This window comes from Halomonas sp. SSL-5, from assembly GCF_030708455.1.
Lineage (GTDB): Bacteria > Pseudomonadota > Gammaproteobacteria > Pseudomonadales > Halomonadaceae > Halomonas.
On sequence record NZ_JAUYWF010000006.1, the window covers coordinates 55189 to 170531 of the forward strand.

At 65.2% G+C, this 115343-nt stretch carries 100 protein-coding genes (2 of these 100 only partly in view); 62 read left to right on the top strand and 38 right to left on the bottom strand.

The genetic code is table 11. The features are described 5' to 3' along the window. The 11 genes from nirJ to RAN53_RS08470 all read left to right on the top strand — a co-directional run. Positions 1–420, top strand: the 3' end of a protein-coding gene (gene nirJ, locus RAN53_RS08420) for a heme d1 biosynthesis radical SAM protein NirJ (protein ID WP_305796369.1). 798 nt of this gene lie to the left of the window's left edge; only the last 420 of its 1218 coding nucleotides appear in the window; the start codon falls outside the window, past its left edge; it ends in the stop codon at positions 418–420. 20 nt (positions 421–440) lie between these two features. Then, positions 441–1277, top strand: coding sequence for a uroporphyrinogen-III C-methyltransferase (cobA, locus tag RAN53_RS08425; protein ID WP_305796370.1), 837 nt, complete (start codon positions 441–443; stop codon positions 1275–1277). 20 nt (positions 1278–1297) lie between these two features. Further along, entirely contained in the window at positions 1298–2860 is a 1563-nt protein-coding gene (locus tag RAN53_RS08430) for a nitrite reductase (protein ID WP_305796371.1), read from the top strand. Positions 2861–2956: 96 nt separating this feature from the next. Then, entirely contained in the window at positions 2957–4168 is a 1212-nt protein-coding gene (locus RAN53_RS08435) for an NnrS family protein (protein ID WP_305796372.1), read from the top strand. 21 nt (positions 4169–4189) lie between these two features. Beyond that, on the top strand, positions 4190–4576 hold the full coding sequence (locus RAN53_RS08440) for a SirB2 family protein (RefSeq protein ID WP_305796373.1): 387 nt from the start codon (positions 4190–4192) through the stop codon (positions 4574–4576). Positions 4577–4635: 59 nt separating this feature from the next. Beyond that, positions 4636–4956 (top strand): carboxymuconolactone decarboxylase family protein, encoded by a 321-nt coding sequence (locus tag RAN53_RS08445; protein WP_305796374.1) that lies wholly within the window; start codon positions 4636–4638, stop codon positions 4954–4956. A gap of 146 nt (positions 4957–5102) precedes the next feature. Next, positions 5103–5555, top strand: coding sequence for a c-type cytochrome (locus RAN53_RS08450; RefSeq protein ID WP_232911847.1), 453 nt, complete (start codon positions 5103–5105; stop codon positions 5553–5555). 67 nt (positions 5556–5622) lie between these two features. After that, complete coding sequence (locus RAN53_RS08455; RefSeq protein ID WP_305796375.1) at positions 5623–6978, top strand: cbb3-type cytochrome c oxidase subunit I; 1356 nt, start codon at positions 5623–5625, stop codon at positions 6976–6978. A gap of 55 nt (positions 6979–7033) precedes the next feature. Next, on the top strand, positions 7034–7846 hold the full coding sequence (locus tag RAN53_RS08460; RefSeq protein ID WP_305796376.1) for a CbbQ/NirQ/NorQ/GpvN family protein: 813 nt from the start codon (positions 7034–7036) through the stop codon (positions 7844–7846). A gap of 88 nt (positions 7847–7934) precedes the next feature. Then, a complete protein-coding gene (locus tag RAN53_RS08465; RefSeq protein ID WP_305796377.1) occupies positions 7935–9881 on the top strand; it encodes a nitric oxide reductase activation protein NorD in 1947 nt (648 codons plus the stop codon). Between the two features lie 49 nt (positions 9882–9930). Then, entirely contained in the window at positions 9931–10149 is a 219-nt protein-coding gene (locus RAN53_RS08470) for a hypothetical protein (RefSeq protein ID WP_305796378.1), read from the top strand. A gap of 96 nt (positions 10150–10245) precedes the next feature. On the opposite strand, the gene RAN53_RS08475 is transcribed toward RAN53_RS08470, so the two are convergent. The 7 genes from RAN53_RS08475 to RAN53_RS08505 form a co-directional block, all read right to left on the bottom strand. Then, a complete protein-coding gene (locus RAN53_RS08475; RefSeq protein WP_305796379.1) occupies positions 10246–10536 on the bottom strand; it encodes a hypothetical protein in 291 nt (96 codons plus the stop codon). A 51-nt stretch (positions 10537–10587) separates the two neighbouring features. Continuing rightward, a complete protein-coding gene (locus RAN53_RS08480; RefSeq protein ID WP_305796380.1) occupies positions 10588–11157 on the bottom strand; it encodes a cytochrome c oxidase subunit 3 family protein in 570 nt (189 codons plus the stop codon). Then, positions 11154–11615: a DUF4870 family protein gene (locus RAN53_RS08485; RefSeq protein WP_305796381.1), complete on the bottom strand. Its 462-nt coding sequence runs from the start codon at positions 11613–11615 to the stop codon at positions 11154–11156. The genes RAN53_RS08480 and RAN53_RS08485 overlap by 4 nt, the downstream gene beginning before the upstream one ends. Positions 11616–11717: 102 nt before the next feature. Next, the gene (locus RAN53_RS08490) at positions 11718–13031 is read right to left on the bottom strand and encodes an MFS transporter (protein ID WP_305796382.1); all 1314 of its coding nucleotides are present in this window, start codon (positions 13029–13031) and stop codon (positions 11718–11720) included. A gap of 45 nt (positions 13032–13076) precedes the next feature. Next, positions 13077–14669 (bottom strand): MFS transporter, encoded by a 1593-nt coding sequence (locus RAN53_RS08495; RefSeq protein ID WP_305796383.1) that lies wholly within the window; start codon positions 14667–14669, stop codon positions 13077–13079. A gap of 291 nt (positions 14670–14960) precedes the next feature. Then, positions 14961–15626: a two-component system response regulator NarL gene (narL, locus tag RAN53_RS08500; RefSeq protein ID WP_305796384.1), complete on the bottom strand. Its 666-nt coding sequence runs from the start codon at positions 15624–15626 to the stop codon at positions 14961–14963. Next, positions 15623–17551 (bottom strand): histidine kinase, encoded by a 1929-nt coding sequence (locus RAN53_RS08505; protein ID WP_305796385.1) that lies wholly within the window; start codon positions 17549–17551, stop codon positions 15623–15625. The genes narL and RAN53_RS08505 overlap by 4 nt, the downstream gene beginning before the upstream one ends. A gap of 157 nt (positions 17552–17708) precedes the next feature. On the opposite strand from RAN53_RS08505, the gene RAN53_RS08510 reads away from it, so the two are divergent. The 12 genes from RAN53_RS08510 to RAN53_RS08565 all read left to right on the top strand — a co-directional run bounded on the left by RAN53_RS08510 (position 17709) and on the right by RAN53_RS08565 (position 33604). Beyond that, positions 17709–18986: an MFS transporter gene (locus RAN53_RS08510; RefSeq protein WP_305796386.1), complete on the top strand. Its 1278-nt coding sequence runs from the start codon at positions 17709–17711 to the stop codon at positions 18984–18986. A 208-nt stretch (positions 18987–19194) separates the two neighbouring features. Continuing rightward, a complete protein-coding gene (locus tag RAN53_RS08515; protein WP_305796387.1) occupies positions 19195–22977 on the top strand; it encodes a nitrate reductase subunit alpha in 3783 nt (1260 codons plus the stop codon). Then, positions 22974–24548 (top strand): nitrate reductase subunit beta, encoded by a 1575-nt coding sequence (narH, locus tag RAN53_RS08520; protein ID WP_305796388.1) that lies wholly within the window; start codon positions 22974–22976, stop codon positions 24546–24548. The genes RAN53_RS08515 and narH overlap by 4 nt, the downstream gene beginning before the upstream one ends. Then, positions 24541–25326: a nitrate reductase molybdenum cofactor assembly chaperone gene (gene narJ / locus RAN53_RS08525; RefSeq protein WP_414842970.1), complete on the top strand. Its 786-nt coding sequence runs from the start codon at positions 24541–24543 to the stop codon at positions 25324–25326. The genes narH and narJ overlap by 8 nt, the downstream gene beginning before the upstream one ends. A gap of 12 nt (positions 25327–25338) precedes the next feature. Next, positions 25339–26022, top strand: a complete 684-nt coding sequence (gene narI, locus RAN53_RS08530) for a respiratory nitrate reductase subunit gamma (RefSeq protein WP_305796390.1) — start codon at positions 25339–25341, stop codon at positions 26020–26022. 4 nt (positions 26023–26026) lie between these two features. Continuing rightward, entirely contained in the window at positions 26027–26848 is an 822-nt protein-coding gene (locus RAN53_RS08535) for a peptidylprolyl isomerase (RefSeq protein ID WP_305796391.1), read from the top strand. A 114-nt stretch (positions 26849–26962) separates the two neighbouring features. Then, positions 26963–27556 (top strand): molybdenum cofactor biosynthesis protein B, encoded by a 594-nt coding sequence (gene moaB / locus RAN53_RS08540; RefSeq protein ID WP_305796392.1) that lies wholly within the window; start codon positions 26963–26965, stop codon positions 27554–27556. Beyond that, positions 27553–28803 (top strand): gephyrin-like molybdotransferase Glp, encoded by a 1251-nt coding sequence (gene glp, locus RAN53_RS08545; protein WP_305796393.1) that lies wholly within the window; start codon positions 27553–27555, stop codon positions 28801–28803. The genes moaB and glp overlap by 4 nt, the downstream gene beginning before the upstream one ends. Then, entirely contained in the window at positions 28769–29506 is a 738-nt protein-coding gene (locus tag RAN53_RS08550; protein WP_305796394.1) for a Crp/Fnr family transcriptional regulator, read from the top strand. Before glp ends, RAN53_RS08550 begins: the two co-directional genes overlap by 35 nt. Positions 29507–29798: 292 nt before the next feature. Then, entirely contained in the window at positions 29799–31007 is a 1209-nt protein-coding gene (locus RAN53_RS08555; protein WP_305796395.1) for a M24 family metallopeptidase, read from the top strand. A gap of 66 nt (positions 31008–31073) precedes the next feature. After that, positions 31074–31832: a creatininase gene (locus RAN53_RS08560; protein ID WP_305796396.1), complete on the top strand. Its 759-nt coding sequence runs from the start codon at positions 31074–31076 to the stop codon at positions 31830–31832. Between the two features lie 83 nt (positions 31833–31915). Further along, positions 31916–33604, top strand: a complete 1689-nt coding sequence (locus RAN53_RS08565; RefSeq protein WP_305796397.1) for a BCCT family transporter — start codon at positions 31916–31918, stop codon at positions 33602–33604. Positions 33605–33732: 128 nt separating this feature from the next. Here RAN53_RS08565 and RAN53_RS08570 read toward each other — a convergent pair whose 3' ends face one another. Further along, the gene (locus tag RAN53_RS08570; RefSeq protein WP_305796398.1) at positions 33733–34596 is read right to left on the bottom strand and encodes a LysR family transcriptional regulator; all 864 of its coding nucleotides are present in this window, start codon (positions 34594–34596) and stop codon (positions 33733–33735) included. A gap of 268 nt (positions 34597–34864) precedes the next feature. On the opposite strand from RAN53_RS08570, the gene RAN53_RS08575 reads away from it, so the two are divergent. Further along, the gene (locus RAN53_RS08575; protein WP_305796399.1) at positions 34865–36316 is read left to right on the top strand and encodes a sodium:solute symporter family protein; all 1452 of its coding nucleotides are present in this window, start codon (positions 34865–34867) and stop codon (positions 36314–36316) included. Between the two features lie 570 nt (positions 36317–36886). On the opposite strand, the gene RAN53_RS08580 is transcribed toward RAN53_RS08575, so the two are convergent. After that, positions 36887–37795, bottom strand: a complete 909-nt coding sequence (locus tag RAN53_RS08580) for a LysR family transcriptional regulator (RefSeq protein ID WP_305796400.1) — start codon at positions 37793–37795, stop codon at positions 36887–36889. Between the two features lie 229 nt (positions 37796–38024). Here RAN53_RS08580 and RAN53_RS08585 point away from each other — a divergent pair, with 229 nt between their 5' ends. From RAN53_RS08585 to RAN53_RS08650, 14 genes are all read left to right on the top strand, one after another. Next, positions 38025–40133, top strand: a complete 2109-nt coding sequence (locus RAN53_RS08585) for a hydantoinase/oxoprolinase family protein (RefSeq protein WP_305796401.1) — start codon at positions 38025–38027, stop codon at positions 40131–40133. Positions 40134–40137: 4 nt separating this feature from the next. Next, complete coding sequence (locus RAN53_RS08590; RefSeq protein WP_305796402.1) at positions 40138–41898, top strand: hydantoinase B/oxoprolinase family protein; 1761 nt, start codon at positions 40138–40140, stop codon at positions 41896–41898. 86 nt (positions 41899–41984) lie between these two features. Beyond that, positions 41985–43502, top strand: coding sequence for an NCS1 family transporter (locus tag RAN53_RS08595; RefSeq protein WP_305796403.1), 1518 nt, complete (start codon positions 41985–41987; stop codon positions 43500–43502). Between the two features lie 164 nt (positions 43503–43666). Further along, entirely contained in the window at positions 43667–44368 is a 702-nt protein-coding gene (locus RAN53_RS08600) for an isochorismatase family protein (RefSeq protein WP_305796404.1), read from the top strand. 145 nt (positions 44369–44513) lie between these two features. After that, positions 44514–45557 (top strand): GlxA family transcriptional regulator, encoded by a 1044-nt coding sequence (locus RAN53_RS08605; RefSeq protein ID WP_305796405.1) that lies wholly within the window; start codon positions 44514–44516, stop codon positions 45555–45557. Between the two features lie 295 nt (positions 45558–45852). Then, on the top strand, positions 45853–47154 hold the full coding sequence (glyA, locus tag RAN53_RS08610) for a serine hydroxymethyltransferase (RefSeq protein ID WP_305796406.1): 1302 nt from the start codon (positions 45853–45855) through the stop codon (positions 47152–47154). 50 nt (positions 47155–47204) lie between these two features. Continuing rightward, positions 47205–48455 carry a sarcosine oxidase subunit beta family protein gene (locus RAN53_RS08615; protein ID WP_305796407.1) on the top strand — a complete coding sequence of 417 codons (1251 nt, stop codon included), beginning with the start codon at positions 47205–47207 and terminating at the stop codon, positions 48453–48455. 11 nt (positions 48456–48466) lie between these two features. Next, positions 48467–48841 (top strand): sarcosine oxidase subunit delta, encoded by a 375-nt coding sequence (locus tag RAN53_RS08620; RefSeq protein WP_161431654.1) that lies wholly within the window; start codon positions 48467–48469, stop codon positions 48839–48841. After that, positions 48838–51876, top strand: a complete 3039-nt coding sequence (locus RAN53_RS08625) for a sarcosine oxidase subunit alpha family protein (protein WP_305796408.1) — start codon at positions 48838–48840, stop codon at positions 51874–51876. The genes RAN53_RS08620 and RAN53_RS08625 overlap by 4 nt, the downstream gene beginning before the upstream one ends. Continuing rightward, positions 51869–52519: a sarcosine oxidase subunit gamma gene (locus tag RAN53_RS08630; protein WP_305796409.1), complete on the top strand. Its 651-nt coding sequence runs from the start codon at positions 51869–51871 to the stop codon at positions 52517–52519. Before RAN53_RS08625 ends, RAN53_RS08630 begins: the two co-directional genes overlap by 8 nt. 62 nt (positions 52520–52581) lie before the next feature. After that, positions 52582–53448, top strand: coding sequence for a formyltetrahydrofolate deformylase (gene purU, locus RAN53_RS08635; RefSeq protein WP_305796410.1), 867 nt, complete (start codon positions 52582–52584; stop codon positions 53446–53448). Positions 53449–53557: 109 nt separating this feature from the next. Further along, positions 53558–54937, top strand: coding sequence for an L-serine ammonia-lyase (locus RAN53_RS08640; RefSeq protein WP_305796411.1), 1380 nt, complete (start codon positions 53558–53560; stop codon positions 54935–54937). Positions 54938–55114: 177 nt separating this feature from the next. Next, positions 55115–56095 (top strand): GlxA family transcriptional regulator, encoded by a 981-nt coding sequence (locus RAN53_RS08645; protein ID WP_305796412.1) that lies wholly within the window; start codon positions 55115–55117, stop codon positions 56093–56095. A 210-nt stretch (positions 56096–56305) separates the two neighbouring features. Next, positions 56306–57238, top strand: coding sequence for an ABC transporter substrate-binding protein (locus RAN53_RS08650; protein ID WP_414842971.1), 933 nt, complete (start codon positions 56306–56308; stop codon positions 57236–57238). A gap of 11 nt (positions 57239–57249) precedes the next feature. On the opposite strand, the gene RAN53_RS08655 is transcribed toward RAN53_RS08650, so the two are convergent. The 5 genes from RAN53_RS08655 to RAN53_RS08675 form a co-directional block, all read right to left on the bottom strand. Next, on the bottom strand, positions 57250–58110 hold the full coding sequence (locus RAN53_RS08655) for an alpha/beta hydrolase (RefSeq protein WP_305796413.1): 861 nt from the start codon (positions 58108–58110) through the stop codon (positions 57250–57252). Continuing rightward, the gene (locus tag RAN53_RS08660) at positions 58107–59552 is read right to left on the bottom strand and encodes a BCCT family transporter (RefSeq protein ID WP_305796414.1); all 1446 of its coding nucleotides are present in this window, start codon (positions 59550–59552) and stop codon (positions 58107–58109) included. The genes RAN53_RS08655 and RAN53_RS08660 overlap by 4 nt, the downstream gene beginning before the upstream one ends. Positions 59553–59692: 140 nt before the next feature. Then, positions 59693–60154, bottom strand: a complete 462-nt coding sequence (locus tag RAN53_RS08665; RefSeq protein WP_305796415.1) for a thioesterase family protein — start codon at positions 60152–60154, stop codon at positions 59693–59695. Beyond that, the gene (locus RAN53_RS08670; protein ID WP_305796416.1) at positions 60154–61110 is read right to left on the bottom strand and encodes an L-carnitine dehydrogenase; all 957 of its coding nucleotides are present in this window, start codon (positions 61108–61110) and stop codon (positions 60154–60156) included. The genes RAN53_RS08665 and RAN53_RS08670 overlap by 1 nt, the downstream gene beginning before the upstream one ends. Further along, positions 61107–62039, bottom strand: coding sequence for a 3-keto-5-aminohexanoate cleavage protein (locus RAN53_RS08675; RefSeq protein ID WP_305796417.1), 933 nt, complete (start codon positions 62037–62039; stop codon positions 61107–61109). The genes RAN53_RS08670 and RAN53_RS08675 overlap by 4 nt, the downstream gene beginning before the upstream one ends. A gap of 215 nt (positions 62040–62254) precedes the next feature. Between RAN53_RS08675 and RAN53_RS08680 the strand changes: the two genes are divergently transcribed. The 3 genes from RAN53_RS08680 to RAN53_RS08690 all read left to right on the top strand — a co-directional run bounded on the left by RAN53_RS08680 (position 62255) and on the right by RAN53_RS08690 (position 65559). Next, positions 62255–63016: a TSUP family transporter gene (locus RAN53_RS08680; RefSeq protein WP_305796418.1), complete on the top strand. Its 762-nt coding sequence runs from the start codon at positions 62255–62257 to the stop codon at positions 63014–63016. A 117-nt stretch (positions 63017–63133) separates the two neighbouring features. After that, the gene (locus RAN53_RS08685; protein ID WP_305796419.1) at positions 63134–64570 is read left to right on the top strand and encodes a D-alanyl-D-alanine carboxypeptidase; all 1437 of its coding nucleotides are present in this window, start codon (positions 63134–63136) and stop codon (positions 64568–64570) included. A gap of 113 nt (positions 64571–64683) precedes the next feature. After that, positions 64684–65559 (top strand): DMT family transporter, encoded by an 876-nt coding sequence (locus RAN53_RS08690; protein WP_305796420.1) that lies wholly within the window; start codon positions 64684–64686, stop codon positions 65557–65559. Positions 65560–65592: 33 nt separating this feature from the next. Here RAN53_RS08690 and thiE read toward each other — a convergent pair whose 3' ends face one another. The 3 genes from thiE to RAN53_RS08705 form a co-directional block, all read right to left on the bottom strand. Beyond that, positions 65593–66210, bottom strand: coding sequence for a thiamine phosphate synthase (gene thiE / locus RAN53_RS08695; RefSeq protein ID WP_305796421.1), 618 nt, complete (start codon positions 66208–66210; stop codon positions 65593–65595). Next, positions 66200–67021 carry a hydroxyethylthiazole kinase gene (gene thiM / locus RAN53_RS08700; RefSeq protein ID WP_305796422.1) on the bottom strand — a complete coding sequence of 274 codons (822 nt, stop codon included), beginning with the start codon at positions 67019–67021 and terminating at the stop codon, positions 66200–66202. The genes thiE and thiM overlap by 11 nt, the downstream gene beginning before the upstream one ends. A 129-nt stretch (positions 67022–67150) precedes the next feature. Beyond that, the gene (locus RAN53_RS08705) at positions 67151–67411 is read right to left on the bottom strand and encodes a hypothetical protein (RefSeq protein WP_305796423.1); all 261 of its coding nucleotides are present in this window, start codon (positions 67409–67411) and stop codon (positions 67151–67153) included. 205 nt (positions 67412–67616) lie between these two features. On the opposite strand from RAN53_RS08705, the gene RAN53_RS08710 reads away from it, so the two are divergent. Together RAN53_RS08710 and RAN53_RS08715 are read left to right on the top strand one after the other, a co-directional pair. Continuing rightward, entirely contained in the window at positions 67617–69458 is a 1842-nt protein-coding gene (locus tag RAN53_RS08710; RefSeq protein WP_305796424.1) for a DUF3413 domain-containing protein, read from the top strand. Between the two features lie 119 nt (positions 69459–69577). Further along, positions 69578–70096, top strand: a complete 519-nt coding sequence (locus RAN53_RS08715; protein ID WP_305796425.1) for a cytochrome b — start codon at positions 69578–69580, stop codon at positions 70094–70096. An 8-nt stretch (positions 70097–70104) separates the two neighbouring features. Here RAN53_RS08715 and RAN53_RS08720 read toward each other — a convergent pair whose 3' ends face one another. The 10 genes from RAN53_RS08720 to RAN53_RS08765 form a co-directional block, all read right to left on the bottom strand. Beyond that, positions 70105–71796 (bottom strand): phosphoethanolamine transferase, encoded by a 1692-nt coding sequence (locus RAN53_RS08720; RefSeq protein ID WP_305796426.1) that lies wholly within the window; start codon positions 71794–71796, stop codon positions 70105–70107. An 83-nt stretch (positions 71797–71879) separates the two neighbouring features. Further along, entirely contained in the window at positions 71880–73265 is a 1386-nt protein-coding gene (locus RAN53_RS08725; RefSeq protein WP_305796427.1) for an ATP-binding protein, read from the bottom strand. Continuing rightward, a complete protein-coding gene (locus RAN53_RS08730) occupies positions 73262–73942 on the bottom strand; it encodes a response regulator transcription factor (RefSeq protein ID WP_305796428.1) in 681 nt (226 codons plus the stop codon). The genes RAN53_RS08725 and RAN53_RS08730 overlap by 4 nt, the downstream gene beginning before the upstream one ends. Before the next feature lie 6 nt (positions 73943–73948). Beyond that, positions 73949–74635 (bottom strand): hypothetical protein, encoded by a 687-nt coding sequence (locus tag RAN53_RS08735; protein ID WP_305796429.1) that lies wholly within the window; start codon positions 74633–74635, stop codon positions 73949–73951. Continuing rightward, positions 74632–75480, bottom strand: coding sequence for an SDR family oxidoreductase (locus RAN53_RS08740; protein WP_305796430.1), 849 nt, complete (start codon positions 75478–75480; stop codon positions 74632–74634). Before RAN53_RS08740 ends, RAN53_RS08735 begins: the two co-directional genes overlap by 4 nt. Further along, positions 75467–76159: a TenA family transcriptional regulator gene (locus RAN53_RS08745; RefSeq protein ID WP_305796431.1), complete on the bottom strand. Its 693-nt coding sequence runs from the start codon at positions 76157–76159 to the stop codon at positions 75467–75469. Before RAN53_RS08745 ends, RAN53_RS08740 begins: the two co-directional genes overlap by 14 nt. Then, the gene (locus tag RAN53_RS08750) at positions 76156–77613 is read right to left on the bottom strand and encodes an AMP-binding protein (protein ID WP_305796432.1); all 1458 of its coding nucleotides are present in this window, start codon (positions 77611–77613) and stop codon (positions 76156–76158) included. The genes RAN53_RS08745 and RAN53_RS08750 overlap by 4 nt, the downstream gene beginning before the upstream one ends. Beyond that, positions 77597–78259, bottom strand: a complete 663-nt coding sequence (locus tag RAN53_RS08755; protein WP_305796433.1) for a thermostable hemolysin — start codon at positions 78257–78259, stop codon at positions 77597–77599. Before RAN53_RS08755 ends, RAN53_RS08750 begins: the two co-directional genes overlap by 17 nt. A gap of 95 nt (positions 78260–78354) precedes the next feature. Beyond that, positions 78355–78879, bottom strand: coding sequence for a C40 family peptidase (locus tag RAN53_RS08760; RefSeq protein WP_305796434.1), 525 nt, complete (start codon positions 78877–78879; stop codon positions 78355–78357). 51 nt (positions 78880–78930) lie between these two features. Continuing rightward, positions 78931–79275 (bottom strand): hypothetical protein, encoded by a 345-nt coding sequence (locus RAN53_RS08765; protein WP_305796435.1) that lies wholly within the window; start codon positions 79273–79275, stop codon positions 78931–78933. Between the two features lie 219 nt (positions 79276–79494). Here RAN53_RS08765 and gloA point away from each other — a divergent pair, with 219 nt between their 5' ends. Further along, a complete protein-coding gene (gloA, locus tag RAN53_RS08770) occupies positions 79495–80028 on the top strand; it encodes a lactoylglutathione lyase (RefSeq protein WP_305796436.1) in 534 nt (177 codons plus the stop codon). Positions 80029–80140: 112 nt separating this feature from the next. Beyond that, positions 80141–81109, top strand: a complete 969-nt coding sequence (locus tag RAN53_RS08775; protein ID WP_305796437.1) for an ABC transporter substrate-binding protein — start codon at positions 80141–80143, stop codon at positions 81107–81109. Between the two features lie 81 nt (positions 81110–81190). Here RAN53_RS08775 and RAN53_RS08780 read toward each other — a convergent pair whose 3' ends face one another. The 4 genes from RAN53_RS08780 to RAN53_RS08795 all read right to left on the bottom strand — a co-directional run bounded on the left by RAN53_RS08780 (position 81191) and on the right by RAN53_RS08795 (position 86496). Beyond that, positions 81191–81928 carry a DODA-type extradiol aromatic ring-opening family dioxygenase gene (locus RAN53_RS08780; RefSeq protein ID WP_305796438.1) on the bottom strand — a complete coding sequence of 246 codons (738 nt, stop codon included), beginning with the start codon at positions 81926–81928 and terminating at the stop codon, positions 81191–81193. A 178-nt stretch (positions 81929–82106) separates the two neighbouring features. After that, a complete protein-coding gene (locus RAN53_RS08785) occupies positions 82107–83324 on the bottom strand; it encodes a lipocalin-like domain-containing protein (RefSeq protein ID WP_305796439.1) in 1218 nt (405 codons plus the stop codon). Beyond that, complete coding sequence (locus RAN53_RS08790) at positions 83324–85819, bottom strand: ABC transporter permease (RefSeq protein ID WP_305796440.1); 2496 nt, start codon at positions 85817–85819, stop codon at positions 83324–83326. Before RAN53_RS08790 ends, RAN53_RS08785 begins: the two co-directional genes overlap by 1 nt. Then, the gene (locus tag RAN53_RS08795) at positions 85816–86496 is read right to left on the bottom strand and encodes an ABC transporter ATP-binding protein (protein WP_305796441.1); all 681 of its coding nucleotides are present in this window, start codon (positions 86494–86496) and stop codon (positions 85816–85818) included. The genes RAN53_RS08790 and RAN53_RS08795 overlap by 4 nt, the downstream gene beginning before the upstream one ends. 418 nt (positions 86497–86914) lie before the next feature. On the opposite strand from RAN53_RS08795, the gene RAN53_RS08805 reads away from it, so the two are divergent. The 12 genes from RAN53_RS08805 (at position 86915) to RAN53_RS08860 (ending at position 103781) form a co-directional block, all read left to right on the top strand. Beyond that, positions 86915–87958, top strand: a complete 1044-nt coding sequence (locus RAN53_RS08805) for a substrate-binding domain-containing protein (protein WP_305796442.1) — start codon at positions 86915–86917, stop codon at positions 87956–87958. A 195-nt stretch (positions 87959–88153) separates the two neighbouring features. After that, on the top strand, positions 88154–89596 hold the full coding sequence (locus tag RAN53_RS08810) for an aldehyde dehydrogenase family protein (protein WP_305796443.1): 1443 nt from the start codon (positions 88154–88156) through the stop codon (positions 89594–89596). 1 nt (position 89597) lies between these two features. Then, on the top strand, positions 89598–90386 hold the full coding sequence (locus tag RAN53_RS08815) for a shikimate dehydrogenase family protein (protein WP_305796444.1): 789 nt from the start codon (positions 89598–89600) through the stop codon (positions 90384–90386). 45 nt (positions 90387–90431) lie between these two features. Then, the gene (locus tag RAN53_RS08820; protein WP_305796445.1) at positions 90432–92024 is read left to right on the top strand and encodes a GMC family oxidoreductase; all 1593 of its coding nucleotides are present in this window, start codon (positions 90432–90434) and stop codon (positions 92022–92024) included. Positions 92025–92168: 144 nt separating this feature from the next. Then, positions 92169–93173: an NAD(P)H-quinone oxidoreductase gene (locus tag RAN53_RS08825; RefSeq protein ID WP_305796446.1), complete on the top strand. Its 1005-nt coding sequence runs from the start codon at positions 92169–92171 to the stop codon at positions 93171–93173. An 11-nt stretch (positions 93174–93184) separates the two neighbouring features. Further along, on the top strand, positions 93185–94900 hold the full coding sequence (locus tag RAN53_RS08830; protein WP_305796447.1) for an acetolactate synthase catalytic subunit: 1716 nt from the start codon (positions 93185–93187) through the stop codon (positions 94898–94900). 38 nt (positions 94901–94938) lie between these two features. Next, complete coding sequence (locus RAN53_RS08835; RefSeq protein WP_305796448.1) at positions 94939–96162, top strand: ABC transporter substrate-binding protein; 1224 nt, start codon at positions 94939–94941, stop codon at positions 96160–96162. Positions 96163–96180: 18 nt separating this feature from the next. Next, on the top strand, positions 96181–97062 hold the full coding sequence (locus RAN53_RS08840; protein WP_305796449.1) for a branched-chain amino acid ABC transporter permease: 882 nt from the start codon (positions 96181–96183) through the stop codon (positions 97060–97062). Between the two features lie 31 nt (positions 97063–97093). After that, positions 97094–98929 (top strand): branched-chain amino acid ABC transporter ATP-binding protein/permease, encoded by a 1836-nt coding sequence (locus RAN53_RS08845; protein WP_305796450.1) that lies wholly within the window; start codon positions 97094–97096, stop codon positions 98927–98929. Continuing rightward, positions 98913–99617 (top strand): ABC transporter ATP-binding protein, encoded by a 705-nt coding sequence (locus RAN53_RS08850; protein ID WP_305796451.1) that lies wholly within the window; start codon positions 98913–98915, stop codon positions 99615–99617. Before RAN53_RS08845 ends, RAN53_RS08850 begins: the two co-directional genes overlap by 17 nt. Before the next feature lie 3 nt (positions 99618–99620). Beyond that, positions 99621–100418 carry a 3-oxoacyl-ACP reductase FabG gene (gene fabG / locus RAN53_RS08855; protein WP_305796452.1) on the top strand — a complete coding sequence of 266 codons (798 nt, stop codon included), beginning with the start codon at positions 99621–99623 and terminating at the stop codon, positions 100416–100418. 90 nt (positions 100419–100508) lie between these two features. Further along, a complete protein-coding gene (locus RAN53_RS08860) occupies positions 100509–103781 on the top strand; it encodes an FAD-binding and (Fe-S)-binding domain-containing protein (protein ID WP_305796453.1) in 3273 nt (1090 codons plus the stop codon). Here the strand turns inward: RAN53_RS08860 and RAN53_RS08865 are convergent. Both RAN53_RS08865 and RAN53_RS08870 read right to left on the bottom strand, forming a co-directional pair. After that, entirely contained in the window at positions 103760–104479 is a 720-nt protein-coding gene (locus RAN53_RS08865) for a FadR/GntR family transcriptional regulator (RefSeq protein ID WP_305796454.1), read from the bottom strand. The two genes, RAN53_RS08860 and RAN53_RS08865, sit on opposite strands and share 22 nt — an antisense overlap. A 59-nt stretch (positions 104480–104538) precedes the next feature. Continuing rightward, the gene (locus RAN53_RS08870) at positions 104539–105273 is read right to left on the bottom strand and encodes an SDR family NAD(P)-dependent oxidoreductase (protein WP_305796455.1); all 735 of its coding nucleotides are present in this window, start codon (positions 105271–105273) and stop codon (positions 104539–104541) included. Between the two features lie 201 nt (positions 105274–105474). Between RAN53_RS08870 and RAN53_RS08875 the strand changes: the two genes are divergently transcribed. The 5 genes from RAN53_RS08875 to lpdA are packed head-to-tail and all read left to right on the top strand — an operon-like array spanning position 105475 to position 111625. Then, entirely contained in the window at positions 105475–106230 is a 756-nt protein-coding gene (locus tag RAN53_RS08875) for an SDR family NAD(P)-dependent oxidoreductase (RefSeq protein WP_305796456.1), read from the top strand. 25 nt (positions 106231–106255) lie between these two features. Then, entirely contained in the window at positions 106256–108439 is a 2184-nt protein-coding gene (locus tag RAN53_RS08880) for a thiamine pyrophosphate-dependent enzyme (protein ID WP_305796457.1), read from the top strand. Positions 108440–108452: 13 nt separating this feature from the next. After that, positions 108453–108929: a VOC family protein gene (locus tag RAN53_RS08885; RefSeq protein WP_305796458.1), complete on the top strand. Its 477-nt coding sequence runs from the start codon at positions 108453–108455 to the stop codon at positions 108927–108929. A 2-nt stretch (positions 108930–108931) separates the two neighbouring features. Beyond that, on the top strand, positions 108932–110221 hold the full coding sequence (locus RAN53_RS08890) for a pyruvate dehydrogenase complex dihydrolipoamide acetyltransferase (RefSeq protein ID WP_305796459.1): 1290 nt from the start codon (positions 108932–108934) through the stop codon (positions 110219–110221). A gap of 9 nt (positions 110222–110230) precedes the next feature. Continuing rightward, positions 110231–111625, top strand: a complete 1395-nt coding sequence (gene lpdA / locus RAN53_RS08895) for a dihydrolipoyl dehydrogenase (RefSeq protein ID WP_305796460.1) — start codon at positions 110231–110233, stop codon at positions 111623–111625. 124 nt (positions 111626–111749) lie between these two features. Here the strand turns inward: lpdA and RAN53_RS08900 are convergent, their stop codons facing one another. From RAN53_RS08900 to RAN53_RS08920, 5 genes are all read right to left on the bottom strand, one after another. Next, entirely contained in the window at positions 111750–112730 is a 981-nt protein-coding gene (locus RAN53_RS08900; RefSeq protein ID WP_305796461.1) for a metal ABC transporter substrate-binding protein, read from the bottom strand. A gap of 19 nt (positions 112731–112749) precedes the next feature. Next, complete coding sequence (locus RAN53_RS08905; protein ID WP_305796462.1) at positions 112750–113640, bottom strand: metal ABC transporter permease; 891 nt, start codon at positions 113638–113640, stop codon at positions 112750–112752. Continuing rightward, entirely contained in the window at positions 113624–114358 is a 735-nt protein-coding gene (locus RAN53_RS08910) for a metal ABC transporter ATP-binding protein (RefSeq protein WP_232913416.1), read from the bottom strand. The genes RAN53_RS08905 and RAN53_RS08910 overlap by 17 nt, the downstream gene beginning before the upstream one ends. Next, entirely contained in the window at positions 114358–114507 is a 150-nt protein-coding gene (locus RAN53_RS08915; protein WP_305796463.1) for a hypothetical protein, read from the bottom strand. The genes RAN53_RS08910 and RAN53_RS08915 overlap by 1 nt, the downstream gene beginning before the upstream one ends. Positions 114508–114641: 134 nt before the next feature. Then, positions 114642–115343, bottom strand: the 3' portion of a protein-coding gene (locus tag RAN53_RS08920; RefSeq protein ID WP_305796464.1) for an FAD-dependent monooxygenase. The gene runs 477 nt beyond the window's last position; only the last 702 of its 1179 coding nucleotides appear in the window; the start codon falls outside the window, past its right edge; its stop codon occupies positions 114642–114644.

Consider the following 115343-nt stretch of genomic DNA (forward strand, 5'->3'; position numbering starts at 1 on the left):
GAGGCCCTGGAGCAGCGCCTGCGCAACTGGGGCGGCAACGCCTCCGGCGAGCATATCGCCAATATCGACAACCTGGGCCATGTGCACCCGGACACCTTCTGGTGGGACCACGACCTGGGCAGCGTGCGCGAGCGGCCGTTCTCCGCGATCTGGCGCGACACCCAGGACCCGCTGATGGTCGGCTTCCGCCAGCGCCCGCGTCCCCTCAAGGGGCGCTGCGCCGAGTGCCGTTACCTGTCGATCTGCAACGGCAATACCCGGGTGCGTGCCTGGAAGGTCAGTGGGGATCCCTGGGAAGAGGATCCCGGCTGCTACCTGACCAACGCCGAGATCGGCGTCGCCGAGGGGGGCGAGCGTCGGGTGGCGGCACCCTATTCCTCCCCACCCCATGAGGCCATCCAGGCCGTCGAGATCAGCTGAGGCTAGCGAGGAGTACCGCCATGCCGTCACACCGCGTTTCCTATGATCTGGCCGAGGCGCCGCTGGCGTCCGGCGAAGTGGCCATCATCGGCGCCGGCCCCGGCGATCCCGGCCTGCTGACCCTGCGCGCCCTGTCGCTGATCGAGCAGGCCGACTGCCTGGTCTATGACCGGCTGGTCTCCCGCGAGGTGCTGGCCCTGGCCAGTCCCCGGGCGCGGCGCTTCTACGTGGGCAAGGCCTCGCGCTGCCACGCCCTGACCCAGGACGAGACCAACGCCCTGCTGGTGCGCCTGGCCCGGGAGGGTCGCCGCGTGGTGCGCCTCAAGGGCGGCGACCCCTATATCTTCGGGCGCGGCGGCGAGGAGGCCGAGGTGCTGATCGAGCACGGCGTGGGCTTTCGCGTGGTGCCGGGTATCACCTCCGCCCAGGGCTGTGCCGCCTACGGTGGCTTCCCGCTGACCCATCGTGACTACGCCCAGAGCGTCACCTTCGTCACCGGCCACTGCAAGGGCGATGGTGACCTGGCCCTGAACTGGGCCGCGCTGGCCGCCCCGCACCAGACCACGGTGTTCTACATGGGCCTGGCCAATGCCGAGCGGATCCGCCGCGAGCTGCAGCGCCACGGCCTGCCGGCCGAGCACCCGGTGGCCCTGGTGGAGCGGGGCACCACCCCCGAGCAGCGCCGGGTCATTACCTGCCTGGGCGAGCTGGTCGAGACCATCGCCAGGGAAGGGCTGCGTCCGCCCACCCTGATCGTGGTGGGTGAGGTGGTGCGCCTGGCCGATACCCTGGCCCAGCCCGCGCCGGAGGAGGCCTCCTTCATCGAGGGTGCCGCCCTGGAGCGGATTGCCCTGTGACAGTTCATGGAAGACTCGCAATGACCCCGCGACTCCTGCCGCTGCTGACTGCCGCCATGCTGCTGCTGCCCGCGGCCGTCTTGGCCGAGGGTGACGCGGATACCGAGGCGCTCTACCAGGCCCAGTGCGCCTCCTGCCATGGCGAGGAGCGCCTGGGGGGCATCGGCCCTGCGCTGCTGCCGGGCAACCTCTCACGGCTCAAGCCTGCCGCCGCCGAGGCGGTGATCCGCGACGGGCGAGCGGCCAGCCAGATGCCGGGCTTCGGCGAGCAGCTCGATGACGATCAGGTCACCTCGCTGGCCGAGTGGATCTACCGCGAGCCCGAGGTGGAGCCCCGCTGGGGGCGCGACGAGATCCTGGCCAGCCAGCTGGTGCACCATCCCGATGGTAGCCTGCCCGACGCGCCACGCTTCGACGCCGATCCGCTCAACCTGTTCATCGTGGTGGAGACCGGTGACCACCACGCCACCCTGCTCGACGGCGATAGCTTCGAGCCGATTCATCGCTTCGCCACCCGCTATGCCCTGCACGGCGGGCCCAAGTACACCCCGGATGGACGCTACGTGTTCTTCGGCTCCCGGGACGGCTGGGTGACCAAGTACGACATTTACAACATGCAGGTGGTGGCCGAGGTGCGCGCCGGTATCAACATGCGCAATATTGCCGTCTCCGGGGATGGCCGCTACGTGATGGCCGCCAACTACCTGCCCCACAGCCTGGTGCTCTTCGATGCCCACAACCTCGACCTGATGAAGGTCTATCCGGCGGTGGGCGAGGACGGCGAGAGCTCGCGGGTCAGCGCCGTCTACGCCGCCCCGCCGCGGGGCAGCTTCATCGCCGCGCTGAAGGATATCGAGGAGGTGTGGGAGATCCCCTGGCCGCTGCCCACCGAGCCGGTGGTTTCCACCGGCCATATGGCCACCCCGCTCGAACCGCGGCGCGGCCATGACACGCCCAACTTCCGGGTGCGGCGCATCCCGGTGCCGGACTACCTCGATGACTTCTTCTTCGACCTCGACTACGACCACGTCATCGGCGCCTCCCGGGGCGGAGAGGGCGGCATGGTGGTCAACCTGGACAGCGGCGAGAAGGTCGCCGACCTGCCCCTGGAGGGCATGCCCCACCTGGGCTCCGGCATCACCTGGGAGTATCAGGGCCGCCGCGTGATGGCGACGCCCCACCTCACCCGGGCGGCGGTGTCGATCATCGACATGAGCGACTGGACGGTGATCAAGACGCTTGCGACCGACGGCCCCGGCTTCTTCATGCGCAGCCATGCCAACTCGCCCTATGTCTGGGCGGACGTCTTCTTCGGCCCCAATCGCGACCGGGTCCACGTCATCGACAAGCAGAGCCTCGAGATCGTCGAGACGCTGATTCCCGAGCCCGGCAAGACCGCCGCCCACGTGGAGTTCGACCGCTACGGCGAGAAGCTGCTGCTCAGCCTGTGGGAAGAGGATGGCGCGGTGATCGTCTATGACGCCGAGACCCTCGAGGAGGAGAAGCGCATCCCGATGAGCAAGCCCTCCGGCAAGTACAACGTCTGGAACAAGACGCGCTACGAAGAGGGCACCAGCCACTGAGGCGTCATAAGAAGTATTCTTGATACCTGTCATGGAAGTCGCGAGCCCGCAGGCGCACAATGGCACCATCCAAGCGTCTCATACGGGTATCGCGACATGTCCTCCTCCCGCACCAGCCTGACCGCCTTCGCACCGACCCAGCTAGCGGTGGCGCGCCTGGCCTTCCGTCCCTTCTTCCTGCTCGCCGCGCTGTTCAGCATCCTCTCCCTGGTGGTGTGGTTCGCCTTCTGGCACGGCGATATCCTGCTGCGCCCCCAGGGTGGGCTGATGTTCTGGCACCAGCACGAGATGCTGTTCGGTTTTGCCGTTGCCGTGGTGGCGGGCTTCCTGCTCACCGCGGTGCAGAACTGGACCGGGCTGCCCAGCCTCAAGGGCGGGCCGCTGCTGGGGCTGGTCGCCCTGTGGCTGGCGGCGCGTGTGCTGATGGCCTTTCCCATGGGGCTGCCAGGCTGGCTGGTGGCGGCGGTGGATCTCGCCTTCCTGCCGGTGGTGGCGGCGGTGATGGCGAGCCTGGTGATCCGTGCGCGGCGTTGGCGCAACCTGATCTTCCTGCCGGCCCTGGGGCTGCTGACCCTGGCCAACCTGCTGATGCACCTGGGAGTGCTCTCCGGCGAGGCGGAGCTGATTCGCCCTGCCGCACACCTGGCGGTGCTGCTGATCACCCTGCTGATGGTGGTGGTGGGTGGTCGGGTGATCGCCATGTTCACCGCCAATCGCCTGGGGCTGACCCGCAAGCCGCCGATTCCGGTACTCGAGAAGCTGAGCCTGGGCAGCGTGATGGCGGTGGTGCTGGGCCAGCTGCTCATCGCCCTGGGCGTGCCGTTGCCTGCTGCGCTGCTGGCGGGCCTGATGCTGCTGGCGGCGCTGGCCAACGCCGTGCGCCTGTCGCGCTGGGGCGGCCAGCACAGCTGGCGCGAGCCGCTGCTGTGGGGGCTGCACCTGAGCTATGCCTTCATCCCGGTGGGCCTGGTCATGTGGGCCCTGGCGCTGCTCGCCGGCAGCCGCGCCGACGCCGCGCTGCACGCCCTGACCATCGGTGGCATGGGCACCATGATGCTGTCGATGATGGCGCGAGTCTCGCTGGGCCATACCGCACGCCCCATCCGTTGCCTGCCCGGCATCGGCGTGGCCCTCGCGCTGATGGTGGCCGCTGCGCTCTTGCGCTCGCCGGTGCTGGTGCTGTTCCCGCAGATCACCCACTGGACCTACAACCTGGGGATCATCTTCTGGTGCCTGGCCTATGGCGTCTTCCTGTTCCACTATACGGCGCCGTTGCTGTCGGCCCGCCCCGATGGCAAGGATGGATAACCACCTACCCGGAGCGACTCGATGGAACACTATTTCCTGATCAAGCACCTGCATATCACCGCCGCCACCCTGAGCATCCTGTTCTTCGTGCTGCGCGCCGTCTGGTCGGTGCGCGAGGCGCCGGTGCTGCAGGCCCGCTGGGTCAGGATCGCCCCCCACGTCATCGATACCCTGCTGCTGACCCTGGGCGTGGTGCTGATGGTGATGCTCTCGCTGTGGCCCCATCAGCATCCCTGGCTGGCCGCCAAACTGATCGCCCTGGTGGTCTACATCGGCCTGGGCACGCTGGCCATCAAGCGCGGTCGAAGCCCGGCGGGGCGTGGCGTGGCCGGCGTGGCGGCGGTGCTGGTGTTCCTGTACATGCTGGGGGCGGCCATCACCAAGAGCGCGCTCTCCTGGCTGGCGTGACGCGGCCCCGATCGAGTGGCCTATACTGACGCCACATTCATCCGCAGAAGGAACTTGGCATGTCGAAACAGGATCTTCCCGCCGGCGCCGGCCAGGTGGCCGAGCACTACCCCGAGGTGTGGGACGCCTATGCCGAGCTAGGCAAGGCCTGTGCCGAGAGCGGCCCGCTGGACGCGCGAACCCGCCGCCTGGTGAAGCTGGCCCTGGCCGTGGGGGCTCGCTCCGAGGGTGCCGTCCACTCCCACGCCCGCCGCGCCCTGGAGGAGGGGGAGTCCGCGGAAGCCCTCAAGCAGGTGGCCATGCTCTCCATCCCCACCCTGGGCCTGCCCCGCGGCGTCGCGGCGTTGACCTGGATCGAGGACATCACCGAGAGTCGTTGATCCGCACTATTTGACCAGCGTCAAAGCCTTGAACCACTCTCTTCTGGTAGGCTTAACATGCATCAGCAATGCATATTAAGAAATCGCCAGGCGTAACCCGTGGATTCCGCGATGCGCCTGCCAGACGAGCAAGGGGGGAAAGATTCATGGCCGACGGTCTCACCAAGTCGGCGGCCCGCAATATCTTCTATGGCGGGTCGCTGTTCTTCTTTCTGCTGTTTGCCGCCCTGACGGCACACAGCCACTGGTACATGGTCAACACGTCCACCGACAAGGAGGGGCTCACCGAGTCTGTCGTGGAAGGCAAGCACATCTGGGAAAAGAACATGTGCATCAACTGCCACAGCATCATGGGTGAGGGTGCCTATTTCGCGCCGGAGCTGGGTAACGTCTGGGAGCGCTACGGGGGCCACCAGAACCCCGAGGCGGCGCGTGCCGGCCTGGCCGCGTGGATCCGCGCCCAGCCGCTGGGCACCCAGGGCCGCCGCCAGATGCCGGCCTACGACTTCAGCGACGAGGAGATGAGCGCGCTGATCGACTTCCTCGAGTGGACCGACGGCATCGACGACCAGGACTGGCCGCCGACCCCCGCCGGTTGAGCCGCCTGCCACTTTCTCTAAGACCCGGCTCTAAGACCCGGCGGATGAATCAAGGAGAACGACACCGATGAAATATGAAACCCAGAAGGTGGCATTGCCATTCTTCATGGTGGCCATGGCGCTATTCGCGCTGCAGATCGTCTTCGGGCTGTTGGCCGCCTCTGTCTATGTATGGCCGAATTTCATGGCCGAGCTGATGCCCTTCAACATCATGCGGGTCAGCCATACCAACCTGCTGATCGTGTGGCTGCTGATCGGCTTCATGGGCGCCACCTACTACCTGATGCCGGAAGAGGCCGAGCGCGAGATCCACAGCCCCACCATCGCCTATATCCAGCTGGCGATCTTCGCCTTCGCCGGTGCCGCGGCACTGGTCGGCTACCAGTTCGGGATCCACGAGGGCCGCGAGTTCCTCGAGCAGCCGTTCTGGGTCAAGGTACTGATCACCATCTCCTTCCTGATGTTCCTGTTCAACACCAGCATGACCCTGCTCAAGGGGCGGCGTACCGCCATCAACCTGGTGCTGATGCTGGGCCTGTGGCTGGCCGCGGTATTCTGGCTGTTCGCCTTCTACAACCCCTCCAACCTCGCCGTGGACAAGCTCTACTGGTGGTGGGTGGTGCACCTCTGGGTCGAGGGCGTGTGGGAGCTGATCATGGCCTCCCTGCTCGGCTACCTGCTGATCAAGATGACCGGCGTCGACCGCGAGGTGATCGAGAAGTGGCTCTATATCATCGTCGGCCTGTCGCTGTTCTCCGGCCTGCTGGGTACCGGTCACCACTACTACTGGATCGGTGCGCCGAGCTACTGGCAGCCCATCGGCAGCATCTTCTCCACCCTGGAGGTGATCCCCTTCTTCGCCATGGTGGTGTTCGCCTTCACCATGTTCTGGAAGGGCAGCCGTAACCACCCCAACAAGGCCGCCATGCTGTGGGCGCTCGGTTGCCCGACCGTGGCCTTCTTCGGCGCCGGCGTATGGGGCTTCATGCACACCCTGCACTGGGTCAACTACTACAGCCACGGCACCCAGGTCACCGCGGCCCACGGCCACCTGGCCTTCTACGGGGCCTACGTGATGCTGATGCTGGGCATCATCAGCTTCGCCATGCCGCAGCTGCGCCGCGTGCAGCCCTATAACCAGGTGATGAACATGTGGGGCTTCTGGATCGTGACCGGCGCCATGTGCTTCATGACCTTCACGCTGACCTTCGCCGGCGTCGTCCAGACCCACCTGCAGCGCGTGCTGGGCATGAACTTCATGGAGGTGCAGGACCAGCTGGTGCTGTTCTACGGCATGCGCCTGGGCTCCGGCATCGCCGTGGCCATCGGCAGCTGCCTGCTGCTCTACGCCTTCTTCGGCCCTGCCCGTGAGCAGGTACCCGCAGGCGGGACACAGTTGACCGCTGGCGCCGATCGCGCCTGATCACCCGAGGGCCCCGGCAGGGGCCCTCTTCGATTGACCCACACGGAGTTTCGCCATGACCCTCTCCCCCGCGACGGCGCAGCCCGCCGACCAGGAGATTCCCTACTACGACAGCGTGGGCAACGAGTGCGCGATGTTCGAGCATGCCTACGAGCAGCGCCTGCCGCTGCTGCTCAAGGGCCCCACCGGCTGCGGCAAGACCCGCTTCGTCAGCCATATGGCCGCCAAGCTGGGCAAGCCGCTGTTCACCGTCTCCTGTCACGATGATCTCACCGCCGCCGACCTGACCGGCCGCTACCTGCTGCAGGGCGGCGAGACCCGCTGGGTCGACGGCCCGCTGACCCGCGCGGTGCGCGAGGGCGGCATCTGTTACCTCGACGAGGTGGTCGAGGCGCGCAAGGATGTCACCGTGGTGCTGCACCCGCTGACCGACGACCGCCGCCTGCTGCCGCTGGAGCGCACCGGCGAGCTGCTCGAGGCGCCGGACGACTTCATGCTGGTGGTCTCCTACAACCCCGGCTACCAGCACATCCTCAAGTCACTGAAGCCCAGTACCCGCCAGCGCTTCGTGGCGATGTCCTTCGATTTTCCGCCGCCCAGGGTGGAGCGCGATATCGTCGCCCGCGAGAGCGGCCTCGATCCCGAGCGCTGCAGTGCACTGGTGAACCTGGCGGCCAGCCTGCGTGCCATGAAGGGACAGGACCTGGAGGAGGGCGTCTCCACCCGCCTGTTGGTCTACTGCGCCACCCTGATCCAGGCCGGCATGCCGATCCGCGATGCCGCCCGCGCCACCCTGGTGGAGCCGCTCTCCGACGACGCCGATGTCCAGGAGGGGCTGATGGAGGCCATCCAGGCCACCTTCGGTTGATGAGATATTTCTTGAAGGAAGGGGCGCCGGGGGCAAGCCGAAGAGGAGGTCCCCGAATTAGCCCCTTTCGATACCCGGGAGCTTGATCATGCTGGACTTTCTTGAGGTCGAGGAGACCGTCGGCCGTTTCTGGCACCGCTGGGCCTCCGGGGCGGCGAGCTACCCCGATCACCCCGAGGCGGCGGTCAGCCTGGAGAGCCTGCGCCCCATGCTGGGCGTGTTCTTCCGCGCCGGCGGTGGCGAGCAGGGCATCGAGGTAGCGGCCATCGCCCGGCGTGCCTCGGCTCACCGGCTGAGCCTGCGTCAGCGCCTGGGCCTCGACGAGGAGGCCCTCGACCAGGCGCGCCGCGACGAGGAGAACCTGCTGCTGCCGCCGCGCCTGGCGCTGTTCCCCGAGGCCTCCCTCAACCGCGACCTCTATCTGTGGCTGACCGCCTACCTGGCCGAGGCACGTCCGCTGACATATCCCCAGGATCCCCTGCAGGCCGACCTGGCGCGGCTGCGCGAGGCACGCCGCACCGCCCGTGCCGCCCTGGCCCGTTTTCCCGGCCTCGCCGAGCGCTATGTAAGGCTGTGCGGCGAGCTGCTGGCCATCCGGCCACAGCGTAAGCGCCTGCCGCCCAGGGAGGCGGCCCTGGAGGTCGCGCTATGCGCCGAGCTGGGTGCTCCCGACCCCGAGGAGGCCTGGGCCCTGGCCATGCAGCGCGCCATCCGCGAGAGCGATTTTCCGCTGGAGGAGTTCCGCGCCCCACGCGGCTACCGCCCGCCGCTGCCGGTGCCGCTGTGGGGGCAGGCGGTCACCCTGGGCACCCGCGACGGCGCCCGCGAGCAGAGCGTGGACGATGACGAGGAGCTGGCCAGCGCCGCCGCCTCGGCCGACGATGACCACGGCAAGCGCCAGGCCGATCGCCGCGAGCAGGACCAGGCCGATCGTGACGACCCGCTGATGCTCAACAACATGGAGAAGATGCTCTCCTGGGCGGAGATGGTGAACCTCAATCGCCATGTGGATGACGAGGAAGAGGAGGAGGCACGCCAGGCGGCCGATCAGATGGACGAGATCGTGCTCAGCTCCAACCGCAAGAAGGCCTCCTCCCGGCTCAAGCTCGACCTCGACCTGGCCCCCGACGAGGCCGTTGGCGACCGCCTCAAAGGCAAGCATCTCTATCCCGAATGGAACCACCGCAAGCAGGCCTACCTGCCCGACCACTGCGTGGTGCTCAGCGACGTGCAGAGCGAGGAGGGGGAAGACTGGGCCCCCGACGAGGCGACCCGGCGGCGCATCCGCCGCGTGCGTCGTGAATTCGAGGCGCTGCGCCCGCGCCGCGAGATCCTGCGTGGCCAGCTGGATGGCAGCGAGCTCGACATGGACGCGGTGATCCGCTCGCGCTGCGACCTGGCCGCCACCGGCGAGGCCAGCGATCGCCTCTACATGGCCAGCCGCACCCAGGCCCGCGACCTGGCGGTATCGATCCTGGTGGATGTCTCGCTCTCCACCGAGGCGTGGCTCCAGGACCGTCGCGTGCTCGACGTGGCCAAGGAGGCGCTGCTGGTGCTGGGCCATGGCCTGGCCGGCTGTGGCGACGACTATTCGATCCACAGCTTCACCTCCCAGCGCCGCCACAAGGTGTGGGTCAACACCCTGAAGGCGTTCGACGAGCCCATGGGGGACCGGGTCACGCGGCGCATCTCGGCGCTGCGTCCCGGCAGCTACACCCGCATGGGGCCGGCAATCCGCCACCTGACGAAGCAATTGAGCGAACGCCCCAATCGGCACCGGCTGCTGCTGATGCTCACCGACGGCAAGCCCAACGACAACGACTACTACGAGGGGCGCTACGGCATCGAGGACACCCGCAAGGCGGTGCTCGAGGCGCGGCGTCAGGAGGTGCGGGTGTTCGGGGTGACCATCGACCGCGAGGCGGGGCAGTATATCCCCCACCTGTTCGGTCGCGGCGGCTACGCCATCGTGCAGCGCCCGGAGCACCTGTCGCTGGCCCTGCCGGGCATCTACCGCCAGATCATCGCCACCTGAGCCCTTTCCATTCCCACTCGCCAGTCGAACCGTCGCCGAGGAGCGCGCCATGACCCTTCGAACCCGACTGATCCTTGCCGTGGCGGCCTGGTGCCTGGTCGCCGTGGCGCTGGTGCTGCCGCTGGTGTGGCTGATCAACAACCGCGACTGGGGCATCGGCCTGATGCTGCTGACCCCGTTCCTGGTCTATGCCCTGATGCGCCTGGGCCGCGCCCTGGAGAACTGGGCCCGGGCGAGTACGCCACCCGATCACCCGCAGCGGCGCTAGCCATCCCTCCGGATCCAGAGCCACACGACGATGAAGGGCCTGCCAATGCAGGCCCTTCGGCATTGTGGGCTGCGAGTGTCAGGCGGGCGGTGCGTGTCAGGTCAGCCGCGCCACCAGGTAGCCGGCGCCGATCAGTGTCAGGGTCAGCGCCACCAGGCCCACGAAGGCGCCCTTCCAGGCCGGGGTGGCCATGCGCAGGTTGAGATAGACCATCAGCAAGCGCTGAGCCTTGAAGCCGGTAGCCAGGATCACCAGGGCCGCCGACCATAGCGGCAGCGCCTGCCAGTCGTTGGCGTCGAAGAGCGCCGAAACCATGGAGACCAGGGTCAGTCCCATCAGGATCGCCCAGGTGGTCAACAGGCGGCGGGTGCCGGGCAGTGATGTCATGACAGCCTCCGTGTCAGCGCAGAAGGGAGCCCTCAGTGCAGTAGGGAGCCCTCAGCGCAATAAATAGAGCAGCGGATAGAGCAGGATCCAGATGAGGTCGACCATGTGCCAGAAGGCGGCGGCGGTCTCCACGTTCGCAAGGCTGGTGCGCCAGCTGACCAGGCCCAGCAGCGCCAGGCCGAACAGCACATGGGCGAAATGGAAGGCGGTCAGGCCGTAGTAGAAACCGAAGAAGGTGTTGGTATCCGGAGTGATCCCCACGGCGAACTTGCTCGAATACTCGACCACCTTGATCACCCCGAACAGCACGCCCAGCCCCATGGCGGCGGCCAGCCACTGGCGGGTACGGCGGATGCGCTCCGCGGCGCTGGCTTCCAGGGCCAGCGCCACGCACAGGCCGCTGGTCAGCAGCACCAGGGTATTGAGCCCGCCCATCAGCGGGTCGAGATGCTGCTGGGAGGCGTCGAACAGCGCCACCTGGGCGGCGCGTTCGGCGGCATAGAGGGCGAAGAACGCCATGAACACCAGCAACTCGCTGAGGATCAGCACCCACATCAGCGGGTTGCCGGGCAGGGCGGAGAGCGGTCCCCAGCCGGGGTTGGGAAGCTCGTGTGCCCTCATGCGTCGGTGATAGTCACCCGGGCGCCGCCGAAGGCCAGGCTGCGCGGGTTGTCTATCGGGCGGTTGGAGGTCAGCCGGGCGATGCCCACGGCGCAGCGGCCCACCATCCAGATCATGCAGGCGGTGAAGTAGAGGTAGCCCATGGCCCAGGGCGCCATGGGCGGGATGCCGGCCAGCCCCAGCAGCTGCCAGGTAGCGATGAAGGCGGCACCGCCCAGCACGCCCAGCCAGAAGGTGCGGATCTGGAACTGCAGGTGGCTCTGTACCCAGGGCTCGGCGCCGGGGCGCTTGAAGTGGGCGATCAGCACGGCGATGGGGGCGGTGATGACCGCCAGCACGCTGCCCAGGAAGAGCATGTAGACGATGATGGCGGCACCGCGTCCGCGGGACTGCTTGCCGGGATGCGCGTCGTCGACGTGGTCGCCGGAAGCGGCGGGGAAGGCCTGAGGGGTGGACATGACGGGTCCTCGCTTGACAGGCGACCGGCCCTGGCGGGCCGGCCTAAGATGTATTCAGGATGCTACTATAGCGCGAGACCTTGCGGAAAGCCTTGGCCTGGATCAACTCTCGGCCGGCCTGGTTTCGGCGGGATGGGTTTGGGTGGGCCGGGTCTCGGCGGGCTTGCCCGGGTGCTTCTCGTCGCGGGTCAGCATCGGCACGCGACGCTCGGTCCACCACATCCAGATGATCGAGACCAGGGTCACGCCGAAGCAGAGCATCCACACGGTGGTGGCCACGCCGGTGATATCCACCAGGGCGCCGAACATGATCGGCAGCAGGAAGCCGCCGATACCGCCGGCCAGGCCGACGATGCCGGAGACCAGGCCGAGGTTCTCGTGGTACTCGTTGGAGAGGTACTTGAACACCGAGGCCTTGCCGATGCCCCAGGCGATGCCCACCACGAACAGCGCGGTGGTGAACAGCCACACCGGGATGCCGAAGCCGAACTCCACCACCCCTGCGCCACCGGCACCGGCCACGCGGTACTGGGTCTCGGGATAGGACATGATGAACAGGGCGATCAGGCTGGCCCACAGGCAGGTCCAGGTGACGGTGTGGGCACCGAAGCGGTCGGAGAGCCAGCCGCCGAAGGCGCGGATCACCCCGGAGGGCAGCACGAAGATGGTGGCGATCAGCGCAGCGACCTGGATGCCGAAGCCGTATTCGCCCATGTAGTAGCGGGTCAGCCACAGCGAGACGCCGACATAGCCGCCGAACACCACCGAGTAGTACTGGCAGTACTTCCACACCCTGGGGTCGTTGAGGACCTTGAGCTGGTCGCGCAGCGAGACGCTGCTGGCGGTGCGGTGGGCGGGGTTGGAGTAGGTGAAGAACCAGAACAGCACCGCGGTGACCAGCATGATGCCGGCGTAGATGTTGGGCACGGCCTGCCAGCCCAGCACCACGATCACGGTCGGGGCGATGAACTTGGTTACCGCGGCCCCGGCGTTGCCGGCACCGAAGATCCCCATGGCCAGGCCCTGGCGGTCCTTCTCGAACCACTTGGCGGTGTAGGTGATGCCCACCGAGAAGGAGCCGCCGGCCAGGCCGACGAAGGCGCCCAGCACCAGCAGCTGCCAGTACGCGGTGGCGAACTGCACCAGCCAGATGGCCGGCACGATGAGCAGCAGGATGATGAAGAACACCGGCCGGCCGCCGAAGCGGTCGGTCATCGAGCCCAGTGGCAGCCGCGACAGGGCGCCGGTGAGGATGGGCACCGCGGTGAGAATGCCGAACTGGGTGCCGTTGAGGTCGAGCTGCTCGGCGATCGGCACGCCGATCTCGCCGAACATCGTCCATACCATGAAGCACATGGTGAAGGCGAAGGTGTTGGCCACCAGCACCGAGGTTTGCTTGAAGCGTTCAGAGGCCATGGGACCCTCCGAGTCTGCCGGTTGAATGGATGGTGTCAGGATATGTCAGGGATTCTTCACGTAGGCGTTCTTGCGCAGGTAGAACCACCAGTTGACCACCAGGCAGACGGCGTAGAAGACCGCGAAGCCGTACATGGCGAGTTCCGGGGTGCCGGCCTTGATCTGTTCGCCCATCACCCGCGGGGCGATGAAGGAGCCGTAGGCGGCGACCGCCGAGGTCCAGCCCAGCGCCGGGCCCTTCTGCTGGGGATCGAAGATGAAGCCGATGCTGCGGAAGGTGGAGCCGTTGCCGATGCCGCTGGCGGCGAACAGCAGGATGAACAGCGCCAGGAACATCCAGAAGTACTGGTTGGGATCGGTGGCGTTGTAGGCCAGCATCATCACGTAGCCGGCACCTACGGAGCCCACCACCATGATGGCGGTGATCACCTGGGTGACGATGGAGCCGCCCAGCTTGTCGGAGATCCAGCCGCCCACTGGGCGGATCAGGGCACCGACGAAGGGTCCCATCCAGGCCCAGGTGAGGGCGCTGGGGGCGTCGGGGTTGGCGACGCGGGTCATGCTTCCGTCGGCGGCGACCTCCATCATGTTGCCGAAGATCACCGAGATGGAGAGCGGCAGGGCCGCGGAGAAGCCGATGAAGGAGCCGAAGGTGGCGATGTAGAGCACGGTCATCGACCAGGTGTGCTTGTTGGAGAAGATCTCGAACTGCTTCTTGATGGCGGGCTTGATATCACCGGGGATCAGGCGCAGCAGCACCACGGTGAGCACGATGGTCAGTGGCAGGGCGAGCCACATGTTGAGAAAGCTCAGCGCCACCACGCCGACGATGGAGGTCACGATGCCGACTCCGTAGAGGCCCAGGATCTTGCCGAAGGCCTGCAGCGGCGTGCCCGGATTGGGCGTGATGGTGCGCAGGTTGTTCATGCCGAACCAGCCGGCGAAGGCCAACGGGATCAGGAACAGCATCCACACGAAGCCGGCGTTCTGGATCCAGGTCTGGGTGCCCGCCTCGATACGCCCGATCAGCGTGCCGCTGGCCTTCTGCAGCTCCATGGGGTCGCCGCCCAGGGCGCCGAACAGGCCCACGGTCATCACCAGCGGGATAAGGATCTGCATGGTGGTGACGCCGAAGTTGCCCAGCCCGGCGTTCATCCCCAGGGCGTAGCCCTGCTGCTTCTTGGGGAAGAAGTTGGAGATGTTACTCATCGAGTTGGCGAAGTTGCCGCCGCCGATGCCCGAGAGCAGTGCCAGGGCCTGGAACACCCAGAAGGGGGTTGCGGGGTTCATCAGCGCGATGCCGGTGCCCATGGCCGGGATCATCAGCAGCGCCGTGGTCAGGAAGATGGTGTTGCGCCCGCCGGCGATGCGGATCATGAAGGAGGCGGGGATGCGCAGGGTGGCGCCGGCGAGGCCGGCGATGGCGGTCAGGGTGAACAGCTGCTCCACCGTGAACGGGAAGCCCAGGTTCTGCATCTGGGTGGTGATCATGCCCCACATCAGCCACACGGCGAAACCGAGCAGCAGGCTGGGGATGGAGATCCACAGGTTGCGGTTGGCAACCTTCTTGCCCTCCGACTCCCAGAACTCCTCGTTCTCGACATCCCACTGTTCGATGTCGACATTCTTCCTGGTCATGACGTTTCCCCCTTGAGGTCTAGCGGTGCTCGCATCGGCCAGGATCGGGTTGATCGATATCAAGGCGCGCGAAGATGGAGGAAAGATACGCCGCGTGGGGGAATCGGGAAACGTGGCGAAAGGCTCGGCGACGGGCGGGCATACCTCCTGGGGGGTAGAGGGGGATGTCTTTCAGGTTGCTGTCTATAAAGGGTTATTCCGCTCGTGAGCGGGGAGGGAGGGGGCGCGTCGGCGCCCCGGGGGTATTTGGAGGTATCCACACAGAACCATCCACACAGAGCCGGGCCTCGGCTAGCGCTCGATGCCCTCCTGAACCGCCCACACCGCGGCCTCGACCCGCGAGCGCAGGTTGAGCTTCTTGAGCAGGTGCTTGACGTGCACCTTCACCGTGCCCTCGGTGATCTCGAGCTTGCGGGCGATCATCTTGTTGGAGAGCCCCGCGGCCAGCTCACGCAGGATCTCGCGCTCGCGCTGGGTCAGGCTGTGGATATCCGGCGCTGCCGGCTGACGGCGCTGGCTGCGCAGCGCCTCGGCGAGCAGTGCGGTGAGGCTCTCGCTGATCACCATGCGCCCCAGGGAGGCCTGGCGCAGCTGGCGCACCATCTCGTCGGGGTCCATGTCCTTGAGCAGGTAGCCGTCGGCGCCCGATTGCAGGGCGTTGACCACGTCCTCTTCATTGTCGGAGACCGTGAACATCACCACCCGGCCGGCGAAGCCACCGCTGCGCAGGCGCTTGAGCGTCTCGATGCCGTCCATCCCCGGCATGTTGAGGTCGAGCAGCACCATGTCGGGGTCGAGCTCCAGCGCCAGGCGGATGCCCTCCTCGGGCTCGCCGGCCTCGCCGGCGAGCAGCAGGTCATCCTCCAGCTCCAGCAGCTGGGAGACACCGCGACGCAGCAGGGGATGGTCGTCGATGATCAGGATGGTGGCGGGGTGCTCGGTCGTGGTGTCGGTCATCCTGGGCTCCTGTTGCCATGGGGGGGATCGGCCGCCGCGCCGGCAGCGGGGGCGATGCCGTCGGCGCTGGCCTGCTGGTGGATCAGGCGCGCGGTCTGGGGCGTGAAGGTCAGCTCGACCCGGGTGCCACCGCCGGGGCGATTGCCCAGCATCATGCGGCCACCCAGGGTCTCGGCGCGGTCGCGCATGATCACCAGGCCGTAGTGCATCGGTGGTGAGCTGTCGTCCGCAAGGCCCACGCCGTCGTCCTCGATGGCGACACGCACCCGCGCCGCCTGGAAGGCGATGGTAACGGCGGCCCAGTGGGCGTTGGCGTGCTTGAGGACGTTGGCCAACGCCTCGCGCACCACCTGCAGCACGTGGATCTCCTCGTTGGGGTTGAGCAGGTGGGGCGGCACGTCGACATCGAGCTCCACGGCGAAGCCCAGCCTATCGCCGAACTCCCTGGTGGTCTGGCGCAGGGCGCTGGCCAGCCCCGGCGCCTCGAGCTTGAGGCGGAAGGTGGTGAGCAGCTCGCGCAGCTGGCGGTAGGCGCTGTCGAGCCCGGTGCGCAGCTCATCGAACACCGCCGCCTGGCTCTCCTGCGTCGCTCCCTTGTGCTGCATGCGCTCCAGGCGCGCCACCTGCATCTTGAGATAGGAGAGCGACTGGGCCAGGGAGTCGTGCAGCTCACGGGCGATGATGGCGCGTTCGTTCATCAGCGTCACCTGTTGCTGCTCCTCGATGCGCCGCTGCAGGTAGACCGCGGTGGCCAGCTGGTCGGCCAGGGCGTTGAGCAGGCGGCGTACGCTATCGGAGAGCGGTTGGCTCCTGGGATGCCACACCTCGAGGGTGCCGAGCATCAGCTCGCCGACGCTCACCGGCAGCAGCAGGCACTCGCCCTGTTCGGTCTGCTCCAGCTTGAGCGGCTGGGGGTCGAGCAGGCAGGCGTGACAGTCGTGGTCGCGGCAGTACTCCGGACGACGCGGCGAGTGGGTGGCCAGAATCGGGATCTGGCGGTCATCAAAGGAGTCGTTGAGCGACAGCCGGAGCGGCCCCACCTCGAGCAGCTGCTCGAGGTGGCGCAGCATGGGGGCGGCACTGGCACACAGGTCGTTGCCACCGCCGTAGAGGGCGCGGCTGCCCTCGTGCATGACCTCCATGGCGCGGTTGCTGCGCTCGAGCTCCACCTTCTTGCGCGAGGCGCGCGCCTCCAGCTCGGCGTAGCTCTCCGCCAGCTCCGCGGCCATGCCGTCGAAGGTGCGCCCCAGCAGGGCGAGTTCATCGTTGCCGGTGAGATGCGTGCGGTAGGCGAAGTTGCGCTGGGCCGCCTCCCGGGCCAGTACCACCAGCTGGTGCAGCGGTGCCACCAGGTTGTGGCGGATATCGTAGAGGGCGATGGCCACCACCACCGCGGTCAGCGCCAGGAACAGGATCTGCAGGGCGCTGAGCAGGCGGAGCTTCGACTCGCTGTTCTGCTCGAGCAGGGTGACCATGGCGTCGATATCGCCGACCAGGCCGTCCAGGGTCTGGCGCATGGCGCCGACCTCCAGCCCACCGCCGTCGAGCGTGCGGGTGACCTGGGGGGCCAGGGCCTCGGCCCAGCGCTCCTGGAGCGTCCGGTGCCGCTCCCGCAGCGGGTGGTCCTCGGCCCCGGGCAGGGCGGCGGTCAGCGCGGGGCTGACCAGGCGCGTCTCGAAGTGGTCCATCAGCGCCACGACTCGCTCGCGCTGCGCCGGCTCGGGCTGCTGCTCGTAGCGCTGCAGGGCAGCGACGATCTGGTAGGTGTTCATGCGCAGCGAGCCGGCCATGTTGATGGCACCGGCGTCACCGCGACTGTCGTTGGCCACCGTCATGGTGACCACGATGCTGACCAGGGCCATGGCAGTGATGGCGAGCAGCGAGGCGATGATGCGTGCCACCAGGGAGCGTTGCAGCAGTTTCATAGGACTCGCGGGCTGTCGGGGGAGTGGCGCTGTGCAGGGTGCTGCCTGGAGTCTACTACACCCAAGGGGGTAGGGCGGATACCTCCACTGCCCCTTTGACCCCGGGGAGCGCCCTGCTGAGACTTTGACGGACACTCCACCGTTGCCTGGCCCCATGATGTCACTCCCGTCTGACCGCGATGCCGACGTCGTCGGCTACCGCCCGCTGGTGGTGGTGATGCTGTCGCCGCTGGCCTTCGCCCTGGTGTTCGCCAGCTGGACCATCTTCGCGGTGCTGGGGCTCGAGCTGAGCGACCAGCTGGACCTGGGCGAGCTCGGCTTCGCGCTACTGCTGGCCACGCCCATGGTGACCGGCGCACTGGCGGCGCTGCCCATGGCGGCCCTGGCCCGGCGTCATGGGGGGCGACGCGTGATGATCGCCTGCCTGCTGCTGATCTGTCCCTTCCTGTGGGCGGTGGCCCACTCCAGCAGCTACCCGCACTTCCTGCTCTCCGGCGCCGGTCTGGGGCTGGGGGCGGGGTCACTCGCGGCGGGGCTGGTCTATGTGGGGGAGCTCTGCCCGCGGCGTCACGCCGGGCTGGCCCTGGGCCTCTACGGCGCCGGCATGATGGGCGCCGGCCTCAGCTATCTGCTGCTGCCGCTGATCAGCCAGGCCTACGGCTGGCGCAGCGCCCCCATGCTCTATCTGCTGCCGGTACTGGCGGTGGCCGCCCTGCTGTGGCTATTCGCCGAGGATCCGGCCCCGGCTGCCGATGCCGACCCCGATGACGACGGCCTGGCCAGGGAGGCGCGCGTGGGGTGGCTGGCGGCCCTGCACCATTGGCGTCCCTGGCGTCTGGCGCTGGTCTACAGCTTCTTCTACGGCGCCTTCGTGGCCCTGTCGCTGTGGGTGCCTGCCTACCTCGGCGCTCAGTACGGCCTGGGGCTGCGCGATGCCGCCATGCTGGCGCTGCCCTTTCCGGTGGTGGTGGGCCTGGGCCAGGTGGCGGGGGGCGCCTGGAGCGATGCGCGTGACTTTCGCGCCCTGCGCTGGTGGGTCAGCGCCTGCGTGCTGGTGTGCCTGTTCCTGCTCTCCTACCCCCCCTTCACCATGCGGATCGAGGGGGTGGAGCGGGTGCTCACGCTGCGCTACACGGCGCCGCTGTGGGGCTTCCTGGCGCTGCTGGTGACCATGGGCCTGATCATGGGGGTCGGCCAGGGCAGCCTGATGCGCATGATCCACCGCGACCATGGCCCCAACCTGGCCCTGGTGGGCGGCCTCTCGCTGACCCTGGGCGGGCTGTTCGGCGCACTGCTGCCGGTGATGTTCGCCCTGGGCAACCTATGGGTGGGCATCCGCACCGCGGGGTTCATGTTCCTCTACGCCTCGCTGGTGGTGTGCATGCTGGTGATGGTCTGGGATCACGCCAGCGGGATAGGACGGATGAAGCCCTGATGACGGCTATCACCCTGGCGGCGTGGGGGGCCTATCCCCTTGGGGGTAGACCAGGGGTATATGGAGGTAACCGGGCAGTATTCGCGGCCGCCATCGCCCAGAATTGCCTGCATGTCACCGGCCCTGGTCCGCGCCGCGCGCATTCGACCAAGGCCGACCGGGTGGTCCGGCGGGGCCACGCATCTTTTCAGGAGCCTGGAGAGCGACCATGAGTCACTTCATCGATCGGCTGAACTTCTTCCGCAAGGCCCGCGAGCCTTTCGCCAACGACCACGGCGAGCTTCGCGACGAGTCTCGCGGCTGGGAAAACAGCTACCGTCAGCGCTGGCAGCACGACAAGGTCGTGCGCTCCACCCACGGGGTGAACTGCACCGGGTCGTGCAGCTGGAAGATCTACGTCAAGAACGGCCTGGTCACCTGGGAGACCCAGCAGACCGACTACCCGCGCACCCGGCCGGACCTGCCCAACCATGAGCCACGGGGCTGCCCGCGCGGTGCCAGCTACTCCTGGTACATGTACAGCGCCAACCGTCTCAAGTACCCCCTGATCAGGAAACCGCTGCTCAAGCTGTGGCGCGAGGCCCTCGAGGCGAAGGGGGATCCGGTCGATGCCTGGGCCTCCATCGTCGAGGACCCGGCCAAGGCCAAGCAGTACAAGCGTGCCCGCGGCATGGGGGGCTTCGTGCGCGGCAACTGGGACGAGCTCAACGAGCTGGTCGCGGCTTCCAACGTCTACACCGCCAAGCAGTATGGCCCCGACCGCATCATCGGCTTCTCGCCGATTCCCGCCATGTCCATGGTCAGCTATGCCGCAGGCAGCCGCTACCTGTCGCTGATCGGCGGCGTCTGCATGAGCTTCTACGACTTCTATTGCGACCTGCCGCCGGCATCGCCGATGACCTGGGGCGAGCAGACCGACGTGCCCGAGTCCGCCGACTGGTACAACTCCGGCTATATCATCGCCTGGGGCTCCAACGTGCCCCAGACCCGCACCCCGGATGCCCACTTCTTCACCGAGGTGCGTTACAAGGGCACCAAGACCGTCTCGATCACCCCGGACTATGCCGAGGTCTCCAAGCTTACCGACGAGTGGCTCTCCGCCAAGCAGGGCACCGATGCCGCCCTGGCGATGGCCATGGGCCACGTCATCCTCAAGGAGTTCCACCTCGACAAGCCCAGCAGCTACTTTACCGACTACGTGCGCCGCTACTCCGACATGCCGTTCCTGGTCGAGCTCGAGCCCCGCGAAGACGGCAGCTACGCGCCGGGACGTCAGCTGCGTGCCAGCGATTTCGAGGCAAGCCTCAGTCAGGAGAACAACCCGGAGTGGAAGACCGTCGCCTGGGACGAGACCCGCGACCAACTGGTGGTGCCGCGCGGCTCCATCGGCTTCCGCTGGGGCGAGACCGGTGATGAGGTCGGCAAGTGGAACCTCGAGCCCCTCGACGCCGAAGGCACCGAGATCAAGCCGCTGCTGAGCCTCGCCGAGCACCACGACAGCGTGGCCAGGGTCGCCTTCCCCTACTTCGGCGGCATCGAGCACGAGCACTTCGACCATGTGAAAGGCGAAGGCGCGGGGGCGGCGGATGACCTGCTGTTCCACAACCTGCCCGTCAAGAAAATGAAGAAGGCCGACGGCAGCGAGATGCTGGCGGTCACCGTGTTCGACCTGATGTGCGCCAACTACGGCATCGACCGCGGTTTCCGCGGCGATAGCGAAGATGACGGTGCCACGTCCTACGATCAGGTCCGCCCCTACACCCCGGCCTGGCAGGAGAAGATCACCGGTGTGCCGGCGGATCAGTGTGCGCGCATCGCCCGTGAGTTCGCCGACAACGCCGACAAGACCCAGGGGCGCAGCATGATCATCGTCGGTGCCGGCATGAACCACTGGTACCACATGGACATGAACTACCGCGGCCTGATCAACATGTTGGTCATGTGCGGCTGTATCGGTCAGAGCGGCGGCGGCTGGGCCCACTACGTGGGTCAGGAGAAGCTGCGCCCGCAGACCGGCTGGACCCCGCTGGCCTTCGGCCTCGACTGGCAGCGTCCGCCGCGTCACATGAACTCCACCTCCTTCTTCTACAACCACTCCTCCCAGTGGCGCTACGAGAAGCTCGAGATCAAGGAGATCCTCTCGCCGCTGGCCAAGGCCGAGGACTATCCGGGTAGCCTGATCGACTTCAACGTGCGCTCCGAGCGTATGGGCTGGCTGCCCTCCGCGCCGCAGCTCTCCACCAACCCGCTGCGACTGGCGAAGAAGGCCGAGGAAGCCGGGATGTCGACCAAGGACTACGCCGTTCAGCAGCTCAAGAGTGGCGAGCTCTCCTTCGCGGCGGAAGACCCGGACAATCCCCAGAACTTCCCGCGCAACATGTTCATCTGGCGCTCCAACCTGCTGGGCAGCTCCGGCAAGGGCCATGAGTACATGCTCAAGTACCTGCTCGGCACTCGCCACGGTATCCAGGGCAAGGACCTGGGTGAGGAAGGCGGCACCATACCCGAAGAGGTCAAGTGGCATGACGAGGCGCCCGAGGGCAAGCTCGACCTGCTGGTGACCCTGGACTTCCGCATGTCCACCACCTGCCTCTACTCGGACATCGTGTTTCCCACGGCGACCTGGTACGAGAAGAACGACCTCAACACGTCCGACATGCACCCCTTCATCCACCCGCTGACCGCAGCGACCGACCCGGCGTGGGAGTCACGCAGCGACTGGGACATCTACAAGGGCATTGCCAAGGCCTTCTCGAAGGCCTGCGTGGGGCACCTGGGCGAGGAGACCGACCTGGTCACCCTGCCGCACCAGCACGACTCCCCGGCGGAGCTTTCCCAGGTCGAGGTCAAGGACTGGAAGAAGGGCGAGTGCGAGCCGATCCCGGGCAAGACCATGCCGGCACTGATCGAGGTCAAGCGCAACTACCCCGAGACCTATGAGCGCTTCACCTCCGTGGGCCCGCTGCTCCAGAGCATCGGCAACGGCGGCAAGGGCATCAACTGGAACACCGAATCCGAGGTCGAACTGCTCGGCAAGCTCAACCACCGCAAGCTGGACGGGCCGCACAAGGGGCGTCCGCAGATCGAGAGTGCCGTGGATGCCGCCGAGATGATCCTGACCCTGGCGCCGGAGACCAACGGCCAGGTGGCGGTGAAGGCCTGGGACGCGCTTTCCAAGATCACCGGGCGGGATCACACCCACCTGGCGCATCCCAAGGAAGAGGAGAAGATCCGTTTCCGCGACATCGTTGCCCAGCCGCGCAAGATCATCTCCAGCCCGACCTGGTCCGGCCTCGAGGACGAGCACGTCTCCTACAACGCCGGCTATACCAACGTCCACGAGCTGATCCCGTGGCGCACCGTCAGCGGCCGCCAGCAGTTCTACCAGGATCACCCCTGGATGCGCGCCTTCGGCGAGAGCCTGCTGGCCTATCGGCCTCCCATCAATACCAAGGCGGCGCAGGGCTTCACGCTTCCGGCCGACAATGGCTACAAGACCAAGGCGCTGAACTTCATCACGCCGCACCAGAAGTGGGGGATCCACTCCACCTACAGTGAAAACCTGCTGATGCTGACCTTGTCACGCGGCGGCCCTATTGCCTGGCTGTCGGAAGACGATGCGCAGTCGATCGGCATTGAAGACAACGACTGGATCGAGCTCTACAACGCCAATGGTGCGATTACCGCCCGTGCCGTGGTCAGCCAGCGGGTCAAGAACGGCATGGTGATGATGTACCACGCCCAGGAACGCATCACCAATATCCCTGGCTCCGAGGTCAGCGGGACGCGTGGCGGGTTCCATAACTCGGTCACCCGCATCTGCCCCAAGCCGACTCACATGATCGGCGGCTACGCGCAGCTCTCCTACAGCTTCAACTACTACGGTACCGTCGGCTCCAACCGCGACGAATTCGTCCTGATTCGCAAGATGAAGAACATCGACTGGCTGGATGGCGAAGGCAATGACACCGTGCAGGAGGCCGTCAAATGAAGATTCGTTCGCAAGTAGGCATGGTCCTCAATCTCGACAAGTGCATCGGCTGTCACACCTGTTCGGTGACCTGCAAGAACGTCTGGACCAGTCGTGAAGGCGTCGAGTACGCCTGGTTCAACAACGTCGAGACCAAGCCCGGTATCGGTTATCCCAAGGAGTGGGAGAACCAGAAGAAGTGGAAGGGCGGCTGGTTGCGCCGCAAGGATGGCAAGATCGAGCCACGCATCGGTGGCAAGTGGCGAGTGCTGGCGAACATCTTCGCCAACCCCGATCTGCCGGAGATCGACGACTACTACGAGCCGTTCACCTTCGATTACCAACATCTGCACACCGCCAAGCAGGGTGAGCATCAGCCCACCGCGCGGCCGCGTTCGCTGATCTCCGGCGAGCGCATGAACAAGATCGAGTGGGGCCCGAACTGGGAGGAGATTCTCGGCACCGAGTTTGCCAAGCGGCGCAAGGACTCGAACTTCGAGAAGATCCAGGCCGATATCTACGGCCAGTTCGAGAACACCTTCATGATGTATCTGCCGCGGCTTTGCGAGCACTGCCTCAACCCGACCTGTGTGGCGTCGTGCCCGAGTGGCGCGATCTACAAGCGCGAGGAGGATGGCATCGTCCTGATCGATCAGGACAAGTGCCGCGGCTGGCGGATGTGCATCTCCGGCTGTCCCTACAAGAAGATCTACTACAACTGGAAGACCGGTAAGTCCGAGAAGTGCATCTTCTGCTATCCGCGCATCGAGGCCGGCCAGCCGACCATCTGTTCCGAGACCTGTGTGGGGCGGATCCGCTACCTCGGCGTGCTGCTCTACGATGCCGACCGCATCGAGGAAGTGGCCAGTTCGCCGGACGAGCGTGACCTCTATCACCGCCAGTGTGAGATCTTCCTGGACCCCAACGATCCTGAAGTCATCGCCCAGGCCAAGAAGGACGGCATCACCGACAACGTGATCGTCGCCGCCCAGGCCTCGCCGGTCTACAAGCTGGCCATGGACTGGGGCCTGGCACTGCCGCTGCACCCGGAATATCGCACCCTGCCGATGGTCTGGTACGTGCCGCCGCTGTCGCCGATCCAGTCCGCCGCCGAGGCCGGCAACGTCGAGTTCGACGGCGTGATGCCCAAGATCGAGTCGCTGCGCATTCCGGTCAAGTACCTGGCCAACATGCTGACCGCCGGCGAGGAGGCACCCGTGGTACTGGCGCTCAAGCGCCTGATGGCCATGCGCCTCTATATGCGCGGCAAGCACGTCGAGGGCAAGGCCGAGACCGAGGTGCTGGAGAGCGTGGGCCTCACCGAGGCCCAGGTGGAGTCCATGTACCGCTACCTGGCCATCGCCAACTACGAGGATCGCTTCGTGATCCCCACCAGCCACCGCGAGATGGCCACCGAGGCCTTCCCGGAGCGCGGCGGCTGCGGCTTCACCTTCGGCGACGGCTGCCATGGTGACAGCAGCCAGAGCCTCTTCGGGGGACGCAAGACCACCACCACCCTGGTCCAGCCGGTCGAGACCTTCGACCCCGCTGCACAGGGCAAGACCCAGAGCGAGGAGGTGCGCCATGGCTGAGGCAGCGATGCAATACCCCGTGGCGGAGCCCGACATGCTGAGTCTGCGTGTGCTGGCCCGACTGCTCGACTATCCCTCCGCGGAACTCCAGGCCGCCGCGCCGGAGCTGATCGAGATCATCAACGACGAGCGCCGGCTTCCGGCGGCGCTTCGCGCTCGCCTGATGGACTGGTGTCAGCGCCTGCTGGAGGCCGACCTGCTGGAACTGCAGTCCGAGTACGTGGCGCTGTTCGACAAGGGGCGCGCGACCTCGCTGCTGCTCTTCGAGCACGTTCACGGCGAGTCCCGTGATCGTGGCCAGGCGATGGTCGACCTGATGGCCGAATACCGCGCCGCGGGCTTCGAGCTCGATGCGCGTGAGCTGCCCGACTACCTGCCGATGTTCCTGGAGTACCTCTCGACCCGCCCGGAGGCCGATATCGGTCGCTGGCTGGGCGAGATCCGCCACATTCTGGCGTTGCTCAGTGCGCGCCTCGAGGAGCGTGAGGCCGACCATGCTCTGGTGCCGCTGGCGCTGCTGGCGCTGATCGGCGCCGAGGAAGACGTCGCGGCCCACCGCGACAGCGTCAAGGCGGAGGCGCCCGACGACACCCCCGAGGCGCTGGACGAGGTCTGGGAAGAGGAAGCGGTGCGCTTCAGTGCCGCCTCCGACGAGGACTGCGCACTGCAGTCCGCCGAGGGTCGCCGACTCGCCGAGCGCAAGCAGGCCGTGCCCAGCGACCCCGTCAGGATCATGCCCGGCAGCGGTCAGACCGACCGCACCGCGACCGATCGCTAAAGGAGAACCGTCATGTTTAGCGAATACCTGCAACACCTGATCTATGGCTACTACCCCTATCTGGCCGGTACGGTGTTCCTGGTCGGCAGCCTGCTGCGTTACGACCACGGCCAGTTCACCTGGAAGACCGGTTCCAGCCAGATGCTCTCGTCGAAGAACATGCGTCTCGCCAGCAACCTCTTCCATATCGGCATCATCGTGATCTTCTTCGGCCACCTGTTCGGCATGCTGACGCCGCACTGGGTCTATGCGCCCTTCCTGAGCGCCGGAACCAAGCAGGTGCTGGCGATCGTCATAGGCGGTATCGCCGGGGTGCTGTGCCTGGCCGGCGGTGCCATGCTGCTCTACCGTCGCCTGACCAACCCGCGGGTCAAGGCTTCGTCGAGCATGATGGATACCGCCATCCTCGGCTTGATCGTCTTGCAGGCCGGCCTGGGCGTGATCACCGTGTTCTTCTCGCTGGGCCACCTGGACGGCGCGATGATGCTGACCCTGGCGGGCTGGGCCCAGTCCATCGTGTTCTTCAGTGGTGGCGCGGCCGATTACATGGCCGAGGTCTCCTGGATCTACAAGATCCATGTCTTCCTGGGGCTGACCATCATCCTGCTGTTTCCCTTCACCCGCCTGGTGCACGTGTGGAGCGTGCCCTTCGGCTACGTGACTCGTCGCTATCAGCTGGTTCGCAAGCGGGGCTAATACCATGCAGAAGATCGATATCGAGATGATCCCGGGGGGCGCCACGCCCCCGCCCATCCGGGTCGGCGAGGCCACCATCGCCGAGGCCGCCATCGCCGAGGAGATGCAGTACCATCCGGCGGACAGCGCCGGCACCGCCCAGCTCAAGGCGGCCCGTGCGCTGGTGGTGCGCGAGCTGCTGCGCCAGCGGGCGGCCGCCCTGGGGGTTACCGAGGCTGCCGGCGAGGCGTTCGACGAGGCCGATGCGGCCATCGCCGAGCTGCTGGAGCGGGAGCTGGAGGTGCCCGAGCCCGCCGAGGCGGACTGCCGCCGCTTCCACGCCGCTCACCCCGAGCGCTTCAGCGAACCCACCCGCCTGCGGGTGCGTCATGTGCTGCTGGCCGCCGCGCCGGACGACGCCCCGGCCCGCGACGCCGGCTATCGCCTGGGCGAGAAGCTGGTCCGCGAGCTGCAGGAGGTGCCCGAGCGCTTCACCGAGTTCGCCCAGCGCCACTCCGCCTGCCCCTCGAAGGAGGAGGGCGGTGACCTGGGCTGGCTGGCGCCCGGCCAGACCGTGGCCGAGCTCGACCGTGCCCTGCAGCACCTGCCCGAGGGCCTGCACGATCGCCCGCTGGCCTCGCGCTACGGCTGGCATGTCGTCACCATCGACCAGCGCGTCGAGGGACGCGAGCTGCCCTATGAGCAGGTGGCCGAGCACGTCCGCCACAGCCTGCGCGAGCAGGCCACCCGCCGGGCGCTGCGCCACTACCTGCTGGCGCTGGAGGCCGAGATCGGGGTCGAGGGGATCAGCCTCGACGACGACAGCGCCAGCGCCCTGATGCAGTAAGCCCTTCCCCCGGGATCCTGCCGCCTCGCCCGGCGGCGGGATCTTGCGCTTTCTTGATACGCGTCACCTCCCTCCCGCCCGCTCTGCCGCATCATGGCCAAAAAGGAGGCCCCCATGTCCCATGTTTCTGCCAACACGCCCTTCCTGCCCCTGGGCATCGCCGTGCTTACCGTCTCCGACACCCGCGGCTTCGACGAGGACGGCAGCGGCGACCTGCTCTCCGCGCGTCTCACCGAGGCCGGCCATGCCCTGGTGGAACGGCGCATAGTGCCCGACGACGTCTACCGCATCCGCGCGGTGGTCTCTAAGTGGGTGATCCGTGACGATATCCAGGTGGTGCTGGTCAACGGTGGCACCGGCTTCACCCGACGCGACACCACCCCGGAGGCGCTGACTCCGCTGTTCGACAAGGCGGTCGACGGCTACGGCGAGCTGTTCCGCCACCTGTCGCTCCAGAGCATCGGCACCTCCACCGTCCAGTCCCGCGCCGTGGCCGGGCTGATCGACCGTACCCTGGTGTTCGCCATGCCCGGCTCGCCCAAGGCCTGCGCCACCGCCTGGGACGGCATCCTGGTCGAGCAGCTCGATGCGCGTACCCGCCCCTGCAACTTCGTGGCCATGGTGCTGCCCCAGGGCGCGAGCTGCGCCAGCCGCCAGGAGCAGCCGTCACCGAGCGAGGCCGAGGCCGGTGAGGAGGTAGACGCATGAACTGCGGCTGCGCCGAGGTGGTCACCTCCGGTCTGCTCGACCTGTTCGAGGCGCGCGAGCGCATGGTCGGTGCCGGCCGGTCGGTGGAGGGGAGCGAGCGGGTGGCGCTGGGCGATGCCGAGGGGCGGGTGCTGGCGGAGCCGGTCGCCGCCGCCCTGGACCTGCCCGGCGTCGACAACAGCGCCATGGACGGCTACGCCCTGCGCGTCGCCGAGCTCGGCCCCGAGGGGCTGCCGGTGGTGCAGCGCGTGCCCGCCGGTGCCGGCGTGCTGCACCTGCCGGCAGGGGGCTGTGCACGCATCTTCACCGGGGCCCCGGTGCCGCTGGGCGCCGATGCCGTGGTGCCCCAGGAGAGGGTGCGCCTCGACGCCGCCGGCCGTGTCCACGTCGACGGCGAGCTGCCCCGCGGCGCCAATATCCGCCGCCGGGGCGAGGAGAGCCGCGCCGGCACGTCGCTGTTGCCTGCCGGCACGCGCCTGGAGGCCGCCGCCATCGCCCTGCTGGCGAGCCACGGCATCGCCGAGGTGACGGTGAGGCGCCGCGTGAAGATCGCGCTGTTCTCCACCGGCGACGAACTGATCGAGCCGGGTGCGACCCGGGCGCCGGGGCAGGTCTTCGACAGCAACCGCGCGATGCTCAAGGCGCTGATGGCCCGGACGGGCGTCGAGGTGCTCGACCTCGGCGTGCTGCTCGACGACCCCCTTGACCTGCTTCAGGCCCTGAGCCGGGCCCGCGACGAGGCCGATCTGGTAGTCTGTAGTGGAGGCGTCTCGGTGGGGGAGGAGGATCATGTACGGCCCGCCATCGAGCGGCTGGGCGGCATCGCCTTCCACGGGGTTGGCATCAAGCCCGGCAAGCCCTTCGCGCTGGGCTTCCTGGGTGAGTCACTCGCGGCCGGCACACCGCTGGTCGCCCTGCCGGGCAACCCGGTGGCCTCTCTGGTGGGCTGGCAGTTCCTGGCCCTGCCGCTGCTGCAGGCGCGCCAGGGCATGACCCCGCCGGCGCTGGAGTCCTTTCCGGTCACCGCCGGCTTCTCCCGGCGCGGGCCGCGCGGGCGCCGAGAATTGCTGCGTGTGGTGCTCGACTGGAGCACCGGCACGCCGGTGGCGCGGCTGGCCGGCGGCCAGGGATCGCATATGCTGAGTGCCGCCAGCCAGGCCCATGGCTACCTGCTGGTCGACGCCGATACCGATGTGGAGGAAGGACATGCCCATGGATACTGCCCAGCCGCCCAGTTCGGCCGCTGACCTGCTGTTCAAGCCGCGCCAGCTCCGCGAGCTGGTGCGCGGGGTGCCCTGGCTGGGCGCGCTCTCCGACGCGGAGATCGAGGCGCTGCTCGAGGACTGCGAGCCGCGCACCCTGGCCAGCCGTGAATGGCTGTTCCGCCAGGATACCCCCGCCGAGTGGCTGCATATCGTGATCAGCGGTGCGGTGCGCCTGGTGCGCAGCGCCGGCGACGGCCGCCTGGCCACCATCCGCTGCGTGGAGCGTGGCGGCACCCTGGGCGAGCTGAGCATGGTCTCCCGGGAGGGCATCTACCTCTACTCCTCCGAGGCGCTGCGCCGCACCCATGTGCTGTCGATTCCCGCCGAGCGCTGCCGCGAGGCCATGGATCGCCACCCCGAATGTCGCGCCGAGTTCATGAGTCGCCTGGCGCTGGAACTCACCGACCGCCTCGAGGACCTGGCGCTGCTTACCCAGGGCGACGCCATGTCGCGGCTGGTCAGCTACATCCTGCGCCAGCTGCCGTCGGGACGCGGCAAGGAGCCCAGGGTGGTGCGGCTAACCATCCCCAAGCGCTGGCTGGCCGCCCAGCTGGCGATGACCCCGGAGACTCTCTCCCGGTTGCTGGCCAAGCTGCGCGACGCTGGCGCCATCAATATCGATCGCCAGCGGCTGGTGGTGCTCGACGAGCAGAAGATGCGCGACCTGATGATGACCGACGACTGAGACTCCGGCTGTTTCCCTCTTCCCCTCCGACTGGCCGATGGGTGGGTAGTGCTCGCTGAACAGTGAGGACTGACCACCTTCTGCCCCGTCAACCCCCTGAAATCAAGGCGTATTACCCGCACCAATGGCGGCATTTGCACTAGTCATTGGTCCCGCGGGGTGCCTCTGGCCATATTCGAATCACCAGCAGTCGACACAACACAGACAAGTGAAGGGGACGGCGGCCGACATCACAGGGCCGCGAACGCCCCGGCTGGTGAGTCGATCCCACGGACCCAGAGGAGACAACAACATGCAACTTCCGTCACTGATCGAGATTCCCAACGGCGACAAGGTCGTCCCGACCTTCTCCGACGCCGAGATGCAGGGCCGCCTGGCGCGCCTGCGCGACTACATGGCCCAGAACGATGTCGATGCGGTGGTGCTGACCTCCTACCACAACATCAATTACTTCAGTGACTTCGTCTACTGCAAGTTCGGCCGCGACTACGGCCTGGTGGTGACCCAGGATCGCTTCACCACGGTGACCGCCAACATCGACGGCGGCCAGCCCTATCGCCGCAACCGCCTGGGCGACAACATCGTCTACACCGACTGGCAGAAGGACAACTTCTTCAAGGCCGTCAAGCAGCTGTGCGAAGGCAAGCGGCGCGTCGCGGTCGAGTTCGACCACATGACGCTGCAAAACAAGCAGAAGCTGGTCGATGTGCTGGGCGATGTGGAGCTGGTCGATGCCGGCGCGCCCACCATGAAGATGCGCATGATCAAGTCCGACGAGGAGATCGCGCTGATCCGCCAGGGCGCGCGCATCGCCGACGTGGGTGGCGTGGCCGTGCGCGATGCCATCTACGCCGGCGTGCCGGAGTACGAGGTATCGCTGGCCGGTCAGGCCGCCATGGTGCGCGAGATCGCCAAGACCTACCCCAACAGCGAACTGATGGACACCTGGGTGTGGTTCCAGTCCGGCATCAACACCGACGGTGCCCATAACCCGGTGACCAGCCGCCGCGTGCAGCCCGGCGATATCCTCAGCCTCAACACCTTCCCGATGATCTCGGGCTACTACACCGCCCTGGAGCGCACCCTGTTCCTCGGTCATGCCTCCGACGAGCATCTGCGTCTGTGGGAGGTGAACTGCGAGGTTCATCGCCGCGGCCAGGAGCTGATCAAGCCCGGCGTGCGTTGCTGTGACATCGCCCACGAGCTCAACGAGATCTTCGCCAAGCACGACCTGCTCAAGTACCGCACCTTCGGCTACGGCCACTCCTTCGGCACCCTGAGCCACTACTACGGCCGCGAGGCGGGCCTGGAGCTGCGCGAGGACATCGATACGGTGCTCGAGCCCAACATGGTGGTCTCCATGGAGCCGATGATCATGGTGCCGGAAGGTCAGCCGGGTGCCGGCGGCTATCGGGAACACGATATCCTGGTGGTCAACGAGCACGGGGCCGAGAACATCACCGGCTTCCCGTATGGCCCGGAGCACAATATCATCAAGTAAAGTGTTGAATACAAAGGGGGAGCTTGGCTCCCCCTTTCTTGACGATAGCGTGCTGGGGAATACGAGATGAACAGTGTCAAGATAGAGAACCTGGACTGGATGACCTACAAGGCGCTCACCGAGCAGGGGCGCTGCCGGATCATCCTGCCGGTCGGTGCCATCGAGCAGCATGGCCCGCACATGTCGCTCAATCCCGATGTGCTGATTCCCAGCCATATCGGTGAGCAGGTGGCGTCTCGCGGCGACAACATGCTGGTCGCACCGCCCATCAGCTACGGCTACAAGTCACAGGTGAAGTCCGGGGGCGGCAACTTCTTCCCGGGGACGACCTGCGTCTCGGGAGCTTCGCTGGAAAACTATGTGTTCGATGTGCTGCAGGCCTATGTGAATCACGGCAACCGTGAATTCATCCTGATCAACGGGCATTTCGAGAACTCCATGCACCTCTGCGAGGCGGCCGACAGGCTGGTCAACAAGTGCCGGGCGGAGGGAATCTCGATCCGGATCTACCTGCTTTCCTACTGGGACTTCATCAGCGACGAGACCGTCGCCAAGGTGTTCCCGGATGGCTTCACCGGCTGGGCCGTGGAGCATGGCGGGGTGCTGGAAACCTCGATCATGCTGAAGATTCATCCCGAACTCGTCGACATGTCCAAGGCCGTCGACGTGGAACCGGCCAGCTTCCCTCCCTACGACGTCTTTCCCCCCGACCCGAGCTGGGTGGCGCCCTCCGGCACTCTCTCATCGCCGCTGAAGGCAACGGCCGAAAAGGGGGAGATGATCCTTGAAGAGTGCATCTCGGGAATCGTATCGCATTTGAACTGAGTCACTGGTCAGGCGCCTCGAGAGAGCCTCGGGGCCCGAGATATCAAGGACGATGCCAAGTACAACAATAGTGAGGTATCAAGATGCCTAAAAGAGAACCGGTCGCGGTCCCGCGATTCACGGGGCGAGACCTGCCCCCCATCGGGCGACTGGTCATCCAGTTTGCCCCGCCCATCGCCATCATCGCGCTGATCGTGATGGTGCTTCGCAATCCCGATGGCGTCGCCTCGGTGATCTTCGATCTGAGAACCTATGTCACGGGTGGCTTCACCTGGCTGTTCATCCTCTACTCGCTGTTCGCCGTGGCGGTGTGTGGCTGGCTGGTATTCAGCAAGGTGGGGAGCCGAGTCAGGCTGGGTGGCCCCAAGGCGAAGGCCGAATATAGCAACTTCGCCTGGTACTCCATGCTCTTCGCCTGTGGCCAGGGCATCGGCTTGATCTTCTGGTCGGTGGCCGAGCCGATCATGCTGCGTGACGAGAGTCCGGTCTTCCAGGCGATGGAAGGCAACGTGGCGGGCGGTGGCATCGTCTGGGCCTATTTCCACTGGGGCTTCACCGCCTGGGCCATGTACTGCGTCGTCGCGGTGTGCCTCGCCTATTCGCACCACAACCTGGGCAAGACCCTGACCTTCCGTGAGGCGACGGTGGACCTGCTGCCGCGCTGGGCGCGGGGCGGTGCCGGCGTGGTGGTGGAGCTGCTGGCGATCATGGCCACCATCCTGGGCCTTTCCACCTCCTTCGCCTTCGCCGCCATGCAGTTCACCGCGGGCCTGACGTCATTCACCGGCGTGACCTCCGGGCCGACCATCTGGCTGTTCGTCATCGTGGGCCTCGGCACCGCCGCGGCGATCTCGGCGTTCTTCGGCATCAGCAAGGGGATGCGGCTGATCAGCGAGACCAACTCCATCCTCAGCGTCGTGTTGGTGGTGGCCGCCTTCATCTTCGGCCCGACGCTGTTCATCATCTCCAATGTCACCCAGACCTTCGGCTCCTACTTCGCCAACTTCGTGCCGATGAGCTTCTGGACGGATGCACCGAGCACAGCCGAGCCGCTGACCTCATGGCAGCAGAGCTGGAACGGCTGGTGGACGGTGTTCATCTGGTGCTGGGTGATCGCCTTCTCGCCCTTCGTGGCTGGCTTCATCGCGCGTATCTCTCGGGGGCGTACGCTGCGTGAGTTCGTCATCGGCGTCACCGTGATCCCCTCCCTGATCGTCATGCTGTGGATCGGTGTGCTGGGCTCCGCAGCCATCTACTACGACGACAAGAGCGGTCGCGGCATCACCGATGCGGTCAATGCGGACGTCGCCAGCGGCCTCTTCGCCATGCTGGAGTCCATCCCGGTGGTGGGCAGCCTGCTGCTGGTGGTGGCGACGGTGCTGGTGGCGACCTACTACGTGACCTCCCTGGACGCCGGTACCTACGCCCTGGCGGACTTCGTCTCGGCGCCCAAGCGGGCGGGTGCCTGGTTCCGGGTGGTGCTGGTGCTCAGCATCGGCGCCGTGGCCACGGTGCTGCTGACCCTCGGCGGCAGCGGAGTGGTCGATACGGTCCAGACCGGGACCATCATCGGCGCCTTCCCGTTCTCCATCGTGATCCTGCTGATGATCGTGAACACCATTCGCCGCCTGCTCAATCGCGACCAGGCGACCAGGGAGCTCGAGAAGGTGGTCAATGACCCCGACCCCAACGTGAAGCTCGAGGTAGACGGCGCAGGGGAGGTCCAGGCGGTCTCCGGTGACAATCTGAAGCCCAGCGTTTCGGGTAACTGACGACCCCGGCCGTCACCCGCCAGACGCACGCTCCGTAAGGGCCAAATCGGAGCGTGCGCCCCGAAGGCAACAGGCCTGCCGGTCATCCCCCTGACCGGCAGGCCTGCTTGCGTTACGCCGGTCGCCGTTTACAGGTTGGCGATCCCGGATCTCAGGAAGTCCAGTACGTGGCGCGAGGCGATGTTGAGCTCGGGTTCCTTGTAGTAGAGGCCGATGCAGACGCGCTCCAGGGCCGGCAGGGCCGCCGTGCTTTCGGCATGCCTGAGATGGTCCGGTATGACGGAGCGTGCCATCGCGGTGATGCCGAGTCCCTCTTCCACGGCGGAGAAGATGCCGAGCAGGCTGGTGCTGGTGTACATGAAGCGATAGGGGTGCTGCTGGGCCTGTAGTGCCTCCTCCATGATCGAGCGATAGACACACCCCTGGGGGTAGGCGATCAGCGGAATCGGCTCGTCGTCGCAGCTGGCCTGATAGCCCTCCTTGAAGACCCACTCGAGGCTCTCCAGTCGGTAGTCCCGCGAGTCCCTCTCCTCGCTCGCCTTGGCCCGCTCCATGGCCAGGGCGATGTCGTAATGCCCCTTCTGGTAGCGCTGGAGTATCACCTTGCTGATCTCGCAATCCACCTCGACGATGATGTTGGGGTAGACCCGCGACAGGTTTCTCAGCGCCTTGGCCAGGAACGCCAGCTCGAAGTCGTTGGGGATGCCGAGGCGTACCTTACCCGAAATATTGTCGCCCCTTACCTTGGCGATGATCTGGTCATTGATCTCCAGCATCTGCCTGGCGGCCCGGTAGAGGTACTCGCCATCCTCGGTCAGCTCAAGGCTTGAGCCCCTTAGGAAGATCTTGGTGCCGAGGATCTCTTCCAGCTTCTTGACCTGCAGGCTGATGGCCGGCTGGGAGCGGCCCAGCAGCTCGCCGGCGCTGGTGAAACCACCCAGGTCCTTGATGGTGACGAAGGTCCTCAGCAGGTCGGTGGGGATGTTGGTCATCGTGGGGCCATTTCATTGTTTGATCAGGGCATAAGGCATACAAATTGGCGCCCTTGTGGATCGGAAAATACCTTGGAATCACTGCTCAATAGAAGCAGCGATGCACTCCAATAACGACAAATCTATAACATGAGGATATGCAGATGGATTCCTGGGTATTGACCACTTTTCTAATATTAACCTGCTATATGCTAATTCATTCTGGTGCTGCCTATCTCCGACGAGAGTTGAAGAGAAAGGCAATGGTACACCAGGCGAGGAAATGATCATGGATGCCTATCGGATGTTCAACTGGGGGCTGCTGATCCTCACCTTCGGCCTGCTGATCTATCTCGGCTTTCTCTCCTCAAAATACATGAACAAGAGTGACGAAGGGGGATTTCTGGTCGCGGGGCGTTCGTTGGGTGCCTTCGTTGCTGCGGGTACCATCGTCGCCACCGGTTTCAGCGGCTGGGGCTTCATGGGATCCCCTGGCGTGACCTACCAGTTCGGTGCCATCGAGGTACTGGGCAACTTCTTCTTCGCCCCCGCGATGATGATCGCGGTGCTCTACTTCGCGCGCTTCCTGCAGCGCCGGGCGGTCGAGATGGGCAGCAACACCATCCCCGAGTATATCGCTCAGAGCCATGGCGGCGGTGCCATGGGGCGGGTGCTGCAAGGGGTGGCGGGGTTCATCACCATCCTGCTGCTGCTGGTCTTCCTGACCAGTCAGATCAAGGCCGTGGGTCTGCTGGGTGCCAGCTGGCTGGGTATCGAGCTCAACCAGAGCGCCTTCCTGATGGTGTCGGTGATCATCATCTACACCATGCTGGGTGGACTGGCAGCGGTGGCCTGGACCGATACGGTCATGGTCTGCGGCATGGCCCTGGCGGCCGTGATCATCATGATCCAGATCTTCACCACGGTGGATCTCGGGACCTGGGAGACCTCCCTGAACGCCATCGACCCGGAACTGCTCAACCCCACCACCGGGGCCCACTACGGTGACTCCATCGGCACCGTCTTCCTGGTGCTGCCCTACGCCTTCCTGTTCGCCGCGGTATTGCCCTATATGGCCATCCGCTTCCTGGCCATGAAACCCGACGTCAAGCTGCACAAGGTCGGCGTCTATGTCGCGATCCTCGGGGCGCTGCTGAGCCTGATCCCCATCGTCGGCCTCTATGTGCGGATGCAGGTGCCGGACCTGGCCGACCCCGACATGGCGATGCCGGTCTACCTGGAGCAGTTCATGCACCCGGCCATCCAGGGGATCATCACGCTGTTCATCATCTTCGCCATGAAGTCCACGGCCAACTCGCTGCTGCACACCGTGGCCTCGGCGACCTCCCATGACCTGCGGCTCTCACTGTTCGGCCCGGTGGCCAGTGAGCGGGCGGCGCTCATGATCAACCGCCTGGCAGTGGTGGTGCTGGGCGTGGTGGCGCTGATGATGATGCTCTACGCCCCGCCCTTCATGCTCTCCTGGCTGGGTATCCTGGGCTCCGGCACCCTGCTGGCCAGCATGATCGGGCCGGTGTTCATCTCCACCTTCTGGCAGGGCAGCGGCTGGGGCGCACTCACCGCGATGGTGGTGGGCTTCTTTACCAGCGGCTACATGATGCTGTTTGCCGATGTGGGCTGGCTGATCGGGCCTTTGACCGGTTGTGCCGTGTCGTCGGCCTGCTATGTGAGCATCTCGATACTGACACGTCATCCGAACGCGGTGAGACAGGGAGCATAGTCTTGGGGGGATGCTCTGCATGCCGGCGCCGGGTCCCTGGCTCAGCGCCGGCAGCCTGTCTCGGTTACCGAGCCTGGCGTGGAGCTGTCGAGCCGCGTCGGTGCGATGCTCGCTTGTTACGGGGTGCGCCCTGGCGCCGGGCCCGCTGAACAGGGATGCTGCACCGCAAGAGTGCCCATGGTCGCCTCTGGTGCATGGGGCCATGCCGTTTCCTGCCCACCAGGAGCGCGACGACGTCGCCCTGCGCAGTCTTCACCTTTCCAAGGCGCCGAGGGCAGCTTCCACCACACCGCCACGGCGTGTCTTCTCGATAATGGGAGGAATGGCATGGAAATTGCTTTATATCATGTAGGGCCTTTCCTTCTTCACTTCCACCATGAGGGCCGGCGACACCCGAGGTGAAGCCTTCGTCATCGGACTGTGGCTCGCCCGCTCTGCCTTGTGCTTGATGCTGAATCCAGCCAGCTGAAGCAGTCGGTCAGGCGTTAACTCGACCACGTCGAAGACGCCGATGCGTCGGTGGTCCGGATGCAGGCCGCCTTGATGCAGCCTGAGTTCCCGGGCGACGGGTCAGTCGGGCTGGTCATCACTGAGCTTGCTCTGAAGAAGCTCATGGAAAAGCCGGAAACTGGAAGTGGTATAGGAGTTGCTCCAGGCCGCGATGGTCTCAACACTGTAATCGTCATGGTCGAGTGGAACCACGGCAATGTCATCTCGCTGGAAGCGATTGATACAGTCGGAATACAAGGAAACACCCATGTTGGCCGCAACCAGTCCAAAAATTCCGCTGCTGGTGCTTGCTTCCTGCACGACCTGAGGAGTGAACCTGGCATTCATGCAGATCTTGAAAATATAGTGGCGAAACTCGCTCCATCCATTTTCCGTGCCGAGGATAAACTTCTCTTCAGCCAGTTCTCGAAGACTCAGCTGCTTCCTGTTGGCAAGGCGGTGGCGCCTGGGAAGAATCGCTACGATGCGCTCCGAGGCGGCACGGAAAGTTTCGAGGCCCTCGATATCCAGCGGGCCAATCAGGAAGCCTACATCAATCTCGTGGTCCAGTAGCGCCTTGTGCTGGGTGTGAGAGGGCATATAGACCAGGTCCACTGAAATGTCTGGATACCTTTCCTTGAATACCTCAAGGATGCTGGGAAGCACGCCATTGATGGAAAAGTCATTGTAGGCAATGGAGAGATGGCCGATGTCTCCGCTCTGTGCCTGCTGAGCCAGTTGGGTGGCTCGCTCCAGGTGGGTGATGGCTAGCCGGCACTCCTCCAGGAAAAGCTGGCCAGCCACGGTCAGCGCTACCTGTCGGGTGGTACGCGAGAACAGCTCGGCACCGATGCTCTCCTCCAGGCCCTTGATGAGCCTGCTTAGGGCTGGCTGTGTGATGCATAGTACCTCCGCAGCCTGTTTGAAATGTAGCGTATTGGCAACGGCGAGGAAGGCTCTTGCCTGACGAAGATCGAAGAGTACATTCATGTTCTAGCCTGCAATAATCTTTTCAAAAACGGCATTAGACGTAATGATTTTTGGGCTCTAGGGTTAGAAATGTCAAGATAAAAAATCGTAAATTCCTGGGGTAAGCCTGAGCTCATGGCTCGACCAATATAATTCGAGTCTGCATGGAGAAAACTCAGATGACCGGTGGTTGAAATCTGTTTGACAGCTGGTGAAAAGTATAAAACATAAATCAAGGTGAGGTGTTAATATGGCTCGTATTGGAGTGGATGTCGGCGGAACAAATACCGATATTATTCTGGAGACGTTCCCGTCAGATTCTGTCGGGGCTGGTACGTTTCGCCATAAAGTGCCAAGCACGATTCAGGATCAATCGATCGGTGTTCTGCAAGGTGTCCTTGAAGTATGTGACAAGGCAGGGGTTAAACGAAGCGAAGTCAGTACCATCGTGCATGGGACAACCGTAGCAACGAATATATCAATAGAGCATAATGGTGCGGAAGTAGGCATGCTGACTACCAAAGGCTTCAGGGATATTCTCCATATTGGTAGGCACAAGAGGCCGCATAATTTTTCTCTTCACTTCGATGTCCCATGGCAATCCAATCCATTAGTGAAAAGAAGATATCGAATTCCCATTTCTGAGAGGATTCTCCCACCTTTTGGGGAAGTGGAAGTTTCTCTCGATGAGGAGGAAGTCAGGCAGGCTGCAAGGAAATTCAAGGAAGCAGGAATAAAGTCCGTAGTCGTTGGTTTTCTTTTTTCGTTCCTGAATAAAGATCATGAGGTGCGGGCTAAGGAAATCGTATTGGAAGAGATACCAGACGCCTACGTTTGTTGCTCTTGTGAAGTTGTGGATGCGATGCGGGAGTATGAGAGGTTTTCTACTGCTGCAATGAATTCCTATGTGGGTCCAAAGACATCTCTTTATCTGACTAATCTTGAGAGACAGCTCAAGGAGAATGGTGTTGATGCAGACTTGAGGATTATTCAGTCAAATGGTGGTCTTGCAACAGTTGATAGTTGTTGTGAGAAACCGGTTAATATTCTCATGTCTGGCCCTGCGGGAGGCGTAATAGGTGGTAATTTCTTTGCTGATTTAGATGAAGAGAAAAATATCATCACCGTTGATATCGGTGGGACCTCTGCAGACATATCAACCCTGGTTGAAGGCGATATAAAAATTATGAATCCTCGAGATTCATATGTGGGTGGGCACCCGGTAATGGTGCCGATGATTGACCTGATCACAATCGGTGCCGGTGGTGGGTCAATCGCCTATATTGATGAGGCCGGAGGCTTCCAGGTTGGACCTAGGTCAGCTGGATCAATGCCGGGTCCAGCCTGTTATGGTCGTGGAGGAGAAGAGCCCACGGTCACAGACGCGAATATCCTTTTGGGAAGGCTGGATCCAGATCAAATGCTGGGGGGAGACCTGAAGATTGATCCGGAACTTTCGTACAAAGCCATCAAAGAAAAAATCGCTGACCCGCTTGGTATGAGTGTAAGAGAAGCTGCTCTTGGAATCATAAAGATTGTTAATAACAATATGGCGCTCGCGATTCGGTCAAACTCTGTTGCCAAAGGCGTGGATCCTAGGGAATTCATGCTGATGCCGTTCGGGGGGGCCGGGCCTGTTCATGGTCCCGCGCTGGCGGAAGAGGTAAATGCCAAAGGTGTCATCGCCCCGCCTGCTCCGGGCATCACATCAGCAGCTGGTCTGCTGACTACCAACCTTCAGTATGAGGTGACACGATCATACCTATGTGAACTAACTTCAATTGTAAGCAACCAGGCTGAATCTCTTCAGTTGCTTCTTGAGGAGTTAGATTCAGAGGCTACCAAAAAGCTTGTGAAAGATGGCGTGGAGCCGGATCGAGTTAAGCTGACTAGATATGCTGAGTGTCGCTATCATGGCCAGGGTTTTGAACTTAGAGCGGAAATTCCAGAAGGTGAATTGAGTCAGTCTGCGATCAAGAAGGTTGTCGAGAATTTTCATGTTCAGCATGATACTGATTATGGGTACCGATATGATGAGGCCGAGGTGGAGCTAGTCACTCTAAGGGTGGTCGGGGAAGCTGCATCGAAAACCTTGGAGTGGAAAGAATTAGAAAAATCTTCTGAAAGAGATGCCAAAGAAGCAATAATGTATGAAAGAGAAACCACATTTGCTGTCGGTCAGTCAATCATGACTCCACGCTATGATAGAGAAAAGCTTCTGCATGGACATGTGGTATATGGCCCGGCTCTCATAATGCAGCATGACTCAACATCTCTCGTGCCACCCGGCTGGAATGCATCCGTATCAAGGTTCGGAAATTTGATGATCTCGAAGAACAAGCTGACCTACGGAGAGTAAATCGATGACTAATTTAAAAGTCGACCCGATCACGATGCAAGTTATCAGTGGTGCGCTGGATACCATTGCTGAAGAGATGGGGCATGTGCTTTATAGGATGTCTTTTTCTTCTATCATTCGAGAGTCCCAAGACCTGGGGGCTGGACTGTTTGACAAGAATTACCAGACGATCTGTGAGTCTGAGTCCACCCCGATGCATATTGGTTCAATTCCCGCATACCTCAGAGGTGTTGAGAAAACATTGCAGGATGGTGGATGGAATGAAGGTGATGTGGTTGTTCATAATCACCCGTATTATGGGTCAAGTCATACTCCCGATCTGGCGATAATCATACCAATTTTCTACAAGGGTAAACTGGTTGGGTTCTCAGCAAACACTGCACATCATATTGATATTGGCGCAGCCACACCAGGTCTCATCATTGATGTGGGTGACGTATATGCTGAAGGGATGTTGTTTGCAGGTCTCAAGCTGTATGAAAAAGGGAAGAAGAACGAAGGTCTTGCAAAAATGATCACGGCTAACAGCCGGGCTTCTGTACAGCTAATGAGAGATATTGAGGCCCAGATAGCCTCAGCGCAGCTGGGAGTCACACGGTTTCAGCAGCTGCTTGATAAATATGGAGAAGATTTTACGTTCTCAGCCATTTATCAGCTTATGGACTACTCGGAGAAAATGCTGAGAAACAAGATTTCCGAGATTCCAGATGGTGAATACAGGGCTGAAGGGTTTCTTGATGACGATGGAAGGAATCGCGACGTGCAGTTGCCTGTCGTGGTTACGGTAAAGGTGAAGGGAGATTCCGTCACAGTCGATCTGACAGGATCAGCCGATCAGACGCCGACTGCATACAATGTACCTTTCGAAGGTTCGTGCAAGGTGGCTGCATTTGCCGGCTTCAGGAAACTCCTCCTTGATGCAAGCGAATTGGAGGTGCCCATTCCCTCGAACGAAGGGTCTTTCCGGCCTATTGATGTTTTTGCACCTGAGGGGTCAATATTCAACCCTATTTTCCCAGCCGCCGCTGAGGCACGCTTTACACAGTGCAATATGATGATTGATCTTATCATCAAGGCCTTGGCACCTGTACTTCCAGGAAAAACAATTGCAGGTAGTTCTGCTGCCATTTCATTCGCTTCTTATGCTGGATTGAAAGATGATGGTGATTATTGGGTGTTCTTGGAGGTGAATGAGGGAGCTTATGGCGGCCGCCCAAATTCTGACGGCCCCGACTCTATCGATAACTTGATGGCGAATACCAGAAATAATCCTATCGAGGATCTCGGTATGCACCTCCCCATGATCTGTGATCGATATGAGTTGCGTGATGATGTTATGCCAGGAGCTGGTAAGTATCGTGGTGGTATCGGTGTTGTCAAGGCGCAGCGTGTTCTGACACCCGGCTTTATTACTCACGAAAGCGAACGGCATACTCATGTTCCTTGGGGGGCATTTGGTGGATCAGAAGGTGCTGTTGGTAAATGTGATATCTATAATTATGACTCAAAGGATGATGTTAAAAGTATGCCTTCAAAGTTTTCCGGGTATACAACCAAGAAAAATGATGTGATGGCCTTCTATGCTCCTTGTGGTGGAGGGTATGGCAACCCACTTGAGCGTCCTCCCGAACAGGTGAGGGAGGATGTTCTTGATGATTTCTGTAGCGTCCAGCATGCCTATGAAGCTTATGGGGTTGTGCTTGATGAAAGCTTGGAAATAGATCGATTAGCAACCGCTGCAAGGCGTAGTGAAATGGGGGGCTGAAATCATTACCCAGCAGGGGCGGACACCATTTTCCGCCCCTAGGCTCCTGGCCCGATGAATAATTTTAAAACACCAAGGGTAATAATATGACCACATCAGATACTGGTGTTGCCAGCAGACCTGTGCCAAAATCGTCTGAAAAGAATCATCTGCTAGAAGAATCCATACTCCCCGTAGTCAACAATCAGAGACCGATTACGGCCTTAGGTTTTGTCTGGATATGGGTTGGCATTGCCGTCATGATCGCCACCTTCCAACTTGGTGCCAATGGCATTACGGGTGTTCCACTCTTACATGTTGTGTTGGTCATCTTCTTTGCCAACGTAGTGCTGGCTTTACTGATGTTATTGACGGCTGATATTGGCACCGAGCATGGCCTTTCGTTCTCGGTTTACCTAAGGGCGCCGTTTGGCGTGTATGGGACGCACTTGCCATCCGTGTTCCGCGGTGTAATAGCTGCAATATGGTTTGGCATACAAACCTACCTTGGTGCGTTGGCGCTTAATGGAATTTTTGAGTACCTGACGGGATACTCCAACTGGGCTGTGTGGTATTTCTTGTTTGCGGTTGTTCAAGTGGCTAATACGGCAATGGGCATAAAGGCTGTTGAGCGGCTTGCCGCTATTGCGGCACCGGCCATTCTGGCAATTTCGATCTGGATGTACTTTACCCTCGATGTTCTGGCGAAAACTCAGGGAATTAATATCTGGAGATTCGTTGGCGATCAGGATGTGACAGTTCTCACTCTCTTCCTTGCCAATGTGGCGTTCTGGTCTACACTGGCCATTGATATTCCCAATATCACTAGGTTTGTCAAGTCCCCCTCTGGGGAGAGGCGTTTCTTTCATCGTAACAAGAATGTTCTGCTAGCTCAGCTTCTCGCTCTTCCGGCGACACAGGCATGGATAGCCTTGATCGGTGCCGTATCTTTCATAGCCGCAGGTGACTGGAACCCTGTCACCGTAATTCAGGGGCAGGGCGAGGGACTTAGCCTGATCATTCTTCTCGTCCTAGTTATTCTGGCCCAGTGGTCAACCAATAATGCGGCAAACCTGATCCCTGCGGCTCTTGCCTTTGTCAATGCCGGAGCTCCAAGGGTTCCTTATCCTGTCGCGGTGGCGATAGCTGCTGCAGTAGGCACGCTGTTCATGCCCTGGAAGATACTGGACAACCTTTTCAGCTTCCTGTTTTCTTATGGTGCTTTCCTATCTGCCATCGGTGGAATTATGGTGGCTGATTACTATTTTATAAGAAAGAGGAGGATCAATATCCCGGACCTCTATCGCGAGCATGGTCAGTTCCACTATGTCAGAGGGTTCAATCCGGCAGGAATCATTGCATGGGTAGTGGCTGGAACGGTGGCCTTCTATTCGGCGCAGTGGGCCTTTGTTCTAGGCTTCTTTCTCGGTGGGCTGATCTACTTCGCCATCATGCGCCTGTTTGTGATGAGGAGGTTCTCTCAGAATGAATGTGGTCCGGAAATCTCGGACCGCTACCTGGGGACCAGTGCGGGTTATAACTGGGTCTATGATCGAGAACTCCGAGACTTCAAGCGTGTGCTTTCCAGTGAGTTGGATAAGGATGTCTCGCGAGAGGACCTCTAGGTGCCGTACCGGGGTTGATTGTTGTTCTGGGTGGCATCAATTCTCTCATAAATGTAATTGGACGGCATTAAACTTGATGGTTAATCTTAAAGTTGCCTAAAGGCACAAGGTTTATCAGTGCATCCAACTGAATAAGTAAGTCTCTTTAATCTGGAGTAAATGAAATGTCCCAAGATCTGATGGCAATGCTTGAGCAGGCTTTCGAAGAGTCCACCAAGCTTTACCAGGAGCGTGGCTTCCAGCGTCGCGTCGGCTTTGGCAAGAAGCCGGCGCTAGTGAGTGTTGACCTCGCCAATGCCTGGACCCGTCCCGGTAACCCCTTCACCTGCGATCAGGAGAAGATGGATAACGAGATCATCCCCGGCATGCAGAGGCTTCTCAAGGCCTTCCGCGCCGCGAATCTGCCGGTCATTCACGTAACGACGGCCTACGAGATCACCGACCGCAACGCCCCCTTCACCGACATGGGGCTGTGGCACAACAAGATCCCCGTCGATGTCGTTGATCTTGCTGACAAGGAGCTATGGGCCATCGATTCGCGTATTGCTCCGGTCGAGGGTGAGTATACGTTGCTGAAGAAGCGTGCTTCCTCCTTCCACGGTACCGAACTCGCAGGCATCCTGCGTGCCAACGGCGTCGACACCATCCTCGTGACCGGGGTGACGGCCTGCGCCTGTGTGCGCCAGACGATCTGTGATGGTATTGCCGATGGTTTCCGCCCCATCGCGGTCAAGGAGTGCATCGGCGATCGTGTGCCGGGGGCCGTGGCCTGGAACCTGTTCGATATCGATGCCAAGTTCGGGGATGTTGAGTCCGTGGATCGCTGCGTGGATTACATCGAGACCATCGGCCATTCCCAGTCCTGAACCTGTCAAGCTCGCCTCGAGCAGGAAGCGAGCCCCTGGGGGCTCGCTTCCTGCTTTTTTTCATGCTGGCGTAGTCCGCATCGCGAGTTAGGTATTCTGACCTCAAGGAATCGAGCTTCCGGGCTGTAATGCTATGTCGTCGAATATGACTCCCAACCGCACGACGCTAGGCGAGCCTTTGGCCATCGGCTTCGTCCTGCTGCATCGCTTTACGCTGATGCCTTTCGCCGCCTTCGTCGACTGCCTGCGCCTGGCCGCCGACGAGGGAGACCGTTCGCGTCAGGTGCGTTGCCACTGGACATTCATGACCAGTGTCGGCGAGGCGGTCCTCTCCAGTGCCGGCGCTGCCATCTCGCCCTGCGAGCGTTTCCGGGACCCTGCCGAGTTCGACTACCTCGTGGTGATCGGTGGCGTGCAGGATGATGGCGAACGTACGGACTCCACCGCCCTGGCCTATCTGCGCCAGGCGGCCGAGGCGGGCGTGCCACTGGTAGGGCTATGCACCGGCGTCTTCGCCCTTATCCAGGCGGGGTTGATGAAGGGGCGACGCTGCTGCGTCAGCTGGTACCACCATCGCGACATGATCCAGCGCTTCCCCGCCATCCAGCCGGTGGCCGATCGGCTGTTCATCGACGATGGCGACCGGCTCACCTGTGCCGGGGGCGCGGCGGCGGCCGACCTGGCGGCGTATCTGGTCGAGCGCCACCTGGGCAAGGCGTGGGCCATGAAGAGCCTCAACATCATGTTGCTCGACGAGGCCCGGGCGGGCACCCATCCCCAGCCCCAGCCGGTGGTATTCGGCAAGATCGAGGACCGTCTGGTGCGCCGTGCCATCGCGGTGATCGAGCAGCATATGGGTGAGGCCATCTCGATGGAGGCGTTGGCCGAGCGGATCGGTACCTCGCGCCGCAATCTGGAGCGTCGCTTCCGCGAGAGCCTTGGTGTCAGCCCGCTCAAGTTTTCCCGCGACCTGCGCCTGCGCTATGGCCTGTGGCTGCTGCACTACACCGGCAAGAGCATTACCGAGATCGGCGAGCGCTGCGGTTTCGCCGACACGGCCCACTTCTCACGCCAGTTCCGCAGCGCCTTCGACATGACCCCGTCGGAGATGCGCAAGCGTGCCGGAGAGCCTGGCAGCGACCGGGTCGACCCCTTCTTCCTGCATATCGACGGCCGGCCTACCCTCTGAGCCCTCGGCAACACCTCAAGGTGCGCGTGTCTTCATGCTTGCCGTCAGCGCGTCACCGTCCGGCGTTCCCCGCTCGCCGAGCGGCAAGCACGATTCCTGGCGTTCAGGAATCCTGTCGCATCTGTTCAATCCCTTCCCCTCTCCGTCGTCTTTAATCGATGCATATGCCGGACGCCCTGCGTGGCGGTTATCCGCGCATAAGGATTTCAAATTTTCCCCATGACAGGCGTACCGATAGATTCCGGTCATGGGGTTTTGAAAAACGAACAATGAGCGACAACAACAGGAGAAACTCATGAATCACGCCTCTCTCACCAGCTACGATTCCCAGATCGCCGCCGCCATCGCCGACGAAGTGGCCCGCCAGGAGGCCCACGTCGAGCTGATCGCCTCCGAGAACTACGCCAGCCGTGCGGTGATGGAGGCTCAGGGCACCCAGCTCACCAACAAGTATGCCGAAGGCTACCCCGGCAAGCGTTACTACGGCGGCTGCGAGCACGTCGACGTGGTGGAGCAACTGGCCATCGACCGCGCCTGCGACCTGTTCGGTGCCGACTACGCCAACGTCCAGCCCCACTCCGGCGCCCAGGCCAACGCTGCGGCCTTCATGGCCCTGGTCAAGCCCGGCGATACCGTGCTGGGCATGAGCCTGGCCCACGGTGGCCACCTGACCCACGGGGCGGCGCCGAACTTCTCCGGCAAGCACTACCACGCCGTACAGTACGGCCTGAACCCGGAGACCGGCGAGATCGACTATGCCGAGGTCGAGCGTCTGGCGAAGAGCCACAAGCCGAAGATGATCATCGCCGGTTTCTCTGCCTATGCCCGCGTCGTCGACTGGCGTCGTTTCCGCACCATCGCCGACGAGGTAGGCGCCTGGCTGATGGTCGACATGGCCCATGTGGCAGGCCTGGTCGCCGCCGGCCACTACCCGAGCCCGCTGCCCCACGCCCATGTGGTCACCACCACCACCCACAAGACCCTGCGTGGCCCACGCGGCGGCCTGATCCTCTCCGCCACCGGCGATGCCGATCTCTACAAGAAGCTCAACGGTGCGGTCTTCCCCGGTCAGCAGGGCGGCCCGTTGATGCACGTCATCGCCGCCAAGGCGGTGGCCTTCAAGGAGGCCATGAGCCAGGAGTTCGTGCAGTACCAGCGGTGTGTCATCGACAACGCCCGCGCCATGGCCGATGTCTTCCTGGAGCGTGGTTATGACGTCGTCTCCGGCGGCACCGACGACCATCTCTTCCTGGTCTCGCTGATCAAGCAGGGAGTCACCGGCAAGGACGCCGATGCAGCACTCGGCCGCGCCCATATCACCGTCAACAAGAACGCCGTGCCCAACGACCCGCAGAGCCCCTTTGTCACCTCCGGGCTGCGTATCGGCACCCCGGCGGTCACCACCCGCGGTTTCGACGAGGCGGAGTGCAGCGACCTGGCAGGCTGGATCTGCGACATCCTTGATGTGCTGGCCGAGCAGGGCAACACCGACGCCGTGGAGGCCGAGGTGCGCGAGAAGGTCGCCGCCCTCTGCGAGCGCCATCCGGTCTACGGCGATGCCGCCCCGGCTGCGGTACGCGAAACCGCTACCGCCTGAACCCGCAAAGGATCGGCCCCGCCAGGCGGGGCCGGCCGAGGAGGAACAAGATGCAACGCTATTCAGGCTTCGGGCTGGCGAAACATGCGCTCAGCCACCACGAGAACTGGCAGCGCCAGTGGCGCAACCCCACGCCCAAGAAGCAGTACGACGTGATCGTCGTCGGCGGCGGCGGCCACGGCCTGGCCACCGCCTACTATCTGGCCAAGAACCACGGCATCACCAACGTGGCAGTGCTGGAGAAGGGCTGGCTGGGGGGCGGCAATACCGCGCGCAACACCACCATCGTGCGCTCCAACTATCTGTGGGACGAGGCGGCACGTCTCTATGACCACTCGCTGGATCTGTGGAAGGGGCTGTCCCAGGACCTCAACTACAACGTGATGTTCTCCCAGCGTGGCGTTATGAACCTGGGGCACACCCTGCAGGACATGCGTGACATCCAGCGTCGAGTGCATGCCAACCGGCTGAACGGTGTCGACAGTGAGGTGATCTACCCCGACCAGATCAAGGAGATCGTGCCGGTCATCGACACCTCCAAGCGTGCCCGCTATCCGATCCTTGGGGCCTCCTGGCAGAAGAGTGCCGGCGTCGCGCGCCACGATGCGGTGGCCTGGGGCTACGCCCGGGCGGCGGACGCCCTGGGGGTGGATATCCTGCAGAATACCGAGGTCACCGGCTTCAAGATTCGCGATGGCCAGGTGTATGGCGTGCATACCAATCGCGGCGATATCGAATCCAAGACCATCGGCTGTGTCACAGCGGGCAACTCCGGCGTGGTGGCCAAGATGGCTGGCCTCACGCTACCGCTGGAGTCGCATCCGCTTCAGGCGCTGGTCTCCGAGCCGCTCAAGCCGGTGCTCGATACCGTGGTGATGTCCAACCACGTGCATGGCTATATCAGCCAGACCGACAAGGGTGACCTGGTCATCGGCGCCGGTATCGACGGTTACCTGGGCTACGGCCAGCGCGGCAGCTACTCCACCGTGGAGCACACCCTGCAGGCCATCGTCGAGATGTTCCCGATCTTCTCGCGGGTGCGCATGAACCGTCAGTGGGGCGGCATCGTCGACACCTGTGCGGATGCCTGTCCGATCCTCTCCAAGACCAGGGTCAAGGGGCTGTTCTTCAACTGCGGCTGGGGCACCGGTGGCTTCAAGGCGACACCCGGCTCCGGGCATGTGTTCGCGGCGAGCCTCGCCAAGGGCGAGATGCACCCCATCGCTGCGCCGTTCTCCATCGACCGCTTCAACACCGGCGCCCTGATCGATGAACATGGCGCCGCCGGCGTCGCGCACTAAGGAGAAATACGATGTTCTATATCCATTGCCCTTATTGCGACGAATACCGCGATGAAGAGGAGTTCCACCCCAAGGGCCAGGCGCATATCGCCCGTCCCGAGGACCCCGAGTCCTGCACCGATGAGCAGTGGGGTGCTTACCTGTTCTTCCGTGACAACCCGCGGGGTATCCACCATGAGCTGTGGGTGCACGCGATTGGCTGCCGCAAGTTCTTCAACATTACACGCAATTCGGCGAGCTACGAGATCCTCGAGACCTACCGAATGGGTGAGCAGCCCCGCTTCAGCGCCGAGCATCCCGAGGGCAAGTCCGCCGAGCAGGGGGCTGCCGTGAACGTCGCCGACGAGGCGGGAGTGGTCGCAGGTCAGGAAGGAGTCAAGGCATGAGTCAGGTTAATCGTCTTCGCCAGGGTGGACGCATCGATCGCGCCCGCACCCTGAGCTTCACCTTCAACGGCAAGCGCTATCAGGGCCATGCCGGTGACACCCTGGCCTCGGCACTGCTGGCCAACGGGGTGGATCTCGTCAACCGCAGCTTCAAGTACTCGCGGCCCCGGGGCATCGTCGCCGCCGGCGCCGAGGAGCCCAATGCGCTGGTCCAGCTGGGCAGCACCGAGGCGGCCCAGGTGCCCAACGTGCGTGCCACCCAGCAGGCGCTGTTCGAGGGCCTCACGGCGCAGAGCACCAACGGCTGGCCCAACGTGCAGCGTGATGTCATGAGCCTGGTCGGCAAGCTGGGCGGGCGCTTCATGCCGCCGGGTTTCTACTACAAGACCTTCATGGCTCCAGCCTCCATGTGGATGACCTACGAGAAGTACATCCGCAAGGGAGCGGGTCTGGGTCGCAGCCCGATGGAGAACGATCCCGACAGCTACGACCACCTCAACCAGCATTGCGACCTGTTGGTAGTCGGCGCCGGCCCCACGGGTCTGGCCGCCGCGCTGACAGCCGCCCGGGCGGGTGCCCGAGTGATCCTGTGCGATGAGCAGGAGGAGATGGGGGGCTCGCTGCTCGACAGCCGCGAGCTGCTCGACGACCGCCCCGCCGCCCAGTGGGCCGAGCAGGTGATCAGCGAGCTGGCCGAGAACGACAATGTCACCCTGCTGCCGCGCACCACCGCCAATGGCTACCATGACCATCACTTCGTGACCCTGCATGAGCGGCGCACCGAGCACCTCGGCGAAACGGCGCCTACCATCGACGGCGTCCGTCCTACTCGCTCGCGCATGCACCGCGTGCGTGCCGGCCAGGTGCTGCTCGCCACCGGCGCCCATGAGCGTCCGTTGGTCTATGGCAACAATGATGTGCCGGGCAATCTGGTGGCCGGTGCGGTCTCCACCTATATCCGCCGCTACGGGGTGGTGCCGGGCAACAAGCTGGTGCTCTCGGTCAGCAACGACCACGCCTACCGCGCCGCCCTGGACTGGGATGAGGCCGGCCGCGAGGTGGTGGCCATCGTCGATGCGCGCCGCAACCCGGATGGCGAGCTGGTCGAGCAGGCTCGCGCCCGCGGCATTCGCATCATCGAAGGCGCGGCGGTGCTCGAGGCCAAGGGCGACAAGCGCGTCAGCGGCGCCCGTGTGGCGACCATCGATGCCGCGGCCTTCAAGGTCACCGGTCAGGCCGAGCTCCTGGAGTGCGACACCATCGCCAGCTCCGGCGGCTACAGCCCGGTGATCCACCTGGCCTCTCACACCGGTGCACGACCCACCTGGGACGATGAGATCCTCGGTTTCGTGCCCAGCCTGGTGAAGGGGGTGCACGCCGCCGGCAGCGCGCGTGGCGTGCATGACCTGGCCGGAGGCCTGGCCGATGGAGCGGCCAAGGCGAGCGAGGCCCTTGCCGCGCTGGGCAAGTCCGCCAGTGCCATCGAGCCGCCCCGGGCCGATGCCATCCGCGAAGGCCAGGCCTGTGCCCTCTATCAGGTGCCCCACGAGAAGCCGACCCTGCGTGCGCCCAAGCAGTTCGTCGACATGCAGAACGACGTCACCGCGGCGGCCATCGAACTGGCCACTCGCGAGGGCTTCGAGTCCATCGAGCACGTCAAGCGCTACACCGCCATGGGCTTCGGCACCGACCAGGGCAAGCTCGGCAACATCAACGGCATGGCCATCGCCGCGCGCTGTCTCGGCAAGTCGATTCCCGAGGTGGGCACCACGGTGTTCCGGCCCAACTATACGCCGGTCACCTTCGGCGCCATCGTCGGTCGCCATTGCCGCGAGCTGTTCGACCCTGAGCGCTACACCGCGCTGCACCAGTGGCATGTCGAGAACGGCGCCGAGTTCGAGGACGTCGGCCAGTGGAAGCGCCCCTGGTACTTCCCGAAGACGGTGAATGGCAAGCAGGAAAGCATGGACGAGGCGGTGGCCCGCGAGAGCCTGGCGGTGCGTACCGGCGTCGGCATCCTCGATGCCTCGACGCTGGGCAAGATCGATATCCAGGGGCCGGATGCCCGGGAGTTCCTCGGTCGCGTCTACACCAACAAGTGGGCCAAGCTGGCGCCGGGCCGGGTGCGTTACGGCCTGATGTGCAAGGACGACGGCATGCTGATGGACGACGGCACCACCAGCTGCCTGGGCGAGAACCACTTCCTGATGACCACCACCACCGGCGGCGCCGCCGGCGTGATGGAGTGGCTGGAGCTGTGGCACCAGACGGAGTGGCCGGAACTGCAGGTCACCTTCACCTCGGTCACCGATCACTGGGCGACCATGACCGTGACCGGCCCGGATGCGCGCAAGCTGCTGTCCGAGATCACCGATATCGATCTCGACAGGGAGCAGTTCAAGTTCATGGACTGGCGCAACGGCAAGGTAGCCGATGTCCCGGCGCGGGTGTTCCGCATCTCCTTCACCGGGGAGCTGGCCTACGAGATCAACGTCCAGGCCAACTACGCCATGCACGTCTGGAAGACCCTGTTCGAGCACGGCAAGAAGTATGACCTGACGCCCTACGGCACCGAGACCATGCACGTGCTGCGTGCCGAGAAGGGGCTGATCATCGCCGGTCAGGATACCGACGGCTCGGTGACCCCCGAGGACCTGGGCATGTTCTGGGCGATCGGCTACGACAAGCCGTTCTCCTGGATCGGCAAGCGCGCCCTGACGCGTCCGGATACGGCGCGCAAGGACCGCAAGCAGTTCGTGGGGCTCAAGCCCGTCGACCCGAAGGTGGTGCTGGAAGAGGGCGCCCATATCGTCGTCGACAAGGACCAGCCCATCCCCATGGATATGCTGGGCCACGTGACCTCGAGCTATTACAGCCCGAACCTGGAGAGCGGCTTTGCCCTGGCAGTGATCAAGGGCGGCCGCGACCGCATGGGCGAGACGCTCTATGTGCCGATGCCGGACGGTCAGGCCCATGAGGTCGAGGTCGTCAGCCCCGTATTCATCGATCCCAAGGGAGAGCGTCAGCATGTCTGATATCACTTACGGCAAGGTTGCGACCTTCAACACCCATCCGGACGCCTCGATTCCCATGGAGTCACCGCTGTCGGTGGCGTTCAACACGGGCAGTGTGCCCGCCGCGACATCCGGCAGCCGGGTCCTGTTCAAGGAGCAGGCCTTCCTGGGCCACCTGATCCTGCGTGGGGGTGCCATCGTTCTCGACGAAGCCGTGCGCAAGGTACTGGGCATCAGCCTGCCCGGCCAGCCCCTGGGGCTGGCGCTGGACGCCAGCGGCGAGCGCAGCGTTCAGTGGCTGTCGCCGGATGAGTGGCTGGTGATCGTGCCCGGTGGCGAGGAGTTCGAGCTCGAGCAGCGGCTGCGTGACGCCCTGGGCGATGCCCACTATGCCATCGTCGATGTCAGTGGCGGCCAGACCCTGGTTTCCCTGGAGGGAGAAAAGGCCCGCGAGCTGCTGATGAAGTCGACCAACTACGATGTTCACCCGAGCCGCTTCCCGGTGGGCAAGGCGGTCAGTGTGGTGTTCGGCAAGTCCAGCCTTATCCTGCGTCGTCCCAGCGAGGAGCGCTATGAGCTGGTCCTGCGCAGAAGCTTCGCCGACTACCTCTATCGCTGGATCCTCGATGCCGGCGCCGAGTACGCCATCGGCGTGGAACAGTGACGGCTGTTGCTTGTTAGAAGAGAGAGGGCCGGCATCTGCCGGCCCCTTTCGGGAGAGATGAGATGAAAGACAACAACAATCGCTGGATCCTGGCGGCCCAGTGCCCGAGCCGGCTGGGCACCGTGGATGTGGTGACGCGCTTCCTCAAGGAGAGCCGCTGCTACATCACCGAGCAGCACTCCTTCGATGATCGCCTGAGCGAGCGCTTCTTTATCCGCACCGAGTTTCGTCCCGAGGAGGCGGATTTCGATGCCGAGGCCTTCCAGGCCGAGTTCGCCGCCCGCGCCGCCGAGTTCGGGATGACCTTCGAGCTTACCGCTCCGGGCACGCGCATGCCGGTGGTGATCATGGTCTCCAGGGCCGATCACTGCCTCAACGACCTGCTCTACCGCTATCGCATCGGCCAGCTTCCCATCGATATTCGCGCCATCGTCTCCAACCACCCGGACCTGGCAGACCTGGCGGAGTGGCACGGCATTCCCTACCACCACTTCCCGATCACGCCGGAGACCAAGCCCGAGCAGGAGGCGCAGGTGTGGCAGGTGGTACAGGAGACCGGCGCCGAGCTGGTGATCCTGGCGCGCTACATGCAGGTGCTCTCCAGCGACATGTGCGAGAAGCTCAGCGGCCGTGCCATCAACATCCACCACTCGCTGCTACCGGGCTTCAAGGGCGCCAGGCCCTACCACCAGGCCTATGAGAAGGGCGTCAAGCTGGTCGGCGCCACCGCCCACTACATCAACGACGACCTGGACGAGGGGCCGATCATCACCCAGGGGGTGGAGCCGGTGAGTCACGCCGACTACCCGGAGGACCTGGTGGCCAAGGGGCGCGACGTCGAGTGCCTTACCCTGGCCCGAGCGGTGGCCCTGCACGTGGAGCGCCGTGTCTTCCTGCACGCCAAACGCACCGTGGTCTTCGATCGTTAGGCACTGCACTGCACTGCACTGGACGCGTATCGCGTAGGAGGCCGGCTTTGCCGGGCGAACGGCGCCGTCAGGCGCCTATCGATGAATTCAATAACAAGGTCATAGCATCATGCCAATCAGCGTCTTCGATCTGTTCAAGGTCGGCGTCGGGCCGTCCAGTTCCCACACCGTGGGCCCGATGCAGGCCGCCTGCAACTTCGTCGCCGAGCTCGAGGCCAGGGAGCTGACCGAGCACGTCACGCGTCTCGAGGTCGAGCTCTTCGGCTCGCTCTCCGCCACCGGCATCGGCCACGGTACCGACCACGCGGTGATCATGGGGCTGATGGGCGAGCGTCCCGATCGCATCGATCCCGATGTCATCGCCCCGCGCATCGACGAGCTCAAGACCTCGGACACGTTGCGCCTGGCCGGCCGCCACCGCGTACCCTTCGTCTGGGCACGGGACATGCGCCTGCTCGAGGAGAGCCTGCCCCGCCATCCCAACGCCATGCGCCTGGTCGCCCACGGCGAGGCCGGCGAGCTCCATCGCAACACCTACTATTCGGTGGGCGGCGGCTTCGTCATCGACGAGGCCCAGTCCGCCGAGGGCGCGCTGGACACCGACCATACCCGGATTCCCTACGACTTCCAGACCGCCGACGAGATGCTGCGGATGTGTCGCGACAGCGGCCTGCGCATCAGCGAGCTGATGATGGAGAATGAGAAGGCGTGGCGCAGCGAGGCCGAGATCCGCGCGGGGCTCTGCGAGATCTGGCAGGCCATGCAGGCCTGCGTGGCCAAGGGCCTGGAGGCGGAGGGGGTGCTGCCCGGCGGGCTAAATGTCCGCCGCCGCGCCAAGGCGCTGCACCGGCACATGCTGGCGAGCACCAATGACCACTCGTTGATCGCCTCGACCATGTCGGCCATGGACTGGCTGAATCTCTATGCCCTGGCGGTCAACGAGGAGAATGCCGCCGGCGGCCGCATGGTCACCGCTCCCACCAATGGCGCCGCGGGCATCATCCCCGCGGTGCTTCACTACTACATGCAGTTCCAGGCCGGTGCCTGTGACCGTGACGTGGTCGACTTCCTGCTCGCCGCCGCCGCCGTGGGCATCCTGTGCAAGAAGAACGCCTCCATCTCCGGCGCCGAGGTGGGCTGCCAGGGCGAGGTGGGCTCCGCCTGCGCCATGGCCGCCGCCGGCCTCACCGAGGTGATGGGTGGCACCATCGACCAGGTGGAGAACGCCGCCGAGATCGGCCTGGAGCACAACCTGGGCCTGACCTGCGACCCGGTGGGGGGACTCGTCCAGGTGCCCTGCATCGAGCGCAACGCCATCGCCTCGGTGAAGGCGATCAACGCCGCCCAGATGGCGCTGCGCGGCGATGGCCAGCACTTCATCTCGCTGGACAAGGTGATCCGCACCATGCGCGACACCGGCGCCGACATGCAGGCCAAGTACAAGGAGACCTCGAAGGGCGGGCTGGCCGTCAGCGGGATCGAGTGTTAACGGCAGCTAACGGGGAGTCAGGCTCAACTCATGTGTATAGAGGGGTGAAGGAAGGGTGGCGTACCCTGTAGGCCGGTCACGCCAGATCGCAACCCGCGATGAATGGATACGCCATTACCACGAGGTGCTACCGCAGCGTCATGTCGGTCGTGGTGAAACAGCATTGAGGAGCCAGCCATGCGCCTGCACTACCAGGGCCCACTACCCGAGCTGATCGGTTTCCTGCTGTTGCCGCGCTTCTCGATGATGGCCTTCTTCTCGGCGGTGGAGCCGCTGCGCATCGCCAATCGCATCAGCGGGCGACCACTGTTCGACTGGACACTGTTCGGGGTCGACGGTGAGCCGGTCACCGCCAGTAACGGCATGACCCTGCTGGTCGACCGGCCGGCCGGTGATGCTCACGCCCTTCCATCCCTGGCGGTGTGCAGCGGCTTCGAGCCCGAGGCACATCTGAGCCGGCCCCTGATGGCCTGGCTGCATCGCCTGGACCAGGCCGGCTGTACCCTGGGCGGGCTTGATACTGGCTGCTTCCTGCTCGCCGCCGCCGGCCTGCTGAAGGGAGAGCGGGTCACCCTGCACTGGGAGAGCCTGCCTGCCTTCCGTGAACGCTTCCCTGGCATCGAGACGTCCGACGAGCTGTTCGAGCTCGGTCCACGGCGCTTTTCATGCGCCGGCGGTGCCGCTGCCATGGACATGGCCCTGGAGGTGATCGCCCGACGCCACGGCACCCGCCTGGCGCTGGATGTCTCCGAGCAGCTGATTCATGACCGGCTACGCAGCCGCAGCGACCAGCAACGCATGGCCCTGGCACGTCGCCTGGGCACTCATAACCGTCGTCTGGTACAGGCGGTGGCATTGATGGAGCGCCATCTCGAGGCGCCGTTGGCGCTTGGCGAAATTGCCCGCCGCTGCGGGATTACCTCCCGCCAGTTGCAGCGGCTCTTTGCGCAGCACCTCGCCAGCACGCCCCAGGGCTGGTACCTGGGTCTGCGCCTGGAGCGAGCCCACCAACTCCTGGTCGAGACCGATCTCGACGTGCTGGCGGTGGGCCTCGCCTGTGGCTTCGCCTCCGGCACCAGCTTCTCCCGCGCCTTCCGCGAGAGCTACGGTTATCCGCCGCGGGAGGCACGGCGGCAGTTGCCAAAGGTCGAGCGGTAAAGGTGGAGGCTCATGAGCACCGTCGCAGCACGAACAGTGAGGAAGCCTCGAAGGGGGTGGACAGGTCTTCAGCGTTATCGATTGTTGAGAGGAGCGGGGTCTGGGTCAGCAAGAAAAGTCGCCCTGCGACAGGAATAAGTCGCTCTTTGTCGAGACGCTCGCCCGCAGTCGGGCAGACTGAAGACACATTCCCTGCAGGAGGCCTGCCCGATGCGTGTACTTCCCCGGACCTTGATTCGTTCCACCGCCCTGATGCCGCTACTGCTGGCAGGGCCGGCAATGGCCGAGCTTGAAGAGGTACGTTTCGGCGTGCCGCCCTGGCCGGGGGTGACGGTGAAGTCCGAGGTGGCTGCCCAGCTGATCGAGGCCATGGGCTACGAGACACGTCAGAGCGATCTGGCTGTCAGTGTCATCCTCGAAGGGCTGACCCGCAACGATCTGGAGGTCTACCTGGGGGGCTGGTACCCGGTGCAGACGGAGATGGTCGAGCCACTGGTGGAGCAGGGCAAGGTCGAGAAGCTGGTCTCCAATATCCGGGGCGCCAACTCGGGGCTGGTGGTGCCGCAATACGTCTACGATGCCGGCGTGACCTCGGTGGCCGATCTCGACGCCCATCGTGAGCGCTTTGACGGCGAGATCCAGGGCATCGAGGCGGGCACCGGTATCAATACCGCCATCCTCGCGGCTATCGATAATGACCTTGCAGGTCTCGGCGACTGGGACCTGCGCGAGAGCTCCACGGCAGCCATGCTGGCCCAGGCCGAGCACAAGATGGCCGACGGCGAGTGGCTCACCTTCGTCGGCTGGGAGCCGCACTGGATGAACGTCAGCTTCGATCTGGCCTACCTGGAGGACGCCGACGGCGCGGGTATTGCCGAGATCGGCAGCACGGTGTGGACGGTGGTGCCGGCGAGCCTGGCCGAGGAGGACCCCCAGCTGCACCGCTTCCTGTCACAGTATGTGGTGGACATCGAGGATCAGAACGCCTGGGTCCACGGCTACAGCTATGAAGATCGTGCGGCGGACGAGGTAGCCAGCGACTGGGTCGGCGAAAATCTCGATACCGTGGCTGGCTGGCTGGAAGGCGTCGAAGCACGCGACGGCACGCCCGCCATCGAGGCGGTACGCTCCCTCTACCAGTAAGCTCGACGGCGTTACTCCCCGAGCCGCCCCTTCAGCGCCTGGCAGAACGCCTGCCAGGCGTTGTGCATTTCTGGAAGTCGCGCATGGGCGTGCAGGGCACCGTGAACCATGACGTCGGCACAGCGATAGCCGATGCAGGCACCGTCATGCCGCCAACGTGCTACGGCGGCCTCCAGCGGACGGGTGAGCGGGTCATGCGCTACCGCCAGAACCTCCATCTGTCGCACGGGTGGCTCGGCCTGCGTGTCGGGGGGGATTGCTTCTGGACAGTAAGCGGCGATGCCCAGCACCTCTTCCCGGGAGAGCAAGGGCGCCGATGCGCCCAGGGTCGACTCATCGATTCCATCCACAGGCGGATAGATCAATCCTAGTGGCACCTCTGTGGGTAACTTGACGGCCAGATCCAGTACCAGCCGACCACCGGCACTGTCCCCCACCAGGGCGAGCGGTTCGCAGGCGTCGGCCACGGCAAGGCAGTCGGCCAGCATCTCGGCATAGCACGCCTCGGGGGCCAGGCGGTAGTCGACGCTGATCACCTCGCGGCCCAGGCGCGCGGCGAGGCTGGCAGCGACGCCGTGATGGCTGCGCACCGAGCCGATGATAAAGCCGCCGCCGTGAACAAACAGCACCCTGCCTAAGCGAGCCTCCGCGGGCACGAAGCGGCGGACGTCAACGCCGCTGCATCGCTCGTCGATGACATGCATGCCCGACGGATCGGGTGGGGCGAACGTCCTGCATAACGCATCGTAGCGCTCTCGAGCCTCGGGCCAGTCGAGGCCGTCCAGGCTGGCCAGGCCGGCCTCGAAGCGGGCGATGAAGTCGCCGATTGGCCAGACGTCATCGTCGGGCGTCGTGGGCAAGTCAACGCTCACGGGAGCCTCCTTGTCGTTCGGAATTCGCTCTGGTGGTGGCAAGCCAGTGGGTTTACAGCGACGCCGTCAGCAGTTGATGGCTGCGAGCGGTATTGCCTCAAACGTATCAGGAAGGCCGATACCAGGGCGAAGATGCCGAAGGCAACCGGAATGGCCGCCACCGAGATGAGCGAGAGAATGACCTTGAAGATGTCGCCGTCCAGCCAGTTGATGACTACCGCCAGAGCAGCCATGGTGACGATCCAGAAGGCCCGCGAGCGCTGGACGGTGAGCATCTCACAGACCAGGCCCGCGGAGTCGGCACTGGTGACGAAGAACAGCAGGATGTTCAGCGCAAGGATCGCCGATAGGAAGCCGTGCTCATCCACAAAGGCCATCAGGGCGAAGACGTCCTCGGCGCCGGTGTTCAATCCGCCAATTCCGAAGGTGGTGAACCACAGGCAGGAGAACAGGCTCGGCACCAGCATCACGCCGAGCACCAGCTGGCGCAGCGTGCGGCCTTTGGAGATACGCGCGATGAACACTCCGGTGAAGATGAACCAGCCGTACCAGGCGGCTTCGAAGGCGTACAGCCAATCGGCCAGCCAGGCCTTTTTCTCGGGGTCGTCGTAGCCGACCTCCAGGGCCATCGCCGGGTACTGCAGCACATAGTCCGGCATCAGCCGGGCGAAGGTGGCGAGAATCTCCAGCGGTGCGGTCAGCACGAAGATACCCGCCATCAGGGCCAAGGCGAGGAGCGCGTTGTAGTTGCTCAGCCACTTGATGCCGCGCTTAAGCCCCGAGGCGCTGGAGGCGATGGCGAACAGCGAGAGTGCCACGATGATCGTGGTCGAGCCGACCTCGATGCCCAGGAACTGCGCGGCACTCTTCTGCAGCGGGTCGGCGGCATAGGAGAAGGTCAGCGAGAGGCCGATCACGGTTGAGACCACCAGGCTGACCAGGTTGAGCTTGCTAAGGAAGCCGCCGCCAAGCAGGGATTCGGCCGGCTTGTCGAGCCGCATGTTGTACATGGCATGGGCGAAGATCACGCCGATGGCGAGATAGCCTGCCCAGGCCAGCAGCCCCCAGTGATTGAAGGCGTAAAGCAGCGCCTGATCCCTGCTCAGGCCGGCTTCCACGTGGTAGCGAGGCTCCAGGACGCCCCAGGTAACCAGGCCGATGCCCATGCCGGTGGCGAACAGCATGCCGAGCCAGGCGAGAGTGGAGAACTCGGGGGACTCTTCGCCGAAGCGCAGCCGGCCCAGCGGTGTCAAGGCGATGCCAACAAACAGCAGTGAGGCGAAGAAAGCCGGATAGGTGAAGATGAAGCCGAACTCGCCTATCACCCGGGTCTGAATGGTAGTCAACAGCGACTCGAAAGGGCGGGGTGCCAGGGCGGCGAAGGCGATCAGTGCGATGACCATGACGACGGTCGCCACGGAGGTCGTGAGGTTCTTGTTCATAAGCGGCTCTACAGGTTCGTGACGGAGTGAAGCTCGGCTGGCTTCGATAGGCGCCTTCCTCCAGGAAGAAAACGAGATGATGGTGTCGCCGAGGGCGCGCGCCGGGCGCTCTCGGCGATGTCGCGTGAGACGCGGTCGGCTTAGCGGCGCGGCGCCAGCCCGATGGTGCGCCCGGCGAGTGCCGGCCAGACGTCCGGCGCGGCGTGGGGCAGCGTGGCGATGAGGGCCTCGACCTCGGCGGGGAAGGGCGCGGGGCGGCCGCTCTCCTGGCCCATGCCCATCAGCATCTGCTCGCTGGTGGCGAGCAGGTTGCCTTCCTCGTCGTGCAGCTCGAGGAAGACGTGCAGCCGCTTGGCGTCGCGATCCAGCAGGGTCAGGGCGACCCGCAGCGGCTGCCCCTCGTGGGCCTCGCGGCGATAGCAGAGGTGGGTCTCCAGGGTGTAGATCGTATAGCCGTGCCGGTCGCGGCCGGCGGCATCCAGCCCGATATGGTCGATCAGCGCCTCGAGTGCCAGCGAGAACACCCGTGCGTATTCGGCGTCGTTCATATGGCCGTTGTAGTCGACCCACTCGGGGGCGACACGGCTCTCCAGGATCACCATCAGATGCGCCCCTCCAGGCCCTCGGCCTCGGGCCAGTACTTCTGCACCAGGTCGAGCAGCTCCACCAGGAAGTCGTCGCGGCGGCGGTCGAGCTCGGCCACCGGGCGGCCGGCGGCCTGGTGCTCGCAACCCTCGACGACCCTGTCAATCAGGGTGTCGGTAAGCTCGGGCGCCTCGAGCTTGGTCCAGGGCAGTTTCAGCGCCGGGCCGAACTGTTCGAGCATATGGCGCATGCCCTGCTCGCCCCCGGCCAGGTGGAAGGTGAGGAAGGTGCCCATCAGCGACCAGCGCAGTCCACAGCCATAGACCACGGCGGCGTCGATCTCCTCGGTGGTGGCCACGCCATCGTTGACCAGATGCAGGGCCTCGCGCCACAGCGCCTCCATCAGGCGGTCGGCGATATGACCCTCGATCTCGCGGCGCACCACCAGCGGGCGCATCGCCAGCGTCTGGTAGAGCGCCTGGGCGCGCTCGACCTGCACTGGGTCGGTGGCTGCGCCACCGACCAGCTCCACCAATGGCAGCAGGTAGACCGGGTTGAAGGGGTGGGCGACGATCACCCGGCCGGGCGCCTTGGCGCAATCTTGCTGCAGGTCGCTGGGCTTGAAGCCAGAGGTGGAAGAGCCGATGACCACGTGGTCTTCCGCCGCGGCATCGATGGCGGCGAGGATCTCCTGCTTGAGCGGCAGGCGCTCCGGCACGTTCTCCTGGATCAGGTCGGCGCCCTCAACGGCTGCCTCTAGGCGATCCACGAAGGTCAGCCGCGCGGGGCTGGCGCCCTCGGCCAGGCCCAGGCGCTCGAGCGAGGCCCAGGCGTTGTCGACGAAGGCGCGGGTGCGTGACGGTGCCTCGGGGTCCGGGTCGAAGGCCACCACGTCCCAGCCGCGGGCCAGGGCGCGGGCGATCCAGCCGTTGCCGATCACCCCGGTGCCGATCACGGAGAGCTGCTGGCTCATGCTGCACCCCCTGCGGCGTTCTCGATCGCTTTCTCGACAATATGACCGGTGTTCGGGTCGCGCAGCCCGAGCTGGGCGCGGGTCTCGGCCGGGGTCATGACACGGGCGCCGAGGTTCTCGAAGAGACCGGCGGCCTTCTCCACCAGTTGGGCGTTGGTGGCCAGCACCCCCTTCTCCAGGTAGAGGTTGTCCTCCAGGCCGACCCGGGCATGGCCGCCCAGCAGCACCGCCTGGGCCGCCATGGGCATCTGGTGGCGGCCGATGCCGAAGGCCGCCCAGTGGGCGTTATCCGGCAGCTTGTTGCGCATCGTCAGCAGGGTCTCGGTGTCCGCCTCGGCGCCCCAGGGGATGCCCAGGCAGAGCTGGTAGAGCGGATCGCCGTCGATCAGGCCCTCCTGCTGCAGCTGACGGGCGAACCAGATGTGGCCCAGGTCGAAGCACTCCAGCTCCGGCTTGACCCCGGCGGCCTGCACCAGTCGGGCGTGCTCGCGCAGCCAGTCGGCGGGGTTCACGTAGACCATGTCGCCGAAATTGAGGCTGCCGCAGTCCAGGGTGCAGAGCTCGGGAAGCAGCTCGCCCACAGGCTCGTGGCGCTCGCGCGGGGTCTGGATGTCGCTGCCCGGGCCGCCGCGGGTGGGGTCCTCGGCGTCGGGGATCCAGTCGCCGCCGCCGCCGGCGGTGATGTTCATGACGATGTCGACGTCCGCCTCGCGCACCCGCTGCATCACCTCGCGGAAGTGGTCCACGCAGTGGCTGATGCCACCGGTCTCGGGGTCGCGCACGTGGATATGCGCCACGCTGGCGCCCGCCTTGGCGGCCGCGATACAGTCGTCGGCGATCTGTTGCGGGGTCACGGGCACATTGGGGTTCTTGGCGGTGGTGTCGCCGGCGCCGGTGACGGCGCAGGTCAGGATCACGTTGCGGTTCATGTCTTGCCTCTGTGGCGGAGGAGTTGTCCCGCCTAGTGTGGCCAGCCTTGGCCCGGAAGAGTTGACCTGAAGCGACATTGTCTTGAGCTAATGCGTCATTCATGGGGCCGGCCTGGACTGGCCCTGTCACCAGGAGGCTCGGGGAGATTTCTCGCTGGCCTCTCGCTACCCTATGGCGTCATTCCCTTCGCCATTCACCCCCGCCGGGAGCCCCGATGACCCTGCTCGACCTCCTCTCGCCGCTCTCCGCCGGCATCAACCTGCTGCTGATCCTGATCTCGGTGTTCACCTCGGCCTTCACCGCGGCAGTGGGGGTCGGGGGCGGGCTGCTGATGATCATGGCGCTGGCCCAGGTGATGCCCGCGGCGGCGCTGATCCCGGTGCACGGCATGGTGCAGACCGGCTCCAACGTGGGGCGTGTGGCGCTCACCTGGCGTCATGTGGACCGCCGGGTGATCGCCGCCTTCCTGCCCGGGGTGGTGCTGGGTGCCCTGGCCGCGGCCTGGCTGCTGGTGCGCCTGCCTGCCGGGCTGCTGGAGCTCTCTATCGCCGCCTTCGTGCTCTACAGCTGCTGGGGGCCGGGACTGCCCAAGCGTGCCCTGGGGCGCGTCGGGGTACTGCTGGCCGGCGCCCTGACCACCCTGCTCTCCAGCCTGGTGGGCGCCAGCGGGCCCATGGTGGCGGCCTTCATCAAGCAGGGGCAGAGCGACCGGCTGGCCAAGGTGGCTACCTTCTCGGCCTGCATGAGCGCCCAGCACCTGACCAAGGCCTTCGTGTTCGGCGTGGCCGGTTTCGTGTTCCGCGACTGGCTGGGGCTGATGCTGGCCATGGTCGCCTCGGGGTTCCTCGGCACCTGGTTGGGCCTGCGCCTGCTCAGGCGGCTCTCCGAGCACCGCTTCGATACGCTGTTCAAGTGGACCCTGACCCTGCTGGCGTTGCGGCTGGTCTGGTTGGGGGGATCCCGGCTGGCGGGCTAAGGAGTGAGGAAGTCGAGCTTTTTTGCCGAATCGCGCTGTACAGCGGCGGCATGCCGGCCATAATGGGGTCAGAAGCCTCAAAAGAAGCGTTATCGGGACATTCGAGGGAGCAAGAGTATGGTGACCGCGAACATGGCCATGGGCCGCTCACGGCTGTTGGCGTTCGGGCTGTTGGTGAGCCTGGCGATGCTGCTGGCCGGGGTGGCGCAGGCCAATCCCCGTTATGCTGCCATCGTCGTCGACGTGGAGAGTGGCGAGATCCTCCATGCCGCCAACGCCGAGGAGACGCGCTATCCGGCGTCGTTGACCAAGATGATGACCCTCTACCTGCTGTTCGAGGCCCTCGAGGGGCGTAGCCTGAGCCTCGGTCACGCACTGCCGGTCTCCTCCTATGCCGCTTCCAAGCCGGCCTCCAAGCTCTATGTGAAGGCCGGCTCGACGATTCCGGTGGAGACCGCCATCCAGGCGCTGGTGATCAAGTCGGCCAACGATGTGGCCGTGGTGGTGGCCGAGGCCCTGGGCGGCAGCGAGACTCACTTCGCGCGCATGATGACCGAGAAGGCCCATGAGCTGGGCATGACGCGCACCACCTTCCGCAATGCCAACGGCCTGCCCGATGCCGGCCAGACCACCACCGCCCGGGACATGGCCACCCTCTCGCTGCGGCTGATGCAGGACTTCCCGCAGTACTATCACTACTTCTCGCGTACCAGCTTCAACTGGAAGGGCAAGACCATCACCGGGCATAACCGCCTGCTCGATAACTACGCCGGCGCCGATGGCCTGAAGACCGGTTTCATTCGCGCCTCGGGCTTCAACGTGGCGACCTCGGCGGTGCGCAATGGCCGCCGGCTGGTATCGGTGGTGATGGGTGGCTTCACCGCGGCCTCCCGCGATGCCCATATGTCGGACCTGCTGGACCGCGGCTTCGTGCGTGCCTCGCTGTATGGGCGCGGCGACTGGGTGGCCCAGGCCGACTTCTCCGGCGAGCGCATGAACCTGCCCCAGGCCACGCCCGCTGCGGCTCCCGCCTCGCGCCCCGTGGTGCCGGCATCCCGGCCGGCGGTGCAGGTGGCCAGTCGCCAGGCACCCGAACCGGCCTCTCGGGTCGTGGAGCGTCTGGAGCCCGCGCCGCCGGCGGCGCCGCAGCTGGCCAGCCTGGAGGTCCCCGAGCCGCTGCCCCGCGCGACCTCATCGCTGCCCGAGACCGCCCAGGGCTCGGCCAATGACCCGATCCGCGAGCTGATCTCCCAGGCCGACGAGCCGGTCAGCCGCACCCGCCAGCGTCTCGAGCCGCTGGGCCGCAGCGGCGGCTGGGGCGTTCAGGTGGGTGCCTTCAGCAATGTTGATAATGCTCGTCATCTGGCCGGCCAGGCCGCCGACCGCCTGGCCAGCGACCTGACCAATGCCCGGGTGGATATCCACGAGGCGCCCGGTCCGCGGCCGCTGTTCCGTGCCCGCCTGGTCAACCTCGACGAGAACCAGGCCTACCGCGCCTGTCGCAGCCTGGCCCGCGACGGCATCGACTGCATGGTGGTCAACGCCAGCCTCTAGGTCTTGCCGTTCGTCTGCGAAGCTTCTAGCCTGATCGCTCGTACACCACCCCGTCGGCCAGCGGCCGGCGGGGTGGTGCTTTTGTTGCTCTGAATCCTGGCAAGGGAGTCGCGATGTCGGCGTCGTTCAAGGGGATCGGCTTCATGTGCCTGGGCGTGTTCTGTCTGGCCACCGGCGACGCCATCTCCAAGTGGCTGGGCGAGGTGCACTCGCCGCTGCAGATCATCTTCTTCCGCACCCTGGTCTCGCTGCCGCTGATCGCGCTGCTGGCCCATTTCGGCGGCGGCCTGCGCAAGCTGCGCACACGGCGCCCCGGTATTCATCTGCTGCGCGGGCTGATCTATACGGGCACCATGGGCTGCTTCGTGCTGGGCCTGACCCTGTTGCCCCTGGCCGAGGCGACGGCAATCGCCTTCGTGGCGCCACTGTTCATCACCCTGCTCTCGGTGCCGCTGTTGGGCGAGCGCATCGAGGGGCCGGTGCTGATCGCCTCGCTGGTGGGCTTCGCCGGCGTGCTGGTCGTGGTGCGCCCGGGCGGCGATGCCTTCCACCCGGGCTCGCTGGTGCTGGTGGGGGCGGCGCTCTTCTATGCGCTGATGCTGGTCACCGCGCGGCGCTGGGGCGGCAGCGAGCACCTCTGGGCCATGGTCTTCCATATGACCCTGGTGCCCTTCGTGATCACCGGGCTGCTGCTGCCCTGGGTGTGGCAGTCGCCCCAGCCCTGGCACTGGCTGGGGTTCTTCGGCGCAGGGGTGTTCGGGATGGGGGCCATGGCCTTCATTACCCTGGCCTTCCGCTACGCCCCGGCGGCCATCGCCGCCCCCTTCGACTACACCGCCATGCTCTGGGCGGTGCTGCTGGGCTGGTGGTTCTGGGGCGAGATGCCGGATCTCTGGGTCTTTGCCGGCAGCACCCTGATCATCGGCAGCGGCCTGGCCATCGCCTACCGCGAGGGGCGTACCTCGCTCAAGCGTCGACCCACCGCCTGATCCCCAGCGTCCTGTCCCTGTCCCGGGATGAGCTCAGCCCCGGGAGAAGAAGGCCCGCGCCGCGGCCTCGGGGTCCGGCATGCCGCAGATCGCCGAGATCACCGCCAGTCCCTGCGCGCCGGCCTGGCGCGTCGCCTCGCGGTGCTCGACCTTGAGTCCGCCGATGGCCACGCTGGGCAGGGGGCTCGCCGCCACCAGGGTGGCCAGTCCCGCGAAGCCCAGCGGCGCGGCGTGATCGTGCTTGCTGGGGGTGGCGAACACCGGGCCGAGCCCCAGGTAGTCGAGGCGCTCGGCGTCGATGCGTGCCAGCTGCGCCAGGGTCTGCACCGAGAGGCCCAGTATCGCCTGCTCGCCCAGCGCCGCCCGCGCCTCGGCCACCTCGCCATCGTCCTGGCCGATATGCAGGCCATCGGCGCCGCTCTCCACCGCCACCGCCAGACGGTCGTTGATGATCAGCGGCACGCCGCTGCCGGCCAGCGCCGCCTTGAGCCGACGCGCCTGGTCGATCATCTCGCCGTCGGTGGCGTGCTTGTCGCGCAGCTGTATCACCGTGGCGCCGCCGCGTACCGCGGCCACCGCGGTCTCCACCAGGCCGTGGCCAGCACACAGGGCGGGGTCGGTGACGAGATAGAGGGAGAGGTCAAGGCGCATCGGTCACCTCCAGGGGCGGCAGGGCGGAGAGTTGCTCGCCATCGAGGGCGTAGAGGGCATCGAGGAAGGCCACGGCGAAGCTGCCGGGGCCGGTGGCGACCTCGCCGGCGCGGCGTCCCGCCTCGCCGTAGCAGGCGAGCGCCGCGACCGTGGCGGCGAAGGGGTCCTTTGCGCCCACCAGGAAGGCGGCGACCACGCCGGTGAGCGCGCAGCCCAGGGTGGTGACCCGGGGCATCAGCGCATGGCCGCCCGGGATGCGGGCGAGGCGCCGGCCGTCGGTGACGAGGTCGACCTCGCCGGTCACCGCCACCACGGCATCAATACGGCGCGCCAGGGCCACGGCGGCCTGCTCGGCGGCTTCGGTGGGATCGCTGCTGTCCACGCCGCGCCCACCGCTGCCCTGATGCTCCAGGGCCAGGATCTCAGAGGCGTTGCCGCGGATCACCGTGGGCCGTCGCTCCAGCAGGCGCCTGCCCGCCGCGCGGCGATAGGTGGTGGCGCCCACCGCCACCGGGTCGAGCACCCAGGGCTTGCCCGCCAGGAGGGCGGCCTCGGCGGCCTCCTCCATGGCCGCGACCCAGTGGGGGGAGAGGGTGCCGATGTTCACCGTCAGGGCATCGGCGAGGGCGGCGAACTCGGCGGCCTCCTCGCGGGCGTGCACCATGGCCGGCGAGGCGCCCAGGGCGAGCAGCACGTTGGCCATGGGGTTCATGGCCACCAGGTTGGTGATGTTGTGAATCAGCGGCGCGCGCTGGCGCAGGCGAGTCAGGTGGGCGGCGGGGTCGATCGGGGCGCGGCTGGCGGTGGTCATCGTTCCTCCCGGGCGCGGGAGGTGCAGGCGAAGGTGCGGGCCGCACGACTCCCTGCGCCGGCATGATCCGGGTCAGGTTCCAAGGGTGCGCACACTATCCACCCCCGCAGGCGGGCTGTAAAGCTCGGCTCAAGCCATCAGATGGAAGCCCGCCAGGGTGATCAGGCTGGCCAGCACCAGGCTGTTGATGGTGTCGCTGGCGTCCTCGTCCTGCCAGCGTTCGGGGGCGAGCAGGGCGAGCGCCATGGTGCCCAGGGCGGCGAGCCCCAGTGGCAGCTCGATGGGCTCCCAGCCAGTGGCCAGCACGCCCAGCGCCAGCAGCGCCAGGCCGGCGAGCAGCAGCGGCAGGATGGCGCGGTTCTCGGCGACGCGGGTGTCATCGACTGTCATCATCGGGCTCTGGATCATGGTGTTGCCTCGGGTTGCGGCGGTATCGGCATGCCTCCTGACTGTGGCGCCCTTTCCTTAAGGATTGCTTAAGGTGGCATGACCAGAGTGTGACAGCGTCGCCTCCGGCGCCTTTCTACCCTCTCTACCCACCGACGGGTCGCTCGCCGAAATGGTGTGCCGGCCCATTCAGGATCGTGACCTTCGCATGCTCGCAACCCTTCTCAATCGCTGGCGCTGGCTGGGCGCCTGGACCCTGGCCAACCTGCTGCTCGCCTGGCTGATCAGTCTGCGCTACCTCCCCCATATCGACCCCGAGGGCGTCGAGCAGTGGGGCTTCCTGCTGCTGGTGTTCCTCGGCCATATCGCGCTGCTGGTGTGGCTGGGGGCCTTGCCACTGCTGCTGCTGGCCCCGCTGCTTCGCGCGCCCTGGCTGTGGCTGGTCACCACCCTGTGGGCCGGCCTGCTGCAGCTGGTGCTGCTGCTCGACACCTTCGTCTACGCCCAGTACCGCTTCCACCTGAGCGGCTTCATCCTCGACCTGCTGGTCAACGCCGGCGGTGATGTCTTCAGCTTCTCCTGGCTGGCCTGGAGCCTGGCCATCGGCGGGATGCTGGCCATGCTGGTTCTGCAGGGTGCCCTGGGGCTGTGGCTCCGGCGGCGCCCGCCGTCGCGGCCGGTATTGCCGGTGCTGACCATCGGCCTGCTGGCCCTGCTCGGGGTACACGGCTGGCATGCCTGGGCCGACGCCCACTACGACCGCGACATCACCGGCATGACCCGCCATGTGCCACTGTTCTATCCCGCTACCGCCAAGCGCCTGTTCGTCAAGCGGGGCTGGGTCGACCCGCAGGCGGTGCGCGACCGGGTGGAGCTGGAGGCGGCTCAGGGCAAGGCCCATGACCTGGCCTATCCCTCGGCGCCGCTGAGCTGCTCGCCGTCGGCCGCGCCCCACAACCTGCTGCTGGTAGTGCTGGACAGCGTACGCCACGACCTGCTGACCCCCGAGGTGATGCCGAACCTGCACCGCTATGCCGGTCGTCCCGGCTGGTACCGGGCCGCCGAGCACTTCAGCGGGGGCAACTCCACCAAGGCAGGGGTGTTCAGCCTCTTCTATGGCCTGCCGGTCACCTACTGGGATGCCTTCACTGGCGGCCAGACGCCGCCGGTGCTGATGGAGAAGCTCGAGGCCGCCGACTATCGCTTCCAGGTGCTCTCCTCGGCGACCCTGGTGAGCCCCGCCTTCGACCGCAACGTCTTCGCCGGCCTGGAGGGCGTCTCGCTGACGCCGGCCCGGGGCGAGCCCTGGGAGCGTGACCGCCAGATCACCGACGACTGGCTGGCCTGGATGGAGGCCTCGGCGGAGGCGCCCGATGCCACACCGTTCTTCGGCTTCCTCTTCTACGACGCCGTGCATGGCTACAGCAGTCCGCCCGACTTCCCGCACTTCACTCCCTACTGGGAGCAGATCAACCATATGGCGCTGGGGCCCGGTTTCGACCCCGAGCCCTACCGGAACCGCTACCGCACCGCGGCACGCTATGTTGACCAGCAGCTGGGGCGGGTGCTCGACGACCTCGAGCGGCGCGGCGGGCTCGACGATACCGCCGTGGTGATCACCTCCGACCATGGGGAGTCGTTCAACGAGCACGGCCGGAACTACTGGGGCCACGGCAGCAACTACACCCCGGAGCAGGTCCAGGTGCCGCTGGTGATGCACCTGCCGGGGCGCCCCGGTGGCGTGCTCCAGGGGCGCACCCACCACGCCGATATCGCTCCGACGCTGCTGGAGGAACTGCTCGGCTGCGAGGCCGCCCCCGAGCGCTATACCCTGGGGCGCAGCCTGCTCGCGCCCGGGGGCCCACGTGACTGGCTGCTCTCCGGCAGCTACATGGGCTACGGCATCCTGCTGCCGGAGTACCAGATCGCCGTGCATCCCACCGGCGCCTTCGAGGCCTACGACTACCGCATGAACGAGCTCGAGGCGGTGCGCCCCTCTTCCGAGGTGGCCACGGAGGTGCTGCAGGCGCTGTCGCGCTTCTATCGGTGAGCCGGTGACGATGAGCAGGAGCGCGTGAGCATGAACGCCCCATGAACGCGGCGTTAAGGCTGGCGACAGCCGGGGTGCGGTAAAACGGTCATCGTCCATCGAACGAGGAGGATGACGACATGAGCTGGCTGGATTCCGAACAACGTTACGGCGCCGTCTCACGGGCGATTCACTGGAGCATGGCCACGCTGCTGCTCCTGATGCTGGGCACCGAGTGGCTGGCGGAGCTCGTCGGCATGAGCGAGCGCGAGGCGATGGGGCTGCACAAGAGCGTCGGGGTAGTGCTGCTGGGGCTGCTGGTGCTCCGGCTGCTGTGGCGCGGTATGAACCACGGGAGGCTCGAGGCCCATGCGCACTGGAAGTGGGCGGCCCGGCTGGGCCATCTGGCGCTCTATGGGGCGATGCTGGTGATCCCGGTGAGCGGTCTGCTCGCCGCCCTGGGCAGCGGGCACGGGGTGGAGCTCTTCGGCCTGCCGCTGATCGCCCCGGGGGCGGAGATCGAGTGGCTGGAGGAGGCCGCCGCGGAGACCCATGAGGTGCTGGCCAACCTGCTGTGGCTGCTGATTGGCGGCCATGTGGCGGCCAGCCTGGCGCACCAGTTCTGGCTGCGCGACCACACCCTGAAGCGCATGGCCTGAATATTCTGCTACTTCTGCGTGATCAGCGCCCCGGAGGCTTGTGCCTGCGGGGCGCGGCAGTTTGCCGTCAGGTCCAGGGCGTCCTTGCGAACCTCGCTCTCCACGCCAAGTAGCCCGAGCAGAGAGTGGAACAGGTGGGCATGGCTCAGTGAGGCGTCACGCTGGGCAGTGAGGCAGTCGCTCGTCAGTCGTTGGCTGCCCAGGAAATCATCGGATGCCCACCACACCATGGGCACGCGGGTCTGCTCCCGAGGAGCGATGGCGTAGGGCAGGCCGTGCAGGTAGATCCCCTTCTCGCCCAGCGACTCCCCGTGGTCGGAGACATACAGCATGGCCGTGGCCAGGGACTGGCTCCCTTCCAGCACCCCGATGATCCCGTCCAGCACGCTGTCGGTATAGAGGATGGCGTTGTCGTAGCTGTTGACGATCGCCTCGCGGGAACACTGGGCCAGGTCCGCCGTGTCGCAGGTGGGCGTGAAGGCCCGGAAGGCGTCGGGGTAGCGCTGGAAGTAGCTGGGGCCATGATTGCCCAGCATATGCAGCACGATCAGGGTGTCGCGATCGAGCGAGGCGACCCGCCGTTTCAGCTCCTCCACCAGCACGCCGTCGAGGCATTCGTCTTCGTCGCACAGGGCCGGATAGGTCGACGGCGACGGCGAGGCTGCCTCGACGCCATCGCAGATCCCCTTGCAGCCCGACTGGTTGTCGATCCACACCACGCGGTAGCCGGCGCGTTGCACCACATCCAGCAGCGACTCGTGGCTGCGGGTGAAGCGCTCGTCGTAGTCGCCTCGCCCCTGGGGGGAGAACAGGCAGGGCAGCGAGACGGCGGTGCTGGTCCCGCAGCTGGCGACATCAGGGAAGTTGACGACGTCACGCTCGGCCAGGCGCGGGGTGGTCTGCCGTGCATAGCCGGAGAGTCCCCAGTTGGCGGCGCGCACGGTTTCTCCGACCAACAGCACCAGCAGCCGGGGTGTGCCGTCGGCGCGCGGCAGGCGCCGTGCATCCTCGCCGATGGGCAGGCGCTCCTCGGGCAGCGGTGGGGGCGCCGCCATCACCTGGCCGGTGGAGACGATGGCATTGCCCGGTGTCACCAGATAGCGAAGTTCATGATGGTTGCGCATCAGCGAGGAGAGGCTCTGGAAGGAGAGCAGCAGTGCCCCGACGAGCACGACGACACTGCCCAGCCACCACACTGCGCCGGCCCCCAGGCCACGCTGCCAGCTGCGCCGGCGCAGCGGCCAGCCCCATACCAGGGACAACGGCAGCAGGCCGAACAGCAACAGGTAGAGCGCCAGGCCCGGGGTAAGCAGCTCGCCCGCCTCCCGGGTATCGGTCTGCAGCACGTTATCGATCATGTGGGTATCGAAGTAGGTGCCGTAGTGACCAGTGAAATAGCTGACCGAGGCGGCGACCAGCACCAAGGTGCTCAGCAGCGGCTTGACGGTCACGCGGCCGACCAGCGGCAGGAAGACCACCAGGTGCAATCCGGTCAGCACCACACCGTAGGCGGCCAGCAGGCCCCAGTCGCCGAGTCCCGTGGGCGGCTCGGCCTCGATTACCGCCGACCAGAAGCGTCGGTTGTAGAAGAGTGTGAAGCTCAGGCACGCCAGCAGGGTCAGGCCCTGGGGGGAGAGGGCCGGCAGCCACGCGCGGAACCGCAGGAGACTGTCTACTCGTGAGTCATTGGTGTCAGGCATTGGCTGCGTCCAGAAAGGTAACGCAGCCATGCTGACGGGCTCATCTTAACGAAGCCTTATTTCAGAGGCCCGGGCGCAAAGACTCAGGCGGCCCGCGGCAGCGTCACCACGGCGCGCAGGCCGCCGCCGGGGGCCTCTTCCAGGCGCAGGCTGCCGCCGTGGCGGGCCAGCAGGCGCTCGACGATGGAGAGCCCCAGGCCGGCGCCGGCGCCGGGGCCGGCGCGATGGAAACGCTCAGTAACGCGCTCGCGCTCCGCGGCGGGAATCCCCGGGCCCTGATCATCCACTCGCAGCGTCAGTCGGGTCGCCTCGGCGGCCAGGCTCACCGTTACCCGGCCGCCGTCCGGGGTGTAGCGCAGGGCGTTGCCGACCAGGTTCTGTACCAGGGTGGCGATGGCACCGGGTTCGATAGCCAACCGCCAGTCACTCTCCTCGTCGGCGGTGAGGTCCAGCGTCTGGCCGTGCTCGACCGCCAGCGGCGAGAGCTCGGCCAGGGCCTCGCGAACCTCGACCAGCAGGTCGCCGGCGATCCGGGCGCTCGCCTCCTGCTCCTCCTCCTCGGGCTCCAGGCGCGCCAGCGTCAGCAGCTGGGTGACCAGCCGGGTGGCGCGAGCCACGCCGCGGCGCAGCTCCTCCAGCGCCTCGCGACGGTCGGCGGGGTCCTCGGTGGCCAGGGCGTTCTGGGCGTGCAGGTCGAGCACCGCCAGGGGGGTGCGCAGCTCGTGGGCGGCGTCGGCGATGAAGCGCTTCTCGCGCACCCGCAGCCCGCGGATGCGCTCCAGCAGCCGGTTGAGGGCGCCGATGATGGTGTCCAGCTCCCGGGGCAGGGGGCGCATCACCAGCGGCTGCAGGTTGTGGGGATCACGCTGGCGGATCGCCGTGGCCAGCCGCGACAGCGGCCGCAATCCCCAGCCGGCGGCCCACCACAGCAGCAGTGCCAGCAGCGGCAGGCCGACCAGGTCCGGCAGCAGGGTGCGCAGGGCCACGGCGCGAGTCAGCTCGCCGCGTACGTCGTCGCGCTCGGCGACCATCACCCGCCGCGACGGCTCGGGCAGGTCGAGGACATAGACCCGCCAGTCGTGGCCGGCCACCCGGCTGCTGGCATAGCCGGGCGGCGCCTCGGTGAAGGGCTCGGGCGGGGCACTGGCCGAGCGCAGCAACAGCCTGTCTTCCTCCCACAGCTGGAAGGCCAGCTTGCTCTCGTAGCGATGACCGGGGAGGTCCTTGTCAGACTGCTCAGCGCGCGCCACTGCGCTCTCCAGGCTGGCCAGCAGCGCCTCGCGCTGGTCGTCCGGCAGCGGCGCCTGGATCAGGCCCTCCAGCAGGCGGGCGTTCTGGGCCAGGCTGGCGTCGTAGAGCTCCTCGATCTCGTGGGCAGCATAACGATAGCTGACCAGGCCGATGGCCAGCATGCTGACTCCGAACACCAGCAGCACAAGTCCCAGGGTTCGGCGACGAATGGAGGTCACGCCTCGGCCTCTTGCGGTGCGCGGTCCAGCACATAGCCGATGCCGCGCACGGTGCGGATCAGGCCGGGGAAGAGCTTGCGACGCAGGTGGTGGACATGCACCTCGATGGCGTTGCTCTCCACGTCTTCCTCCCACCCGTAGACCAGCCGGGTCAGGGTGTCGCGGGTGAAGACCCGCCCGGGGTGGCCCATGAACTCCTGAAGCAGGGTGAACTCGCGGCGCGAGAGCGGGATCACCTCGCCGCGATAGCACACTTCCCGGCTGGCGGGATCGAGGCGGATGCCGCGACACTCCAGCATTGGGCTGGCCTGGCCCTGGCTGCGGCGCAGCAGGGCACGCAGGCGTGCCTTGAGCTCGGCCACCTCGAAGGGCTTGACCAGGTAGTCGTCGGCGCCGGCGTCGAGGCCTTTGATGCGGTCGTCCACGGCGTCACGGGCGGTGAGGACCAGCACCGGCACCCGGTTGCCGCCGTGCCGGGCGCGCTCCAGCACGCGCATGCCATCGAGTCCGGGCAGGCCCAGGTCGAGGATAACCGCGTCGAAGGGTTCACCGCCCTGAAGGGCGGCAAGCGCCATGGTGCCATCGGCGAGGTGGTCCACGGTGTAGTGCTCGGGCTTGAGGGCCAGGCGGATGCCCGAGGCCAGGCTCGGGTCATCCTCGACCAGCAGGATGCGCATCGGGGCTCACTTCTCCAGTTGCGACAGCAGGTGGTGGATCTCCTCGCGGCGGCCGGCGTCGGCCAGCTCGCGGCCGGGCCGGGGCGGCGCCTGCAGGGCCTTCTCCAGGGCCTGGCGTGCCTCGGCGTCACGGCCCTGCTGGTGCAGATAGTCGCCCCAGAAGTAGAGGCTGTCGAGTCCGTCGGGGTCGATGGCGAGCGCCCGCTGGAGGTGCCACTCGGCCTTGTCGTCGTCGCCGAAGCCGATCGGCCAGCCCGGCACCTGGTAGTAGAGCGCCCCCAGGCTGGTGTAGGCGGAGCCGTTCAGCGCCAGCGGGTCCTGCGCCAGGGCGGTTTCCAGGTAGCCGCGGGCCTGCTTGACCAGGCCCAGCGCCCCTAGCCCGCCTTCGGCGCCGGCCTGGCTGGAGCGAACGATGCCGGTCCAGATCAGCAGCTCGGCGGAGTCGGGGTATTGGGCCAGCTGGCGTTCCGCCTCCTTGCCCAGCTCGGCCAGGGCCTTGGCCTGCTGACCTTCGGGCAGTTCATAGCGGATCTCGGCCCAGCGTGCCTGCAGCTGGGCCACCGCCGGGTCGGTGGCGCCCCCGCCGTCGTCCGCGGCCAGGGCGGTGATGGAGGAGAGGCCGCCGAGGCCGGCGACAAGCAGCGTGGCGACAAGACGAGAGATGACAGGGTGAGAGAAGCGTAGCGTGTTCATGGCGTGGTCTCGGTCTCAGTAGCATCGAGGAAGCGGCGGATGACGGGGAGCTGGCGCGCCAGGGCGCGGTCGACCACCCCCGGCAGCAGGGCGTTGAGGCGCACGAAGAGGCGTTCGGGCCTGCCCAGCTGGGCCTCCTGGCGGCCGCGCTCGACGGCGCTGAGAACCGCCTGGGCGACCCGGGCGGGGCTGTCCATGGCGTTGCCCAGGGCTGCGTTCATGGCCTCCACCTCGGGGGCGTTCATGGCGGTGCGGGTGGCCCGGGGCGAGACATGCAGCACCCGCACCCGGGTGTCGGCGAGCTCCCGGCGCAGGGCCTGGCTGAAGCCGCGCAGGGCGAACTTGGTGGCGCAGTAGCCGACCTGGCCGGGGTAACCCAGGGTGCCGAAGGTGGAGCCCAGGGTGACCACCCAGCCCTGGCGTGCCGCCATCAGCTGGGGCAGCAGGGCGCGGGTCAGCTGCAGGGTGGCGGTGAGGTTGAGGGCAATGAGCCGCTCGATCTCGGCATCGGAGCCCTCGGTGAATAGCGCCACCCGGTTCACCCCGGCGGCGTTGATCAGCATGTTGATGTCCGCCTCTCGCGCCGCGGCGACGAGCCTGGCGCGCTCCTCGGCGCGGGTCAGGTCGGCGGGCAGCGCGGTGACCCGTTCGGGGTGGCGGTCCGCGGTGGCCGCGAGGGCCTCCGCCCGGCGGCCGGTGATCAGCAGTTGCGCCCCGGCGGCGGCCAGCTCGTCCACCAGCGCCTGGCCGATGCCACCGCTGGCTCCGGTGATCAGCACCCGCTGGGCGGGCCAGCCCCCCTCCGGCAGCCGCGGATGACGGGCGAGGCGATCAGGCCAGCGCATCGCAGAGCTCCCGGGCGATATTGCCGCCGGCACAGTGCGCCTCGACGCCGCGGAACATGGCGCCGTAGAGGCGGTAGACCAGCCTGGCGGTGTCGATCACCGCCGCCAGGTCCTGCTCCTCCAGGCGGTTCACCAGCCCCTCGAAGAAGGCCAGATGGCCGATATCCAGGCTGCCGTGGGAGGTCAGGTAGCGCACCGCCTCGTCGGGGAGGTCGAGGCTCGCCTGCAGCCGTTCGGCGGCCTGGGTGGCCAGCGCCGTGCTGGTGCCCTCCAGCACCTGGACCATGCCGAAGAAGCCCACCGGGTTGCCGTGCTCGATCGCGTCGCGTACTGCGGCCACCATCAGCCGCGTGGCGGGGTCTGCCGGCCGTGCCGCGGCCGCCTCGGCGTCGCCGCCGGCGGCGCGGATGTCGTCGAGGATCCACTGCTCGTGGCCATGCTCCTCCTCGATGTATTCCACCAGGGCATCGCGCAGCCAGCCCAGCCGGTCGGGGAGGCGGGCACCGCAGGCCATCATCAGCGGCACCGTGAAGCGCACATGGTGGAAGGCCTGGCCGAGGAAGGCGAGGTACTCGTCACGACTGACCCGGCCTTCCAGGGCGCGGGTCAGCAGCGGAGTGGAGAGCAGCCAGTCACGCTCGTCGCGGGTGGCGTGCTGCAGTTGCTGGTAGGGGGTCATGGGGTCACTCCTTCGAGGGTCGAGGTGCCGCATAGCCAGTCGCCATGGGCGGAGAGGATGGCGTCGCGGCGCAGGCGGCCGTTGGCCGTCAGCTGGTGGTTATGGGGTGTGAAGGGCGCGCAGCGCCGCCAGGTGTGGACCCGGGCGTAGTCGGGCAGGGTGGCGTTGGCCTCGGCCACCGCGGCGGCAAGCCGGGCGTCGTCGACCTCGGCCGAGGCGGGCACCAGCAGGGCGCGGTTGGCGGGCAGCGCCTCGCCGTGGACCAGGGCCTGGGCGATGGCGGGGCGGGCGCAGAGCTCGCCCTCCACCCACTGGGGGTCGATATTGCGGCCGTAGGCGGTGATGAAGACGTCGCGACGGCGCCCCTCCAGCACCAGGGCATCGCCGTCCCAGTGGCCCAGGTCGCCGGTGGCGTGCCAGACCGAGGCGGGCGCCGGCTCACCGAGATAGCCCAGCATGGTGGCCCCGCGCACCCACACCTCGCCGCTGTCGTCGACGCGCACCTCGGCATGGGGCAGCGGCCGGCCGACGCCATGGGCGGGCTCGCCGGGACGGTTGAGGCAGACCACCGAGGCGCACTCCGAGAGGCCGTAGCCCTCGAACACCGGCCAGCCGCCGCGATGGGCCTGGTCCAGCAGGCTATCGGTGACCCTGGCCCCGCCCACCGCCACGAAGCGCAGGCCCTCGGGCGCATGGGGGCGAGCCTCCACCAGCGCCTGCAGCAGCTGGGGTACCAGGATCAGGCTGTGGGGACGACAGGCGTCGAGGGTCGCCAGCGCACGGTGCGCCTCGAAGCCGCTCGAGCCCCGCCAGCCCAGCGCCTCCACTCCGGGGAGGTGGACGGTGGCGCCCAGCCACAGCGGCACATAGAGGCCGCCGATGTTCTCCAGCAGGGTGGCCAGCGGCAGCATCGCCAGGTGGCGCTCGATGCCCAGGGGGGCTACTGCCTCGGCGATGCTCGCGGCCACCGTCAGCGGAGCGTCGGCATCCAGGCAGACCCCCTTGGGGCTGCCGCTGGTGCCGGAAGTGAAGGTGATGCGGGTGGTGCTCGGAGGCAGGGCCGGCGGCGCGACGAGGCATCGGGTGGCGATGGCGGGGTCCCGCGTAGCGACGAAGCCGTGGGCCTCGCCGCCGGGGCCGATCCAGGCGTCCAGCCCGGCGCTCTCCACCAGGTGGCGGCGCTGGGCGGCGCTGAAGAAGGCGGGCACCGGCACCGCGACGCGGCCGTCCCGCAGCAGCGCCAGGTCCCACAGCGCCCAGTCGATGCCGTTGTTGAGGGCCAGGGCGACCCGCTTGGCACCGGCGGCGGCCAGGCGTTGCCGGCGCGCCTCGATCTCGCCCGGCAGCTCGGCGTAGTCGACCCGCCGCTCGCCGTCCTCCAGGGCGATCCGGGGCGGTCGCTCCTCGGCGTGGCGGGCCAGCCGTGCGAGCAAGGCCTCAGGCGAGGTGCGCATGGGCTACCTCCGCCGGACGGGGCAGGCTCGAGGGCAGCAGGCCGCGTTCTCCCAGTTCACGATGGGCGCGGCGCAGGTCGCCGGCCATCACCCAGGGGCGGCGCTCGTAGTAGCGACCCCAGCTGGCCTGCTCGGCGCCGAGGCACGCCGGATCGGCGAGCATCACCGGCTCCAGGGTGAGGCCCAGGCGGCGAATGCCGTTGGCCACCTCGGGGGTGGCGGTAAACAGCAGCCAGCCGATGCCCTCGCGGCCGAGCTGGTCCACCAGGTGCAGGAAGAGCGGGCGCTGCAGGCCGGGACGGCGGCTGGCCAGGTTACCGATCTCGGCGACCTGATGGCGGGCCACGGGGCGGGCGAAGCGCTCGGCCAGCAGCCGCTCGGCGCTGACATCCAGATAGCGCTCCTGGAACAGCGGGCCGCTCGCCGCCGAGCGCACGCCGATTGCGGCCTCGGCCCGGTCGCCCTGCCACAGGCCGAAGAGGCGTGGCAGCAGGTGGTGGATGTCGGCACCATGCTCCTCGGCGAAGCGGCGGCGGACCAGGTGCTCCAGGCGGCGTCGCTGGGTCCAGTGGCGGGCCTCCTGCCAGTTCAGCGGCGTGGGCGTGGCCGCCGCCGGCAGGCAGGGCAGGCGTCTCGGTTCAGGCATCGGGTCGTCTCCATGACGTGTCACCGATACTCTGGTCCCGACAACTTAACGCAGGCTTAAGCCCTGGCCAGAAATATTGCGCGGCCCCTTCGGTGTCAGGGCGCCGGGGCGGCGGCGCCCAGGAAGCGCTCCTGCCAGTAGGCGATCTCCACCGGCGAGGTCTCCACCCGGCGGCCACGGCCGGGAGCGTGGATCATCTGGCCATCGCCGCGGTAGATGCCCACGTGGCTCGCCTTGCCGCCCCCGCTGGTGTCGAAGAACAGCAGGTCGCCGGGACGCGCACGCGCCACTTCCGGCAGGGTCCGGAACTGGTCGTCGGCGGTGCGTGGTACGGGAATACCGGCGGCCTGATAGGCCAGCTGCACCAGGCCCGAGCAGTCGACGCCGGAGGGCGTATTGCCGCCGAAGCGGTAGGGCGTGCCCAGGGCGCGCTCGGCCGCGGCCAGGATCAGCACGCGGTCGATGGTGAGGCCCTCGTGGGGCGGCGGGTCTTCCACCGCCAGCTCCTTGCCGGCACAGCCTGCCAGCAGCATCAGGGCGACGAGACCCAACGCCAGGCGCTGGACCGACCGGCCCAGCGTCGCAGGGGAAAGGGAGGAGAGCGGAAGGTTGGCAGGCATCTCGGCTCCTTGCTGGCGATGCGTTGCCCCTACACTAGTCGTCCGGCTGACTCAACGGAAGGCGATGCGAGTGCCGTGGGCCAGCATCTCGTCGGGGGTCAGCGCATGGCCGGGCACGCCGATCATCTCGTCGCCGCACTGGTCGGCCCAGGTCAACACCCCGTGGGTCAGTCCCAGGCCACCCAGCAGGTCGCGGATCTCGCCGGTGCCGAGGAAGGTGCGCGTGCGCCCGGCGACATCCGAGAGGGTCGAGATCCCCTCGCCGTGATGCAGGCGCACGGTGTAGATGCCGTCCATGGATTCGACCTCCACCATGGGGGAGAAGCCGTGGGCCACGGCATCGGCCAGCTGCTTCAGGGTGATATGGTCCTTCAGGACGTAGGCGTGGGCGCTCATGGGTCTTCTCCGGAATCGTGACAGGGGTACGGTGTATAAGAAGTGTAGAAGCTTTGGCGCGCCTTGCCAGCCATTTCGTCGCGACTCCGGTGGGGGCATGTTCCTTTCGTTATCCGAAGGGACTTTTTGTAACACTATTGTCCAATTAGTGGCAGGGGTGGAAACCGCGTGCCACCGCCCCCATTTACCCGGCACACCCATAGGACGCAAGGAGCCGACATGAGCTTTAGCGGCGAACAACACCCCGGCGTAGAGGCACCCACCGCCGAGACCCAGGGTTTCCGCCTCAACCACACCATGCTGCGGGTCAAGGACCCCGAGAAGGCCCTGGCCTTCTACTCGCGGGTGTTCGGCATGTCGGTGGTGCGCCGCCTCGACTTCGAGGAGATGCAGTTCTCGCTCTACTTTCTGGCCCGGCTGGAGCAGGGCGATGACGTGCCGGAGGACGCCGGCCAGCGCACCGTCTGGACCTTCAGCCAGCAGGGCCTGCTGGAACTGACCCACAACTGGGGCACCGAGAAGCAGGCCGACTTCGCCTACCATGACGGCAATGCCGAGCCCCAGGGCTTCGGGCATATCTGCTTCAGCGTGCCGGATCTCGACGCCGCCGAGGCGTGGTTCGATGCCAACGACGTCACCTTCGTCAAGCGCGCCGACCAGGGCAAGATGAAGGACGTGGTGTTCGTCAAGGACGCCGACGGGTACTGGATCGAGGTGGTTCAGGCCGATCGGCTCGCCGCCATGGGCGACTGAGGACGCGCCGCCGGACTAGCGCCGCCTGCAGGCGGCGTTTTTGCCATCCACGCCGGCGGGGGATAAGGTCATGCTCGAATCCATGCATGGCATGACCTGCCAAGGAGTTTCGATGAACTTGCCACGTCGACCTATCCCCCTGGCGCTGGCCGGCGCCCTGCTGGCCGCCCCGTTGACCTGGAGCAGCGCTGTCCTCGCCGAGGAGCCGGCTCAGGTGCGCTTCTCAGTGCCCGCCTGGCCGGGGGTCACCGTCAAGACCGCCCTGGCGTCCCAGCTGCTCGAGACCCTGGGCTACGAGGTGCGCCAGCAGGAGCTTGGCTCCACCATCACCTACGAGGCCCTCACCCAGGGCGAGCTGGACGCCTTCCTCGCCGCCTGGCTACCCGCTCAGCAGTCGATGTTCGACACCACCATGGAAAAGGGCCTCATCGTCGATCTCGGCAACAACGTCGAGGGCGCTCGCCTGGGCTTCGCCGTGCCCACCTACGTGTATGAGGCCGGCGTGACCTCCGCCGAGGACCTGGCCGACGACGAGATCGCCGACAAGCTGGACCGCACCGTCTACTCCATCGAGGTGGGCTCGGGCATGAGCGACACCCTCAACGAGGCGGTGGAAAACGACACCTACGGTTTGGGCGACTGGGACCTGTCGGAGACCTCCACGCCGGGCATGCTCAGCGCCGTGGACGCGGCCATCAATCGCGACGAGTGGATCGTCTTCGCCGGCTGGACGCCGCACTGGATGAACATCGAGTACGACGTCAAGTACCTGACCGATACCCAGGACATGTGGGGGCCGGACGGCGGGCGCAGCGACGTGCGAACCCTGGTGACCAGCGATTTCGCCGAGGCTAGCCCCAATGCCACCAAGTTGCTCGACCAGCTCAGCTTCACCGCCGATGACCAGAGCGCCATGATCCGTGGCTTCAGCTACGAGGAGCGCGAGCCTGATGCGGTGGCGCTGGACTGGATCCGTGCCAACCCCGGCAAGGTGCAGGACTTCCTCGACGGTGTCACCACCCGCGACGGCGAGCCGGCCTGGCCGGTGGTGCAGCAGGCGCTGGACATTCCCGACGCCTGATTCCGCGACATTGGCACGCAACGAGACGAGGCCGCCCCGGCAACGGGGCGGCCTCGTGCTTTCAGGGGAGTGTCGGCGGGGTCAATCGAAGGCGTAGACGTCCATGGCCAGCACGCCGTGCTCCACGCTGTGGTGCAGGCGCCTGCCCGGCCCGCCGGCACCCAGTGCTACAAGCAGCGGCTGGAAGTGCTCCGGCGTGGGGTGATTCTCGCGCGCCTTGGGGCCCTGCTCCCAGGCCAGCAGTGCCTCGCGGTCGTCCGCCACCAGGCGCCCCTCGATCCAGTCGGCAAACTCGCCGACCCAGGGCGGCATCTCGGCGTCCAGCGGCAGCATTTCGTAGAGGTTGTGGGTCAGGCTGCCGGAGCCGATCACCAGGATATCCTCCTCGCGCAGCGCGGCGAGCCTCTCGCCGAGAGCCATCAGCTCGGCGTTGGACCACTGCATCGGCAGCGAGAGCGAGACCACCGGCACCTCGGCCTCAGGGAACATCAGCGACAGCGGCACCCAGGCGCCGTGATCCAGGCCGCGTTCGGTGGGCACGGCGTTGAGCTCCCGGGCCAGGCGCCTGGCCAGTTTGGGCTCGCCGGGGGCCGGGTACTGCACCTCGAAGAGCTCGCGGGGGAAGCCGCCGAAGTCGTGGATGGTCTCGGGGCGCTCGCTGGTACTGACCAGCAGTTGGCGGCTGGCCCAGTGGGCCGAGACCACCACCACGGCACGAGGGCGGTAGTCCTGGCCCAGCTTGCGCAGGAAGGCGTGGGCCGGGGTCTTGGTCAGGGCCAGCATCGGTGAACCATGGGAAATGAACAGGCTGGGAAGCATCTTGGCTCTCCTTCGGTGGATGGGCGCCGCCCCGAGGGGCCGGCTCGCCGTCTCCGTCGGGTGTCGATCAGTGATGCCGATCACTCTACCAGCGTCCCGGGAGGAGATAATCGGGCCCTGGAGAGAAACATTGTCGCTCAAGCAGCGATAATCCTGCTTCCCTCGGCCGGCAAGCGGCTCAGTAGCCGGTCATCTCCAGGTAGCCGACCCCCAGCCGTTCGCCGCCATCATGGTCGCGGGCGACCACCTCGCCCTCCCAGTAGGGCACCGTGGTGTCCATCCAGCGCTCGGCGTGGGGCGCCTCGACGATCAGGTCGAGATTCTCCCCGGGCACTTCCAGTCGCCAGCGGGTGGGCACCTCGCGCCCGGCCACTGGAGAGGTGGCCAGCGGGGTCATCGTCAGCTCCTGGGAGTCCAGGGCGGTGGTGGTGCCGTCCGCTGCGATCCAGCTGCCGGAGCGGTAGTCACCGCCGTCTTGCCCGCCTCCGCGCAGCCGGAAGGCCATCAGCCGGTGGCCGTCGTCCAGGTGCAGCGAGAACCAGTCCCAGCCCGCCTGGTCGGGGCTCAGCAGCTGGCTGCTCCACTCGCGGTCGAGCCAGCCGCGGCCGCTGACCCTGTGGGTCTCGCCGGCCAGGGTGACCTCGCCCTCGACCCGATAGAAGGGCTGGCTGTAGTAGTGCGAGCCCTGGCCGTCGGCGGCCTTCTGGCTGAAGCCGTCACGGCCATGCAGGACCAACGGCCCCTCGGCGGTCAGGGTGAGGCGGTAGCCGAGGCGCGCCTTTCCCTCTCCATCGCCCTCCCCCTCGAAGGCGGTGAGGGTGAGCCGCTCGAAGGTGTCGGCATCGGGCTCGGTCACCTCGCTTGCCAGCACCCAGTCGTCGAGCCAGGCGCGGAAGGGGGAAGCCACCGCACCGGCCTGGCCGTCCGTCTGTTGGGAAGGCGCCGCCGAGTGGCTGCGGGCGAAGCGCTCCGCCACGCCGTGCTGTGCGCCCCTGGAGACCGCCATATGTGCCATCCACAGCTGATCGGCGGCCCAGGGCGTGGACTCGGGGCGCTCTCCCGGCGGCGTCGTTTCCGATGGCAAGAGCGCCTGGCGGAACAGCGTCCACTGAAGTCCCATGGGCACGCCGTGGGCGTCTTCCAGGTTGGCGGTCAGGTACCACCACTCGATGCGGTAATCGGGGTGGGCGCCGTGATCCCCGGGGAAGCCCAGCGTCGTCTCGGGGCCGGCCTGCACGAAGCCGGCGGTGCCCTCGCCCAGTCCGGCGAAGCCGGCACCACGGCTCTCGGGCGTGTCCTCGCCGCAGCCGGCCAGGGCCGCAAGTGCGCTCAGCAAGGTGCCCAGCAGCAGCGCCCGCCACGGGGAGCGGGCGGCATGTTGGATCGGTCGTGGCATCATCCCGCCTCCTCGGCCAGCAGCGTCCGGGGCGGGGTGCGCCACAGGCGCAGCGCGGGCAGGAGGGCGGCGAGCAGCGCTACCGCCACGGCGGTGGCCAGGGTCAGGGCGATCTCCCCCGGGAAGAGGTGCAGCGGCAGGCGCCAGCCGAAGGCCGCCACGTTGATCACCGCCACCAGGCCCCAGGTGATGGCGGTGCCCAGCGGCACGGCGACCAGGCCCACCGCCAGCGCCGCCCCGCCCAGCTGGGCGAGCTGTACGCCCAGCAGCCGGCCCCTCGGCACGCCCAGGGCCCACAGCGGCGCCAGTCGGCGGCGGCGCTCCCCGGCCTGGGCCAGCAGGCTGGCCAGCAGCGCCAGGGCCGCCACCGCCAGGGTCAGGGCGTTGAGCGCCCGGGTAATGGTGAAGGTGCGCTCGAAGATGCCGGTGGCGATGTGCTTGACCGCGCCCTGGTCGCGCAGGGCGTCGCGGCCCAGGGCGAACTCGCCGGCCAGCGCAGTGGAAAGCGCCCCGGCGTCGGCGCCCGGTGCCAGCGCGATGCCGATGGAGTCCGGCGGTGCCGAGAAGCGTCTGCCCAGCTCGCTGGCGGCCATCAGCACCTCGCCGCGGGGGTTGCCGTAGTCGGGATAGATCGCCGCTACGGCGAGCGTCGCCTGGCCGTCCGGCGTGGTCAGGGTCAGGCGATCTCCGGGGGCGATGTCCTCGGCGACGGCGAGCTGCTCGTTGATAAAGGCCGCGCCCTCCCCGAGGGCGCGCCAGGCCTCCTCCCGCCCGGTGTGAGTCTCCAGCAGCGGCCAGGTCGGTGTCAGCCGCTCGCCCGGGGTCAGGCCGAACAGCGACACCGGACGGGCCAGCGGGCGCGAGGCCCCCGCGGCGTCCACCGCCAGCAGGGTGCTCTCGCCGTGGCGGGTGACCATCAGTTCGGCCACCTCCGGGCGCTCGCCCAGCCAGGTGTGGACCGCCTCGAAGCGCTCGGCCGGCGGGTCCAGGTAGAGGTCGGCCACCAGCCGCTGGTCGAGCCAGTCCAGGAAGGTCAGGCGGAAGCCGCCGACCATGCTGTTGACCCCCAGGCTCGCCGAGAGCGCGATCAGCAGCGCCATCAGCGCAAGCGACAGGCGCGGCAGCTGCAGCTCGAGGTCGGCCAGGGCCCACTGGGCCAGCGGGCGGCGCCGGGCCAGCCGGCCAAGCCCCGCCAGGGCCGCCGCCAGCAGTGGCGGCAGCCACAGCGCACCCACCAGCAGCAGCGCCGCCATCAGCACGAAGCCCGCCGCCAGCCCCTCGCCGGCGGGCTGGCGCGACAGCCACGCCCACAGCGCCAGGCCCAGGGCCGCGACTGCCGCGCCGGCCAGCGACATGCGCCCGAGCTGGCGCTGGTAGCCGCTGCGCCACGCCTGGGCGCGGCCCAGGTCGAGCACCGAGAGCCGCGCGGCCCGCCACAGCACCCCGGCGCCGGCCAGCAGCAGCCCACCCAGTGTCACCGCCAGGCCGCCGACCCAGTAGTGCCAGGGCAGGCGCAGCTCCACGCCTACCCCGGCGCCATAGAGGCTGCCCAGGGTGGCGGCTACGTCGGGCAGCAACGCCCGGGCCAGCCACACCCCGCCGGCGATCCCGGCCAGGGCGCCGATGCTGCCGAGCAGCACCAGCTCCAGGGCCAGGCCGGCCACCAGGGCGCGACCGGAGACCCCGATAGCGCGCAGCGTGCGCAGCATCGCCAGACGCTGCTCCAGGGCCAGGCCCAGCGCCGCCTGGACGATGAACAAGCCGACGATCAGCGCCAGCAGCGCGAGTGCCGTCAGGTTGAGGTGGAAGCTCTGAGTCAGCTGTCCCGGCGAGACCAGGGTGGTGGCGCGGGTCAGCGCCAGCCCCGGCGGCGCGGCCGCCAGGGCCCCCGGCGCGGTCACCAGGCGGGTGATGCGCTCGCCGGCATCGAGCAGCACCGTGGCCGCGGCGATATCCATCACCAGGGTCTGCGGTGGCAGCGAGGGGGCGAGGCTCAGCGGCGGCAGCCGGCCCGCCGCCAGGCGCGGGCTCGCCCCCGGGGCGGAATCGGTGTCGAGGCCCAGGCTGGGCAGGGTGTCCGGGGCGAGGCGGGTCTGCCAGGGTGGCGTCAGGAAGCCGGTGAGTTCCTGGGTGCTGCCGGCGGTGGCGAAGGCGCTGTCCCCGGGCAGGGTGAGCGGGTCGATGCCGATCAGCGTCAGCCGTGTGCCGTCGGGGGCGGTGAGCTCGCCCTCCAGCAGCGGCGAGACCGGCAGCCCCTGGCGGCGCAGGGCGAGGAAGTCGTCGCGGGTCAGCGCATCGCCGTCGAGGCGCTCCAGGCGGTCGAGCCCGGTAGTGAACAGCGCCTCGGCGCGGGCGTAGCTCTCCTTCGCCGAGGCGTTGATCGCCTGGACGCCGCTCCACAGGGCGCTGGCCACCCACAGTCCCAGCAGCAGCATGGCCAGCTGGGCGGGGTGGCGACGATAGTGGGAGAGCAGGGTGGCCAGCAGCGTCGTCATCGGCTCGCCTCCGCGGCGGCCAGCGGTGCCAGGGTGCCGCGGGAGAGCCGCAGGCGGCGGTCCAGCGGGGCGGCGATGCGTGGGCTGTGGGTCACCATCAGCAGGGCGCAGCCGGTCTCCTCCACCAGCGACAGCAGCAGCGCCAGCACCTCGCCGGCGGTGGCCTCGTCCAGGTTGCCGGTGGGCTCGTCGGCCAGCAGCAGCGCCGGCCGCGGCGCCAGGGCACGGCCGATGGCCAGGCGCTGCTGCTGGCCGCCGGAGAGCTGCTCGGGGTAGCGCCCCTCCAGCCCGGCCAGGCCCAGCCGCGCGATCAGCTCGGCCGACCAGGCGCTATCCTCGCGGCCGGCCAGGCGTGCCTGCAGGCGCAGGTTGTCGAGTACCGTGAGGCTGGGCACCAGGTGGAACTGCTGGAACACCAGGCCCAGCGACTCCCGGCGCAGCCGTGCCCGCTCGGCCTCGGCGAGGGGCGAGATCGCCCGGCCCCCCAGGCGCACCTCGCCGGCATCCGGCAGGTCGAGCCCCGCGGCCAGGTGCAGCAGGGTCGACTTGCCGCTGCCCGACTCCCCCATCAGTGCCAGACTCCGACCTGCCTCCAGGGTCAGGTCGACTCCGGCGAGCACCTCGAGGGGCCCCTGGGGCGTGGCATAGGCCTTGTGGACCTGCCGGAACTCGAGCATGGCGGCCTCCCTGGCAACGGTAGGCTCGATTTTCCCATAAAAGCCACGCAACTCGAAGGTGGTTCAGTTCTGGCCTGCGACGCAGGAGTCGTGGCCATGCCCATGGGATAAAAAATCGCTGGATCAAGCAGGGTGGGCCACAGACGAGCGGAATGGTTGAGCACTTCAACGTCTGCATCAACGACTTGCTGGCGACTCGGCGCTATGATTCAGTTGAAGACTTGGAGTAGATGCTCAAGCGCTATTCTTGGCTGTACAATCACCATATCCCGAATAAGGCGCTGCACCATCATTCGCCGGTCATAGGGACGAAGTAATGGCAAGCCAATCGGCCTGAGTTATTTTATAAGGGGGTGGTCCATCACATGAGATCCAACACCAGTATTTAATTTTTAAATCATAATTATATTGCGGCCATATGCTGATGAATCTGAAAAAGAAAAGAGTAACTCTGGAAGATGTCGCCAAGAGAGCTAATGTGTCGTTAGGTACGGCTTCTAAGGCTCTTTCATCACCAAATAAAGTCAGAGAAAAAACCTTAAAAAGGGTTATGGATGCAGTCGATGAAATGGGTTACGTCCGCAATGGCGTTGCGCGATCGCTTGCCTCTCGAAAAACATGGCGTGTAGCGGTAGTGTATCCAACACTGAAAAATCCAATGTTTTCCAATTCGATAGACTCCTTACAGCAAAGTCTATTAGAAATGGGATATCAGCTGGTTATCGGCAGCCACGAATATAACCAAAAGCGCGAAGTGAAGGTCCTTCGTGCGTTAGTTGAAAGTGGCGTTGATGGCGTGATTCTCGTAGGTACGGATCATGATGATGCCGTGTTTCATATGCTGGAAACATACGAAACTCCCTATTTGATGATGTGGTCGACTGACGAAACGAATTACCCACATACAATTGGGTTCTCGAACCGTCAGGCCGCCTATGGAATTGCACGACACGTAATTGCTAAGGGGCATCGTAAAGTGGCACTCTGCGGCGGCCCTGTAGAGGGGAACGAGCGCTCACGACAGCGGCGTGCGGGTTTTCTCGACGCTCTCAAGGAGGCGAACATCTCAGTAAAGCCTCAGTGGCTCATCGAAACACCATTCTCGCTTGATGGTGGGCGTGAGGCGATCATGCGATTGATTGAGGCCGGTGAGCTGCCTACGGTGATGGTTTGTGGCACTGACCTGCATGCTATTGGTGCGATCCATCAGTGCCAGTTGAGCGGTATCCACGTTCCGGACAGATTGTCGATCACGGGCTTCGACGACATTGAGTTTGCTAGTGCCATGAGCCCTGGATTGACAACGGTAAGGGTGCCGATGCATCACATCGGTGTGGAAGTTGCTCGAGCCATCGTAGCGATCATCAATGATGAGGGGTCGGCCGAAGCGCTTGAGCTGGAGACGAGGATCGTCGAACGTGAGAGCTTGAAGCATCTCAAGGATGGCGAAGCTGCTGGATGATACCAAAGGCTAATATCAGCAACAGGCCCACATCTGCTATCTGTTAAAGAATCAGATCCAAGGTGACTATCACCTTTTTTTTGAAGCCTAAAGTGAAGCGCTTCATTTTTTTGGCAAGAACAATGAATCGCTTCATTTTGCGGCGGCTGATGCTGCGGGAACGCGGTAAACCCCCTCGATGAGGACGATAACGGGATGCATGAGAACTACATCAATGGCGAGTGGGTCGGGGCTAGTGAGGTCAATCGCAACCTGAATCCTTCCGATACGCGCGATGTGGTGGGTGAATACGCCCGCGGCGATGACACTCAGGCTCTGCAGGCTATAGATGCCGCCAGCGACGCCCTCGAGACATGGGCCACATGGACATCCGAGGCTCGTGCCGATGCGCTCGATCGGATTGGCGACCGTATCCTCTCCGACAAGGACCAGCTTGGTGAGCTATTGGCCCGAGAAGAGGGTAAGCCGCTGGCCGAGGCGATTGGTGAGGTCACCCGTGCCGGACGGGTGTTCAAGTTTTTTGCCGGCGAGGCCATTCGTTTCGGCGGCGAATTTCTGCCCTCGGTCCGTCCTGGCGTCAGTGTCGAGGTGTCGCGGGAGCCCGTTGGCGTGGTGGGGGTCATTACACCGTGGAATTTTCCGATTGCGATTCCCGCTTGGAAGATTGCTCCGGCCTTGGCATATGGCAACAGTGTGGTGTTCAAGCCCGCTGATCTGGTACCCGGCTGCGCTTGGGCGCTGGCGAGCATCATCGATGAAGTCGGTGGGTTTCCCAAGGGCGTATTCAACCTGGTGATGGGCCCCGGCTCCAAAGTGGGCAATGCGTTGGTCACTTCGCCGAATGTTAATGCGATCACTTTTACGGGGTCTTCGGAGACAGGTAGGAGGATCGCCGCCGAGTGTGCCGTCCGCGGCGCGAAGCTCCAGCTGGAAATGGGAGGCAAGAATCCATTAGTGGTCCTGGATGATGCTGATTTAGATCTAGCGGTTTCTACGGCCATTAATGGCGCCTTCTTCTCCACCGGACAGCGCTGCACGAGTTCGAGTCGCCTTATCGTCGAGAAAGGCATTCATGATAGCTTCGTCAAACGCATGCGTGAAGCCACTCAGGAACTGAAGGTGGGCAACGCTCTGCATCCCGATACCCAGATCGGACCGGTCGCTTCTCAGGCGCAACTGGATCAGGACTTAAGCTACATCGAGGGAGCCAAGCGTTCCGGTTGCCGGCTCGAGGCTGGAGGCGAGTGTCTGTCACTGGAAGCACCGGGCTATTATCTGACTCCGGCCCTTTTCTCGCAGACTCGTAACGACATGCCGATTAATCGTGAAGAGGTCTTTGGCCCCGTAGCAACGGTGATTCAGGCAGAAGACTACGAGCATGCACTTATATTAGCAAATGATACTATTTATGGTTTGTCGTCTGGTATCTGCACTCAGTCGTTGGCGCGCGCAACACACTTCAAGCGCCACTCTGGTGCGGGGATGGTGATGGTCAATCTGCCAACGGCAGGTGTCGATTACCACGTGCCTTTCGGAGGGCGAAAAGGGTCGAGCTATGGACCGAGAGAGCAGGGGAGTTACGCCAAGGAATTCTTTACAAACGTGAAGACGAGTTACACGCTGGCTCAGGGAGTTTGATGTGGAAATTACTGGAAAAACGAAAATTTGCGCCATCATCGCAGACCCAATACAGCATGTGAAAACACCGCAGGGTATAAATCGTCTATGCGAGGAGACGGATAAAGATGCCGTCATGGTTCCTGTGCATGTCTCAAGCACAGATCTCATTTCAGTGGTGAATGGCTTCCGGACGATGCAGAACCTGGCTGGGTTCGTCATTACCGTGCCCCACAAGACGGCCGTGGCAAAGCTGTGCGATGAACTCAGCGACGATGCCGAGCGGATGGAGGCGGTCAACGTCATTCGTCGTAGTTCCGGTGGCAAGCTGTATGGCGCTATTCTCGATGGCAAGGGATTTGTGGCAGGGCTTCGCGAGGAGGGCATCGAACCCGAAGGGCGCTCAGCCTATCTGGTTGGGGCCGGTGGGGCGGCCAGTGCCATCGCCTATGCCTTGGCCGAGGCGGGAGTCAGTCGCCTGACCCTAGCCAACCGCACCCAGGAGAAAGCCGAAGCGTTGAGGCAGCGACTCGGGAAGGCTTACCCGGCACTGCCCGTGAGCTTAGGTGGGCGAGACCCTAAAGGCCATGATCTCGTTATCAACGCCACCTCACTGGGATTGAAAGAGGGTGATCCGCTGCCGCTGGACGTCGAGAGTCTGACGGAAGAGCAGGTCGTTGCTGAAATCATCATGGAGCCCGCGGAGACATCTCTGCTGAAAGCCGCCAAGAGCAAAGGCTGCACCGTGCAGTACGGGCTTCCGATGCTCAAGAATCAACTCAAACTTATGGCCGAGACGATGGGGCTGTAAGCATGTTGCGACCACTCGACAAGCGGCAACAGGAAGCTTGGTGTAATGGGTAAATACGATTACGTCATCGTGGGCGGTGGAACGGCGGGTTGCATACTCGCGAACCGGCTAACGGAAGATGGTAAGTACAGCGTGCTACTGCTAGAAGCCGGCGGGCAGCCGCGGAGCCCTTGGATCAAGATTCCGGCGGGCTTCAGCAAGCTCTTGACCAACAAGACCTATAACTGGCGCTTCGAGTCATGCCCGGAGGCCGCCACCAGGGAGCGCGTGATCGCCATTCCACGCGGCAAGGGGCTGGGCGGTTCCACCCTGATCAACGGCATGATCTACGTACGCGGCCAGCCGAACGACTACGACCGGTGGCTCGACGAAGGTGCCGCCGGCTGGAGCTGGCAGGATGTCGAGCCTTACTTCAGGAAGCTGGAAAACTTCGCCGAAGGCGGAGCGTCCCGGGGCAAGTCGGGCCCGATGTATCTGGAGCGCGTCAAGGAACGGTTCCCCATTTCCGATGCGTTCCTGGCAGCAGCCGCCGAGGATGGCCAGCCGTTCAATGAGGATTACAACGCAGCGGATCAGGAAGGGGTCGGCTATTACCAGGTCACGCAGCGCAACGGCCAGCGCTGGAGCGTCGTGGACGGCTACCTGAAACCGGCGATGGCGCGCAGCAACCTGACGGTGTCGACTGGCAGCCGAGTGCTGCGCATCGAGCTCGACGGAAGCCGCTGCACCGGTGTGACCTACGAGCGTGACGGAAAGCGTGAAACCGTGGCGGCGGCCCGGGAGGTGGTCCTGTGTGCAGGAGCCGTTCAGAATCCCCAGATCCTGGAGCTGTCCGGCATCGGCAATCCCGACGTATTGTCAAAGGTCGGCATCGAACCCAGGATTGAGCTGGCCGGAGTCGGCGAGAATTACATCGATCACTATGCCACGCGCATGAATTGGCGAGTCCGCAACACCATCACGCTCAATGAGATGTCACGCGGGCTGCGGCTGACGAAAGAAGTGGTGAAGTACTTCACCAGTCATAAGGGCATACTGACCCTCGGTACGGGTCTAGTTCACGGTTTCGTCAAGACGCGGCCGACATTGAGTTCGCCAGACGTCCAATTCTTCTTCGTGCATGCCAGCTACGCCAATGCGGCGACTCGCGTTCTAGATCGGAAGCCTGGAATGACGATAGGCGTCACGCAGTTGCGCCCGACATCGAAGGGTAGTATTCATGTCAAAAGTGCCGATCCGGCGGCGGCTCCGTCGATAAAGCCCAACATGCTGGCGACGGAAAAGGACTGCCAGACACTGGTGGATGGCATGAAGGTGGCTCGTAGAATCATCGAGCAACCAGCCTTGCAGCAGTACGTGTCGCATGAAATGTCTCCGGGCAAGGAAGTGAAAACCGATGAGGAGTGGCTGGAGTTCGCCCGGGAGAATGGGCAAACCATTTACCACCCGATTGGGACCTGCAGGATGGGTGACGGCGATGACGCGGTCGTAACCCCGAACCTACTGGTAAAGGGCGTGGAAAAACTGTCGATTGCCGATGCTTCCGTGATGCCGGCGATGGTGTCGGGTAATACCCAGGGCGCTGTGATGATGGTGGCCGAAAAGGCAGCCTATCTGATTCGTAGCAGGGCTGAGTAAGCATAAAGTATTACGATGAAAGTGCTTGTAGTAACGCCGAGTGGTGTTATTTTAAAAGCATAAAATGAAGCGCTTCATTTTTGTGTTTAGTGACCTAATCCGCCATGAAGCGCTAGCTGGACACGACAATACAGTGGAGGACTCATGACCCGCAGCACGCAGACGAAAACGATGAAGCAAGTCACGGCTCGGAAGCCGGGTGGTCCCGATGTGCTGAGCGTCGCTGAGGGTGAAATTCCGGTACCGGGCCCACGAGAAATTCTCGTCAAGGTGGCCGGTGCCGGTGTCAATCGCCCCGATGTGATGCAGCGCATGGGGGGGTATCCGCCGCCGCATGGCGCGACCGACGTGCTGGGGCTGGAGATCAGTGGTTGCGTGGTAGAGGCGGGCAGCGAGGTGTCTCGTTACTCGGTCGGCGATGCCGTGATGGCGCTCGTCGCCAGCGGCGGATATGCAGAGTATGCGGTGGTGGACGAGCGTAATGCACTGCCCGTACCAGCGACGATGTCACTGGTGCAGGCAGCGGCGGTTCCCGAAACCTTCTTCACGGTGTGGACCAACGTCTTTCAGCGCGGCGGCCTCGAGGAAGGCGAGACGTTCCTGGTGCATGGGGGAACTTCAGGGATCGGCACGACGGCCATACAGCTCGCCAAGGCTTTCGGGGCGAACGTGATCGCGACGGCTGGAAGCGAAGAAAAGTGTCAGCAGTGTCTCGAGCTTGGGGCAGCCCATGCGATCAACTATAAGACTCAGGATTTCGTGGAGGCGGTGAAAGAGATCACCGGTGGGCGCGGTGTTGATTTGACCATCGATATGGTGGGTGGTGATTACCTCAATCGCAATATGGAGTTGGCCGCCAACGAGGGACGCATCGTGCAGATCGCCGTGATGAAGGGGCCCGAGTCGACCATCAATGCCTGGCTGTTGCTGGCCAAAAAGCTGTGGTTGACGGGGTCGACGCTACGAGCGCGCTCCATCGAGCAGAAGCAGGACATTGCCGAGGAGCTCGAGGCTCGCGTCATGCCGCTGTGGGAGGAGGGGCGCTGCCTGCCCGTGATCGACTCCACCTTCGCCATCGACGATGTGGTGGAGGCGCATCGCCGAATGGATGCGGACCACATCGGCAAGATCGTGTTGACTTTCGAATGACAGGGGGCGTCATGGGCAGGATCGTTGCCGATGGCATCGTCGATGCGCTGGAGCGTCACGGTGTCAGCGAGATCTTCGGCCAGAGCATTCCGTCTAAGGTATTTTTGGCGGCCACCGCACGGGGCATACGCCAGGTAGGGTATCGCACCGAGAATGCCGGAGCGGCAATGGCGGATGCCTATGCGCGGGTTTCCGGCAAGGTGGCGGTCGTTGCGGCGCAGAACGGCCCGGCTGCCGCACTGCTCGTGCCCGGCCTTGCCGAAGCTTTCAAGGCTTCCATTCCCGTGGTGGCCCTGGTGCAGGACGTGGCCGTACTCAGTCGCGACAGGAATGCGTTCCAGGAACTCGATCACTTCCGTCTGTTTTCCGGGGTGGCCAAGTCGACTCGCCGCATCGAGTCGGCCGATCGCGTGGATGATGCCCTCGACATGGCTTTTGTCGAGGCCGCCTCGGGCAGGCCAGGACCGGTGGTTCTGCTGGTGCCGGTGGACATCATCGACGAGCCGGCCGGAGAGGAGGCTGCGGCTTCCCCACGCCGCAATAGGTACGGTCGCTACCCCTTGGACAGGATGCTGGCGGACCCGGGCGCGATTGCCGGCGCGGCCGATCTGATCGCGTCGTCGCGCAGGCCGGTCGCCATCGTGGGCGGTGGTGTGCATACCGCCGGCGCTTACGCGGAAGTGGAAGCGCTTCAGAACCTGGGAGTGCCGGTGGCCACCACTGTGATGGGCAAGGGAGCGGTAGATGAGACCTCGCCGATGTCCGTCGGCGTGGTGGGTTACTTCATGGCGGCGCGCAGTCGCACGGAACGCCTGCGCTTCGTGGTTGAGGAGGCCGATCTCGTCCTGCTGGTGGGCAACCGGACCAACCAGAACGGCACCGACAGCTGGAGCCTCTACCCCGAGGGAGCGACTTACATCCACATCGATGTCGATGGGCTGGAAGTCGGCCGCAACTATGAGGCCACGCGTCTGGTCGGCGATGCCAAGTTGACCCTTGGGGCCCTGACGCAGGCGCTGGGCGAGCGCGATCTGTCGGCCATGCAGAGCTGGTCGGCGACGGTGTCCGAGCGAATCGCTCACGAGCATGCCGCCTTCGACCGGCACCTGGCCGAGGCAGTGACGCTTTCCGCCACGCCGATTCGGCCGGAGCGCATCCTGCGTGACCTGGATGGTTGCCTGGATGGCAACAGCCTCGTGGTGGCGGATGCCAGCTACTCCTCGATCTGGGTGGCGAACTTCCTGACGGCCAGGAAACCCGGGCGGCGTTTCTTGACCCCCAGAGGACTGGCGGGTCTCGGCTGGGGCTTGCCCTTTGCCTTGGGAGCGAAAGCGGCAATGCCGGATGCGACGGTGCACTGTGTCACCGGTGATGGAGGCTTTGGACACGTCTGGGCCGAAATGGAAACGGCGGTGCGCATGCAACTACCGGTTATCATCACGGTGCTCAACAACCAGACGCTCGGTTATCAGATGCACTCCGAACTGGTGCTTCACGGGGGCTACACCGATATCTGCCATTTCTCTCACGTAGACCATGCAGGCATTGCCAATGCCTGCGGGGTACGAGGTGTCAGGATTACGCATCCTGACGACTATTTGGTTGAGCTGAGGAGGGCCATTGACGACAAAGTACCCACGTTGCTGGAAGTCATGATCGATCCAGATGCATACCCGCCAATCACGAGCTATCAAGGCAGCGAAATGCTGCCGAAAGTCAACGCATAAAAAGTTAGTTACACAGTAACAATCAGGAGCATATGACCATGAAATACAATCACAAATTCCGCCGCACTGTCATCAGAAGCGTCGTTGCGACAGCCCTGCTTGGTGGTATCTCAGCCCCTGCCTTCGCCGAGGTGAAATTCGGAGCGCTCTATCCACTGAGCGGCGGACTGGCTCTTCTCGGTGAAGAAAGCTTTCGCGGCCTGGAGCTGGCAGTCGATCAGATCAATGCGAATGGTGGCGTCCAGGGCGAGACCGTCGTGCTCGAGACGGGCGATGCCGTGGACAACAACCAGGCGATCGGCGAAGCACGCCGGCTGATCTCTCGTGAAGACGTCAAGGCGATCTTCGGCACCTATGCCTCTTCACGCTCCATCGCTGCCTCCCAGGTGGCCGAAATGAGCAAGGTACCTTACTTTGAGCTGGGGGCCGTCGCCGACGATGTCACTGAGCGCGGTCTGAACTACGTATTCCGTACCAACCCGACTGCCTATCACATGGCCGAGACCATCATCGACATGCTGGTCGAAGGCATCGCTCCTGAACTCGGCGTCGACCCGACCGAGCTGCGCATCGGCATCATCCATGAGGATTCCAACTACGGCTCGTCGGTGGGCAAGCACCAACGTGCGTTTGCCGAAGAGGCGGGTCTGAATATCGTGATGGAAGAGCATTATCCGGCGTCAACCGTGGATATGTCTTCCATTGTGCTTTCACTGCAGGAAGAAGAGGTCGATGTCGTTCTGCAGACCTCATATCAGGACGATTCGGTTCTGTTCCTTCGCCAGGCCAACGAGCGCGATTATCGTCCCAAGGCGATCATCGGCGGCGGCGGTGGCTACTCGATGACGCCGACTGCCGAGGCAGTGGGGCACGATGTGATCGACGGTGTCTACGATGTCGATTTCACCCAGTACAACATTGACCCGGAATTTGCGCCTGGTATAGAGGACTTCGTGGCCTCCTATGAAGAGAAATATGAGGAATCTCCCCGCTCTGGTCACTCCTTGATGAACTATGCCGGAGCGCTTGAACTGCTTCGTGCCATTGACGCGGGTAGCGGGTTCTCTGCCGACGAGATCAAGGAAGCCGTGCTGGCGATGGACGTCCCCGTAGGCGAAACGGCAGCCGGTATCGGCATCAAGATCGGCGAGAACAATCAGAACGAGCGTGCCAGCATGATGGGTATGCAATGGCAGGATGGCGAGTTAGTAACCGTTTATCCGGAAGGCGCCAGCGTTGCCGACATGCGGACTAGCCAATAATAGCCCCGAGGTTACCAAATGGAATTAATTATTAGCCTTGTCGTCAATGGGTTAATGCTTGGTAGCCTTTATGCCATGGTCAGCGTCGGTTTGACGCTGATCTTTGGCATAACGAAGGTTATCAACTTTGCTCATGGCGAATTCATGATGATAGGGATGATGCTGACTTACATCGTAACGACCTATCTCGGCATTCACCCCTATTTGACGATGGTCTTCATCGTTCCCTTGTTGTTCGGGTTGGGCATTTTCGTTCAGAAGTTCCTGATAGAACCGCTGAAGGATTCGGATGAGCACATCCAGATATTTGCGACCGTCGGCCTGTCGATTGCCATGATAAACCTGGTGTTGATGATCGCGGGTTCCGATAATTTTAATACGCCGTCCAGCGGCATGCGCCATACCTTGGGCTTGGGGCCGGCAACGATTCTGACTGGACAGGTCGTCATCATGCTGTGCTCGATCTTCATGGTTGGTGGGCTGCATCTGTTCCTGACGCGAACGCAGATGGGACGTGCCATTCGAGCCACCGCTCAGAACCGCAATGCTGCGCAGCTGATGGGCATTAACGTGTCGCGCATCAATATGGTGACCTTCGGTATCGGTATCGCTTGCGTCGGTGTCGCTGCCGTTCTGCTTTCTCCGTTGTATCCCGTCAATGCTCAAACGGGGCAAAGCTTCGTCCTGATTGCTTTCGTGATCGTCGTCATGGGGGGGTTGGGCAGCATCACTGGAGCTTTCTTTGCCGCTTTGATCATTGGCCTCGTGGATTCTTTTGCTGGTTTCTATCTGGGGTCGTCACTGAAGGATGTCGCGGTGTTCGGTATCTTCCTGCTGATCCTGATATTCCGCCCGTCCGGGCTGTTCGGCAAGGCAAGAAAACTGGCACACGTGTCTTGAGAAACGCTGTGGCGTCACCGGAGAAAGTGTCATGAACGATAAGACGATATCCTCTGCACCGGCGAGGAGTCATGGGGGCGGTATGCAATGGTTTCTCAACAAGAAGATACTGTTCTTCATTACCCTGGCCAGCTTGATTCTCATCCCGATAGGTGTCGGCGATGATTACATCTACCATATCTTCATCACCATCTGTCTGTTTGCCGGGCTGTCGACCGCCTGGAACATCGTGGGCGGCTATGCAGGGCAGCTCTCGCTAGGGCACGCGATCTATTACGGCATCGGCGCCTACACGGGAATGCTGATGCTCAACGCGGGCGTTTCTCCCTGGATCAGCATGTTCGTTGGGGCCATTCTGGCCGCCGGGGTGGCGGTCGCCATCAGCTACCCCTGCTTCAAACTGCATGGGCCGTTCTATGCTCTTGCCTCCATTGCTTTTCTGGAGGTCTTTCATGTCATTTCGCTGAACTGGGTCGGCCTGACGGGTGGTGCCAATGGCGTGATGGTGCCCCTCGAGATGGGCTGGAGCACCATGATCTTCACGGAGCGGCTGCCTTCGCTGGTGATCGTATTCGGGCTGATGTCGTTTGCCCTCGCCATTGCCTGGGCGATCCGCCGCAGCAAGCTGGGTTTCCAGTTGATTGCCACCCGTGAGCGTGAATCGGCTGCCAGGGGAGCCGCGATTCGCACAGTGCATGTGCGGTTGTATGCGGCGGCGATTTCCGCCGGCCTCACGGCCATGCTCGGGACTTTCCATGGTTCGTACCTGACGTTCATCGAGCCAGAATCGGCATTCAATCTGACGTTTTCCATTCAGATCGTTCTGTTCGCCCTGGTGGGTGGGCTGGGCACCATTTTCGGTCCGCTATACGGTACGATTCTGCTGGTGCCCATCACGGAGCTGGCGCGTGGCTGGCTGGGTTCCAGTGCCATCGGCCTGCATGGGTTCGTATACGGGGTCGTACTGATTCTGGTGGTGCTGTTCATGCCGGATGGCATCATGAGCCTCATCCAGCGCTACCTGCCGACTTCCCGGATTCGCCGATTCGACACCAGCGTCGAGAGCCCCGTCGATCACGTTCACCTGGACGACATAAGGAAACCCAAGCGCCCGCCGATCGGCGATGTGGTGCTCAAGGTCGAACATCTCGACAAGCACTTCGGGGGCTTGCACGTAACCAACGATGTCTCCTTCGAACTGCATAAGGGGGAAGTGTTGGGGATCATCGGGCCCAACGGTGCAGGCAAGACCACGGTCTTCAACATGATTTCCGGCTTCTTGCGTGCTGACTCCGGTTCGGTTGCGGTGCTCGGCGAGGACGGCCACTTTATTTCCCCGAAAACGCCCGGTGCCTTTGCCAGGAGCGGTGTCGGCCGGACCTTCCAGATCGTTCAGCCTTTCGCGGCTATGACGGTGGAAGAGAACATCATGGTGGGTGCCTTCCATCGCTTCCGCTCGGTGGAGCAGTGTCGCAAGGCGGCACGTGAGATCGCCTACGAACTCGGGCTGTATCGCTTCCTGGACGAAGAGGCCAGAAATCTTCCCATTGGCGGCCTTAAGCGCCTCGAGGTGGCCCGTGTTATGGCGATGCGTCCGCGCATCCTGCTGTTGGATGAGGTAATGGCCGGCATCAATCCCGCCGACCTCAGGGAAGCCATCGAACTGATCAAGGTGATTCGTAACAGCGGCATCAGCATCATTGCCATCGAACACGTGATGCAGGCCGTCATGGAGCTCTCGGACCGCGTGATCGTGATTAGTTCCGGCGAGATTCTCGCGCAAGGCAAACCGGAGGAAGTGGTGAAGAACGAGGCTGTCATTGAGGCCTATCTCGGTAAGGAGGCGTCCGATGCTGCGACTGAATAATGTGACGGCCGGCTATGGTGCTACCACGATCCTGCACGATGTCTCGCTGGAGGTGAACGAAGGTGAAGTCGTCACCATCGTGGGGGGTAACGGTGCCGGCAAGACGACTACTCTGAGAACGGTGTCCGGTTTGATCGAGGCCACCGCCGGGAGCATCACCTTCGAAGGCGAGGACATTACCCACTTGCCGGCGCATCAGTTGGTGAACCGCGGGATCACACTTATCCCCGAGGCGCGTCAGCTCTTTCCGGAAATGACCGTGCTCGAGAACATCCAGATGGGCGCTTATCGTCCGGCGGCAAAGTCTCGATACGACCAGCGACTGGAAGAGGTGTTGACACTGTTTCCCCGCGTGAAGGAGCGCCTTCATCAGCAGGCGGAATCGCTGTCGGGCGGTGAGCAGCAGATGGTTGCCATCGCGCGTGGGATGATGGCCTGTCCCAAGCTGATGATGTTCGATGAGCCCTCCCTGGGGCTGGCGCCGATCGTGGTCTCCCAGGTCTTCGAGGTGGTCAAGCGGATTGCCGAGAGCGGCACGACGGTGTTGATCGTCGAACAGAACGTGAATCAGACGCTCAAGGTCGCCGACAGGGCCTACGTCATCGAGAACGGAAGAATGGTGATGGATGGCCAGGCGGAAGAACTGATGGGCGATGACCACATTCGAAAAGCATATCTGGGGATTTGAGACATGGCTTTAGAGAGTTCCTTACGCTATAGACCCAGCCATGTCGGTCGACATGTGCTCGTCACCGGCGGTGGTGCCGGCATTGGCAGGGCCATTGCCATGGCGTTTGCGTCGCGTGGTGCCAATGTCTCGGTCATGGACTGGTCGGTCGACAGCGCCCGAGAGGTTTGCAATGCCATCCGGGAAGCGGGAAGGGGCGATGCCTATCCGTTGTCGGTCGACGTTTCCGATTACGCCGCGGTCGAACGCGGCGTGAGAGAGGCGGAAGTCCACTTTGGCGCCCCCGTCGATAGCGTGGTCAACAATGCCGGGATATCTCCCAAGCATGGCGGCCTGCCGGCCTCCGTCTGTGACATGGCGCCGGAAGAGTGGAATCAGGTGGTGGGGGTCAATCTGACGGGGGCCTTCAATACCATCCGCGCGGTGGGTGATGGCATGCGTCGTGCGCGGCGGGGCCATATCGTCAACATGTCCTCCGTTGCCGGCAAGACCCACTCGCCGGTGGTGGCGTGCCATTATGCGGCGACCAAGTCAGCCATCATCGGCTTCACCAAGCACCTGGCCGCCGAACTGGGGCCTTACGACATTCGCGTCAATGCGATTGCCCCGGGCCGGATCGAGACGCCGATGGTGCTTGCGGTGGATGCTGCTATCAACGATGAGCAGGTTCGCCTGACTCCGCTCGGTCGTCTGGGCAAGCCGGATGAAGTCGCGGACCTGGCGCTGTATCTGACGTCGGACGAGTCGAGTTTCGTCACGGGACAGACCATCGATGTAGCCGGTGGGCTTTACATGACTTGATACAGCCTTCCGGACGATCTAGCACGCGCGACTGCGATGTTGTGTTTCCCCTTGCCCAGCTTCGTGCTGGGCTTTTTTCCCCGAGATACCATGATCGCTAGACTGGATAAGGCCTACACCGACCCGGGCACGCGCCTCGCCGCACCTTACCTGCGTTTTCTCGAAGCCCTGAAGGCCGCCGGTTTCGAGGGCGAGATCGCCCCGGACTACGCCGACCGCACGGTGCTGGCCACCGACAACTCCATCTACCAGCGCCTGCCCCAGGCGGTGCTCTTTCCCCGCCACGGCGAAGACCTGCAGCGCATCGCCCACCTGGCCGGCCAGGTCGAGCATCGCCGCGTGGTACTCACCCCCCGCGGTGGCGGCACCGGCACCAACGGCCAGTCGCTCACCGACGGCCTGGTGGTGGACGTGTCGCGGCACATGAACCGGATTCTCGAGATCGACGTCGAGAACCGCCGGGTGCGGGTCCAGGCCGGCGTGGTAAAGGACCAGCTCAACGCGGCGCTCAAGCCTCACGGGCTGTTCTTCGCCCCCGACCTCTCGACCTCCAACCGCGCCACCATCGGCGGCATGATCGCAACCGACGCCAGCGGCCAGGGCAGCTGCGAGTACGGCAAGACCCGCAACCACGTGCTCGAGCTCGGGATGCTGCTGCTGGGCGGCGAGCGCCTCACCGGCCGCCCGGTGGAGGACGCCGAGCTCGAGACGCTGTGCGCCCGCCAGGACGCCACCGGCCGTGCCTTCCGCACGGCCCGGGAGATCATCGACACCCAGGGCGGGCTGATCGCCGAGAAGTTCCCGCCCCTCAACCGCTGCCTGACCGGCTACGACCTGGCGCATCTGCGCGATGACCAGGGGCGGCTGGACATGAACAGCCTGCTTTGCGGCGCCGAGGGGTCGCTGGGCCTGCTCGACGAGGCGGTACTCAACGTGCTGCCGATCCCCGGGCACTCCACCCTGGTCAACGTGCGCTACGCCGGCTTCATGGACGCCCTGCGCGACGCCAAGGCGCTCATGGCGAGCGACGCCACGCCCACCTCCATCGAGACGGTGGACGACAGGGTGCTGATGCTCGCCATGGAGGACTTCGTCTGGGACAGCGTGGCCGAGTTCTTCCCCGGCGGCGAGACCCCGGTGCGCGGCATCAACCTGGTGGAGTTCAACGACGATGACCCCGAGCGCCTTGGCGAGCGCGTCGCGGCCTTCTGTCGCCACCTGGAGAGCGACCGCGGCGTCGAACGCCTGGGTTTCACCCTGGCCGAGGGGCGCGATGCCATCAAGCGGGTCTACGCCATGCGCAAGCGCGCCGTGGGCCTGCTCGGGAACGCCAAGGGCGAGAAACGCCCCATCCCCTTCGTGGAGGACACCGCGGTGCCCCCGGAGCACCTCGCCGACTTCATCGCCGAGTTCCGCGCCGCCCTCGACGCCCGGGGCCTTGCGTACGGCATGTTCGGCCACGTGGATGCCGGGGTGCTGCACGTGCGCCCGGCCATCGACATGAAGGACCCCGCACAGGAACGGCTGATTCGCGAGGTCTCCGACGAGGTGGCCGAACTGACCCGGAAGTACGGCGGCCTGCTGTGGGGCGAGCACGGCAAGGGGGTACGCTCGGAGTATGCGCCCAGGTTCTTCGGCGAGCTCTACCCCAGCCTGCAGCGGATCAAGGCGGCCTTTGATCCCCATAACCAGTTGAACCCCGGCAAGATCGCGACGCCGCTCTCCTCTTCTACCCCACCCGCCCCCGTGGGGAGCCCGCCCGAAGCCGCGGGTACAGCTTCTATCCCGCCCGATGCCGCGGGCACAGCGTCTATCCCGCCCGACGCCGCGGGAACGGCCTCGCAAGCCAGCGCCGCCGATCAGGCGGAGGCGGTCAGGTGGGTCGACCCGGGACTGCTGACCATCGATGGTGTGCCGACCCGGGGCCAGCTGGATCGTACCATCGACGAGCGGGTGTGGCAGGCCCACGCCGCCACCGTCTACTGCAACGGCAACGGCGCCTGCTACAACTATGACCCCGATGACGCCATGTGCCCGTCGTGGAAGGCCACCCGCGACCGCATCCACTCCCCCAAGGGACGCGCCGGCCTGATCCGCGAGTGGCTGCGCCTGCAGGGCGAGGCCGGCGTCGACCTGATCGAGGAGGCACGAAAGAAGAAGGCCGAGGGCGCCTGGGGCTTCGTCAAGGACTTCCCCAGGCGGCTCAGGAACACCCTGGCCAGGCGGCGCGGCGAGGAGGACTTCTCCCACGAGGTCTACGACGCCATGGCCGGCTGCCTGGCCTGCAAGTCCTGCGCCGGCCAGTGCCCGATCAAGGTCAACGTGCCCGACTCGCGCGCGCAGTTCCTCGAGGTCTATCACGGCCGCTACCTGCGCCCGGTGCGCGACTACCTGATCGGCGGCCTGGAGTTCATGGTCCCGACCCTGTCGCGCATCGCCCCGCTCTATAATGCGGCCCTGGGCAATCGCCTGGTGGAGCGCCTGCTGGCCGGCCCCGTCGGCATGGTGGACAGCCCGACGCTCTCCCGCGCCAGCCTGAGGAAGCAGCTGGCGGCCTGGGGCGTCGCCGAGGCGACGCCCACCTCGCTGGGCCTGCTCACCGATGCCCAGAAGGCGCGCAGTGTGGTGATCGTCCAGGACGCCTTCACCAGCTACTTCGAGGCCCGGCTGGTGATGGATATCGTCGAGCTGCTCAGCCGGCTGGATATCAAGGTATTCGTGGCGCCCTTCTCCCCCAACGGCAAGCCGCTCAACGTGCAGGGCTTCCTGGGTGCCTTCGAGCGTACCGCCGCGAAGCAGGCCAGGCGGCTGCGCGCCTTGGCCGAGTTCGGCGTGCCCCAGGTGGGCATCGACCCGGCCATGACCCTCACCTATCGCCAGGAGTACGTGAAGGTGCTGGGGGCCGACGCCGTGCCCGAGGTACTGATGCTGCAGGAGTGGCTGGCCGCCCTCCTGCCGACCCTTGCCCCCCGCCGACTGGCGGTGACGGGGCCCGGGTACCGGCTGCTCTCCCACTGCACCGAGAAGACCAACGCCCCGGGCAGCCCCAAGGCCTGGCAGCAGCTGTTCGCCGCCTTCGGCCTGGAGCTCGAACTGGTCGCGACCGGCTGCTGCGGCATGTCAGGTACCTACGGCCACGAGGCGCGCAACCTCGAGACATCGAAGACCATCTACGCCCAGTCGTGGCAGCCAGTGGTGGAGAACGAGGCAAGCGCCGGGCAACTGCTGGCTACCGGCTACTCCTGCCGCAGCCAGGTGAAGCGCCTGTCGGAGACGACCCTGCCGCACCCGCTGCAGGCGCTGCTGGCCGAGCTACGGTTGGCCAGTTCAGGTCGGGCGGGTCAATCGGCGGGCATCAGGTAGATACGCAACCGCTGGGCGGCGTTGTCGAGGTGATGAGCGGCGGCAGCCCGGGCGCCTTCGGCGTCCTGGGCGGCAATGGCCTTGAAGATCGCCTCGTGCTCATCCTGGACGCGCTTGACCATGTCCTGGCTGCGCGCGGTGTTTTCGCGAGCGGTGCGGATCAGGTTGCGGACGCGCGACTCCAGGAATTCGCCGAAGCTTATGAAGTAGGCGTTGTGGGTGGCCTGGAGAATTGCGTGATGGAACTTCATGTCTTCGTCGACCCCGTTGCGGTTTTCCAGAATGGCGATTTCCAGCCCGTCGAGATGCTGGCGGATGGAGTCGAGGTCGCTGGGGGAGCGGTGGGTGGCGGCCTGCTCGGTGGCCGCCACTTCCACGGCCATGAGGAATTGAAACAGGTCGGCAAGGTCTTCCTTGTCTTCGAAGCTGGGGTCGAGACGAAAGACCGAGGCGCCTTGCGGGTTGACAAAGTGCCCGCGACCCTGCTGCGAGATCACCAGGCCGTCCGACTTCAGTATGGAGACGGCTTCTCGAATCACCGGGCGGCTGACGCCATAGGCTTCGGCGAGCTCCTGCTGGGTGGGCAAGCGTTTGCCCGGCTCGATGCTGCCGCTTTCGATGGACGTTCTGATGCGCTTGGCCACTTCGTCCGGCAGGGAGTGTCCTCGTGCGATGGTGCTTGAAGGTGCTGTGTGCATCATGGCGTCCATTGCGAAAGAAGGCGGCGCTCTTCGGCCGAGAAGCGCGCCTTAGTGTGTCAGTTGATATAGAGCCCGCCATTGACCTGGAGGCTTTCTCCGGTAATGAAGCTGGCCGCATCGCTGCACAGGAAGTCGACGACGCTGGCGATTTCATCGGGCCGGCCCAGGCGCTGCAAGGGGGTGGTGCCGATCATGGCCTGGCGTTTGGCCGCATCCAGCGACTTCATCATCCGCGTATCGATGAGTCCCGGCGATATGGCATTGACGCGAGTGCGCGGCGCGAGCTCCTGGGCCAGCGACCGGGTGAGAGTCAGCACGCCGCCTTTCGCCGCCGCATAGGGCGTATGGTTCAGGCTGCCTCGCTGGCCGGCCAGCGAGGCGATGTTGACGATCGAACTGTCCTCACTCAAGAGCGGCCGCAAGGCCTGGATGGTGAAGAAGACACCGTCCAGGTTGATGGCCATGCTCTTTCTCCAGTCCGCTTCACCGATCTCCGCCAGCGACAGGTGCTGGTAGAGACCGGCGCCGGTGACGATGTAATCCACCTGCCCGAAAGCCTGCCGACATGCGTCGGCAACGCGTTCGGCGTCCTCCATCTTAGCGACATCGTGGCGAATGGCCAGGCAGTCGGGCTCGCCGCCCAGCTTGGCGGCGAAGCTCTCGAGGCTCGCCTCGTCGATGTCGGTTAGTACTAACTTGATGTTTCGCTTGCTGAAAAACAGGGCGATTTGCTGGGAAATCTCCCCGGCGGCACCGGTGATGACGGCGACTTGTTGGCGTTGTTGTGGCATGACGGGTTCTCTGTGCATTCGACTAAAGATTTGTTGTCATGTCGTATGACAAGTTTCATGTTAGCCGAACGTAAGGTCATATGACAACTTTTTGGTTTCAAATGTTTGTCTATGAAAAACAAATATTTATGAGAATAAAGAACAGGATTTCAGGCAATGACGACGTCACGAGGCAGTAGCGGGAGTGGGCAACCTCCCGCCATGAGAGGTGCCGTGGTGGTGACCGGTGGCGGCAAGGGGATCGGGGCGACGATAGCCCGACGCTTTGCCGGGGTGGGCCATCCAGTGCTGATCTTCGACCGAGACGAAGTGGCCGCCGCGAGCTGCGCCGGGGATATCCGCTCGCACGGTGGCGTGGCCTCCACGTACGTGGGCTCGGTGACCTCCGAAGAGGACGTGGCCCAGGCCATGCGGCTGGCCGTCGAACGCTATGAGCAGTTGGCGGTGTTGGTCAACAACGCGGGCATCTCCTGCAACCGGCCGACGCTGGAGCTGGGGCTTGACGAGTGGCGACGCACCCTGGACATCAACCTGACCGGGGTCTTCCTGTGCGCGCGAGAGTTCGCTCGGCGGGTATCGGCCAGCGACACCGATAGCGTGATTCTCAACCTGTGTTCCATGTACGGCGTCGTTGCCGCCCCCAACCGGTTGGGGTACTGCGCGACCAAGAGCGGCGTGGCGATGATGACCAAGTCGCTGGCGGTGGAGTGGGCGGAGCTCAACATCCGCGTCAATGCCATCGCGCCGGGCTACATTCGCACGGCGCTGCTTGAGGAGCTCATCGCCGATGGACGCGTGGATGCCGAGGCGCTTCTGGGACGGACTCCCCAGGGGCGGTTCGGCACTGTCGAGGAAGTCGCAGACCTAGCGTTCTTTCTGGCGTCTCCCGAGACGCGCTTCATGACGGGGCAGATCGTCGGACTGGATGGCGGCTGGACCGCCAATGGCTACCTGTAACGCAACTTATCGAGAGGAGACTGATATGCCCCGTTCCAGCAAACTGAGTTCCGCTGCGCCCTGGCGCGAGCTGGTCACCACTGACAAGGACTGGCGGGCCGCCGATCCCGGCCTGCTGCGCAGCACCCTGGTCGATCTGCACCTGATCCGTGCCTTCGAAGAGAAAGTGCTGGAATTGGCCGGGCAGGGCCTGGTGCACGGCCCGGCACACTCGAGCATCGGCCAGGAAGGCGGCGCCGTGGGTTCGGCGCTGCCACTGCGCGCGGCCGATCAAATCAACGGCTCGCACCGTGCACATCATCAATTCCTCGCCAAGTGCCTGCACCACGTCTCCCCCGAGGGCATGGATCCGGCCAAGGCCGTCACTGCCCCCGTGCAGGAGCTGCTGCAGCGGACGCTCGCCGAGATCATGGGCCTCTCGCAGGGCTACTGCCGCGGCCGCGGCGGGTCCATGCATCTGCGCTGGGGCGAAGCCGGCGTGCTCGGCACCAACGCCATCGTCGGCGGTGGTGTGCCGATGGCCGCCGGTGCCGCCTGGGCGCATCGGCGCGCCGGCAAGGGTGATGTGGCCATCACCTACTTCGGCGACGGTGCTGTCAATATCGGCTCTGTGCTGGAGACGATGAACCTGGCCGCGGCCTGGAAGCTACCGCTGTGCTTCTTCATCGAAAACAATCGCTATGCCGTGTCCACCGTGGTGGACGAGGCCACTGCCGAGCCACGCCTCTCGGCCCGCGGCCAGGCCTTCAACGTTCCCTCCTGGAAGGTGGACGGCATGGACCCGCTGGCGGTCTACCTCGCCACGCAAGAAGCGCTGGAGATCATGCGCAGCGGCGGCGGCCCGACCATCATTGAGGCCGACGTCTACCGCTTCTTCCACCAGAACGGCCCGCTGCCGGGCAGCGCCTTCGGCTACCGCACGAAGGACGAAGAAAACGAGTGGCGCGCGCGCGACCCGCTGGACCGGGTCGGCAGCGAAATGCTCAAGCGCAAGCTGATCGACGAGGCCGGTATCAAGTCGCTGCGCGACCAGGCCCAAGCTGCCATGGAAGCCGCGGCCGACGAGTTGCTCGACAAGAGCGGCGCAAAACTCGCTGTGCGTGCCGATCTGTGGCCCTCGCCGGACTTCCGCGACGCCCATATCCGCGGCGACCTGTCCGAACTCGACGGCGTGCGCTACGTCGAGCAGGAGCAGTTCACCGGCAAGCTCGAAGAGCGCAAATTCGTCGACACGGTGGCCGACGTCATGCACCGGCGCATGAGCAAGGACGAGCGCATCGTGGTCATGGGCGAGGACGTGCATCGCCTCAAGGGCGGCACCAACGGCGCCACCCGTGGCCTGTCGCAGGACTTCCCCGGCCGCTGCCTGGGCACGCCCATCAGCGAGAACGCCTTCGCCGGACTGGGTGGGGGCATCGCCATGGACGGCCGCTACCGCCCGGTGGTGGAGTTCATGTACCCCGACTTCATGTGGGTGGCCGCCGATCAGGTGTTCAACCAGATCGCCAAGGCACGCCACATGTTCGGCGGCGACAGCGCCATGCCGCTGGTGCTGCGCACGAAGGTGGCCATGGGTACGGGTTACGGCTCGCAGCACTCGATGGACCCGGCTGGCATCTTCGCCACTTCGCCGGGTTGGCGCATCGTCGCGGCCAGCAACCCGTACGACTACGTCGGCCTGATGAACAGCGCCCTGCAGTGCGAGGACCCGGTGCTGGTCATCGAGCACACCGACCTCTACAACACCAAGTTCCCGGCACCGGTCGACGACCTGGACTACTACATTCCCCTGGGCAAGGCCAAGGTGGTGCGCCCGGGTAAGGACGTCACGGTGCTGACGTATCTCTCCATGGTGCAGCCCTCGGTGGAGGCCGCGGAGAGGCTGGGAGTCGACGCCGAAGTCATCGATCTGCGCAGCTTAGATCGGGCCGGCTTGGACTGGGAGACTATAGGAACGAGCATCCGCAAGACCAACAACGTGCTGGTAGTTGAGCAGGGGTCAGTGGGCACGGCCTATGGTGTGCTGCTGGGCGATGAGATCCAGCGTCGCTTCCTGGACTATCTGGATCAGCCGGTGCAGCGGGTGACGGGTGGCGAAGCCTCGCCGAGCATCTCCAAGGTGCTCGAGCGCGCCGCCTGCGCTGGCCCGGAAGAAATCGAGGACGGTCTGCGTCTAGTCATGGCTCAGCAGGGCCGGCCGCTCGCGTAAAGGAGTGATGAACATGAAGCAACTGGTACCCATGGAAGTTGGCATCTGCTGCCAAGACCTCGTCGCGCTCAAGAGCTTTTACGTTGAGGAACTGGGGCTCACCGAAATCAACGTCATCGACGTGCCGGCGGAGAAGGCCGGCGACACCGGTCTCACCGTCGGCGCATACCGCGTCGCGCGGCTGCAGACGCCTTTCGGCGAGCGCATCAAGCTGCTCCAGCCCGAGGCTACACCGGCTGCGCTAACGCATACCAACACCATTCTCGAGCGGCGCGGCAACGCTTATCTGACCTTCATCGTCGACGACCTCGCCGCGATGCTGGCCAAGCTCAAGAAGCTGGGCCTACCCTTGCTCAGCGGCGACAAACTGGTTGAAGTGCGCCCCGGCACCTTTTTGATATTCCTGCGCGATCCCGAAGGCAACATTCTCGAGTTCGTGCAGTACGCCGACATTCAGGCCTACCGGCCCGACGTTCCCCAGGAGGGCTGAACATGGCCATCAAGATCGAATTGCCGTCGGTAGCCGCCGGCATGGAAGAGGCCACCCTGGTGCGCTGGGTGAAGGCCGAAGGCGACAAGGTGTCCAAGGGCGAAACCCTCGCCGAAATGGAAACCGACAAGGCCGTGATGGAAATGGAGGCCGAGGCCGACGGCGTGCTCGGGCGCATTCTGGTGCCGGGCGGCACAGAAGGTGTGGCCGTAGGCACAGTCATCGGTGTGCTTCTGGAGCCGGGCGAGGACGAATCCGCGCTCGCGTCCTTCCAGGCGCCGAGCGCACCGACTGCCGATGCTTCGCCCGCCGCGCTGGAACCGGAAACTTTCCCCGAGACGCGTGCAGCTGCCAAGCTTACGCCGCAGCACTCTCATGGTGAGCGCATCCTCGCCAGTCCGCTGGCAAAGCGCTTGGCGGCCGATTACGGCGTGGACCTGCACAGCGTACAAGGCAGCGGACCGCGCGGACGAATCGTGCGCGTGGATGTTGAGCGTGTGCGTGAAATCGCACCGGCACCGGCACCGGCACCGTCGGCAAGTGCGGCAGCGGCTCCTGTCACCAAACCGGCCGCTGCACCCGCCATTGTCGAAGGTACCCGCGTCCAGCGGATCCCCAACAGCGGCATGCGCAAGACCATCGCCCGCAGGCTGGCTGAGTCCAAGCAACAGGTTCCGCACTTCTACCTCACCGTTGACGTGCAGGTGGACGAGCTGCTGGCGCTTCGCAGCCGGCTCAACGCCAAGGGCTCGAAAGCCGAGCCGAAGTACCGTCTTTCGGTGAACGACATCATCGTTTATGCCGCCGCGTGCGCCCTGCGCCGGGTGCCAGAAGTGAACTCAAGCTGGAGCGACGAGGCGATCCTGCGATATTTGGACGTGGACGTTTGCGTGGCTGTAGCTACCGAGGGCGGTTTGGTTACTCCTGTTATCCACGAAGCTGACCGCAAGGGGCTGGCCGAGATCTCCGGCGAAATCCGCGAGCTTGCGCGCAAAGCCCACGACGGCAAGCTGGCGCCTGCCGACTATCAGGGGGGCGGGTTCACGATATCCAATCTTGGCATGTACGGCGTGCGCGAGTTCGCTGCCATCGTCAATCCTCCCCAGGCGGCCATCCTCGCCGTAGGGGCGGTCGAGAAGCGGCCGGTGGTGCGCGATGACCAACTGGCCGTGGGTAGCTTGATGACGTTGACGCTCTCGGCCGACCACCGCGTGGTGGATGGTGCCGTCGGCGCGAGGTTTCTCGCCGAGCTTAAGGCGCTGCTCGAAGATCCGCTCGAACTGCTGGTATAGGAGACCGCAATGGCACAGTTTCAAGTTCTCGTCGTCGGCGCTGGGCCGGGTGGTTACGTGGCGGCGATTCGTGCGGCCCAGTTGGGCTTCGCCACGGCCATCGTCGAGCGCGCCGAGCTCGGCGGCGTATGCCTCAACTGGGGGTGCATTCCCACCAAGACGCTGCTGCGCTCGGCCGAGCTTTTTCGGCAGGCGCAGTCGAGCGGCCCCTTCGGTGTGGTGATAGATGGCACGGTGCGGTTCGACATCCGGGCGGCCGTCGCACATTCCCGCGAGGTGGCGGGGCGGCTGAACCGTGGCGTGCGCGGCTTGCTCAAGAAGCATGGCGTGCAGGTGCTGACGGGCCAGGCGAGCCTGCAGGGCGAGGGTCGGGTACGCATCGAGGGCGGTGACGGTGCGCAGCAGGTGAGCGCGGACCACATCGTGCTGGCGACCGGTGCCCGCCCGCGCGAACTGCCAGGCTTCACGCCGGATGGCGAATGCATCTGGACGGCCCGCGAGGCGATGACGCCCAAGGCCCTGCCCACTTCGTTGACCGTTATCGGTGCCGGGGCGATCGGCGTGGAGTTCGCCAGTTTCTATGCGGCGCTGGGCGTCGAGGTCACCCTGCTGGAAGCGGCGGAGCGGGTCGTGCCGCAGGAGGACGAGGAGATCGCCGCTCATCTGCATGCACGCCTCGACGAACAGGGCATCGACGTTCACGTCGGTGTGCGGGCCGAGGCGCCGGAGGTCACGGCCTCGGGGGTGCGCATGTCGATCGACGCGGCGGGCGTGCGGTTCGACCATCACAGCGAGAAAGTGATAGTGGCGGCAGGCATCGTCGGCAACGTCGAGGACCTGGGGCTGGAGAACACGGCGGTGCAGGTGGAGAATCGGCACATCGTGGTGGATCGCTGGTCGGCCACCGGTGAGCCTGGGGTTTACGCCATCGGCGATGTGGCTGGTCCGCCCTGGCTCGCCCATAAGGCCAGCCATGAGGGGGTGGCTTGCATCGAGCGCATTGCGGGGCTTGCCGACGCACATGCGCTGGATCCCGAAGCCGTTCCCAGCTGCACCTACTGCCATCCCCAGGTGGCCAGCGTGGGGTTGACGGAAGCGCTAGCCCGGGAGCGCGGCCATACGGTCAGCGTCGGCCGCTTTTCCTTCGTGGGTAATGGAAAGGCCCTGGCCCTGGGAGATTCGCAGGGCTTCGTCAAGACGGTCATGGATGCGCACAGCGGCGAGTTGCTGGGGGCTCACCTGATCGGGCCGGACGTGACCGAGCTGATCGGCACCTATGCGCTGGGTCGAACCCTGGAGACGACGGAGCTGGAGATCATGCGTACGGTCTTTCCCCATCCGACGCTGTCGGAAGCGTTGCACGAGTCTGTGCTGGATGCCTTTGATCGTCCGATTCATTTATAAGCTATTACTGACCTGTCGTGACAAAAATCTGGCTTTGTAGAATAGCTGCAGCACTTTGGACAGCATGGTGTAGTTAAGAATCTATCGTAGAGCCTCCCCCGTCTCGCTGCACCTAACCAACTGCTCAGTGCTCGTGGCCATGCTCCCTGGCGTCGCCAGCGTCGGCGTCGTCGTGGTTGCCCGGCTCGGCCAGGGCGTCGTGGAGGGTGGTGGCGTTGTGGCGCATCATGCCCAGCCAGGTGCTGGCCTCGCCTTCGCTGGCCAGGGCGTCGGCGTAGAGGGTGCCGGCGATGGGCAGTCCGGTCTCCTCGGCGAGCTGCTCGAGCAGGGCCGGGCTGGTCATGTTCTCGTGGAACAGCGCGCGCACCTCCTGCTCGCGGATCACCTCGATCAGCGCGGCCATGTCGGTGGCGCTGGGGTCGGATGCGGTGGAGAGGCCCTGGGGTGACAGGAAGCGCAGCCCGTAGGCGTGGGCGAAATGGCCGAAGGAGTCGTGGCCGGTGATCACGCTGGTGGCGGCGGGAATCTCGTCGATCAGCTCGCGGATCTCGGCGTCGGTGGCCTCGACCTCGTCGAGGTAGCGCTCGGCGTTGGCGCTGTAGGCCTCGGCGTTGTCCGGGTCGGCCTGGATCAGGCCGTCGCGGATATTGGCCACGTAGCGCTTGCCGGCATTCAGGTCCTGCCAGCCGTGGGGGTCCAAGTCACCGTGGTCGTGGCCGTCGTGATCGGCATGCTCGTCCTCGGCCGGCGCTTCCTGCCCATCGCTCATCGAGGCGAGGCCGTCGCTGGCCACCACCAGGGGGCCGGCGTAGTCGCTGGCCGTTACCAGCCGCTCCATCCAGCCTTCGAACTGCAGGCCGTTGAAGACCACCAGGTCGGCCTCGGCCAGGGCGCGGGCGTCGGTGGGGCGCGGCGAATAGACATGGGCGTCGCTGTCGGGGCCCACCAGGGCGGTAACCGCGACATGCTCGCCGCCGACGTTCTCGACCATGTCGGCCAGGATGCTGAAGCTGGCCAGGACCTGCACGCGCTCCTCGGCGTGGGCGGCGGGCAGGGCAAGCAGGGCGGCCAGGCCCAGGGCGGCGGCGGGGCGGAAGGCGTGCATGGCGGGGTCTCCGTGGGGGTCAGTCGTGTTCCGGGGCGCCCAGCGGCGTGGCGCGGCGGCGCAGCCGGGCGAGCAGGCTGTTGTGCCGGCCCACCAGGGCCGAGAGCAGGTAGCCGGCCCCGGCGAGCAATATGATCGCCGGGCCCGAGGGCAGGTTGAGGTGGTAGGAGAGCAACAGCCCGCCGCTGCTGGCCACCAGGGCCACCAGGATGGCGATGCCGATCAGCCCCTCGAGGCGCTGGCTCCAGAAGCGCGCGGTGGTCGCCGGCAGCATCATCAGGCCCACCGCCATCAGGGTGCCCAGGGTCTGGAAGCCGGCGGTGAGGTTGAGCACCACCAGGCCCAGGAAGAGGCCGTGCACCAGCCCCACCGGACTGCCCTGGCCGCGCAGGAACAGCGGGTCCAGGCACTCCACCACCAGGGCGCGGAAGATCACCGCCAGGATCACCACGATCAGGCTGCTGATGGCGGCGATCAGCAGCAGGGCGGTGGTGTCGACGGCCAGGATCGAGCCGAACAGCACATGGGTAAGGTCGACGCTGCTGCCGCCCAGCGAGACCAGCATCACCCCCGCGGCCAGCGAGATCAGGAAGAAGCTGGCCATGGCGGAGTCCTCGCGGTGGCCGGTCATCTGCGACACGCTGCCGGCCAGTACCGCCACCAGCAGCCCCGAGAGGATGCCACCCAGGCTCATGATCGGCAGCGAGAAGCCGGCGGCCAGGAAGCCCAGCGCCACCCCGGGCAGGATGGCGTGGGCCATGGCGTCGCCGATCAGGCTCATGCCACGCAGCATCAGGAACACGCCCAGCGGCGGGGCGGCCAGCGACAGCGCCAGGCCGGCCACCAGGGCGCGCTTCATGAAGCCGTAGTCGAGGGGGGCGAGCAGCCAGGCGTCAAGCAGTTCCAGCATCGAAGGTATCCGGGAAGGTGAGAGGCAGGCGCGGTGCGCGGGGCGGCTGCCCGGCATAGCGCTCGAGCAGCGATTCGGGGCTCGCCCAGCGGCCGTGGCCGCCGGCCAGTATCAGCACGTCGTCGGCCAGGCGCGAGAGCTGCTCCAGGTCGTGGAGCACCACCACGATGGTGGCGCCGTCGCGGGCCATGTCGCGCAGCACGTCCATGAGCACATCCACCGTCTCGACGTCGACGTTGGCGAAGGGCTCGTCGAGCAGCAGCAATTCGGCCTCCTGCATCAGGGTGCGGCCGATCAACGCGCGCTGGCGCTGGCCGCCGGAGAGCTCGCCCAGCTGGCGATGGGCCAGGTGGGAGATGCCCAGCCGAGCCATGATCTCGCGGCCGCGGCGATAGTGGGCCGCGCAGTAGCCCCGGGTGGCGCCATGGCTGGGCCAGGTGCCGGTCATGATCAGCTCTTCCACGCTCATCGGGAAGGTGAGGTCCAGGGCCAGCTGCTGGGGCAGCCAGGCGCGGCGCTCCTTGGGCACCTGACAGGCCACGCGGCCCGAGATCGGTCGCAGCATGCCCATGATGGCGCTGATCAGGGTGCTCTTGCCGGCGCCGTTGGCGCCCACCAGGGCGGTCACGGCGCCGTCCTGGAAGCGCCCCTCGAGATGCTCCAGCACGGTGCGCCCACCGCGGGCCAGGCTCAGGTCCTCCAGCTGCAGGCGCGACATCACGCCCCCCAGCCGGTGGCCCAGGCCACCGCCAGCCAGAGTGCCGCCAGCGGCAGCGCCGCCAGCAGCAGGCGCCGGGTCGCCGAGAGCGACATCAGCGAGAAATGGCAGGGCCCTTCCGGGCGGTGCCGGTGTTTGCGGTGTGCCATGGGATCCTCTGAGGGGTGTCCTGCGGAAAGCGGCGGAAGTTATAACATAACAAAACGCCGGCTGGCCAGCGCCCGTGGCGGTCTCCGTGGCGTCGCGGTGACCGGCGTCATGGCGCGCTACATGCGGGTGCCGTTCACAGCCCCAGGGCGTGGCGCATCACCGCTCGCTTGGCGCCCGACATTCGCTCGGCCAGGGCCAGCCCGGCGCCCCCGGCATGGCGCAGCGGCGCGGCGCCGGTGAAGACATGATGGAAGGTCTCCATGGCGGCGATCATCGCCAGGGTCTGGGGGCGCCGCTCGCGGGCGTAGCCGACGAGGACCGCGCGGTCGCCCGGGTCGCCGCCGGCGTGGAAGGCGGCGATCACCCGCCGGCTCAGCGCCTCGGCGTCCTGCAGCCCCAGGTTGAGCCCCTGCCCGGCCAGCGGATGGATCACATGGGCGGCGTCGCCCACCAGCGCCAGGCGCGCGCGCACGTAGCGCTCGGCGTGGCGCCGGCGGATCGGGAAGCTGGCGCGGCCGAGTACGGCCTCGACGCCGCCCAGCCGGGCGGGAAAGTCGCGTTCGATGGCGAGGCGCAGCGCCTCGTCGTCCAGCGCCTCCCGGGCCAGGGTGGCCTCGGCGCTGTCGTACCACACCAGGGAGGCGTGATGGCCGGGCAGCGGCAGCATCGCCTGGGGACCGGCGGGGGTGAAGCGCTGCCAGCTGACGTCCTGCTGGGGCAGGCGGGTGCGCACGTTGATGATCAGCGCGCGCTGGCCGTACTCCTCGTCGCGGGTGGCGATGCCGGCCAACTCCCGGGTGTGGGAAGCGGCGCCGTCGGCGCCCACCACCAGCCG

What these genes read in the sequence shown, in the direction of transcription:
- cobA (WP_305796370.1), top strand. Translation starts at nt 441, where the DNA reads ATGCCGTCACACCGCGTTTCCTATGATCTGGCCGAGGCGCCGCTGGCG.
- RAN53_RS08430 (WP_305796371.1), top strand. Translation starts at nt 1,298, where the DNA reads ATGACCCCGCGACTCCTGCCGCTGCTGACTGCCGCCATGCTGCTGCTG.
- RAN53_RS08435 (WP_305796372.1), top strand. Translation starts at nt 2,957, where the DNA reads ATGTCCTCCTCCCGCACCAGCCTGACCGCCTTCGCACCGACCCAGCTA.
- RAN53_RS08440 (WP_305796373.1), top strand. Translation starts at nt 4,190, where the DNA reads ATGGAACACTATTTCCTGATCAAGCACCTGCATATCACCGCCGCCACC.
- RAN53_RS08445 (WP_305796374.1), top strand. Translation starts at nt 4,636, where the DNA reads ATGTCGAAACAGGATCTTCCCGCCGGCGCCGGCCAGGTGGCCGAGCAC.
- RAN53_RS08450 (WP_232911847.1), top strand. Translation starts at nt 5,103, where the DNA reads ATGGCCGACGGTCTCACCAAGTCGGCGGCCCGCAATATCTTCTATGGC.
- RAN53_RS08455 (WP_305796375.1), top strand. Translation starts at nt 5,623, where the DNA reads ATGAAATATGAAACCCAGAAGGTGGCATTGCCATTCTTCATGGTGGCC.
- RAN53_RS08460 (WP_305796376.1), top strand. Translation starts at nt 7,034, where the DNA reads ATGACCCTCTCCCCCGCGACGGCGCAGCCCGCCGACCAGGAGATTCCC.
- RAN53_RS08465 (WP_305796377.1), top strand. Translation starts at nt 7,935, where the DNA reads ATGCTGGACTTTCTTGAGGTCGAGGAGACCGTCGGCCGTTTCTGGCAC.
- RAN53_RS08470 (WP_305796378.1), top strand. Translation starts at nt 9,931, where the DNA reads ATGACCCTTCGAACCCGACTGATCCTTGCCGTGGCGGCCTGGTGCCTG.
- RAN53_RS08475 (WP_305796379.1), bottom strand. Translation starts at nt 10,536, where the DNA reads ATGACATCACTGCCCGGCACCCGCCGCCTGTTGACCACCTGGGCGATC.
- RAN53_RS08480 (WP_305796380.1), bottom strand. Translation starts at nt 11,157, where the DNA reads ATGAGGGCACACGAGCTTCCCAACCCCGGCTGGGGACCGCTCTCCGCC.
- RAN53_RS08485 (WP_305796381.1), bottom strand. Translation starts at nt 11,615, where the DNA reads ATGTCCACCCCTCAGGCCTTCCCCGCCGCTTCCGGCGACCACGTCGAC.
- RAN53_RS08490 (WP_305796382.1), bottom strand. Translation starts at nt 13,031, where the DNA reads ATGGCCTCTGAACGCTTCAAGCAAACCTCGGTGCTGGTGGCCAACACC.
- RAN53_RS08495 (WP_305796383.1), bottom strand. Translation starts at nt 14,669, where the DNA reads ATGACCAGGAAGAATGTCGACATCGAACAGTGGGATGTCGAGAACGAG.
- narL (WP_305796384.1), bottom strand. Translation starts at nt 15,626, where the DNA reads ATGACCGACACCACGACCGAGCACCCCGCCACCATCCTGATCATCGAC.
- RAN53_RS08505 (WP_305796385.1), bottom strand. Translation starts at nt 17,551, where the DNA reads ATGAAACTGCTGCAACGCTCCCTGGTGGCACGCATCATCGCCTCGCTG.
- RAN53_RS08510 (WP_305796386.1), top strand. Translation starts at nt 17,709, where the DNA reads ATGTCACTCCCGTCTGACCGCGATGCCGACGTCGTCGGCTACCGCCCG.
- RAN53_RS08515 (WP_305796387.1), top strand. Translation starts at nt 19,195, where the DNA reads ATGAGTCACTTCATCGATCGGCTGAACTTCTTCCGCAAGGCCCGCGAG.
- narH (WP_305796388.1), top strand. Translation starts at nt 22,974, where the DNA reads ATGAAGATTCGTTCGCAAGTAGGCATGGTCCTCAATCTCGACAAGTGC.
- narJ (WP_414842970.1), top strand. Translation starts at nt 24,541, where the DNA reads ATGGCTGAGGCAGCGATGCAATACCCCGTGGCGGAGCCCGACATGCTG.
- narI (WP_305796390.1), top strand. Translation starts at nt 25,339, where the DNA reads ATGTTTAGCGAATACCTGCAACACCTGATCTATGGCTACTACCCCTAT.
- RAN53_RS08535 (WP_305796391.1), top strand. Translation starts at nt 26,027, where the DNA reads ATGCAGAAGATCGATATCGAGATGATCCCGGGGGGCGCCACGCCCCCG.
- moaB (WP_305796392.1), top strand. Translation starts at nt 26,963, where the DNA reads ATGTCCCATGTTTCTGCCAACACGCCCTTCCTGCCCCTGGGCATCGCC.
- glp (WP_305796393.1), top strand. Translation starts at nt 27,553, where the DNA reads ATGAACTGCGGCTGCGCCGAGGTGGTCACCTCCGGTCTGCTCGACCTG.
- RAN53_RS08550 (WP_305796394.1), top strand. Translation starts at nt 28,769, where the DNA reads ATGGATACTGCCCAGCCGCCCAGTTCGGCCGCTGACCTGCTGTTCAAG.
- RAN53_RS08555 (WP_305796395.1), top strand. Translation starts at nt 29,799, where the DNA reads ATGCAACTTCCGTCACTGATCGAGATTCCCAACGGCGACAAGGTCGTC.
- RAN53_RS08560 (WP_305796396.1), top strand. Translation starts at nt 31,074, where the DNA reads ATGAACAGTGTCAAGATAGAGAACCTGGACTGGATGACCTACAAGGCG.
- RAN53_RS08565 (WP_305796397.1), top strand. Translation starts at nt 31,916, where the DNA reads ATGCCTAAAAGAGAACCGGTCGCGGTCCCGCGATTCACGGGGCGAGAC.
- RAN53_RS08570 (WP_305796398.1), bottom strand. Translation starts at nt 34,596, where the DNA reads ATGACCAACATCCCCACCGACCTGCTGAGGACCTTCGTCACCATCAAG.
- RAN53_RS08575 (WP_305796399.1), top strand. Translation starts at nt 34,865, where the DNA reads ATGGATGCCTATCGGATGTTCAACTGGGGGCTGCTGATCCTCACCTTC.
- RAN53_RS08580 (WP_305796400.1), bottom strand. Translation starts at nt 37,795, where the DNA reads ATGAATGTACTCTTCGATCTTCGTCAGGCAAGAGCCTTCCTCGCCGTT.
- RAN53_RS08585 (WP_305796401.1), top strand. Translation starts at nt 38,025, where the DNA reads ATGGCTCGTATTGGAGTGGATGTCGGCGGAACAAATACCGATATTATT.
- RAN53_RS08590 (WP_305796402.1), top strand. Translation starts at nt 40,138, where the DNA reads ATGACTAATTTAAAAGTCGACCCGATCACGATGCAAGTTATCAGTGGT.
- RAN53_RS08595 (WP_305796403.1), top strand. Translation starts at nt 41,985, where the DNA reads ATGACCACATCAGATACTGGTGTTGCCAGCAGACCTGTGCCAAAATCG.
- RAN53_RS08600 (WP_305796404.1), top strand. Translation starts at nt 43,667, where the DNA reads ATGTCCCAAGATCTGATGGCAATGCTTGAGCAGGCTTTCGAAGAGTCC.
- RAN53_RS08605 (WP_305796405.1), top strand. Translation starts at nt 44,514, where the DNA reads ATGACTCCCAACCGCACGACGCTAGGCGAGCCTTTGGCCATCGGCTTC.
- glyA (WP_305796406.1), top strand. Translation starts at nt 45,853, where the DNA reads ATGAATCACGCCTCTCTCACCAGCTACGATTCCCAGATCGCCGCCGCC.
- RAN53_RS08615 (WP_305796407.1), top strand. Translation starts at nt 47,205, where the DNA reads ATGCAACGCTATTCAGGCTTCGGGCTGGCGAAACATGCGCTCAGCCAC.
- RAN53_RS08620 (WP_161431654.1), top strand. Translation starts at nt 48,467, where the DNA reads ATGTTCTATATCCATTGCCCTTATTGCGACGAATACCGCGATGAAGAG.
- RAN53_RS08625 (WP_305796408.1), top strand. Translation starts at nt 48,838, where the DNA reads ATGAGTCAGGTTAATCGTCTTCGCCAGGGTGGACGCATCGATCGCGCC.
- RAN53_RS08630 (WP_305796409.1), top strand. Translation starts at nt 51,869, where the DNA reads ATGTCTGATATCACTTACGGCAAGGTTGCGACCTTCAACACCCATCCG.
- purU (WP_305796410.1), top strand. Translation starts at nt 52,582, where the DNA reads ATGAAAGACAACAACAATCGCTGGATCCTGGCGGCCCAGTGCCCGAGC.
- RAN53_RS08640 (WP_305796411.1), top strand. Translation starts at nt 53,558, where the DNA reads ATGCCAATCAGCGTCTTCGATCTGTTCAAGGTCGGCGTCGGGCCGTCC.
- RAN53_RS08645 (WP_305796412.1), top strand. Translation starts at nt 55,115, where the DNA reads ATGCGCCTGCACTACCAGGGCCCACTACCCGAGCTGATCGGTTTCCTG.
- RAN53_RS08650 (WP_414842971.1), top strand. Translation starts at nt 56,306, where the DNA reads ATGCGTGTACTTCCCCGGACCTTGATTCGTTCCACCGCCCTGATGCCG.
- RAN53_RS08660 (WP_305796414.1), bottom strand. Translation starts at nt 59,552, where the DNA reads ATGAACAAGAACCTCACGACCTCCGTGGCGACCGTCGTCATGGTCATC.
- RAN53_RS08665 (WP_305796415.1), bottom strand. Translation starts at nt 60,154, where the DNA reads ATGGTGATCCTGGAGAGCCGTGTCGCCCCCGAGTGGGTCGACTACAAC.
- RAN53_RS08670 (WP_305796416.1), bottom strand. Translation starts at nt 61,110, where the DNA reads ATGAGCCAGCAGCTCTCCGTGATCGGCACCGGGGTGATCGGCAACGGC.
- RAN53_RS08675 (WP_305796417.1), bottom strand. Translation starts at nt 62,039, where the DNA reads ATGAACCGCAACGTGATCCTGACCTGCGCCGTCACCGGCGCCGGCGAC.
- RAN53_RS08680 (WP_305796418.1), top strand. Translation starts at nt 62,255, where the DNA reads ATGACCCTGCTCGACCTCCTCTCGCCGCTCTCCGCCGGCATCAACCTG.
- RAN53_RS08685 (WP_305796419.1), top strand. Translation starts at nt 63,134, where the DNA reads ATGGTGACCGCGAACATGGCCATGGGCCGCTCACGGCTGTTGGCGTTC.
- RAN53_RS08690 (WP_305796420.1), top strand. Translation starts at nt 64,684, where the DNA reads ATGTCGGCGTCGTTCAAGGGGATCGGCTTCATGTGCCTGGGCGTGTTC.
- thiE (WP_305796421.1), bottom strand. Translation starts at nt 66,210, where the DNA reads ATGCGCCTTGACCTCTCCCTCTATCTCGTCACCGACCCCGCCCTGTGT.
- thiM (WP_305796422.1), bottom strand. Translation starts at nt 67,021, where the DNA reads ATGACCACCGCCAGCCGCGCCCCGATCGACCCCGCCGCCCACCTGACT.
- RAN53_RS08705 (WP_305796423.1), bottom strand. Translation starts at nt 67,411, where the DNA reads ATGACAGTCGATGACACCCGCGTCGCCGAGAACCGCGCCATCCTGCCG.
- RAN53_RS08710 (WP_305796424.1), top strand. Translation starts at nt 67,617, where the DNA reads ATGCTCGCAACCCTTCTCAATCGCTGGCGCTGGCTGGGCGCCTGGACC.
- RAN53_RS08715 (WP_305796425.1), top strand. Translation starts at nt 69,578, where the DNA reads ATGAGCTGGCTGGATTCCGAACAACGTTACGGCGCCGTCTCACGGGCG.
- RAN53_RS08720 (WP_305796426.1), bottom strand. Translation starts at nt 71,796, where the DNA reads ATGCCTGACACCAATGACTCACGAGTAGACAGTCTCCTGCGGTTCCGC.
- RAN53_RS08730 (WP_305796428.1), bottom strand. Translation starts at nt 73,942, where the DNA reads ATGCGCATCCTGCTGGTCGAGGATGACCCGAGCCTGGCCTCGGGCATC.
- RAN53_RS08735 (WP_305796429.1), bottom strand. Translation starts at nt 74,635, where the DNA reads ATGAACACGCTACGCTTCTCTCACCCTGTCATCTCTCGTCTTGTCGCC.
- RAN53_RS08740 (WP_305796430.1), bottom strand. Translation starts at nt 75,480, where the DNA reads ATGCGCTGGCCTGATCGCCTCGCCCGTCATCCGCGGCTGCCGGAGGGG.
- RAN53_RS08745 (WP_305796431.1), bottom strand. Translation starts at nt 76,159, where the DNA reads ATGACCCCCTACCAGCAACTGCAGCACGCCACCCGCGACGAGCGTGAC.
- RAN53_RS08750 (WP_305796432.1), bottom strand. Translation starts at nt 77,613, where the DNA reads ATGCGCACCTCGCCTGAGGCCTTGCTCGCACGGCTGGCCCGCCACGCC.
- RAN53_RS08755 (WP_305796433.1), bottom strand. Translation starts at nt 78,259, where the DNA reads ATGCCTGAACCGAGACGCCTGCCCTGCCTGCCGGCGGCGGCCACGCCC.
- RAN53_RS08760 (WP_305796434.1), bottom strand. Translation starts at nt 78,879, where the DNA reads ATGCCTGCCAACCTTCCGCTCTCCTCCCTTTCCCCTGCGACGCTGGGC.
- RAN53_RS08765 (WP_305796435.1), bottom strand. Translation starts at nt 79,275, where the DNA reads ATGAGCGCCCACGCCTACGTCCTGAAGGACCATATCACCCTGAAGCAG.
- gloA (WP_305796436.1), top strand. Translation starts at nt 79,495, where the DNA reads ATGAGCTTTAGCGGCGAACAACACCCCGGCGTAGAGGCACCCACCGCC.
- RAN53_RS08775 (WP_305796437.1), top strand. Translation starts at nt 80,141, where the DNA reads ATGAACTTGCCACGTCGACCTATCCCCCTGGCGCTGGCCGGCGCCCTG.
- RAN53_RS08780 (WP_305796438.1), bottom strand. Translation starts at nt 81,928, where the DNA reads ATGCTTCCCAGCCTGTTCATTTCCCATGGTTCACCGATGCTGGCCCTG.
- RAN53_RS08785 (WP_305796439.1), bottom strand. Translation starts at nt 83,324, where the DNA reads ATGCCACGACCGATCCAACATGCCGCCCGCTCCCCGTGGCGGGCGCTG.
- RAN53_RS08790 (WP_305796440.1), bottom strand. Translation starts at nt 85,819, where the DNA reads ATGACGACGCTGCTGGCCACCCTGCTCTCCCACTATCGTCGCCACCCC.
- RAN53_RS08795 (WP_305796441.1), bottom strand. Translation starts at nt 86,496, where the DNA reads ATGCTCGAGTTCCGGCAGGTCCACAAGGCCTATGCCACGCCCCAGGGG.
- RAN53_RS08805 (WP_305796442.1), top strand. Translation starts at nt 86,915, where the DNA reads ATGCTGATGAATCTGAAAAAGAAAAGAGTAACTCTGGAAGATGTCGCC.
- RAN53_RS08810 (WP_305796443.1), top strand. Translation starts at nt 88,154, where the DNA reads ATGCATGAGAACTACATCAATGGCGAGTGGGTCGGGGCTAGTGAGGTC.
- RAN53_RS08820 (WP_305796445.1), top strand. Translation starts at nt 90,432, where the DNA reads ATGGGTAAATACGATTACGTCATCGTGGGCGGTGGAACGGCGGGTTGC.
- RAN53_RS08825 (WP_305796446.1), top strand. Translation starts at nt 92,169, where the DNA reads ATGACCCGCAGCACGCAGACGAAAACGATGAAGCAAGTCACGGCTCGG.
- RAN53_RS08830 (WP_305796447.1), top strand. Translation starts at nt 93,185, where the DNA reads ATGGGCAGGATCGTTGCCGATGGCATCGTCGATGCGCTGGAGCGTCAC.
- RAN53_RS08835 (WP_305796448.1), top strand. Translation starts at nt 94,939, where the DNA reads ATGAAATACAATCACAAATTCCGCCGCACTGTCATCAGAAGCGTCGTT.
- RAN53_RS08840 (WP_305796449.1), top strand. Translation starts at nt 96,181, where the DNA reads ATGGAATTAATTATTAGCCTTGTCGTCAATGGGTTAATGCTTGGTAGC.
- RAN53_RS08845 (WP_305796450.1), top strand. Translation starts at nt 97,094, where the DNA reads ATGAACGATAAGACGATATCCTCTGCACCGGCGAGGAGTCATGGGGGC.
- RAN53_RS08850 (WP_305796451.1), top strand. Translation starts at nt 98,913, where the DNA reads ATGCTGCGACTGAATAATGTGACGGCCGGCTATGGTGCTACCACGATC.
- fabG (WP_305796452.1), top strand. Translation starts at nt 99,621, where the DNA reads ATGGCTTTAGAGAGTTCCTTACGCTATAGACCCAGCCATGTCGGTCGA.
- RAN53_RS08860 (WP_305796453.1), top strand. Translation starts at nt 100,509, where the DNA reads ATGATCGCTAGACTGGATAAGGCCTACACCGACCCGGGCACGCGCCTC.
- RAN53_RS08865 (WP_305796454.1), bottom strand. Translation starts at nt 104,479, where the DNA reads ATGCACACAGCACCTTCAAGCACCATCGCACGAGGACACTCCCTGCCG.
- RAN53_RS08870 (WP_305796455.1), bottom strand. Translation starts at nt 105,273, where the DNA reads ATGCCACAACAACGCCAACAAGTCGCCGTCATCACCGGTGCCGCCGGG.
- RAN53_RS08875 (WP_305796456.1), top strand. Translation starts at nt 105,475, where the DNA reads ATGAGAGGTGCCGTGGTGGTGACCGGTGGCGGCAAGGGGATCGGGGCG.
- RAN53_RS08880 (WP_305796457.1), top strand. Translation starts at nt 106,256, where the DNA reads ATGCCCCGTTCCAGCAAACTGAGTTCCGCTGCGCCCTGGCGCGAGCTG.
- RAN53_RS08885 (WP_305796458.1), top strand. Translation starts at nt 108,453, where the DNA reads ATGAAGCAACTGGTACCCATGGAAGTTGGCATCTGCTGCCAAGACCTC.
- RAN53_RS08890 (WP_305796459.1), top strand. Translation starts at nt 108,932, where the DNA reads ATGGCCATCAAGATCGAATTGCCGTCGGTAGCCGCCGGCATGGAAGAG.
- lpdA (WP_305796460.1), top strand. Translation starts at nt 110,231, where the DNA reads ATGGCACAGTTTCAAGTTCTCGTCGTCGGCGCTGGGCCGGGTGGTTAC.
- RAN53_RS08900 (WP_305796461.1), bottom strand. Translation starts at nt 112,730, where the DNA reads ATGCACGCCTTCCGCCCCGCCGCCGCCCTGGGCCTGGCCGCCCTGCTT.
- RAN53_RS08905 (WP_305796462.1), bottom strand. Translation starts at nt 113,640, where the DNA reads ATGCTGGAACTGCTTGACGCCTGGCTGCTCGCCCCCCTCGACTACGGC.
- RAN53_RS08910 (WP_232913416.1), bottom strand. Translation starts at nt 114,358, where the DNA reads ATGTCGCGCCTGCAGCTGGAGGACCTGAGCCTGGCCCGCGGTGGGCGC.
- RAN53_RS08915 (WP_305796463.1), bottom strand. Translation starts at nt 114,507, where the DNA reads ATGGCACACCGCAAACACCGGCACCGCCCGGAAGGGCCCTGCCATTTC.